The 115,343-nt window shown below is 54.7% G+C and carries 107 protein-coding genes and 3 rRNA genes (2 of these 110 running past the window's edge); 38 read left to right on the forward strand and 72 right to left on the reverse strand.

The genetic code is table 11. The annotated features are described in order from the left end of the window. Nucleotides 1–227: the 3' end of a collagenase gene (locus K0I31_RS19490; RefSeq protein ID WP_220079448.1), read on the forward strand. It extends 1,576 nt beyond the left edge of the window; 227 of the gene's 1,803 nt are visible here — the last part of the coding sequence; its start codon lies off the left edge, out of view; it ends in the stop codon at nucleotides 225–227. 57 nt (nucleotides 228–284) lie between these two features. On the opposite strand, the gene K0I31_RS19495 is transcribed toward K0I31_RS19490, so the two are convergent. The 3 genes from K0I31_RS19495 to K0I31_RS19505 form a co-directional block, all read right to left on the reverse strand. After that, on the reverse strand, nucleotides 285–758 hold the full coding sequence (locus K0I31_RS19495) for a DUF494 family protein (protein WP_011867527.1): 474 nt from the start codon (nucleotides 756–758) through the stop codon (nucleotides 285–287). Nucleotides 759–760: 2 nt separating this feature from the next. Then, a complete protein-coding gene (gene dprA, locus K0I31_RS19500) occupies nucleotides 761–1,780 on the reverse strand; it encodes a DNA-processing protein DprA (RefSeq protein WP_220079449.1) in 1,020 nt (339 codons plus the stop codon). Between the two features lie 88 nt (nucleotides 1,781–1,868). After that, nucleotides 1,869–2,966 (reverse strand): LysM peptidoglycan-binding domain-containing protein, encoded by a 1,098-nt coding sequence (locus tag K0I31_RS19505; RefSeq protein ID WP_220079450.1) that lies wholly within the window; start codon nucleotides 2,964–2,966, stop codon nucleotides 1,869–1,871. Nucleotides 2,967–3,091: 125 nt separating this feature from the next. Between K0I31_RS19505 and def the strand changes: the two genes are divergently transcribed. From def to K0I31_RS19530, 5 genes are read left to right on the forward strand one after another with little or no spacing between them, the layout of a single operon-like run. Then, nucleotides 3,092–3,604 (forward strand): peptide deformylase, encoded by a 513-nt coding sequence (gene def / locus K0I31_RS19510; protein ID WP_011867530.1) that lies wholly within the window; start codon nucleotides 3,092–3,094, stop codon nucleotides 3,602–3,604. Between the two features lie 7 nt (nucleotides 3,605–3,611). Next, on the forward strand, nucleotides 3,612–4,586 hold the full coding sequence (gene fmt / locus K0I31_RS19515) for a methionyl-tRNA formyltransferase (RefSeq protein WP_220079451.1): 975 nt from the start codon (nucleotides 3,612–3,614) through the stop codon (nucleotides 4,584–4,586). Then, nucleotides 4,583–5,866 carry a 16S rRNA (cytosine(967)-C(5))-methyltransferase RsmB gene (gene rsmB, locus K0I31_RS19520; RefSeq protein WP_220079452.1) on the forward strand — a complete coding sequence of 428 codons (1,284 nt, stop codon included), beginning with the start codon at nucleotides 4,583–4,585 and terminating at the stop codon, nucleotides 5,864–5,866. The genes fmt and rsmB overlap by 4 nt, the downstream gene beginning before the upstream one ends. A 9-nt stretch (nucleotides 5,867–5,875) precedes the next feature. Continuing rightward, complete coding sequence (gene trkA / locus K0I31_RS19525) at nucleotides 5,876–7,285, forward strand: Trk system potassium transporter TrkA (RefSeq protein WP_220079453.1); 1,410 nt, start codon at nucleotides 5,876–5,878, stop codon at nucleotides 7,283–7,285. A gap of 30 nt (nucleotides 7,286–7,315) precedes the next feature. After that, complete coding sequence (locus K0I31_RS19530) at nucleotides 7,316–8,758, forward strand: TrkH family potassium uptake protein (protein WP_011867534.1); 1,443 nt, start codon at nucleotides 7,316–7,318, stop codon at nucleotides 8,756–8,758. A 23-nt stretch (nucleotides 8,759–8,781) separates the two neighbouring features. Here the strand turns inward: K0I31_RS19530 and rlmF are convergent, their stop codons facing one another. Continuing rightward, nucleotides 8,782–9,990: a 23S rRNA (adenine(1618)-N(6))-methyltransferase RlmF gene (gene rlmF / locus K0I31_RS19535; protein WP_220079454.1), complete on the reverse strand. Its 1,209-nt coding sequence runs from the start codon at nucleotides 9,988–9,990 to the stop codon at nucleotides 8,782–8,784. A 43-nt stretch (nucleotides 9,991–10,033) separates the two neighbouring features. Next, a complete protein-coding gene (locus K0I31_RS19540) occupies nucleotides 10,034–10,441 on the reverse strand; it encodes a flagellar basal body-associated protein FliL (protein WP_220079455.1) in 408 nt (135 codons plus the stop codon). Between the two features lie 174 nt (nucleotides 10,442–10,615). Here K0I31_RS19540 and K0I31_RS19545 point away from each other — a divergent pair, with 174 nt between their 5' ends. Then, nucleotides 10,616–11,182, forward strand: coding sequence for a chorismate--pyruvate lyase family protein (locus K0I31_RS19545; protein ID WP_220079456.1), 567 nt, complete (start codon nucleotides 10,616–10,618; stop codon nucleotides 11,180–11,182). 31 nt (nucleotides 11,183–11,213) lie between these two features. Here K0I31_RS19545 and K0I31_RS19550 read toward each other — a convergent pair whose 3' ends face one another. The 3 genes from K0I31_RS19550 to K0I31_RS19560 form a co-directional block, all read right to left on the reverse strand. Next, the gene (locus K0I31_RS19550; protein ID WP_220079457.1) at nucleotides 11,214–14,069 is read right to left on the reverse strand and encodes an immune inhibitor A domain-containing protein; all 2,856 of its coding nucleotides are present in this window, start codon (nucleotides 14,067–14,069) and stop codon (nucleotides 11,214–11,216) included. A 380-nt stretch (nucleotides 14,070–14,449) separates the two neighbouring features. Continuing rightward, complete coding sequence (locus K0I31_RS19555; protein ID WP_220079458.1) at nucleotides 14,450–16,648, reverse strand: MGH1-like glycoside hydrolase domain-containing protein; 2,199 nt, start codon at nucleotides 16,646–16,648, stop codon at nucleotides 14,450–14,452. Nucleotides 16,649–16,825: 177 nt separating this feature from the next. After that, nucleotides 16,826–17,419, reverse strand: a complete 594-nt coding sequence (locus tag K0I31_RS19560) for a YhgN family NAAT transporter (protein ID WP_144204141.1) — start codon at nucleotides 17,417–17,419, stop codon at nucleotides 16,826–16,828. 228 nt (nucleotides 17,420–17,647) lie between these two features. Between K0I31_RS19560 and K0I31_RS19565 the strand changes: the two genes are divergently transcribed. Both K0I31_RS19565 and K0I31_RS19570 read left to right on the forward strand, forming a co-directional pair. Beyond that, a complete protein-coding gene (locus K0I31_RS19565) occupies nucleotides 17,648–19,288 on the forward strand; it encodes a metal transporter (protein WP_220079459.1) in 1,641 nt (546 codons plus the stop codon). A 62-nt stretch (nucleotides 19,289–19,350) separates the two neighbouring features. After that, nucleotides 19,351–20,157: an NRDE family protein gene (locus K0I31_RS19570; RefSeq protein ID WP_220079460.1), complete on the forward strand. Its 807-nt coding sequence runs from the start codon at nucleotides 19,351–19,353 to the stop codon at nucleotides 20,155–20,157. On the opposite strand, the gene K0I31_RS19575 is transcribed toward K0I31_RS19570, so the two are convergent. Further along, nucleotides 20,154–20,576 (reverse strand): YybH family protein, encoded by a 423-nt coding sequence (locus tag K0I31_RS19575; RefSeq protein WP_011867543.1) that lies wholly within the window; start codon nucleotides 20,574–20,576, stop codon nucleotides 20,154–20,156. The two genes, K0I31_RS19570 and K0I31_RS19575, sit on opposite strands and share 4 nt — an antisense overlap. Before the next feature lie 108 nt (nucleotides 20,577–20,684). On the opposite strand from K0I31_RS19575, the gene K0I31_RS19580 reads away from it, so the two are divergent. Further along, complete coding sequence (locus tag K0I31_RS19580) at nucleotides 20,685–21,236, forward strand: lysophospholipid acyltransferase family protein (protein ID WP_220079461.1); 552 nt, start codon at nucleotides 20,685–20,687, stop codon at nucleotides 21,234–21,236. A gap of 75 nt (nucleotides 21,237–21,311) precedes the next feature. Further along, on the forward strand, nucleotides 21,312–21,935 hold the full coding sequence (locus tag K0I31_RS19585; RefSeq protein ID WP_220079462.1) for a LysE family translocator: 624 nt from the start codon (nucleotides 21,312–21,314) through the stop codon (nucleotides 21,933–21,935). Here K0I31_RS19585 and K0I31_RS19590 read toward each other — a convergent pair. Next, entirely contained in the window at nucleotides 21,932–23,182 is a 1,251-nt protein-coding gene (locus tag K0I31_RS19590) for a mechanosensitive ion channel family protein (RefSeq protein ID WP_220079463.1), read from the reverse strand. The genes K0I31_RS19585 and K0I31_RS19590 overlap by 4 nt on opposite strands. A 183-nt stretch (nucleotides 23,183–23,365) precedes the next feature. Here K0I31_RS19590 and K0I31_RS19595 point away from each other — a divergent pair, with 183 nt between their 5' ends. Beyond that, a complete protein-coding gene (locus tag K0I31_RS19595; RefSeq protein ID WP_220079464.1) occupies nucleotides 23,366–23,890 on the forward strand; it encodes a porin family protein in 525 nt (174 codons plus the stop codon). A gap of 93 nt (nucleotides 23,891–23,983) precedes the next feature. Next, complete coding sequence (locus K0I31_RS19600; protein ID WP_220079465.1) at nucleotides 23,984–24,694, forward strand: DUF3157 family protein; 711 nt, start codon at nucleotides 23,984–23,986, stop codon at nucleotides 24,692–24,694. Between the two features lie 57 nt (nucleotides 24,695–24,751). Here the strand turns inward: K0I31_RS19600 and K0I31_RS19605 are convergent, their stop codons facing one another. The 4 genes from K0I31_RS19605 to hutC all read right to left on the reverse strand — a co-directional run bounded on the left by K0I31_RS19605 (nucleotide 24,752) and on the right by hutC (nucleotide 29,434). Continuing rightward, nucleotides 24,752–25,222 (reverse strand): PaaI family thioesterase, encoded by a 471-nt coding sequence (locus tag K0I31_RS19605; RefSeq protein WP_220079466.1) that lies wholly within the window; start codon nucleotides 25,220–25,222, stop codon nucleotides 24,752–24,754. A 150-nt stretch (nucleotides 25,223–25,372) separates the two neighbouring features. Next, the gene (hutH, locus tag K0I31_RS19610) at nucleotides 25,373–26,905 is read right to left on the reverse strand and encodes a histidine ammonia-lyase (RefSeq protein WP_220079467.1); all 1,533 of its coding nucleotides are present in this window, start codon (nucleotides 26,903–26,905) and stop codon (nucleotides 25,373–25,375) included. A gap of 27 nt (nucleotides 26,906–26,932) precedes the next feature. Beyond that, complete coding sequence (hutU, locus tag K0I31_RS19615) at nucleotides 26,933–28,603, reverse strand: urocanate hydratase (protein ID WP_220043732.1); 1,671 nt, start codon at nucleotides 28,601–28,603, stop codon at nucleotides 26,933–26,935. 123 nt (nucleotides 28,604–28,726) lie between these two features. Beyond that, nucleotides 28,727–29,434 (reverse strand): histidine utilization transcriptional repressor HutC, encoded by a 708-nt coding sequence (gene hutC / locus K0I31_RS19620; RefSeq protein ID WP_220079468.1) that lies wholly within the window; start codon nucleotides 29,432–29,434, stop codon nucleotides 28,727–28,729. A 183-nt stretch (nucleotides 29,435–29,617) separates the two neighbouring features. Between hutC and hutI the strand changes: the two genes are divergently transcribed. Then, entirely contained in the window at nucleotides 29,618–30,844 is a 1,227-nt protein-coding gene (hutI, locus tag K0I31_RS19625; RefSeq protein ID WP_220079469.1) for an imidazolonepropionase, read from the forward strand. Between the two features lie 188 nt (nucleotides 30,845–31,032). On the opposite strand, the gene K0I31_RS19630 is transcribed toward hutI, so the two are convergent. The 3 genes from K0I31_RS19630 to K0I31_RS20160 all read right to left on the reverse strand — a co-directional run bounded on the left by K0I31_RS19630 (nucleotide 31,033) and on the right by K0I31_RS20160 (nucleotide 32,940). Next, nucleotides 31,033–31,269: a hypothetical protein gene (locus K0I31_RS19630; RefSeq protein WP_220079470.1), complete on the reverse strand. Its 237-nt coding sequence runs from the start codon at nucleotides 31,267–31,269 to the stop codon at nucleotides 31,033–31,035. A gap of 70 nt (nucleotides 31,270–31,339) precedes the next feature. Further along, nucleotides 31,340–32,011: a DNA-methyltransferase gene (locus K0I31_RS19635; protein ID WP_220079471.1), complete on the reverse strand. Its 672-nt coding sequence runs from the start codon at nucleotides 32,009–32,011 to the stop codon at nucleotides 31,340–31,342. Between the two features lie 704 nt (nucleotides 32,012–32,715). Further along, nucleotides 32,716–32,940 carry a GDCCVxC domain-containing (seleno)protein gene (locus K0I31_RS20160; protein ID WP_258406541.1) on the reverse strand — a complete coding sequence of 75 codons (225 nt, stop codon included), beginning with the start codon at nucleotides 32,938–32,940 and terminating at the stop codon, nucleotides 32,716–32,718. Nucleotides 32,941–33,253: 313 nt separating this feature from the next. Here K0I31_RS20160 and K0I31_RS19640 point away from each other — a divergent pair, with 313 nt between their 5' ends. Beyond that, complete coding sequence (locus tag K0I31_RS19640; protein ID WP_220079472.1) at nucleotides 33,254–34,324, forward strand: hypothetical protein; 1,071 nt, start codon at nucleotides 33,254–33,256, stop codon at nucleotides 34,322–34,324. Nucleotides 34,325–34,355: 31 nt separating this feature from the next. Here the strand turns inward: K0I31_RS19640 and K0I31_RS19645 are convergent, their stop codons facing one another. Further along, complete coding sequence (locus K0I31_RS19645) at nucleotides 34,356–34,886, reverse strand: helix-turn-helix transcriptional regulator (protein WP_220079473.1); 531 nt, start codon at nucleotides 34,884–34,886, stop codon at nucleotides 34,356–34,358. 236 nt (nucleotides 34,887–35,122) lie between these two features. On the opposite strand from K0I31_RS19645, the gene K0I31_RS19650 reads away from it, so the two are divergent. From K0I31_RS19650 to K0I31_RS19665, 4 genes are read left to right on the forward strand one after another with little or no spacing between them, the layout of a single operon-like run. Next, nucleotides 35,123–36,352, forward strand: coding sequence for a TolC family protein (locus K0I31_RS19650; RefSeq protein ID WP_220079474.1), 1,230 nt, complete (start codon nucleotides 35,123–35,125; stop codon nucleotides 36,350–36,352). After that, complete coding sequence (locus K0I31_RS19655) at nucleotides 36,349–37,389, forward strand: efflux RND transporter periplasmic adaptor subunit (RefSeq protein ID WP_220079475.1); 1,041 nt, start codon at nucleotides 36,349–36,351, stop codon at nucleotides 37,387–37,389. Before K0I31_RS19650 ends, K0I31_RS19655 begins: the two co-directional genes overlap by 4 nt. Nucleotide 37,390: 1 nt before the next feature. Next, a complete protein-coding gene (locus K0I31_RS19660) occupies nucleotides 37,391–40,444 on the forward strand; it encodes an efflux RND transporter permease subunit (RefSeq protein ID WP_220079476.1) in 3,054 nt (1,017 codons plus the stop codon). Next, nucleotides 40,441–40,746: a DUF3240 family protein gene (locus tag K0I31_RS19665; protein WP_144204123.1), complete on the forward strand. Its 306-nt coding sequence runs from the start codon at nucleotides 40,441–40,443 to the stop codon at nucleotides 40,744–40,746. The genes K0I31_RS19660 and K0I31_RS19665 overlap by 4 nt, the downstream gene beginning before the upstream one ends. Nucleotides 40,747–40,802: 56 nt before the next feature. Here the strand turns inward: K0I31_RS19665 and K0I31_RS19670 are convergent, their stop codons facing one another. The 3 genes from K0I31_RS19670 to K0I31_RS19680 all read right to left on the reverse strand — a co-directional run bounded on the left by K0I31_RS19670 (nucleotide 40,803) and on the right by K0I31_RS19680 (nucleotide 44,025). After that, the gene (locus tag K0I31_RS19670; protein WP_011867562.1) at nucleotides 40,803–41,750 is read right to left on the reverse strand and encodes a PDC sensor domain-containing protein; all 948 of its coding nucleotides are present in this window, start codon (nucleotides 41,748–41,750) and stop codon (nucleotides 40,803–40,805) included. A gap of 273 nt (nucleotides 41,751–42,023) precedes the next feature. Further along, nucleotides 42,024–43,175, reverse strand: a complete 1,152-nt coding sequence (locus K0I31_RS19675; protein ID WP_220079477.1) for an alpha/beta hydrolase-fold protein — start codon at nucleotides 43,173–43,175, stop codon at nucleotides 42,024–42,026. A gap of 43 nt (nucleotides 43,176–43,218) precedes the next feature. After that, complete coding sequence (locus K0I31_RS19680) at nucleotides 43,219–44,025, reverse strand: tetratricopeptide repeat protein (protein WP_220079478.1); 807 nt, start codon at nucleotides 44,023–44,025, stop codon at nucleotides 43,219–43,221. A 240-nt stretch (nucleotides 44,026–44,265) separates the two neighbouring features. Here K0I31_RS19680 and mtnC point away from each other — a divergent pair, with 240 nt between their 5' ends. Together mtnC and K0I31_RS19690 are read left to right on the forward strand one after the other, a co-directional pair. Continuing rightward, the gene (mtnC, locus tag K0I31_RS19685) at nucleotides 44,266–44,943 is read left to right on the forward strand and encodes an acireductone synthase (RefSeq protein WP_220079479.1); all 678 of its coding nucleotides are present in this window, start codon (nucleotides 44,266–44,268) and stop codon (nucleotides 44,941–44,943) included. 193 nt (nucleotides 44,944–45,136) lie between these two features. Then, nucleotides 45,137–45,565 (forward strand): acyl-CoA thioesterase, encoded by a 429-nt coding sequence (locus tag K0I31_RS19690; RefSeq protein WP_011867566.1) that lies wholly within the window; start codon nucleotides 45,137–45,139, stop codon nucleotides 45,563–45,565. A gap of 17 nt (nucleotides 45,566–45,582) precedes the next feature. On the opposite strand, the gene K0I31_RS19695 is transcribed toward K0I31_RS19690, so the two are convergent. Next, the gene (locus K0I31_RS19695) at nucleotides 45,583–46,566 is read right to left on the reverse strand and encodes a Solitary outer membrane autotransporter beta-barrel domain (protein WP_258406543.1); all 984 of its coding nucleotides are present in this window, start codon (nucleotides 46,564–46,566) and stop codon (nucleotides 45,583–45,585) included. A gap of 157 nt (nucleotides 46,567–46,723) precedes the next feature. Between K0I31_RS19695 and K0I31_RS19700 the strand changes: the two genes are divergently transcribed. Next, nucleotides 46,724–46,969 carry a GNAT family N-acetyltransferase gene (locus K0I31_RS19700; RefSeq protein ID WP_186300669.1) on the forward strand — a complete coding sequence of 82 codons (246 nt, stop codon included), beginning with the start codon at nucleotides 46,724–46,726 and terminating at the stop codon, nucleotides 46,967–46,969. 5 nt (nucleotides 46,970–46,974) lie between these two features. Here the strand turns inward: K0I31_RS19700 and K0I31_RS19705 are convergent, their stop codons facing one another. From K0I31_RS19705 to K0I31_RS19725, 5 genes are all read right to left on the reverse strand, one after another. Beyond that, nucleotides 46,975–47,379, reverse strand: coding sequence for an acyl-CoA thioesterase (locus tag K0I31_RS19705; RefSeq protein ID WP_011867569.1), 405 nt, complete (start codon nucleotides 47,377–47,379; stop codon nucleotides 46,975–46,977). Between the two features lie 160 nt (nucleotides 47,380–47,539). Then, nucleotides 47,540–49,336 (reverse strand): AMP-dependent synthetase/ligase, encoded by a 1,797-nt coding sequence (locus K0I31_RS19710; RefSeq protein ID WP_220079481.1) that lies wholly within the window; start codon nucleotides 49,334–49,336, stop codon nucleotides 47,540–47,542. 127 nt (nucleotides 49,337–49,463) lie between these two features. Then, a complete protein-coding gene (locus K0I31_RS19715; RefSeq protein ID WP_220072664.1) occupies nucleotides 49,464–50,726 on the reverse strand; it encodes a hypothetical protein in 1,263 nt (420 codons plus the stop codon). Then, the gene (locus K0I31_RS19720) at nucleotides 50,723–51,568 is read right to left on the reverse strand and encodes an ABC transporter ATP-binding protein (protein WP_258406544.1); all 846 of its coding nucleotides are present in this window, start codon (nucleotides 51,566–51,568) and stop codon (nucleotides 50,723–50,725) included. Before K0I31_RS19720 ends, K0I31_RS19715 begins: the two co-directional genes overlap by 4 nt. Before the next feature lie 14 nt (nucleotides 51,569–51,582). Beyond that, complete coding sequence (locus tag K0I31_RS19725) at nucleotides 51,583–51,963, reverse strand: GntR family transcriptional regulator (protein ID WP_011867573.1); 381 nt, start codon at nucleotides 51,961–51,963, stop codon at nucleotides 51,583–51,585. Nucleotides 51,964–52,078: 115 nt separating this feature from the next. Here K0I31_RS19725 and K0I31_RS19730 point away from each other — a divergent pair, with 115 nt between their 5' ends. The 5 genes from K0I31_RS19730 (at nucleotide 52,079) to K0I31_RS19750 (ending at nucleotide 56,250) form a co-directional block, all read left to right on the forward strand. Next, complete coding sequence (locus tag K0I31_RS19730; protein ID WP_220079483.1) at nucleotides 52,079–53,632, forward strand: alpha/beta hydrolase; 1,554 nt, start codon at nucleotides 52,079–52,081, stop codon at nucleotides 53,630–53,632. Then, nucleotides 53,625–54,359 carry an ABC transporter ATP-binding protein gene (locus K0I31_RS19735; RefSeq protein ID WP_220079484.1) on the forward strand — a complete coding sequence of 245 codons (735 nt, stop codon included), beginning with the start codon at nucleotides 53,625–53,627 and terminating at the stop codon, nucleotides 54,357–54,359. Before K0I31_RS19730 ends, K0I31_RS19735 begins: the two co-directional genes overlap by 8 nt. Further along, nucleotides 54,359–55,492, forward strand: a complete 1,134-nt coding sequence (locus K0I31_RS19740) for an ABC transporter permease (RefSeq protein WP_220080912.1) — start codon at nucleotides 54,359–54,361, stop codon at nucleotides 55,490–55,492. The genes K0I31_RS19735 and K0I31_RS19740 overlap by 1 nt, the downstream gene beginning before the upstream one ends. Before the next feature lie 56 nt (nucleotides 55,493–55,548). Next, complete coding sequence (locus K0I31_RS19745; protein ID WP_220079485.1) at nucleotides 55,549–55,797, forward strand: hypothetical protein; 249 nt, start codon at nucleotides 55,549–55,551, stop codon at nucleotides 55,795–55,797. 201 nt (nucleotides 55,798–55,998) lie between these two features. Then, nucleotides 55,999–56,250, forward strand: coding sequence for a hypothetical protein (locus tag K0I31_RS19750; protein ID WP_220079486.1), 252 nt, complete (start codon nucleotides 55,999–56,001; stop codon nucleotides 56,248–56,250). A gap of 104 nt (nucleotides 56,251–56,354) precedes the next feature. Here K0I31_RS19750 and K0I31_RS19755 read toward each other — a convergent pair whose 3' ends face one another. Further along, nucleotides 56,355–57,362: a GlxA family transcriptional regulator gene (locus K0I31_RS19755; protein WP_220079487.1), complete on the reverse strand. Its 1,008-nt coding sequence runs from the start codon at nucleotides 57,360–57,362 to the stop codon at nucleotides 56,355–56,357. 126 nt (nucleotides 57,363–57,488) lie between these two features. Between K0I31_RS19755 and K0I31_RS19760 the strand changes: the two genes are divergently transcribed. Continuing rightward, nucleotides 57,489–57,668: a hypothetical protein gene (locus K0I31_RS19760; protein WP_011867580.1), complete on the forward strand. Its 180-nt coding sequence runs from the start codon at nucleotides 57,489–57,491 to the stop codon at nucleotides 57,666–57,668. Nucleotides 57,669–57,739: 71 nt separating this feature from the next. Here the strand turns inward: K0I31_RS19760 and mog are convergent, their stop codons facing one another. The 11 genes from mog to K0I31_RS19815 all read right to left on the reverse strand — a co-directional run bounded on the left by mog (nucleotide 57,740) and on the right by K0I31_RS19815 (nucleotide 72,016). Next, on the reverse strand, nucleotides 57,740–58,273 hold the full coding sequence (mog, locus tag K0I31_RS19765; RefSeq protein ID WP_011867581.1) for a molybdopterin adenylyltransferase: 534 nt from the start codon (nucleotides 58,271–58,273) through the stop codon (nucleotides 57,740–57,742). 174 nt (nucleotides 58,274–58,447) lie between these two features. Continuing rightward, nucleotides 58,448–61,576 (reverse strand): hybrid sensor histidine kinase/response regulator, encoded by a 3,129-nt coding sequence (locus K0I31_RS19770; protein ID WP_220079488.1) that lies wholly within the window; start codon nucleotides 61,574–61,576, stop codon nucleotides 58,448–58,450. A gap of 3 nt (nucleotides 61,577–61,579) precedes the next feature. Then, nucleotides 61,580–62,542, reverse strand: a complete 963-nt coding sequence (locus tag K0I31_RS19775; RefSeq protein WP_220079489.1) for an ABC transporter substrate-binding protein — start codon at nucleotides 62,540–62,542, stop codon at nucleotides 61,580–61,582. A 13-nt stretch (nucleotides 62,543–62,555) separates the two neighbouring features. Further along, nucleotides 62,556–63,458: a diguanylate cyclase gene (locus tag K0I31_RS19780; protein ID WP_011867584.1), complete on the reverse strand. Its 903-nt coding sequence runs from the start codon at nucleotides 63,456–63,458 to the stop codon at nucleotides 62,556–62,558. Between the two features lie 229 nt (nucleotides 63,459–63,687). Next, on the reverse strand, nucleotides 63,688–64,344 hold the full coding sequence (locus tag K0I31_RS19785) for a porin family protein (RefSeq protein ID WP_220079490.1): 657 nt from the start codon (nucleotides 64,342–64,344) through the stop codon (nucleotides 63,688–63,690). 795 nt (nucleotides 64,345–65,139) lie between these two features. Beyond that, nucleotides 65,140–65,511, reverse strand: coding sequence for a hypothetical protein (locus tag K0I31_RS19790; RefSeq protein WP_220079491.1), 372 nt, complete (start codon nucleotides 65,509–65,511; stop codon nucleotides 65,140–65,142). 32 nt (nucleotides 65,512–65,543) lie between these two features. Then, complete coding sequence (locus tag K0I31_RS19795) at nucleotides 65,544–66,683, reverse strand: BamA/TamA family outer membrane protein (RefSeq protein ID WP_220079492.1); 1,140 nt, start codon at nucleotides 66,681–66,683, stop codon at nucleotides 65,544–65,546. Between the two features lie 79 nt (nucleotides 66,684–66,762). Beyond that, the gene (locus K0I31_RS19800; RefSeq protein WP_144204099.1) at nucleotides 66,763–67,110 is read right to left on the reverse strand and encodes a hypothetical protein; all 348 of its coding nucleotides are present in this window, start codon (nucleotides 67,108–67,110) and stop codon (nucleotides 66,763–66,765) included. 120 nt (nucleotides 67,111–67,230) lie between these two features. Next, nucleotides 67,231–67,653, reverse strand: coding sequence for a PACE efflux transporter (locus tag K0I31_RS19805; RefSeq protein ID WP_011867589.1), 423 nt, complete (start codon nucleotides 67,651–67,653; stop codon nucleotides 67,231–67,233). Nucleotides 67,654–67,750: 97 nt separating this feature from the next. Beyond that, nucleotides 67,751–70,879 (reverse strand): efflux RND transporter permease subunit, encoded by a 3,129-nt coding sequence (locus K0I31_RS19810; RefSeq protein WP_220079493.1) that lies wholly within the window; start codon nucleotides 70,877–70,879, stop codon nucleotides 67,751–67,753. A gap of 6 nt (nucleotides 70,880–70,885) precedes the next feature. Then, on the reverse strand, nucleotides 70,886–72,016 hold the full coding sequence (locus K0I31_RS19815; RefSeq protein ID WP_011867591.1) for an efflux RND transporter periplasmic adaptor subunit: 1,131 nt from the start codon (nucleotides 72,014–72,016) through the stop codon (nucleotides 70,886–70,888). A gap of 243 nt (nucleotides 72,017–72,259) precedes the next feature. On the opposite strand from K0I31_RS19815, the gene K0I31_RS19820 reads away from it, so the two are divergent. After that, a complete protein-coding gene (locus tag K0I31_RS19820; RefSeq protein WP_190272401.1) occupies nucleotides 72,260–72,412 on the forward strand; it encodes a hypothetical protein in 153 nt (50 codons plus the stop codon). 42 nt (nucleotides 72,413–72,454) lie between these two features. Here the strand turns inward: K0I31_RS19820 and K0I31_RS19825 are convergent, their stop codons facing one another. Further along, nucleotides 72,455–73,327 (reverse strand): LysR family transcriptional regulator, encoded by an 873-nt coding sequence (locus K0I31_RS19825; RefSeq protein ID WP_011867592.1) that lies wholly within the window; start codon nucleotides 73,325–73,327, stop codon nucleotides 72,455–72,457. 104 nt (nucleotides 73,328–73,431) lie between these two features. Between K0I31_RS19825 and K0I31_RS19830 the strand changes: the two genes are divergently transcribed. Then, nucleotides 73,432–74,127 carry a hypothetical protein gene (locus K0I31_RS19830; RefSeq protein ID WP_011867593.1) on the forward strand — a complete coding sequence of 232 codons (696 nt, stop codon included), beginning with the start codon at nucleotides 73,432–73,434 and terminating at the stop codon, nucleotides 74,125–74,127. A 62-nt stretch (nucleotides 74,128–74,189) separates the two neighbouring features. On the opposite strand, the gene K0I31_RS19835 is transcribed toward K0I31_RS19830, so the two are convergent. The 5 genes from K0I31_RS19835 to K0I31_RS19855 all read right to left on the reverse strand — a co-directional run bounded on the left by K0I31_RS19835 (nucleotide 74,190) and on the right by K0I31_RS19855 (nucleotide 78,989). Next, entirely contained in the window at nucleotides 74,190–75,290 is a 1,101-nt protein-coding gene (locus tag K0I31_RS19835; RefSeq protein ID WP_011867594.1) for an MFS transporter, read from the reverse strand. A 155-nt stretch (nucleotides 75,291–75,445) separates the two neighbouring features. Next, the gene (locus K0I31_RS19840; RefSeq protein WP_220079494.1) at nucleotides 75,446–76,630 is read right to left on the reverse strand and encodes a BaiN/RdsA family NAD(P)/FAD-dependent oxidoreductase; all 1,185 of its coding nucleotides are present in this window, start codon (nucleotides 76,628–76,630) and stop codon (nucleotides 75,446–75,448) included. 202 nt (nucleotides 76,631–76,832) lie between these two features. Beyond that, nucleotides 76,833–77,852 carry an NAD(P)H-dependent glycerol-3-phosphate dehydrogenase gene (gene gpsA, locus K0I31_RS19845; RefSeq protein WP_144204091.1) on the reverse strand — a complete coding sequence of 340 codons (1,020 nt, stop codon included), beginning with the start codon at nucleotides 77,850–77,852 and terminating at the stop codon, nucleotides 76,833–76,835. A gap of 6 nt (nucleotides 77,853–77,858) precedes the next feature. Continuing rightward, a complete protein-coding gene (secB, locus tag K0I31_RS19850) occupies nucleotides 77,859–78,347 on the reverse strand; it encodes a protein-export chaperone SecB (RefSeq protein ID WP_011867598.1) in 489 nt (162 codons plus the stop codon). Nucleotides 78,348–78,554: 207 nt separating this feature from the next. After that, complete coding sequence (locus tag K0I31_RS19855; protein WP_041406823.1) at nucleotides 78,555–78,989, reverse strand: rhodanese-like domain-containing protein; 435 nt, start codon at nucleotides 78,987–78,989, stop codon at nucleotides 78,555–78,557. Between the two features lie 241 nt (nucleotides 78,990–79,230). Between K0I31_RS19855 and gpmM the strand changes: the two genes are divergently transcribed. The 4 genes from gpmM to K0I31_RS19875 are packed head-to-tail and all read left to right on the forward strand — an operon-like array spanning nucleotide 79,231 to nucleotide 83,931. After that, a complete protein-coding gene (gene gpmM / locus K0I31_RS19860; protein ID WP_220079495.1) occupies nucleotides 79,231–80,775 on the forward strand; it encodes a 2,3-bisphosphoglycerate-independent phosphoglycerate mutase in 1,545 nt (514 codons plus the stop codon). 58 nt (nucleotides 80,776–80,833) lie between these two features. Continuing rightward, nucleotides 80,834–81,919 (forward strand): murein hydrolase activator EnvC family protein, encoded by a 1,086-nt coding sequence (locus K0I31_RS19865; protein ID WP_011867601.1) that lies wholly within the window; start codon nucleotides 80,834–80,836, stop codon nucleotides 81,917–81,919. Between the two features lie 35 nt (nucleotides 81,920–81,954). Further along, nucleotides 81,955–83,160 (forward strand): S41 family peptidase, encoded by a 1,206-nt coding sequence (locus K0I31_RS19870; RefSeq protein ID WP_220072679.1) that lies wholly within the window; start codon nucleotides 81,955–81,957, stop codon nucleotides 83,158–83,160. A 15-nt stretch (nucleotides 83,161–83,175) separates the two neighbouring features. Next, nucleotides 83,176–83,931: a divergent polysaccharide deacetylase family protein gene (locus K0I31_RS19875; RefSeq protein WP_011867603.1), complete on the forward strand. Its 756-nt coding sequence runs from the start codon at nucleotides 83,176–83,178 to the stop codon at nucleotides 83,929–83,931. Nucleotides 83,932–83,952: 21 nt separating this feature from the next. Here K0I31_RS19875 and K0I31_RS19880 read toward each other — a convergent pair whose 3' ends face one another. The 6 genes from K0I31_RS19880 to ccoG form a co-directional block, all read right to left on the reverse strand. Further along, nucleotides 83,953–84,405 (reverse strand): Rrf2 family transcriptional regulator, encoded by a 453-nt coding sequence (locus K0I31_RS19880; protein WP_011867604.1) that lies wholly within the window; start codon nucleotides 84,403–84,405, stop codon nucleotides 83,953–83,955. 10 nt (nucleotides 84,406–84,415) lie between these two features. Continuing rightward, nucleotides 84,416–84,670 (reverse strand): YkgJ family cysteine cluster protein, encoded by a 255-nt coding sequence (locus K0I31_RS19885; protein WP_220079496.1) that lies wholly within the window; start codon nucleotides 84,668–84,670, stop codon nucleotides 84,416–84,418. Nucleotides 84,671–85,482: 812 nt separating this feature from the next. Continuing rightward, nucleotides 85,483–85,598: ribosomal RNA gene (gene rrf, locus K0I31_RS19890) — 5S ribosomal RNA — on the reverse strand. Between the two features lie 123 nt (nucleotides 85,599–85,721). After that, nucleotides 85,722–88,614 (reverse strand): 23S ribosomal RNA (locus tag K0I31_RS19895). Nucleotides 88,615–88,865: 251 nt separating this feature from the next. Then, nucleotides 88,866–90,408, reverse strand: a 16S ribosomal RNA gene (locus tag K0I31_RS19900). The 16S, 23S and 5S rRNA genes sit together here, the layout of an rRNA operon. A 643-nt stretch (nucleotides 90,409–91,051) precedes the next feature. Then, nucleotides 91,052–92,479: a cytochrome c oxidase accessory protein CcoG gene (gene ccoG / locus K0I31_RS19905; protein WP_220079497.1), complete on the reverse strand. Its 1,428-nt coding sequence runs from the start codon at nucleotides 92,477–92,479 to the stop codon at nucleotides 91,052–91,054. A gap of 88 nt (nucleotides 92,480–92,567) precedes the next feature. On the opposite strand from ccoG, the gene K0I31_RS19910 reads away from it, so the two are divergent. The 4 genes from K0I31_RS19910 (at nucleotide 92,568) to K0I31_RS19925 (ending at nucleotide 95,104) form a co-directional block, all read left to right on the forward strand. Beyond that, nucleotides 92,568–92,921 carry a hypothetical protein gene (locus K0I31_RS19910; protein WP_011867607.1) on the forward strand — a complete coding sequence of 118 codons (354 nt, stop codon included), beginning with the start codon at nucleotides 92,568–92,570 and terminating at the stop codon, nucleotides 92,919–92,921. Between the two features lie 121 nt (nucleotides 92,922–93,042). Continuing rightward, nucleotides 93,043–93,945, forward strand: a complete 903-nt coding sequence (locus K0I31_RS19915) for a 1,4-dihydroxy-2-naphthoyl-CoA synthase (protein ID WP_220079498.1) — start codon at nucleotides 93,043–93,045, stop codon at nucleotides 93,943–93,945. A 232-nt stretch (nucleotides 93,946–94,177) separates the two neighbouring features. Further along, a complete protein-coding gene (locus K0I31_RS19920) occupies nucleotides 94,178–94,369 on the forward strand; it encodes a DUF2061 domain-containing protein (RefSeq protein ID WP_144202201.1) in 192 nt (63 codons plus the stop codon). A gap of 192 nt (nucleotides 94,370–94,561) precedes the next feature. After that, nucleotides 94,562–95,104, forward strand: coding sequence for a porin family protein (locus tag K0I31_RS19925; RefSeq protein ID WP_220079499.1), 543 nt, complete (start codon nucleotides 94,562–94,564; stop codon nucleotides 95,102–95,104). Between the two features lie 112 nt (nucleotides 95,105–95,216). Here the strand turns inward: K0I31_RS19925 and K0I31_RS19930 are convergent, their stop codons facing one another. The 21 genes from K0I31_RS19930 to mnmG form a co-directional block, all read right to left on the reverse strand. Further along, nucleotides 95,217–95,567, reverse strand: coding sequence for a cupredoxin domain-containing protein (locus tag K0I31_RS19930; RefSeq protein WP_220079500.1), 351 nt, complete (start codon nucleotides 95,565–95,567; stop codon nucleotides 95,217–95,219). A 9-nt stretch (nucleotides 95,568–95,576) separates the two neighbouring features. Beyond that, nucleotides 95,577–97,820 (reverse strand): heavy metal translocating P-type ATPase, encoded by a 2,244-nt coding sequence (locus tag K0I31_RS19935; protein WP_220079501.1) that lies wholly within the window; start codon nucleotides 97,818–97,820, stop codon nucleotides 95,577–95,579. A gap of 2 nt (nucleotides 97,821–97,822) precedes the next feature. Then, entirely contained in the window at nucleotides 97,823–98,284 is a 462-nt protein-coding gene (locus K0I31_RS19940; RefSeq protein WP_220079502.1) for a MerR family transcriptional regulator, read from the reverse strand. A 180-nt stretch (nucleotides 98,285–98,464) separates the two neighbouring features. Then, on the reverse strand, nucleotides 98,465–100,294 hold the full coding sequence (gene glmS / locus K0I31_RS19945; RefSeq protein ID WP_144202228.1) for a glutamine--fructose-6-phosphate transaminase (isomerizing): 1,830 nt from the start codon (nucleotides 100,292–100,294) through the stop codon (nucleotides 98,465–98,467). A 35-nt stretch (nucleotides 100,295–100,329) separates the two neighbouring features. Then, nucleotides 100,330–101,100, reverse strand: coding sequence for a DeoR/GlpR family DNA-binding transcription regulator (locus K0I31_RS19950; protein WP_011867631.1), 771 nt, complete (start codon nucleotides 101,098–101,100; stop codon nucleotides 100,330–100,332). A 145-nt stretch (nucleotides 101,101–101,245) separates the two neighbouring features. Beyond that, nucleotides 101,246–103,384 carry a TonB-dependent receptor gene (locus K0I31_RS19955; RefSeq protein ID WP_220079503.1) on the reverse strand — a complete coding sequence of 713 codons (2,139 nt, stop codon included), beginning with the start codon at nucleotides 103,382–103,384 and terminating at the stop codon, nucleotides 101,246–101,248. Between the two features lie 210 nt (nucleotides 103,385–103,594). Next, a complete protein-coding gene (gene glmU, locus K0I31_RS19960) occupies nucleotides 103,595–104,959 on the reverse strand; it encodes a bifunctional UDP-N-acetylglucosamine diphosphorylase/glucosamine-1-phosphate N-acetyltransferase GlmU (RefSeq protein WP_220079504.1) in 1,365 nt (454 codons plus the stop codon). A 110-nt stretch (nucleotides 104,960–105,069) separates the two neighbouring features. Then, nucleotides 105,070–105,423, reverse strand: coding sequence for a DsrE/DsrF/TusD sulfur relay family protein (locus K0I31_RS19965; RefSeq protein WP_220079505.1), 354 nt, complete (start codon nucleotides 105,421–105,423; stop codon nucleotides 105,070–105,072). Between the two features lie 164 nt (nucleotides 105,424–105,587). After that, on the reverse strand, nucleotides 105,588–106,016 hold the full coding sequence (locus K0I31_RS19970) for a F0F1 ATP synthase subunit epsilon (protein WP_011867635.1): 429 nt from the start codon (nucleotides 106,014–106,016) through the stop codon (nucleotides 105,588–105,590). Nucleotides 106,017–106,049: 33 nt separating this feature from the next. Next, nucleotides 106,050–107,426, reverse strand: coding sequence for a F0F1 ATP synthase subunit beta (gene atpD / locus K0I31_RS19975; RefSeq protein ID WP_011867636.1), 1,377 nt, complete (start codon nucleotides 107,424–107,426; stop codon nucleotides 106,050–106,052). Nucleotides 107,427–107,461: 35 nt separating this feature from the next. Then, nucleotides 107,462–108,322: a F0F1 ATP synthase subunit gamma gene (atpG, locus tag K0I31_RS19980; protein ID WP_011867637.1), complete on the reverse strand. Its 861-nt coding sequence runs from the start codon at nucleotides 108,320–108,322 to the stop codon at nucleotides 107,462–107,464. A 49-nt stretch (nucleotides 108,323–108,371) separates the two neighbouring features. Further along, nucleotides 108,372–109,913: a F0F1 ATP synthase subunit alpha gene (gene atpA, locus K0I31_RS19985; protein ID WP_011867638.1), complete on the reverse strand. Its 1,542-nt coding sequence runs from the start codon at nucleotides 109,911–109,913 to the stop codon at nucleotides 108,372–108,374. A 14-nt stretch (nucleotides 109,914–109,927) separates the two neighbouring features. After that, nucleotides 109,928–110,461 (reverse strand): F0F1 ATP synthase subunit delta, encoded by a 534-nt coding sequence (atpH, locus tag K0I31_RS19990; RefSeq protein WP_011867639.1) that lies wholly within the window; start codon nucleotides 110,459–110,461, stop codon nucleotides 109,928–109,930. A gap of 14 nt (nucleotides 110,462–110,475) precedes the next feature. Further along, entirely contained in the window at nucleotides 110,476–110,946 is a 471-nt protein-coding gene (gene atpF / locus K0I31_RS19995; RefSeq protein ID WP_041509599.1) for a F0F1 ATP synthase subunit B, read from the reverse strand. 37 nt (nucleotides 110,947–110,983) lie between these two features. Further along, nucleotides 110,984–111,235, reverse strand: coding sequence for a F0F1 ATP synthase subunit C (gene atpE / locus K0I31_RS20000; protein ID WP_011639455.1), 252 nt, complete (start codon nucleotides 111,233–111,235; stop codon nucleotides 110,984–110,986). Between the two features lie 70 nt (nucleotides 111,236–111,305). Continuing rightward, entirely contained in the window at nucleotides 111,306–112,100 is a 795-nt protein-coding gene (gene atpB, locus K0I31_RS20005) for a F0F1 ATP synthase subunit A (RefSeq protein ID WP_144202236.1), read from the reverse strand. Between the two features lie 12 nt (nucleotides 112,101–112,112). Next, complete coding sequence (locus K0I31_RS20010) at nucleotides 112,113–112,496, reverse strand: ATP synthase subunit I (protein ID WP_011867642.1); 384 nt, start codon at nucleotides 112,494–112,496, stop codon at nucleotides 112,113–112,115. A 225-nt stretch (nucleotides 112,497–112,721) separates the two neighbouring features. Beyond that, nucleotides 112,722–113,600: a ParB/RepB/Spo0J family partition protein gene (locus K0I31_RS20015; RefSeq protein ID WP_220043782.1), complete on the reverse strand. Its 879-nt coding sequence runs from the start codon at nucleotides 113,598–113,600 to the stop codon at nucleotides 112,722–112,724. Nucleotides 113,601–113,610: 10 nt separating this feature from the next. Further along, complete coding sequence (locus K0I31_RS20020) at nucleotides 113,611–114,399, reverse strand: ParA family protein (RefSeq protein WP_011867644.1); 789 nt, start codon at nucleotides 114,397–114,399, stop codon at nucleotides 113,611–113,613. Between the two features lie 96 nt (nucleotides 114,400–114,495). Further along, nucleotides 114,496–115,119, reverse strand: a complete 624-nt coding sequence (rsmG, locus tag K0I31_RS20025) for a 16S rRNA (guanine(527)-N(7))-methyltransferase RsmG (protein WP_220079506.1) — start codon at nucleotides 115,117–115,119, stop codon at nucleotides 114,496–114,498. A 102-nt stretch (nucleotides 115,120–115,221) separates the two neighbouring features. After that, nucleotides 115,222–115,343 carry the end of a tRNA uridine-5-carboxymethylaminomethyl(34) synthesis enzyme MnmG gene (gene mnmG, locus K0I31_RS20030; RefSeq protein WP_220079507.1) on the reverse strand. The gene runs 1,768 nt beyond the window's last position, so the window shows 122 of its 1,890 coding nt (coding positions 1,769–1,890); its start codon lies beyond the right edge, outside the window — the gene reads right to left on this strand; it ends in the stop codon at nucleotides 115,222–115,224.

A 115,343-nucleotide genomic window follows, 5' to 3' on the forward strand; every position in this document is an offset into this window, starting at 1 on the left:
TCAGCCATTACCTGAAGACAGATTATTTCGAGGGATATGAGAAGCTGCTCAATGAACTCTCAGCGCAACAAGAAGCATTCTCGGCATGGCTAACCGAACAGGTTGCCCAATTTGAGGAGCATGACACGGATAAGGCGCCCAAAATAAACAAGCTTAATCGTTACGCCTATCGCGACTACCTGATGCCAACCCATCTTAAATTAAATGAGGCGCATCAACACTTTTAACTTGCCATTAAAAAAGGAGGCTCAGGCCTCCTTTCTTTTAAATCCGAATCGAGTCAATTAGGAATGTAGCCGACCATCGGGTTGCTCGAAGATCAGATCCTCCATCTGCTCATAGGCGGACTCGTTGCCCGGCACATTAAACAACACCATGAGGATCACCCACTTAAGATCTTCCAGAATCAACGCAGGCTCATCCAGCTCCATCACGCGATCGATTACCATCTCGCGCAGCTCGACATTGAGTACCTTGATCTGTTCTAAGAAGAGCAGGAAACCGCGACACTCGACATCTAACTTCTCCATCTCGGCCTGAGTATAGATACGGAAGGAGTGTTGATCATGATTACATAGGTAGGGTTGATCACTTTCTTGTAGCGATGCCAGGTGTTCTAACCAGGACAAGGCCTTGATAATCGCCGATTGATGAAAACCAGCGCGTGTCAGTTCTTGGGTCAACTCGTCTTCATCGACCAGTAACTCGACCTCACTGTGCACATAGTTTTCAAATAGATACATGAGGATATCGAACATGGCTAGCTCCTCTTAAGTCTTATATAACCACCGGGTACAGCTGAAACCCAACCTTGTAGTTCAAGTTCAAGCAACTGCTCTAATACTAGCTCTATCGTTTTTCCACTATGCTCGACCACCACATCTAATGGTGTGGCCTCATAGCCTACACTAGCTAACAGTGAGGCAAATGGCAAATCAGAAGCTAACTCCTCCCCTATATGGTGACGACGATGCAACTCTTCAAGGTGAAATTTTGATAAAGCTGCAACCTCTTCGATAATATCGGCGGCGCACTCCACCAATTTAGCACCGTCTCGTAACAAATCATGACAGCCCTGATGATCCCCAGCCAGGATATTGCCCGGCACGGCAAACACCTCGCGGCCCTGCTCCAGCGCCAATCTCGTGGTGATCAGCGAGCCACTCTTTCGCGCGGCCTCCACCACGAGCACGCCCAGCGACAGCCCGCTAATGATGCGATTTCGCTTAGGAAAGTTGCCGGCGTAGGGTTTTATCTGGGGCCAGAACTCGCTGAGCACACAGCCCCTCTGCTGGATTTTCTCGTAGATGGGTTTGTGACGTTTGGGATAGACCACCTCTATGCCTGTGCCCAACACGGCCAGGGTCACGCCATCGGCATCTAATACCCCCTGGTGGGCCGCGCCGTCGATGCCGGCCGCCATGCCGCTGGTCACCGCAACCTTGGCTGCGGCAAGTTCCTGGGCCAGTTGATAGCTTGCGGCTAATCCCGACTGAGACGCGGCGCGGCTACCCACCATGGCGATACAGGGATGCACCAAGGCGTTGGGATCGCCTTTGGCAAAGAGAATCGGCGGCGGATCGTTGATCTGCAATAGCAGGCTTGGATAGAGAATATCTTGGGGACAGAGAATATGATGATGAGGCGCGGCGTCTTGCCAAGCTAGCGCCTGTTCGACCAAAGAAAAATCGGGGGACAGCTTAGCCGTCAATAGGCGCTCAGGCAGGGGTAAGGCATCGGGTTCATGCTCCAGCCTTTGCCTGAGCTCTGCTACATCCATGTAGTTTAATAATTGTTTTACCCGGGCCGGTCCTAACCCGGGTACTGCAGAAACAACTAGCCAGTCGACCAGCTTGTCGTCGATGGCACTATTCGCTCGCTAACAGGGTATCCGGTTGCAGCAACTTATCATGGACGCGCACGGGCTTCTCGTTGATCAGAATAAGCCCCATGCTGACGCGGTCGAACACCTTAAAAACCATCAACTTACCGCGATAGATATCCGGCATCTTGGTGGCATTATCAGACGAAATACTGGCCAGCAGTTCCTCATAGGTGCTGCGATCCTTAGGTTGTACCGGCTTGCCGTCACCATCGATCACCACCTCGGCACCATCACGGAAGATGGAGAACACATGGCCAGTCTCGACGCCGTCTTGGCTACCACGGTCGATATAGACCACATCCAGCTTACCCATTTCGCGCACATCTTTCTCTGAGGCGAGCACCTTGCCAGGCGTCGTCGCCGCCTTAGGCATGAAGTACGCTGACATTAGCGAATCATCTTCGATAGGCAGCACACGATAACCCGCCTTGGTCTCGCGCATATTGCTCAGCAAACGTACCTTAGACACTGGGCCCGACTCTATGACACGGCCGCTGGCGGTCAGAATCACCTCCAGCCCCAGATCATCGCCAGATTCGGCATCTTCAAACTGACGTCCCTTGGCATAGACACCAAACTTGTCACCCAGAGTCAGCTCCCCTTGAACATAGATAACATCGTCGGTCACATGGTGCTTGGACTCGCTCTCGCCCCCCATGACCATAGGCTGCTCATCGAACCACTCGCCATCGACGACTCGGTTTTGCACCAGATAAGGCTGGATCAGGCTGAGATCCACGGCGGGAATCGCGCCGCCTTTAGGCAGGACACGTCCTTCGGGACTCTTACGAATATGAGGCTTGACCACCAATCTGGGTTCACCGTCGATAAAGACCAGGGTCAGTCTGTCTCCGGGATAGATAAGGTGAGGGTTGGCGATCTGTGGATTAGCGCCCCAGAGCTTAGGCCAGCGCCAAGGATCCTTGAGAAATTGGGCTGAGATGTCCCAAAGGGTATCCCCTTTCTTCACCACATACGAATCGGGATGGCCAGACTTCAATGTCAAGGTATCCGCGACAACAAACGAACTACTAAAAATCATTAAACCGAGTAAAATTAGTCGTTTCATGGGGGTATCCATGCTGTTTGCCCTTTATATAGAGCTTTTACTGTTATTGAATGCCACTAAGGATTAAAATTAACCCATTAGCCTAAGTCAGTATAACCAACTGTCTCGAATTTGACAGACTTGTTAAGAGTTTATGTATGAGTTTACTAAAAGTTTTACGCTTTCCCGATGAGCGCTTACGCACGATTGCGAAGCCCATTACAGAATTTAACGCTGAGCTTCAGACACAAATCGATAATATGTTCGAAACCATGTATGAAGAGAAGGGAATTGGTCTGGCAGCAACCCAGGTAGATTATCATCATCAGTTGATCGTTATGGACCTGCAAGATGACGTAGAACGCCCTAAGGTTTTCATTAATTTAGAGATAATCGAAAAAAGTGGCGATTTTTGCAACGAAGAGGGCTGCCTCTCAGTGCCCGGCATCTACGCCAAGGTCGATCGCGCCGAGTTTGTCACCATCAAGGCGCTGGACAGAGATGGCAACGAGTTCACTTTAGAGGCTGATGGCCTGTTCGCCATCTGTCTGCAACATGAGCTTGATCACCTCAATGGCAAACTGTTTGTCGATTACCTCTCGCCCCTCAAGCGTCAGCGTATCAAACAGAAACTCGAAAAAGCCGCGCGCCTCGAAGCCAAACAAGGATAAGCCCCATTTGAAACCACTCAAGATACTCTTTGCGGGTACGCCAGACTTTGCCGCCCGCCATCTACAAGCCTTAATCGATTCAGAGCACCAAGTTATCGGGGTCTACTCCCAACCAGACAGACCCGCGGGCCGTGGTAAGAAACTACAGGCCAGCCCGGTCAAGGCCTTGGCACTGGAACATGATATCCCCGTCTACCAACCCGTGAGCCTGAGAAACGAAGACGCCCAGGCAGAGCTCGCCGCTCTCGGCGCCGACATCATGGTGGTGGTCGCCTACGGCCTCATCTTGCCTCAGGTAGTACTGGACACCCCAAGACTGGGTTGCATCAATGTGCATGGTTCCATCCTGCCTCGCTGGCGTGGCGCAGCACCGATTCAGCGCGCCCTGTGGGCCGGCGATGCAGCAACCGGCGTCACCATAATGCAGATGGATATAGGTCTGGATACCGGCGACATGCTGCTCAAGACCCATCTGCCAATCGAAGACAGCGACACCTCCGCCAGCCTGTATGAGAAGCTGGCCGAGCAGGGACCGACCGCCCTGATCCAGGCGCTAAAAGGCCTCGCCGAAGGCAGCCTAACGCCTGAGCCACAGGATGAAGCCCTGGCCAACTACGCCGAGAAGCTCAGCAAAGAGGAGGCGCAGCTCGACTGGCGCAAACCGGCCGAGCAGCTTTGGCGTGAAGTTCGCGCCTTCAACCCTTGGCCCGCGAGCCACTTCCCCCATCAGGATGCGGCGATCAAGGTATGGCAGGCCAGCGTGTCAATTGAGGCGGCAAAACAGGTCCCAGGCACCATCATCCGCGCCGACAAGCAGGGCATAGCGGTCGCCACCGGCGAAGGCGCTCTGGTGCTCGAAACCATTCAGCTGCCGGGCAAGAAGGCCATGGCGGTGGCCGACGTGCTGAACGCCCGCGGCGATTGGTTTACCCCGGGCACCCAATTACAAGGCATCACCCCAGCAGATGAGGCGCAGGCATGAAGAACCTGCGAGCCCTCGCGGCCAGAGTCGTCTTCCAGGTATTAGAGAAAGGGGTCTCACTGTCCGTGGCCCTGCCCGAACAGCAGCAAAAACTCACCAGTGGGAAAGACAAGGCCCTGATGGCCGAACTCTGCTATGGCGTGATGCGTCATCTGCCCCAGCTCGATAAGCTAGTGAGCGACTGCATGAGCAAGCCACTCAAGGGCAAACAGCGCATCGTACATCAGCTGCTACTCGTGGGATGTTATCAGCTCTATTTCACCCGTATCCCTGGCCATGCGGCAATCTCGGAAACCGCCGAGGCCTGTCGCCAGCTCAAGTTTGAGGGACTGGTCAAGGTGGTCAACGGCGTGCTGCGCAACTTGCAGCGCAACCAGAAGCCGCTGCCCGAAGACAACGAGACCCTGGCCTTCAACACCCCAGCCTGGTTGATCAAGCGCCTCAAGGCCGCCTATCCAGACAGCTGGCAAGAGGTGATCGCCCAGAGCCATCAACGTCCGCCCATGTGGCTGCGCAACAATCAGTTATCCCAGACCCGAGAGCAATATTTGGCGCTACTCGACGAACAGGAGATAGCGGCGACACCGGGTACGAGCGACGACGCCATACTACTGGAGAGCCCGAAAGATGTCGGCCTGCTCCCAGGTTTTGCCGATGGCGCCGCCTCGGTACAAGATGGCGCGGCGCAATGGGCCGCCAGCCTGTTGGCGCCCGAAGCAAATGAACTGATCCTCGATGCCTGCGCCGCCCCCGGCGGTAAGAGCTGTCATCTGCTGGAGAGTCAGCCCAGCATAGATCTGGTAGCGGTAGACTTCGACGCCAAGCGTCTGGAGCGAGTGCAGCAGAACCTCGACAGATTAAACCTCAAGGCCAAGCTGGTACATGGTGACGCCGCCAAGATAGACACCTGGTGGCAGGGCGATAAGTTCGATCGCATCCTGCTGGACGCACCTTGTTCGGCCACCGGCGTGATCCGCCGTCACCCAGATATCAAATGGCTACGAAAGCAGGCCGATATCGAAGAGCTAGCCACATTGCAGTCACAAATTTTGGATCATTGCTGGCAGTGGCTTAAACCCGGTGGCACACTCCTGTATGCTACATGCTCAATTTTACCGCAAGAGAACGCCGAGCAGATCGCGGCTTTCTTAGCGAGAACCCAAGACGCAACCCTGGTTCCTATCGCACAACAACAAAACAGCGATGACATTGGCTGGCAAATCACGCCGGGCCAAGACAATATGGACGGGTTTTACTACGCTCGCTTGGTTAAGGGATAACGTTAGGCTATGAAAATTATCATATTAGGTGCGGGTCAGGTCGGCGGCACATTAGCGGAAAACCTGGTTGGTGAAAACAACGACATCACCATAGTCGACAATGACCGCGACCGGCTGCGCTCGCTGCAAGACAAGTATGACTTGCGGGTAGTGCTGGGCCATGGTGCCCACCCTGGTGTCCTCAAGGACGCGGGGGCCGAAGACGCCGATATGTTAATTGCCGTAACCAATAGCGACGAATGCAACATGGCGGCCTGCCAAATTGCCTTCTCCCTCTATGGCACCCCCACCAAGATCGCCCGTATCCGTTCGGAGCAGTATCTGGCGCTGCGGGACAAGCTGTTTATCGACAGCGAGACCAAGCAGAGCGAGAACCGTCCTCGCGGCGGCTTCATCATAGACGAGTTGATCGCCCCCGAGCAGCTGGTTACTGCCTATATACGTCGCTTGGTGGAATACCCAGGCGCCCTGCAGGTGTTAGAGTTTGCCGAGGGACGCCTTAGCCTAGTGGCGGTGCGCGCCTATTATGGCGGCCCGCTAGTGGGTAACGCCCTGGCGGCCTTGCGCGAGCACATGCCTAACATCGACACCCGTGTGGCGGCCATCTTCAGACAGGGCCGTCCCATCATGCCACGGGGCACCACCATCATTGAGGCGGACGACGAGGTATTCTTCGTCGCCGACAGTCGCCATGTGCGCGCCGTGATGAGTGAGATGCAGAAGCTGGACAACTCCTACCGCAATATCATGATCGCCGGCGGCGGTAACATAGGCCTAGGGCTGGCCAAGCAGCTACAACGTAATCATGCGGTCAAGCTGATCGAACACAGACCGGATCGCGCCGAGGCGCTGTCTGAGAAGCTGGAAAATACCACGGTATTCTGCGGCGATGCCTCAGATCAGGAGCTGCTGCTCGAGGAGCATATCGACCAGACCGACGTATTCATCGCGGTCACCAACGACGACGAGGCCAACATCATGGCCGCCCTGCTGGCCAAACGCATGGGCGCCAAGAAGGTGATGGTGCTAATCCAGCGTGAAGCCTATGTGGATATCGTCCAGGAGGCCAATATCGATATCGCCATCTCGCCGCAACAGGCGACCATCTCGGCGCTGCTAACCCATATTCGCCAGGGGGATATCTGTAACGTCTACTCGCTGAGACGCGGCGCCGCCGAGGCGATCGAAGCCATCGCCCACGGCGATCCCAGCACCTCCAAGGTGGTGGGCAAGCAGATTAGCGAGATCAAGCTGCCACCCGGTACCACCATAGGCGCCATCGTCCGTGACGACGAGGTGCTGATGGCCCACGATAAGACGGTCATCGAGCAGGGCGACCACGTGATCTTGTTCCTGGTGAACAAGAAATTTATCGGTGAAGTTGAAAAGCTGTTCCAGCCTAGTGCATTCTTCTTCTAAGCTACTCAAGAAGCCAAGACTTAAATCGCGATGCTAAATTTTCGGCCGCTACTCTTTATCTTAGGCGTGTTCCTGTCGACCCTGACCGCCTTTATGTTTTTTCCGCTGCTCTTCGCCCTACTCTATGGTGAAGAGACGGTGGGCGCCTTCATGATCGCCTCGCTGATCACAGGCACCTGCGCCAGCGCCTGCATGCATCAGGGGCAGAGCGAAAACATCCGCCTCAATATCCGCGATATGTTTCTGCTCACCAGCCTAACCTGGTTTATCGTCAGCCTGTTTGCGGCCATGCCCTTCACCCTCTATCACGGCATCAACTACACAGACGCCTTCTTCGAGACCATGTCGGGGATCACTACCACTGGCTCTACCGTGCTGTCCGGCCTGGATACCATGGATCACAGTATTCTGATCTGGCGCTCGCTGCTGCAATGGCTGGGGGGAATAGGCTTTATCGTGATGGCGGTGGCCATTCTGCCGTTTCTCAACGTGGGCGGTATGCGGCTGTTTCGCACCGAATCTTCGGACTGGAGCGACAAGGCGGTGCCTCGCACCCAAGATATGGCCAAGCACCTCTTCTATGTCTACATCATACTGACGGTCTGCTGCGGTGTGGCCTACCACCTGGCGGGGATGACCTGGTTTCAGGCGATCAACCATGCCATGACCACACTCTCCACCGGCGGCTACTCCACCTCAGACAGCTCCATGGCGGCCTTCTCTAAGCCAGCCCACTGGGTCGGCACCATCTTCATGGCAGCCGGCGGCTTACCCCTGCTGATGTTTGTTCATAGCCTGTCCCAACGTTCGCTGCGGATCTGGAACGACGCCCAGGTGAAGGGCTACCTCATCTTCCTGGCATTCGTCTCCTGCAGCCTGGCCTTCTGGCTCTGGCACGGACACGAGATGACGGCGGCCGACGCCCTGCGCCTGGCCAGCTTTAACGTGGTCTCGGTGGTGACAACCACAGGCTACGGTCTCACCGACTACACCTCATGGGGCGCGGTGGCCAACGTAGCCTTCCTCTTCCTGATGTTTGCCGGCAGCTGTTCGGGTTCTACCTCTGGGGGAATTAAGATCTTCCGTTTCCAGATCGCCATTGCCATCATGCGCGAGCAGCTGAAACAACAGTTCCACCCTAACGGTATCTTCAAGGAGCGCTACAACGGACGCCCCATCACAGAAGATATCGTGCGCTCCCTGGTCACCTTCATCCTACTATTTATGCTGGTGATAGTGCTCTTGTCGGTGATCTTGGTGTCTACCGGACTCGACCCGACCACCAGCTTTACCGGCGCGGTGACGGCGGTGACCAATGTGGGCCCAGGGCTTGGGCCAGTGATCGGCCCGGCGGGGAACTTCTCCAGCCTGCCGGACATCGCCAAGTGGTCACTGGCCATCGGCATGCTGCTGGGGCGTCTGGAGATCCTGACGGTGGCGGTGCTCTTCCACCCTAACTTCTGGAAGTACTAAGCGAACTAGCGCCTAGGGCCTGACTAAACGCGATACAGGCCCCAGAGGCGGTGTTGCTCAGGCGTTAGGAAGGTCCAGGCCAACACACGGGTCAACTTATTACCTTGTGCCATCTCCAGTGTCTCTACCCGCTTTGCCCCCACCTGCTCAAGCAGACGATAGCAGGGCTTAAGGTTCTCCTTCTTCGATACCAGAGAAGTAAACCAGAGACACTGTGAGCCGAAATCCCGGCTCTCACGGATCATCTGGCCGAGAAAGGCCTGCTCTCCCCCTTCGCACCAGAGCTCCGCCTTCTGGCCGCCGAAGTTGAGCTTCTCCTGCCCCTTCGCGACTTCATGTCCCTTGGCTCGCTTGTTAGCCGCCAGATTCTTCAGCTTACGCTCGCTGCCTCTACTCGCCTCCGCCAGCGAGGCATGAAATGGCGGATTGCACAGAGTCAGATCGAACCTGTCCTCGGCCCTGATAATACCGGTAAAGATCTGTTTCGAATCTGACTGCAGGCGTAGGCTCAGCTTGCCCGCCAGCTGTGGATTGTTTGCTATGATCCGCTCGACATTGGCCAGCGAGACAGAGTCGATATCACTTGCCACAAAGCGCCAACCGTAGACCTGATGGCCCAGCAGTGGATAGATGCCATTAGCGCCTGTGCCGATATCCAGGGCGACCACTCGCTCCCCCCTAGGCACCTTAGCCACATTAGCCGTATTAGGCTTAACCCCCTTGCTCCCGGGAGCCGATTCGGCCAACAGATCCGCTAGATAGTGCAGGTAGTCCACACGACCCGGGATAGGCGGGCAGAGAAAACCCTCGGGAATATCCCAATAGCTCAATCCATAATGCAGCCTGAGCAGCGCCAGATTCAGCAGCTTCACCGCCCTGGGATCGGCAAAGTCGATAGACAAGTTGCCATAGGGATTGGGACGCACGAAGGGCTTAAGCTCCGGTGTGGTATCCATCAGCGCCTCGAAGTCATAGCCCTGCCCATGGAGATTACGAGGGTGCAGCCCCTTGCTTGCCCCCTGAGTCTTGCCCTCAGCTGGCTTAGACTTGGCTTTTAGTTTTGCTTGTGATTTTGCTTGTGGTTTCGATTCTGGCTTAGCTTTTGGCTTAGAATTTGGCTTAGCTTTTGGTTGAGTTTGAGACGAAGGCTTTGGCCTTGAGGCCTTAGCAGACGGTTTTTGAGAAACAACTTTCTTGGCGCCGGGGCGCGCGGGCTTTCGAGACGGGGTCATCAGGGGATCCTGGCTGCACGCACGGCATGCAGCCCATAACACATTAATCGTACAGGTATTTAGTAAACAGCAGGTTGACGATAAGCGGCTTGCCTATCTCCTGCTCCAGCAGACGATTCAGGGTATCGTAGCACTCGCGGCGGATCTCCTCCTTGCCAGTCAGTGATTTCACCTTGTCTTCTGTCTGCGCCCCTAAGATCTCTATGATGGCGGCGCGCAGCAGCGGGTCGTGATGTTCAAGCACGATCAGATCTTCCGGCACCTTCACCATAAGCTCGACACTGATCTTCACAAAGCCCAGCTTCTTACGGTTGGAGATATAGTTGGTCACAATATCGGGCTCAAAACCGTAATAGGCGTAGGTATCGACCACCTCTTCCTCTTCGGCATACGCCCCCAGGCTCAGTACACTGATCACTAGCATGAGGCACAGCAGCGCAAACTTTTTCATATTAGACGAATACTCCGTTCATGATTTGATGGTCAACACTCGTTTTTCAGCCAGGCGATACCTTATTAACGGCACCGATACTTAGATGCTTTAGTACTCAAGGCTTTAATTACCGACATCAAAGCCTCGTCGTGATAAACTGCTGACGTTTTTGAGTATTGTACCGAGAATTTAATGAGTGTGACCAGGTTAAGCTTCCCCTATGGTGAATCCATTCAATGGCATTCACCGGATCAAATTCCCCAGCTGCCACCGAGCCCCTTCAGGGAGTGGCTATTAGCTTCCGGTAGTTTAACCCAAAAACTCAGGTCTCACTGCAATCAATTTGAGGTCAAGGTGTTAGGCGAGGCCATGTTGCCTCCCTTCCCGGGCGAATTGCCCCACCAAGGGCAAGCCTGGATTAGAGAAGTGCTGCTCTGTCTCGATGGCATCCCCTGGGTATTTGCCCGCACGCTCGTTCCCGGCGCCATGATGGACAGCGCCCAGGATAACTTCCTCTCGCTGGGCACCCGCCCCTTGGGCGAGCTGCTGTTCACCAGTGGCGATTTCACCCCGGGCAAGATAGAGGTCGGCGAGTTTACCGCCTGCGACTCCCTCGCCAAACTGATCGATTCGCTGGAACAGGAGAGTCACCATCCCCTATGGGGCCGCAGACGCTACTTCAGTCATGGGGATCAGCAGCTGATCGTCAGCGAAATCTTCCTGCCCAAGGCCCGCCAGCTCATCGACCGGCTGGCATAAAAAAACGCCTCTTAATGAGGCGTTTTTTTGTTTAGCTTCTGCGGCGCAGTCCCAGGAGCATCAACAATGACAGGCTGATCCACCCCAGACTACCACCACCCGAATCCTGCTTGGTCTCGACCACAGGCGGCTGCACCACGGGAGCGGTCACCGTCAGCGTCAGGCTCTTGCTCGCCTGATTATTGGCCTCATCGGTCACAGTCAAAGTCACTGTATAGCTACCCGTCGCACCATAGGTGTGTGTCGGCGAGGCGGCCGTGCTCGTCTGCCCATCGCCGAAGTTCCAGGCATAACTCAGCGAGCCAACGCCTTGATTGGACTGGTTGCTAAAGGTCACCGTCAGATCGCTGGCCTTATAACTGAAATCCGCCACAGGCTGGATGACGACCGTCACCTGAGTGTTAGCTGTGACCGACTCACCGGCGCCATCTGTCACCGTCAGGGTGACTTGATAGCTTCCCGAGGTCTGATACACATAGGTTGGCGCCGCGAGGGTGCTAGCAGCGCCGCTGACACCAAAGTTCCAGGCATACTGATAGCTGCCGTCACCACCTGTCACGTTGGCGCTGAAGCTGACGCTCGCACCCTCTTGTGTCTTAGCGATAGAGGCGCTCAATGCCCCAGGCGCTGGCGGAGGCGTCACAGTACCCGAATATTCGAAGCGTACCTTGGCGCTGCTGGAATCCGTGCTCTGGGTAACCACCTCCATAGTCAGGCCCAGCTCTGGCAGTATGATGCCCGCCTGCGGCTTGAGTGGCGCACTATAGTCCTGGCTGTCATCAAACAGGCTGTTGCCCGCCAGATGGTCATCACCAAAATAGGTGGACTGGTTATACAGGCTAAAAGTGGCATCGCGGATCTGAGTCGCCGTGCCATTGGTGCCGATAAGCACCTGATCGGCATCGACTACGCCGATCAGACCACTGCCTGGATGCTTGCTGGAGTTGTTGTCGGACTCGTTGAAGTTCTCAAGCCAGAGCAAGACACCCGGCTCGTAGGCATGACTCTTCAATCCGGCATCGACGCCGTTGTAGCTGCGCAGCTGTACCAGGTAGCGGCGCGGCTTGCCCGGACGGGTGTTATCGATTCTGGCAAAGCCACCGTTGAGCGCCATGGTATTTGGCTCCTCGGCGCCGTCGCTGTAGATAACCGACTCACCGTCGAGCACCTTAAGCTCATCGAACACGAAACCATAGTCGCCCACCGCCTCATCGGTAAAGTAGACGATGCTGATCTGACGATCGCTGCTACCTGCATAGGCACTGAGGTCGAAGCTTAGCTCCACCCAAGAATCTGCGCCTTCGGCACCCGCCACATCAGAAGACTTACCTGTGATGATGTTCTTGGCGTTATTGATGATGTTGCTGGCCTTGGTGTGATTACCGGCTAAGGCCACATCGCCCACCTTCACCTGCACATAATCATAATCTGTCTCTATGCTCCAGTGCGCCTTCATCTTCAGGGTTAGACTGCTGCTCGCCGGAAAATCCAGGCTAAAGGAGGCCGCCGTGCTCAGCAGATTACCCTGACCCGAATAGTACTGATAGCTGCCGGCATAGGGCTGCTTGAAGGGAATATTATCCGAAGGCAGAGGAATAGAGATCTGGTTCACCTGATTGGCATTGACGGCCTCGGCCAGCAGTACCTCCTGACCACCCGTCGGGATAGAGGCCAGATCCACCTGAGTCTCGTTGATCCACTTGCCCTTATACTTGTTTTGCAGGTAAGAGCGGGCATAGGGGCTAAAGCCTGTCGGCTGACTGCCAGGGATATCCCCGGTCCAGCTACCGCCAGACATGATAGACCAGGAGCCCACGGGCGAACCGTCGCCGCTGTTGCTGGTGTCGTACTCGTCAGGCAGGCCGAGATCGTGGCCAAATTCATGGGCGACCACACCGGCGGCCGCATCTATGGGCTGAACCGTGTAACCAAAAACCTTCTTGCCCGTACCAGGGATCTCATAGCCAGGCGAATTGCCCTCGTAGACAAAGTAACGGTGCGACCAGATGGCATCGTCACCCAAGACACCGCCACCGGCCTCTTCGCCTATGCTGGAGTGAAACAGCATCACATGGTCTATATCGCCGTCGGCCTCATTGAGGTTGCCGTCGCCGTCGAGATCATAAGGGTCTTCCACGTCGAACGAAGCGATTTCGCTGGGCGTCATGCTGGCCAGCGCCTGAGTCACCGCCTCTTTCACCAGCTCGGGCACCGCCTTGTCGTCATCGTCGTTGTTGGGGTCATTCTGCCCGTAATAGGCCGCGTTTTGGTTGGCGGTATACCAGCCATAGACCTTACCGGTGAAATAGAAGCTTCCGCCAGATTCCGCCTGATAATATTGATACCCGGTCAACAGGTTCTGCCCCTGAGGGCCGGCAAATCCGGTCGTCGAGAACATGAGATCCTGATAGTGGGCGACAGGGTAGCTCGAGTAATACATGGGCGTATCGGCGGCTGTCAGGCGGTTGTTGTCGTGGGGCAGATCGGGAAAGTCGATCAGCACACCCAATACCTTCACCGTCTTAGTCACATCTGCGTCGGCCTGGGGCGTCACGAAGGACATCACCCGCGCCTTCTGCTGGGCCTTCTGACGCATACTCTGCTGAGATTCCAGCTTGGCCTGAACCTGACCGCCTTTTTCCTGATAGCCCTTGGCTCTCTGGGTGTAAGCCTTAATCGCGGCGCGCTTCTCCGCCTCGCTGGCATCACTGGCCAACTCACCACGCTTCACCAGCCAATAGAGGATCTGCTGCTCGTTAATCACCCCGGCGTCGGCCACGCCAGTCACTTCCTTCATGGTGATCGGGGCGGCATTTGCCGACGCGCCAATCAGCAGGAGGGAGAGGCTCAATGCGGACAACGCACCGGCATAATACTGTCTCTTCATGCTAAAAATTCCTTGTGCCTGTATTTATCCCCAAACGGAACGCCTTCCCCGCTGGGTGACCCTAAGGCTGCCTAACTTAGATAATTTTAGTGGGGACTTGGGAAGGGGGCTAACTCATCGCTATAGGCATTTAGATTGCCAATAAAAATCGACACAAAAACGCGTGAGTTAAGCGGCCGGTGACTCGGCCAGACGGGTGTTAACGCCCACTTAGCGGCAAACGTAACAACAACACCCAAGGTCCACTACAAGACATTAACAGTATTTTTCCCTGTAGAGTAGAGTAAAAGTGCTATTTTTCACTAAAGAGGTATAGGTCAGCGGCTAAATAGCGAGAAGCGCGGCCAATCGCCATGCCACGCTTTCCTCTTATCTCTGCCTCAATCAGTGCTGAGCCAGCTGCGATAGATGAGCAGCAGCACAGAGGCGGACCAGCTAAAGTTGGTGCAGTGCAGCCCGTCCCCGGTCAGGGGATCATAGTTTTCCCGAATGGGGCTATCACCCAGTACACCTTCGGCTTCATTCACCAGCCGAGTGGCGAGGCGCCGCGCCAGCTCGTCGTGACCATAGCGGGAGACTCCCAGCAGGCCAAACAGCGCCTGATCCAGCCAGACGGGACCGCGCCAGTAACGCCGCGGGGCAAAGGCCGAATTGTCGGCGCTCACCGTGGGAAAGGGCAGCTTAGTCCCGAAGTTCGAAGCGTTGAGCTGAGTGGCGATCATCCGCTCCGCCTGAGCCTGACTGGCGGCGCCGGACCACAGCGGCAGCCAGCCCTCAACCCCCTTACCCTGGGCGATCATCAGATGTGAGCGCTCACCCGCTAAGCGTCTGTCGTAGAAGAAGCCACTCTGCTCATCGAAAAACTCGCTGCGGATCAGCTGTCCAAGGCGAGCCGCCTGCGCACGCCAAACCGCCGCCTCGCTATCTAAGCCCAGTAACTCGGCCATCTGCGCCAGATAGCCCTTCTCTGCATACAGATAACTGTTGAGATCCACAGACTCTTGGGAGATGGAGTAACCCAGCAGTCGCCCCTTAGCATCATAATTTTCTAGCACCTGGAGCCCATCGCCCATGTCGAAGCGCGGCGCATTGTCCATGCCAGACTCCCAGGCCGCCGCCTCGATCACCGCCTCACTGTCCGGCTTACCCGGCTCGCCATGGCGGGGATGACGATTGGCTCCATATTCCGCAAGGCCGTTGTGGTTATGGTCTCGATTGCGATACCACCATTCATGGTAGGCAACCAGCTTAGGGTAGAGTCTGGTAATCAACGCCTTATCCTGGCTCTGCTGGTAGATCTGCCATACGGCCCAGGCCGCCAATGGTGGCTTGCCGTTACGCTCATTCCAGTTGCCCCCCTTGCCGCCGCGGCTGGCATCTGGGTTATAGAAGATGGCGTCTGGCAGGTTGCCCGCATCCTCGGGGCGCAGCGGGTCCTTGGCATCAAACTGATAGTCAAACATCGCCAGCACGTTCGACTCGGCCAGCGCCACATCGAACTGCGCCAGCGCCACCGCCTGTTTCCAGCTGTCCCAGGCCCAGACCCCGTTGAACCACTTATAGGTCACAGACGGGGTGACGGCGTCATGCAGCAGGGCGCCCGCTGGGCTACGCCAGTTGTGCAGCAGGGTCACCATGGCCTTGGCGGCCAGACGTCTAGCCGGTAGCTCGCCACCGCGTACTAGCTTATCCAGCCGCTGTTGCCAACGGGACCGATTGGCCGCAAGCTTCGCTGTCACAGTAGGCCAATCAAGCTTAGCTGCGCGCCTGGCCTCGACTTGAGTATGAAAATACTGGTGAGCGGCGCGTAGCACCACCGCCTCTCCCGGTGCCAAGGTCAACAGCCCACTGTCGGCGCGATAGCCCTGGGGCCCCTCGGTCGATAGGGTTACCGTCTGCTCAAATGCCAGCCGATAACTGGCATCATCGAGCTGCATCTGCCAGGTCTGATCTATGGAAGTAAACTGCCAGGTCACGGCGCCATCGCTCAGCAGCCGTTTATCGACCAAGCGATACTGCTTCAGTTTGGGATGAGTGGCAAAGGGGCTGCCCGACCAGCTCAGACGCCAGGAACCTGGCTTGTCAGTCAGGTTAAGTAACTTGGTCGAGACGATGGCGGTGCGATTATCGCTATATTCCAGGGTGGTGGAGAGCTCAAGATCCTTGAAGCGAAAGCGCTGCACCAGTCCCCAGGGCTCGCTGTAGATCTCAACCTGCTCCGCCTTGGCCAGATCCACACCCTGACCCGTCTCCCCCGAGATCAGCTGCAGCCGCTGCAGGCTATCGCTCAGGTGCAGGCTGTACTCCTGGGCGATAAACAACGGGCCTGTAAAACTGCCATAGTGAGTCGGCGTATCGGGCAGATGAAAGCCATGCCAGGCCCCCAGATCCATGTAGACGGCGGGAATCGTCAGGTTACCCTGCTGGTCACGCTGCTCCATGGTGCTGGGCGTACCCCGATAATTGAGCAGATCCCGATACTCGCTGGCCTGCGCCACAGAAACAGAGGGCAGAGAGCAGAGAAGAGACAGAGAAAGCAGCAGGAGGCGGCGAACAGATAGCGCAGGCAGACGCGTCATGGGATCACTCAAGGGTCAATTGAATACAATATTCAAATCATTCCAGAGTCTCTTCCGAGATGCAAGGAGATCTCTTACCCTCAAACAGCTGTTACGGCCTTAAGACAAAGGATAAATCGCGATTGTTCGGGTCAGAAAAGTGAAGGCGCCGACCATTACGGCAAGCGCCCATGTTCCTTATGCGGCATGAGCGATATATTTAGCCACACCGTCGAGGAACATCTGTACAGAGATCATCACCAACACCATACCCATCAGGCGCTCCACCGCCGTCAGACCCTTCTCACCCAGAAGTTTGGTAAACAGCTTATAGAAGAGCAGAATCACGGCGCTGGCCACCCAGGCGGCAAACAGGGCTATGGTCCAGTCCATCATGCGCGAGCTGTCGGTATGGGCCAGCAGGATAAGCGCCGCCAACACAGATGGGCCGGCCATCAGGGGGATCGCCATAGGCACGATAAAGGGCTCTTCACCGGCCGCCAGCCCCACCACACCACCTGGCTGGGGGAAGATCATCCTGATAGCAATAAGGAAGAGTATGATGCCGCCAGCGATACTGACCGACTCAGATCTCAGGTTTAAGAAGCTGAGAATCGCCTCGCCGGCAAACAGGAAGAGCAGCATGATGATCAGCGCGAAGATCAGCTCCCGCACCAACACCTTGCGCCGCTTCTTAGGTTCGATATGACGAAGAATCGAGGCGAAAATGGGTAAATTCCCCAGGGGGTCCATGATCAAAAACAACATTACCGCAGCAGAAAAGATGTCCATAGCTCAATATTCGTCAAAAGTTGAACCTATATTGTATAACTTAATGACAATATTAATCAGTAGCTAAGATAACAAAATCGACACTCTTCCAAGGTTTTTCCGCCGTCCTCGGGGGCGCCATCGGGTGCGCGTCATGTAAATTCTTTTGCCCCTCGGGTTAATTGTTCGATTGGCAGACATAAGACTGATATACTAGCTGGCTTTCTAGGCTCCCTTGTTAACACTTATATGTACTATCTCGTCGCCAGTTGTATTGCACTCCTGCTAGGCCCTCTCTTCTATCGTTTCTTTACGACGGGGACAGGTCTGCAAAAAGGCTTGGATGGTTTCATCTTCGTGTCCCTTGGCGGCCTGGTGCTGATCCATATTCTGCCCGAGCTCCTGGAGCACGGCGGTTTCCTCTCCCTGCTGTTTGTTGTCGTCGGCCTCTGGGGCCCGACCCTGAGCGAGCGCCTGTTTCACCGCTACTCAGAGGTCACCCATAACCTGACCCTGACACTAGGCATAGGCGGACTCCTGCTACATACCCTCACCGACGGCGGCGCTATGGTGCTGGCCCAGCAGGACGGTAACTCCAGCCTGTTGGCTCTTGGGGTGATTCTGCATCGTCTGCCTGTGGGGCTGGCAATCTGGTGGCTGCTTAAGCCTCAGGTCGGTAGTCGCTGGGCATCCATAGTCTTGGGCGGCATGATGCTGCTGACAGGCGTGGGCTATTTCGCCGGCGAGCAGTTACTGGCGCAGCTAAGCCTGGACAATACCGTCTATCTGCAGGCCTTCGTCACCGGCTCGATTCTGCACGTGGTGCTGCATCAGCCCCATGGCCACACCATAGACGACAAACAGGGCAAGTATGAATATCAGGCCGGCATAGGCAGCCTGTTGGGTATCACCCTGCTGTTTGTGCTGCTGGCGTTCGACTCCGGCGGCCACGACCATCACGAACACAGCCACAGCAGCGATCAACTGCTGGACTGGCTGCTGACCCTGGCGCCTGTGCTCCTGCTGAGCTATAGCCTGGCGGCGATGCGCTACCTGTTTGGCCTGTCGCCTCACCATGAGCGCCTGAGCCAGCGCTGGCTGCAACGCCTGGCGGGGCCAGAGGCTCTGGTGATCACCCTGCTGTTGCTTGGGCCTAGCCTGGCATTTATCCAGCTGATCGGCCTGACATTGGTGGGGATCTTACTCACCATGACCCGAGTCGAACCCACGGATCCCCATCATGGACTACCGGGGTCGGCCTGGCGCTTCGGCTTCGCCCACTTGGTGGATCGCAGCGCCCCCTGGATCATCCTCAGCCTGGTGCTGGCCAACCTTATCGGCCACCCGTCTGTGCCCCTCACCTCACCTCTGGTGCAGGTTGGCGTATTGCTCCTGCTGCTTCTGCCGATGCGTTTCTGTAATCTCGGCGGCGCGGTATTGGCGCTGGCGCTGGCCTACAGCGGCTGGACCATGGAAGCCGTGATGCTGGTGTTGCTGGCGGCGCCCGTCTTTAACCTGGCGCAGCTGAAATTGATGGACTGGACCCAACGTCTGGCGCTCACAGGGGTGATCGGCCTCTGTCTGCTGGGCACCCACTGGTTGATCCCTGAGTGGAGCCGGCTGCTCAGCCTGCCCGAGACGGTCAACCAGCTGAGTCTGGCACTGGTCGCCATGCTGTTTGCCGCCAGCCTGCTACGACTTGGGCCGCGAAAGTTTATGGCCCGCATCATGTTGTGGAAGCCTAAGGCTCATGATCACAGCCATGCGCATACGAATAGTCATGACCACAGCCATGAACCTGCTAACGGTCATGAACACAAGCACAGCCATGAGCACAAGGACAGCCATGAGCACAAGCACACACATCATCATGAGCATGGCCAGCACTAGGGGATAGCTTTTCTCGCCGCAGGGGGCTAAGTTAGAGACAAACGCCCCCTCTGGAGCCATCCATGTGCATTCTCTTCGTCGCCCTCGAGGTACATCCCCAGTATCCACTGATCCTCTGTGCCAATCGGGACGAGTTTCACCATAGACCCACAGAGCCGGCCCACTTCTGGCCCCCTGACAATCGGCTGCTGGCAGGCAAAGATCTCGAGGCCGGAGGCAGCTGGCTCGGGGTGAATCGCCAGGGCGAAATTGCCGCGCTCACCAACATTCGTGCCCCCGAGCTGCACGAGGCCAATCGACACAGCCGGGGCGATCTGGTGATCAAGGCGCTGACCCAGTCCCAGACCATGACTACGGGCTGGCTCAGGGAACACAGCCAACACTACAACCCCTTTAACCTGCTGTTCGGGAAAGACTTGGAACTCTACTGCTATCACAGCGTCAGCAAGACGGTGAAGCCACTGTCACCTGGCTTTCATGCCATCAGCAACGGCGCCCTCGACGATATCTGGCCCAAGATGGCCAAGGGAACCCAGGCCCTGGAGCGGGAGATCACCCAAAGTGACGAGATAGATATTCAGGCCCTGCTGACCATAATGACAGATGAGCGTCAGGCGCCCGATGCGGATCTGCCGCAAACCGGCGTCGCCCTGGAGTGGGAGCGGCTACTCTCCTCCATCTATATCAAGCATCCGGAATATGGCACCCGCTCGACCTCCATCCTGCTGCGAGACAGACAGGGCAGATGTGAGTTTGTCGAGGTCAGGTACGATGGTAAGGGGAGAAACCTGGGCAGGCAGGTGTTTAAGTTTGAGACCGGCCCCGAACAAGGGGCCGAAATGGATGGCGAGTCGCCTAAAACAGCCTAATCCGACGAGTGATCGTGCGTGATCACCCACTTGTCGTCTATCTTCTCCACCAAGAGGGTAAATACGCCGTTAGGCTTGTCTTTGACCCGAGTCAGCTGCCAGCGGCCCACGACGATGGCGGCATAATTGCTCAGCATCTTGGTCTCTTCTATGGTGAACTTGAGCTGCCCCAGCGTCGCCTTATCGGGATAGTTCTTCTTGTAGGCCGCCAGCGTCTCGGCCCAGCCATAGCGGAATTTGTTGCCCGAGACGAAACGCATCTTGTCACTCTGCCAGTAGCCTTGCATATAGGCATCCAGATCGCCGCGATTCCAGGCCGCCTCCTGATCCCGCAGGATATTGGCGATATCATCCGTCGGTACCGCCTGCACCGGGAGTCCCAGCAGCAGGAGCAGTAAAATCCATCCTTTTTTATGCATCATCCTCTCCAGAGGGAAATATTAGTTGTATTATATAATAAATGTTCACTAAGGCATTATCTTCTCTATAAAAATGCCTCGTTAGACCGATTCAGTAGAGCCTAATTTATGTTTCAATCTTTGTGTAAAGCTATCCTCAAACTCAGCGGCTGGACTATAGACGGTCGACTCCCCGAGGCGCCTCAATATATCGCCATCGTCGGCCCCCACACCAGCAACTGGGACTTCATCGTCGGCGTATTGGCCAGGGGCGCCCTGGGGCAGAAGATCCATTTCCTCGGCAAGCATCAGCTGTTTATTCCCCCCTGGGGCTGGCTGTTCCGCGCCATCGGCGGTACCCCGGTGGATCGCCGCAAGAACAACAACCTGGTGGACGCCGCGGCGCAACTGTTTCAGCAAGACCCTAATTTCAAGCTGGCCCTGGCACCGGAAGGTACCCGTAGCCCGGTGAAACGCTGGAAGACAGGCTTCTACCATATTGCCACCAAAGCACAGGTGCCCATAGTCACGGTAGCGCTAGATTTTGCCGGTAAGCGAGTGGTGATCCCCGAGGCGATAAGCGTCACCGGCGATATCGACAAGGAGATGGCGCAGATCCTCGACTTCTACCGCACCATCAAGGGCCGCCACGCCAAGGCCATCCCCGATTACCACGCCTAAGACAGCCTAACAGATTGCCAAATCGGGTCGCACTGGTTATAGTGCGGCCACCGGCATTTTGTATACAATTCTCAGATGAACTTAGATACCTGGCTACTTTACCTGGCGGCGATCCTGCTTATCGCCATCTCTCCCGGCACCATGGCGGTGCTGTCCATGAGTCATGGGATCCATTTCGGCAAGGTGCGCAGCCTGGCCACTGCCCTGGGTAGCGTCAGCTCGGCCCTATTGTTGATGTTTGCCTCAGCCGCCGGCCTGGGCGCACTGCTGAGCGCCACAGAGTATGGCTTTACCCTGCTTAAGTATTGCGGCGCGGCCTACCTTATCTATCTGGGAATCAAGCTGATACTGACCAAGGCCAGCGCACAGGGGCTGGACCTGCAACACATCAAGGGTAAGGGCTCGCCTAAGCAGATGTTTAAAGAGGCCTTTCTGGTGGGGATAAGCAATCCAAAGGATCTGCTCTTCTTCGGCGCCCTGTTTCCGCAGTTTATCGATATCACGGCGCCCCAGGGGCCACAGCTCGCCATACTGGCGCTCACCTGGGCCCTGGTGGATTTCAGCTTCGTGATGATCTACGCCAGCATGGCAAACGTGCTGGCCCCAAAACTCAGGGCCAGCAACCGTCTGCATTGGTTCGACCGCACCAGCGGCGGCGTATTTCTCACCCTGGCCGCCATACTCGTCACCCGAGACTAACCCTTAAGACTACGCACATCGGCGCCGGTCGGTGCTTGGAAGGCCCTAAGGTTAAACTGAGGCAGAATCGCATAGATATGATCGAAGATATCCGCCTGAATATCCTCATAAAATGCCCAGCGGGTATCGTTGGTGAAGATATAGATCTCTATGGGTAACCCCTCAGTGGTCGGCGCCAGCTGACGCACCAGTAGTGTCATCTCCTGATGCACCTTAGGGTGCTTACGCATATATTCCAGCAGATAGGCCCTGAAGGTGCCGACATTGGTGAGGTTGCGGCTATTCACCGGCATATCGCCATCCTGAATCTTGGCGTTGAACTCGGCGATCTCCGCCTCTTTGCGGGCCAGGTAATCCTTGAGCAGATTGATCTTACCCAGGCGTTTAAGCTGTTCGTCACTGAGAAAGGCGATGGAGTCGATATCGATATTGACCGCCCGCTTGATACGCCTGCCGCCCGACTCAGACATGCCGCGCCAGTTCTTGAAGGCGTCGGACACCAGGGCGTAGGCGGGGATCATAGTGATTGTCTTGTCCCAGTTCTGCACCTTGACCGTGGTCAGAGAGACCTCCTCCACCGCACCGTCGGCGCCGTACTTATCCATCTGGATCCAGTCACCCGGGCTGACCATACGGTTGGCCGCCAGCTGAATTCCGGCCACGAACCCCAAGATAGTGTCTTTAAACACCAACATCACCAGACCCGTGGCGACACCCAGGCCGCTGAGGAAGTAGACCGGCGACTGCTCCGCCAGTACGGAGATCGAGATGATGATGGCGACGAAGAACATAAACAGCTTGAGCAGCTGCACGAAACTCTTGATCGGCAGGCGACGGCTGATCATGTTGACGTCGGCGATCTCGTTACCCGCGTCCAGCACGCTGTAGACGGCACGCACGAAGAGGATCACTATCGCCACATCCAGCAGTCTGTCCGCCAGGCTGCTGAGCAGCGGATGCTCCACCAAGGCCAGCGGCAACAAGATGTTGAGGATCAAGGCGGGCACCAGCTTGGCCAGCTTCTCCAGCACCCTGTGCTGCATGAAGATGTCGTCCCAACGCACCTTAGAGCGCTGGATCACTATGTTCATTGTGCTCACCACGCCGCGTTTCACCACCACATAGCCGATGAAGGCGATCAACAGACAGGCAAAGACCATGACGCCGGTAGATACCCCGTCCGAGGGGCTATCTATGCCGAAGTGGGTCAACCAGAGCGACACCTGTGCGCGTAATTCTTGATCCAAAATTCTCTCTCCTTGCAAATTCACCTGTTGTGGCAAATCCGATAATGAGCCTGCAACAAGGCCATTTCAGCACACCAACAAAAGCGATACAACTACCTATTTTAAAAGCTATTTTAGCCTATCTGATTGACTGTAATACAGAGATTCTCAACAATCCATTGTCCCGTGATGATGGAGAAAATTATGCTAAAGCCTCTACTCGGCGCCGTCTTGCTCGTCGGTGCCAGCCCCCTTTTAGCGGCAGACCAAACCCAGGGGCCAAGCCCCAAGACGGCCATCACCCTGGATTATATTCCGGCCGAGTCGGCGCTCTATGGTATCACCCTGGCACCCAGCCATTATGACAGGAATTATGCCAACTGGGGCTACTATCTCGGCTATGCCCAGAGCCAGAAACGGGACATTGAAGTCGAGGCCCCCAGCGAGGCCTATTCCCAGGATAAGCTGTGGCGATTCGGCCTCAGCTACGGACTCACAGACAGCCTCAGCCTCTACGGCGGCGCCAGCGCCTACACCCAGGAATACTCCTACACCAACAATATCTCGCCGCGCATCGTCGACGGTAAGCCGACTTGGGAGACGGAGCGGGAGACCCGCTGGGGCGGCGAGCTCGGCGTCCGCTATCGGCTAGGCCGTCATCTGGTGCTCGGCCTGGGTTATGACTCGGCCAGCCAATCGGCGCTCTTCAGTCTGGGCTACAGCAACTAAAATCCGCTAATCGCGATCCAGGCATATAGGAATTTAGCGCGAGTTTGACTATGCTAGTGGCCACAGACAAACCGCTAAAACTGGTTAAATTCAATGTATAAAGCACTACAAAGCTGCGCCATCATGGCCCTCTTCCTCCTGATGGCTCCCGCCTTTGCAGCCGATAAGGCTGACGATGCCGTCGCGCTGATCACCCTGGAAAATGGCGCCACCGTCAGACTCAACGCCGACTTCACCTGGGAATATGTGTTCCTGACGCCTCAGACCTCTGCCACAACAGAAGGCCTGGCGATAGAAAGCCAAGAGACAGAGATAGTCCAGACACAGGCTAATACACAATCTAATACACAAGCCCTGACACAAGCCGAGCAGATCAGCCAGCCCGTCGCCAAGGTGCAGCCTGTGGTGATCGCCAGCGGCCCTGTCGTGGGCGGCGCCATGACGGCATCGGCCATGGATCACGCCAACCTGCTGCGTTCCACCGCCAAGGGTGGCGCCAAGGTGAGCTACCTCAAGAGCCAGTGGGACAGCAAGGGTCGCCTGGGACTCAACTTCGAGCTCAGCAGCAACAGCGAAGAGAACTATGTGATCATCGAGATGGAGATCGGCCTGTATGCCGACTCGGGCGAGCTGATCAAGACAGAGACGGTCAACGTTTGGCAGGCAATCTTCCGCGTGCCCGAGACCTATCTGCGTAAGGGACAGACCCGCGACAGCGAGACCTTCTGGATCGAAGGCGTCGACAAGGCCAGGTGGAGCAAGGAGCTGATGACACTGAAAATTATCGACATGAGCTCGCGCTAACTCAGCGCCATTCAAACATAAAAAAACAGGCCTTAGTGGCCTGTTTTTTTATCCTATCTATACGGCCATGGTCTCTGGCATCTTGACCGCCACCATATGGCCGCGGGCACACAGCTTACCGTCTGCCGACAGGGCAATCTCCACCACCACCTTGCGGGGCTTCACCTCTTTGATCTCACCGACAAGCTCCAGCTCCACGCCCATGGGGGTCGGCGCCAGGTAGTCTATGTTGAGGGCGGCGGTGACAAATCTTGGCGGCTCATCCAGCTGCTCCCCTGCCTGTTCGAGTGCGCGCTGGGCGGCGGCGCTGGCACTGCCCGTGCCGTGACAATCGATAAGCGAAGCGATAAGGCCGCCATAGACGAAGCCGGGGATCGCCGTATGAAAGGGCTTGGGCATGAAGTGGGCTATGGTCTGCTCGCCGCGCCAATAACTCTTGAGTTGATGCCCCTGCTCGTTGTTGCGTCCACAGCCATAGCAGTGGCTCAGGTCATCCGGGTAGGCATCCTGAAAGGCGATTCCCTGCATAGTAAACTCCTCGACAAATTGGCCTTCTACGCTAACGGGATAGCGTCCTCATGGCAACACAGACTTATGGACTAATACCGATCCTAGTTGGCCCTATACGCCATCCAATAAAAAAGGGCCCTAAGGCCCTTTTCGCTCACAGCATTTCCACTAGAGGCTAGGTAGCACGCCAGCCGGTAGATACTGGTTGTAGCTGGCGCTCAATAGCAGGTCGGTAGCCGCCTCGATATCCGGACCGAAGAATCTGTCCTTATCATAGTAAGCCACCACCTCACGCAGCTCGGCCTTAGCCTTAGCCACGGCCGTAGCTGGCTGCAGCGGTGCGCGGAAATCCAGGCCCTGAGCCGCCGCCAGCAGTTCAACTGCCAGCACGCCACGGGTGTTTTCCGACATATCGCGCAGACGGCGCGCTGCGAAGGTCGCCATAGAGACGTGATCTTCCTGGTTGGCCGAGGTTGGCAGGCTGTCGACCGAGGCTGGATGGGCGAAAGTCTTGTTCTCAGAGGCCAGGGCCGCCGCAGTCACCTGAGCAATCATGAAACCTGAGTTCACCCCGCCGTTTTCCACCAAGAATGGTGGCAGCTTAGAGAGGTTAGAATCGATCAGCAGGGCGATACGACGCTCGGCGATGGAGCCCAACTCGGCCAAAGCAATCGCCAGATTGTCCGCCGCCATGGCCACAGGCTCGGCGTGGAAGTTACCGCCGGAGATGATGTCGCCGGTATCCTGGAACACCAGTGGGTTATCGGTTACGCCGTTGGCTTCGGTGGCCAGCACCTCGGCGGCGTGACGGATCTGAGTCAGACAGGCACCCAGCACCTGTGGCTGACAACGTAGTGAGTAGGGATCCTGCACCTTCTCACAGTTGATGTGATCTAGGCTGATCTCAGACTCATCACCCAGCAGGTGACGGAACACGGCGGCCGAGTCGATCTGACCCTTCTGACCACGGGCCGCATGGATGCGTGAGTCGAATGGGCTACGGCTGCCCATGGCGGCCTCGACGCTCATGGCGCCGATCACCGAACTGGCCGCAAACAGATCTTCGGCGTTAAACAGACCTTCCAGCGCCAGCGCAGTAGAAGCCTGAGTGCCGTTAAGCAGCGCCAGACCTTCCTTTGCCGCCAGTTCGATTGGCTTAAGGCCGGCGATCTCCAGGCCCTCGGCGGCCGAGATGATCTGCCCCTTGTAGCTCATCTCGCCTTCGCCCAGCAGCGGCAGGCACATATGTGACAGCGGCGCCAGGTCGCCCGAGGCACCTACAGAGCCCTTCTCGGGCACACATGGGTAGACTTCGGCGTTCACCAAGGCGATCAGGAAGTTGATCACCTCGAGACGAATACCTGAGAAACCACGGCTCAGGGAGTTGATCTTCAGCACCATCATCAGGCGCACGGTCGCGTCTTGCATATACTGGCCGGTACCGGCGGCGTGTGAAAGCACGATAGAGCGCTGCAGCAGCTGCAGATCCTGCTCACCAATCTTAGTGTTGGCCAGCAGACCGAAGCCTGTGTTGATGCCGTAGACGGTGCGACCTTCGTCAAGCACCTTCTGTACCAGACCGGCACTGGTGTTGATGTCGGCAACCGCGCTGTCACACAGCTCCAGGCTCACCTTGCCACGGCTGATGGCTCTTAGCTGTTCCAGGCTCAGGGTGCCTGGCTTTAATACTAGATGACTCATTATTACAACCTCTTGTTCTTATTGTTTTTATAGGTCGAGCATGGGCAGATCCAGGCCCTGCTCCTTGGCGCACTGCTTGGCGATCTCATAGCCGGCATCCGCATGACGCATCACGCCGGTGGCCGGGTCGTTCCACAGCACACGGCCCAGACGCGCCTCGGCCTCATCGGTACCATCGGCAACGATCACCACACCCGAGTGTTGGCTGAAGCCCATGCCGACGCCGCCGCCATGGTGCAGAGACACCCAGGTTGCGCCGCTTGCTGTGTTGAGCAGGGCATTCATCAGCGGCCAATCCGATACCGCATCGCTGCCGTCCAGCATAGATTCGGTCTCACGATTAGGGCTGGCCACAGAGCCTGAATCCAGGTGGTCACGACCGATCACGATTGGCGCCGACAGCTCTCCGTTTTTCACCATCTCGTTGAAGGCCTTAGCCAGACGCGCCCTGTCTTTCAGGCCGACCCAGCAGATACGTGCCGGCAGGCCCTGGAAGGCGATGCGCTCACGCGCCATGTCCAGCCAGTTGTGCAGGTGTGGGTTGTCTGGGATCAGCTCCTTCACCTTGGCATCTGTCTTGTAGATATCTTCCGGATCGCCAGAGAGCGCCGCCCAGCGGAAGGGACCTATGCCTTCGCAGAAGAGTGGACGCACATAGGCAGGTACGAAGCCTGGGAAGTCGAAGGCATTTTCTACGCCCTCTTCGAACGCCATCTGGCGAATGTTGTTACCATAGTCTGTGGTGGCCGCGCCTGCCGCCTGCAGGGCCAACATGGCTTTCACCTGTACCGCCATCGACTGCTTGGCTGCCTTGACCACGGCCGCCTCATCTTTTTTGCGCATCTCGGCGGCGTGTTCCAGGGTCCAACCCTGTGGCAGGTAGCCGTTTAGTGGGTCGTGGGCCGAGGTCTGGTCGGTCACTACATCCGGGGTGATGCCACGCTCTACCAGCTCGGCGAAGATGTCTGCGGCGTTGGCGAGCAGGCCGACAGACACTGGCTTGCCGCTCTTGTTGGCTTCGTCGATCATCGCCAGCGCTTCATCCAGGCTAGTGGCCTTCTTGTCCACATAACGGGTACGCAGACGGAAGTCGATGCGAGTCTCGTCCACCTCACAGGCCAGTACAGAGTAGCCCGCCATGGTGCCGGCCAGTGGCTGTGCGCCACCCATGCCACCCAGACCGCCTGTGAGGATCCACTTGCCGCTGGCGTCGCCGCCAAAGTGTTGCTTGGCCATGGCCACGAAGGTCTCGTAGGTGCCCTGAACGATGCCCTGAGAGCCGATGTAGATCCAAGAACCTGCAGTCATCTGGCCATACATGGCCAGGCCCTTCTTATCCAGCTCGTTGAAGTGTTCCCAGTTGGCCCAGTGTGGCACCAGGTTAGAGTTGGCGATGATGACGCGCGGCGCGTTGCTGTGGGTCTTGAACACGCCCACAGGCTTGCCCGACTGTACCAGCAGGGTCTCATCTTCTTCCAAGCGCTGCAGCACCTCTACTATCTTGTCATAGCATTGCCAGTCACGGGCCGCACGGCCGATACCGCCGTAGACCACCAGGTCTTCTGGACGCTCGGCGACATCTGGGTGCAGGTTGTTCATCAGCATGCGCATCGGCGCCTCGGTGAGCCAGCTCTTACAGCTCAGCGTAGTGCCATGTGGCGCTATGATGCGACGGCTAGGGTCGTGTCTCTTATCCATTCTTGCTTACCTCAATTGTGCTGTCTTGATGACATTATTTTTATCTTTATTCAGTAACTCATTACCTGTTGCAGCCTAGATGCTGCTAAGGGAAACAGGCCGTTCCCAAATGGGTTTATCGCCTCAACGATTAAAGGTCAGGTGTCCGCCGAGGCGGAAACGGCTGCCCGGATGCAGCAGGCGAGCGAAACTCACCACGCCCTGACGGGACCAGGTGCGACGCAGGATCTGCAAGCAAGGCTCGCTTTGGGTTATCTGCAATCGCTCGCGCTGAACATCGTCGGCCACGACGGCCTCTATGGTGTGGCGGGCCTCGGTGAGCGGCGCCACGAAGGAGAGATATTCGTGGGGCGTCTGCAGGCTAAAATCCTGGGCCAGATAGTCGGGCACCAGCTGGGGGTTAACGAAACGCTCCTCCAACTGCAACGGTGTCCCCTGCTCGCAGTGCACCAATACCGAATAGAACACCTCGCTGCCCTCCTCGAGTCCCAAAGCGATGGCGATCTGCGCCGTGGCCTGGGTCTGGGTCAGTGCCAGCTGCTTCACGCTGTAGCCATGGCCCCTGTCCTTGATCTCGTCGGCGATGTTGCGGATCGCCATCATGGAAGATTGCGACTTGAGCCCGGCGACGAAGGTGCCCAGCCCCTGGGAGCGCTCGAGCACGCCGGACTCGGTCAGCTCGGTCAGGGCGCGCCGCGCCGTCATGCGGCTACAGGTAAACAGCTCGGCCAGCTGGTTCTCCGACGGCACGCGGCTATGCTGCTGCCACTCGCCAGACTCCACCTTGGTCAAGATAAACTGTTTGATCTCTGCAAACTTGGGCGTCGCCATCTCTGCTCCTTGTGGGCGCCCCGGGTGATGATTACTTCCCAGGCATCGCCGCAAACTCGATTACACTTTTCAAATGCTGAAAATTACCGCTATAATCCTAGCTTGTATATACAAGTAAATACAAGCTAGCTCACACAAATTTATTGCCGCCACCGTTAAGGCGCGCCAGTCGAGGGAAACATCATGTCTTGGGATCAGGTTTGGATTGACGTCAATATCGCCACTATGGACCCTGAAATTTCAGCGCCTTACGGTGCGATCACCGATGCTGCCATCGCCGTCAAGGAGGGCAAGATCGCCTGGATGGGTCCCCGAAGCGAGCTACCCGAGTTCGATGTCTTGTCAACGCCGGTTTACAGAGGCAAGGGCGGCTGGCTCACCCCAGGCCTTATCGACGCCCACACCCACCTGGTATTCGCCGGTAATCGTGCCAACGAGTTTGAGCTGCGCCTGCAAGGTGCCAGCTATGAAGAGATCGCCCGCGCCGGCGGCGGCATCATCAGCACGGTCAAGGCCTGTCGCGAGGCCAGCGAGGCCGAGCTGTTCGAACTGGGACGCCAACGCCTCAACGCCCTCGCCAAAGAAGGGCTGACCACGGTCGAGATAAAATCCGGCTACGGCCTGGACACAGAGACAGAACTCAAGCTCCTCAGGGTCGCCCGCGAGCTGGGCAAGCATCATCATGTGGACGTGAAGACCACCTTCCTCGGCGCCCACGCCATTCCGCCCGAGTACAAGGACAAGAGCGACGCCTATGTGGACCTGGTGATCGATGAGATGCTGCCTGCTGTGATTAACGAAAACCTGGCCGATGCCGTGGATGTCTTCTGTGAAAATATCGCCTTCAGCCTGGAGCAGACAGAGCGGGTACTGAGCGCCGCCAAAGCGGCCGGTCTGGATATCAAGCTGCACGCCGAGCAACTGTCAAACCTGGGCGGGTCGGCCATGGCGGCCAAATTGGGCGCCAAGTCGGTGGATCATATCGAATACCTGGACGAGGTAGGCGTGAAGGCCCTGAGCGAGAGCGGCACCTGTGCCACCCTGCTCCCCGGCGCCTTCTACTTTCTGCGGGAAACCCAGATGCCGCCTATCGACCTGCTGCGCCAATATGAGGTACCTATGGTGCTGGCCAGCGACTATAACCCAGGCTCATCGCCGCTATGCTCCAGCCTGCTGATGCTCAACATGGGCTGCACCCTGTTCCGCCTCACCCCAGAGGAAGCCCTGGCGGGCATGACACGCAACGCGGCCAAGGCGCTGGGAGTCGAGGACTCAGTTGGCGTACTCAAACCAGGCATGCAGGCCGACTTCTGCCTGTGGGATATCACCACCCCAGCGGCACTGGCCTACAGCTATGGAGTGGATGTGTGTAAGGAAGTGGTGAAAAACGGAAAGTTGGTTCATCAATAAAGATGATGAGGTAATTTTCTTGTTTTGTGCCCCTAAGGGTTTTGGTATCTGGCAAGTGAATGAGATAACCTTGGCGTAATAGGTTATCTATCACCTGCGGTGGGCTCATGTGCAAGCACTCTTTTGGCACGGTGAGTGAAGCGCAGCTTCTAGCTCACGAACGAGAGGCATGGATGCCGAACTGGCTTTTAAACAGGGACGTTGTTCAAGCCCATCCCTCCATGAACCGTAATGGCATAAATACCGAAAATGACTTTCTTCTCAGCAAACCTAGAATCGGAAATTCTTCGCTGCAGGTATCGATATTTAATAAGTAATTGAAAGCCATGACGCCATGGCAACCTATCACCTGCGGTGGGCTCATGTGCAAGCACTCTTTTGGCACGCAGCACGCCCATCCCTGGGTGCTCTGCGGTGGCATCCATGCCACCGAAGGCCAAAAGCGTGCTTACACCCGGTCATCTGTCTCTTCGATTTGAACTACTATTGTCCGACTTAAGAAACGACTGCATCTAAGCATTGCCTCTTACCCAAATAGTCATGTGCTGAATCGGAGATATCACAACCTATCGCTTTCCGTTCCAAATTATTAGCCGCGATTAGCGTTGAACCTGAGCCAAAAAAGGGATCAACAACTAACTGACCTTCGCTAGAGCTTTGTTTTATAAGTGTTTCAATTAGTTCTACGGGCTTTTCGGTTGGATAACCACGATGTATCCGTTTACATTCTAATACATCAGGAATGCCTAGATCATTTAGCTTACGCTTTCCCTTTTCAAAGAAGAGAATAAATTCGTATTTCGCTCTATAGTGGTACCCCATGCCAATTGCAAGCTTATTCCAAACGATTGGTTTCCAAAACTTAAATCCCACTTTCTCAGCAATTGGTTTAACGTAGAACATCGTTTCTTGATCGCAAAATAAATAGAAATGAGAATTTTTCTTAAGAACTCTATATATTTCTATAAATAGCTGTTCAAATCGTTCATTCGGGAAAATATCAAACCATTGGTTATTAGAACCACTGCTAATTTTTAACCGTGTTGTAGTTCCAATCTTTCGGTGTTTTTCAAGAGATTCATATGGAGGATCGGTAATAATTAAATCGACGCTCGCATCTGCGAGCGTCGATAACCAATGAACAGCATCATTCTGGAATAACTGCATTTAAGCCTACTAAAAAGTACTACAAAGACGACCATTGGAGTGTACTGTTGACTCTTTGCCTTTGTCTAATCCTCGACAATCAATGCAGTAGCTTTGATGCCCATCAGGATTCCTGGCTGTAACACGGGCTGGAGTCTTACCAAATTGTCCAGGATAAGGATGAAATATGTGCTCAGAACCATTAGCTGCTGAACAATGCGGGCAGGATTTAAATTTCTGACCAGAATTTGAATCAGTTTTTGTTAACATTCCGCTATTCAATTTAGAACCACAACATGTACATCCCATATAAAATTCCTTTTTAACTTTCAACAATTGAAATTAATCAAGGTTGATGTGAATAACAGAATTAATGCACTCATCCTTGAATACAAACACCACAAGCCTGTTCGATATTTGATCAATTGTAAAGAGCTTAATCTAATCTTTTTATATTCAGATTACGTAACTTCGAAGAGGCGTTGAATAAAGTGTGTAGGTATGTCTAAGGGTATCGAAAACAGGGATGTTTTCGTTAAGCGGCCAGGGATGGCTTTACAGCGTCCCGAAGACGTACCTGCACATAAGCCCGCGGCAGGCGATTGGTAACGGTAGCCGCTCGGCTAACAAATTCATTAGTTAACTCGATGGAACTAAGAATACTACAGATCATCGGTAGCTATTGCCTATTGCTTTAAGTGATAAAAATGCAGCTAGAAATAGCTTCAAGAAGACCGACCCCGACAACACCCGCCAAGTTGTATTGGCGGACACTTCACCGTGCCGTAGGAGCAGAAGACGCAGCAGTCGCCGGGGAGGGGTTTAAGAATCTCGTGGCAGCCCTGGCATTCGTAGAAGAATTGACAGGCGTCCTGAGGCATGGTCTCCACACGCTTGTGAGCGCAGTGGGGACAGGTGATCTCGGATTCGAGTTGGATTGGGTTCGCCATAAAAACCTCACACAAGGTTCATCACCTCAAGTTACGCCCATCGGGCGCAAATAAACAGCGCCGGGCTCACATTGCAGTAAGCAAGAATCTCGACTATTACCTAGCCAAAAACCGCGCGAAACACCAATGGTAGAACAAGATAGTTTCTCAAGCCGTGTAAAGCATTGTGACTCCGCACTGAACCAAGTGTAACCCCCGATGTACTTGGCTTTACACATATTTCGCAAGCGGCACAGCCTCTGGTCATAGTGAAAGCCACTATACCTAAAAGATCTCCCCTCGCTTGATCAAGCCAGATCGATTAGGAGTCGCTATGAACAGCCACACATTCTCCCGCGCCTATCCCCTGTTAATTGCCAGCCTGCTCGCCACCGGACTCACCGTCAGCCCAAGCAGTCAGGCCGACTTGCTAGCCGACATCTGGGATAAGCTCAAGACCACGGCAACGGACGCCGCCGACGCCGCAGAGGATGCAGGCAAGACAGTTACCAACACGGTAGATATTCAGGGTAAGGTGCTGATCCTGCAGCAGGCACAGCAGAGCTTTAACGGCTACACCCAGCAGATGTTCGACATGATCGAAAATGCCGGCAGTGAAGGCCGCATGGTGATCCAGCAAGAATTTGAGGGACTGGCCGCCTTTGGTGGCGCCAGCTGCGCCGGGGGTAGCGAGTGCTACCGCTTTAAAAACGATCTTATCGCCTTCGTGAGCAATCTGGAATCCACGGGTAACCTTTTGTTTAACATGCAAGACAGCAGCCTGCTCGGCAACATCTACCACTTCGACCCCATGATCAGCCTGATCGATGCCATGCCGGGCTACTCCCTCTATCCCCTGTATCGCGCCTTCACGGTCGATGGCGGCGCCTTTCAATCGGGATTCTTCGATGTGTTCCACGAGATGACGACTCATCTGGAAACCCTGAGGCGGGGACTCAGCCCCAACAGCAACGCCAGCTTCGGCATCAACAACCTGGTGGGTGACAGCTGTCAGTTTATCAACAGCAACCCTGCCGAGTTTGAACAGGCCGCCTTCTTCGTCACTGCCGGGGCGGGCTCCATCAAGCTGTTTGGTCAGCTGCTCAAGGCGCTGGGCACCACCAAGATAGAGCCTGTCGCTCAGGTGCACGGCTATGTGGGCGGCACCATAAAGAATAACCCTTTGAAGAAGTTCGGTGAGCTACTCAACGGTATCTCTTCGGCGGCGCTGACGGCCGCCAATTATGGCCATAACAAGCTGAGATACTGCCAAACCCAGGCGATTCAGCAGGCGATCATCGCCAACCAGCAGGAGGTGCTCAGCAATCAGGTACGGCTGCTCGAACGTCTGGAGCGCATGGAAAACAGCCTACCGGCGGGTTGGGCCAGGAAGGGCGGCGAATAACGCTCGGCCTGAGGGCACAGACAAACAGAGACTAGGCCGCCTCGTTGCTGGCCAGTTCCTGGTTGTGATCTTGAATGAAGTCTTCCATAAACCAGGCGCAGAAGGTGTGGCGGCCATCGACCCCGGCCTTACCATAGATGGTGGAGGCCTGCTGGCGCACCGTCTTCTCCTTGGTCTGGCGCACCTCGGCGATCTCCTTGAAGCTGAGCCCCTTGAGGATCAAAAACGCCACCTGCTGCTCGCTCTTGGTGAAGCCCCAGGTATCGAACTGGCTAGCCACCGCCTGACTATACTCCTGGCGAGCGGCGCGCATCTGAGTCGATAGGTTATCTATCTGCTTGTCGGCCTGGGCGAGCCTGTGGGCCAGAGCCTTGACCTGCCGGGAGCGGCGCATTAGGTCGCGGCTCAGGTAGAGGGTGGCGATCACGGTCAGCAGCACCAAGACACTCTCCTGGGCGATATGCCAGGCGGGGATCTCCAGTTGCACGTCGGCGACAATATCCACCAGCTTAAACAACATGATAAGCACCAAGAGGGCGATGATAACCAGATCCTTTTTCATGGATATTCCTACTCCTATCACGGCCTGCCCACACTCAATTACGCGCCAGACAGCCAAAATCCACAGGCAAATCTACAGCCAAATTCCGATAATACAAAAAAGCGAAGCAACACAAAATCAATAAGTTAGCTTATGGTACATATGTACCATAGGCCGCTTTATGATACATCTCCCTCAAGACAGGGGCGACACAATCACTAGACTGACGGCACACTTTAATACCACAGAAATCGCTTATGTCCGTCGTTAAGTCTTGTATCAAGATATGTCTGTTGACCGCATTAAGTAGCAGTAGTTTCTTTGGCTATGCGGCCTCAACACATCAACTCCACCACCTGCTGAAGATCAGTAAGTCCAGGCTTCCCAATGCCAGCGCCGAGGCGCCCGTCGTCGCGGATGAACGCGCCCAGCAACTGAGCAGCTCAAGCTGGTTGATGGGGCTCCCCAGCATCAGCCTGAGCCATCTGGGTAGCCTGGACAATGGTAACAGCTACGAGCAGGAGGTGTCGCTCAATTTGCCATTAAAGTCCCCCGGCGCCTACGACAGCGACAGCCAGATCAAGCAGTTGTCCCAGGCCATAGGCAATCAGCAGCAGGCGCTGCAGAATCTCTACCTCTCCGGCCTTATCCGTCAGAGCATCTGGGACTATCGCCTCGCCAGCGTCAAGCTGGCCCAGCTGGAGCGCAAACGTACGCTGCTGGATAAGCTGCATCAACAGCAGAAGCGCCTCACCGACGTGGGCGAGCTGCCAGTGGCTAATCTGTTGCTGCTCGAGCGCGAGCAGGTGGATATCGACCTGCAGCAGATCCAGCTCAAACAGCAACAGGCCGAGGCGGTCTCGCTGTTTTACCGCCTCACGGGCCAGCAACTGCCACCTGAATCCATAGATGATGAGCCAAGCGCCGAGCAGCGGCAGGTGTCCGAGTTCGACAACCAACTGGCCCAACATCCCCTGTGGCAGCTGCAGCGACTACAGCAGCAACAGGCGCGTCTGCTGATCGAACGTCAGCAGGCGGGCACACAAGCTCCCTGGACCCTCTCACTCACCGCCAAGCGCACCGCCGACCAGCTCGACGACAATCAGCTGGGGTTGGGGATCACTGTCCCTCTAGGGGTGAGCTCCGCCCTGTCCCAGAGCGAGCTCGCCAGCTGGCAACAGACTAATCAGGAACAACTACTGCAAAGCGATCGCACCTATCTACAACTCAAGACCCAGGCGGAGAAGCTGGCCAAGCAGCAAGAGACGCTCGGCCAGCAGCAGCGACTGCTCAAGCAGGGGCTCTCCCTGAGCCGCACCATCACCGAAGAGCTGGCCAAGGTGAAAGACCAGAACCAGGTGAGCTATGAGATCTGGCTGCGCCGCTACATGGATGCACTGGACACCGAATCGCGTCTGGCGCTGAACCGGGTCAGCCAACAACAACTCCATTCTCAGCAACTACAAGCCTTAGGAATCTCATTATGACGGCCAAGTATGGCGCCAGCCTCATCAGTTTATCCGCATTTCTCTCCGCCAGCCTTATGCATCCCGCTCAGGCCGAGCCATTAAGCTTAGAGACCCTAGGCAAGCTTGCCTTAAGCTATGTGCAGCCGCAGAAGGTGGCCAGCTATGAGGGCAGTGCCCTGCCCGCCCAGGTCGCCCGCCTGCCCGGCAACGATTACTGGGTCAGCACGCCGGAAAATATCCAGCAGGTCACCTTCCTGGTGGGCCAAGGCCAGCCCGTCACCCAGGGACAGGCCATCGCCAGGCTGACCGGCCCAGAGGTCTTCCACTTCCTGGCCCAAGTCGAGGCGGCCAACAGCCTGTATCAACTGGCCAAGCAGCGCTACGATCGTAACCGCCCGCTGCTGAAGAACGGCAGCATAAGCGCCGATAAGTGGCGCGAGATCAGCCAGGACTATTTTGCCAGCCACCTCGAATATGAGCATATGCAGCATTTCATGGCCATGGTGCTCGCCAAGGATGAGGCCAGTGAGTCACTGACCATAGGCGCGCCCGTGGCCGGTATCGTCAAACTCAATCAGCTGGACACCCCCTACCACGCCGGCACACAGCTCTTCTCTCTGGTGCCCAGCGATGCCATTCGCGTCCGGGTCAATGTGCCCATGAGCCAGTCAGCCTCGCTGTCGGCAATCAACATCAATGCCTGTCACCTCACCATCGATGCCCAGTCGGCCATCGCCGACGGCGCCTTTATCAACGCCTGGTCGGAGCCGGTTCCTCAAGGCTGTAACTTGTTGCTGGGACAGCAGATAACTGTGATACCCGAGTATCAAAAGGCCGTCTACCTGCTGCCCAAGCACAGCGTCTTCAGCTGGGAGCAGGAGAGTCAGGTATTTACCCAACAGGCGAGCCAGCTCGAGGCGGTCACCATAGAGATTTTGGGGTCGACGCCGGAGCAGTACATAGTCGCCAGCGACCAGGATCTGAGCCAGATGCAGGTGTTGTCGCAGTCGGTGGCGGCGGTGAAAGGGATCATGCTCGGCCTAGGGGGCGAATAAGATGCTGACCTCGGTAATACGCTTCTCCCTCACCCAGCGCCTGTTTGTGCTGATCGTCGCCGCCATCTTGATGGCCGCCGGCGGCAAGGCCTGGCTGGCGATCCCCTTAGATGCCTTTCCCGATATCTCGCCCACCCAGGTGAAGATCATCCTCAAGGCGCCGGGCATGACACCCGAAGAGATAGAGGCGCAGATCACTGTGCCCATAGAGACAGAGCTGCTGGGGATCCCCAATCAGGCGATTCTGCGCTCGACCACCAAGTACGCCATCAGCGACATCACCCTGGATTTCGCCGAAGGCACAGACATCTACTGGGCGAGACAGCAGGTAAGCGAACGCCTGGCCGCCGTGTGGGACAGCTTCCCCGAAGGGGTCTCCGGCGGTGTCGCCCCCATGAGCACTCCCTTGAGCGAGATCTTCATGTTCTCCCTGGAAAACCCCAACCTGTCGCTGATGGAGCGCAGGCAGCTACTGGAGTGGGAGGTGCGTCCCTTGCTGCGCACAGTGCCCGGGGTGGCCGACGTTAACATTCTTGGTGGCTATGCCAAGAGCTTCAGCATCAACCCCAACCCGGCAGCCATGGCGGCGGCCGGCATAGGCTTTGCGGATCTGCAGCAAGCGATCAAGGACAACAACCACAACGAGGGCGCAGGTAAGCTCACGATAGGCACAGACACCATTATCGTGCGCGCCGAGGGCCGCATCGACGACATCGATGAGCTGGGACAACTCGTGGTGAAGGCCGACGATGCCAAGGTCTATCGCCTTAAGGATCTGGCCGAGATCCAGATAGGCCACCTGGCGCGCTACGGCGCCGTCACCAAGGATGGTGATGAGACCGCCGAGGCGTTGATCATCGCCCTGAAAGACACTAACACGGCGCAAGTTGTCGACGGCATTAAGCAGAAGCTAGTGCAGATCCAGACCAGCCTGCCGGAGGGCAGCGTGATCAACACCTTCTACGATCGCGCCAACCTGATCAACACCGCCATAGACACCATCTCCAGCGCCCTGTTCGAGGCGGTGCTCTTAGTGATCGTGCTGCTGGCACTGTTTCTGGGCAATGTGCGCGCCGCCTTGGTGGTGTCCCTGTCGCTGCCGCTGGCGGCCCTGATGACCTTCCTGCTGATGGATCTGTTCGACCTGTCGGCCAACCTGATGAGCCTGGGCGGCCTGGTGATCGCCATAGGCATGTTGGTGGACTCCTCTGTGGTGGTGGTCGAAAACATGGTGAATCAGATCGCCTCCAAGCAGCGACTGCCGCGCCTGCACCTTATCTTCCGCGCCACCAAGGATGTGGCCATCCCTGTGGTCTCGGGCACCATCATCGTCATCATAGTCTTCTCGCCCCTGCTGAGCCTCACCGGCCTGGAGGGCAAGCTGTTTACCCCGGTAGCGGTCACCATAGTGTTTGCCATGCTCTCCTCCCTGGTGCTGGCGCTCACCGTCATCCCTGTGATCGCCTCCTATCTGGTGAACGAGAAGGCGGCCCAGGAGCCCAGGGCGATAGAGAAGCTCAAGGCCGCCTACCTTGGCAGCCTGAAGCGCACCTTCGAGGCGAAGAAAGGCTTTATGCTGACCGCCTTCAGCCTGCTGATCGTCAGCCTGGGGCTGTTTAGCCTGGTGGGCAAGACCTTCATGCCCACCCTGGATGAGGGCGATATCATTCTGCAGCTGGAGAAGTCGCCCTCTATCTCGCTGGAGGCCTCCATCGCCATCGACAAACAGATACAGCAGACCCTGCTGAGCAAGGTGCCGGAGATCAAACAGATGGTCGCCCGCACCGGCGCCGACGAGATAGGCCTGGATCCCATGGGGCTGAACGAGACGGACGTGTTTCTCGAGCTGGCCCCGCGCAGCGAGTGGCGCTTCGATACCAAGGCCGAACTGATCGAGGCGATTCGCGGCGAGCTGCTGCAATACGCCGGGGTTAACTTTAACTTCACCCAGCCGATCCAGATGCGGGTCTCCGAGATGCTGACCGGCAGCATAGGCGATGTGGCCATCAAGGTGTTCGGCACAGATATCGTCACCCTGGGTACACTAACCGGCGAGATCCAGCAACTGGTGAGCGCCACAACTGGCAGCGTAGATGTGAAGATGTCGCTTATCGAGGGCAGCCCCTTCATCAACCTAACCCTGGATAACGAGCTGGCGAGAGGCTTCGGCATGAGCACCATGGAGTTTGCCCGCTACCTTAAGAGCCAACTCGAAGGGGTGGCGGTTACCGAGGTGCTGCAGGGCAAGAAGCGCACCCCAGTGCTGATCGCCAGCGGCGAGGGTAAGCTTGGTAGCATCAATGAGCTTAAGCAACAGCTGCTGGTAATGCCGGATCACTCCCTCAGGCGCCTGACCGATGTGGCCAAGCTCAGCTATAAGGAGGGCCCGATACTGATCGAGCGGGAACAGGGCGATCGCTTCTCTGTGATCACCACCAACGTCGAGGGACGGGATATCGTTGGCTTCGTCGAGGAGCTTAACGCCAAGATAGGCGAGCAGATCAAGCTGCCGGCGGGCTACAGCGTCAGCTTCGGCGGCGAGTTTGAGAATCAGCAGCGCGCCACCAACAACCTGCTGCTGGTGATCCCCATCGCCATGGCGCTGATCACCCTGATCCTCTTCACCACCTTCGGCTCCCTCTCCAAGGCGGGGCTGATCCTGGCCAACGTGCCCTTCGCCATGATGGGCGGCATCGTCAGCCTCTACCTGTCGGGGGAATACCTGTCGGTCCCCGCGTCGGTGGGCTTCATCGCCCTCCTGGGGGTGGCCGTGCTCAACGGTGTGGTGATGGTCAGCTATTATGAGCAGACTCGCCACCTGTTTAGCGACCTGCTAACCCGGGTGGAACAGGGCGCCATGCGCCGCCTGCGCCCTATCCTGATGACGGCCACCACCGCCATGTTCGGCCTTATGCCCCTGGTGTTCGCCACCGGCCCTGGTGCCGAGATCCAGAAACCCCTGGCCATAGTGGTGATAGGCGGCCTGCTGACCTCCACCATCACCACCCTCTACCTGTTGCCTATCCTCTATTACTGGCTGGAGAAACGCCGATGAGCAGTGAACAACTACTGGTGCTGATCGCCCAGAACGATATTAAAGACGACATAGTCGATACCCTGATCGAGCTGGATTTTCTCTCCGGCTTCAGCCTGGGCAATATCTGTGGCTTCAGCCGCGAGCACAGCCACTTCAACATCAAGGAGCAGGTGGAGGGCTATCGGGAGTTCTGTAAGTTCGAGATCATGCACCCCAGCAGCCAGCAGCAGGCCCTGCTCGCCGAACTCGCTCGGGTGTGCCAACACAACCCCTGTCGCTACTGGATCATGCCGATCCAGCAGACAGGTACCCTCTGTTAGCTTTGGATAACGCCTTCGGCCTGTACTCTTTCGCCTATGACTTAAGAGCCAAGGGCCTAAGGCTTGCCATTGCCCTGTTTGAGCAGCAGCTCGGCCTTGGCACCGAGAAACACATAGATCCCCAGTCCCACCAGCAGGCCGACTACGGCGAACATCATGCCGATGGCGGGCTGCACATACTTCATCTCTCCCAGAGAGGCCTTAAACATGGTCAGCAGGGCCTCGATGGAGATGGCGATCAAGATAGTGGAGATAAATCGGGTGATGGTGCGCCGGGTTGAGCTGTGACGAAAGATATCCTTGTGCATCAACACCTCCTCTTCGAGGATCGTCTTACCCAGATCGAACACCGCCAGGGCCAGGGTGATGAAGATGATGATGCTAAAGGGCTTGATGGAGCCGCTAGGTACAACTCCCTCGGCGAGCAAGGCGGCGATGTCCACGGTCGCCATGCTGATCAGCACCAGCACCATGATAAACAGCCCGACCACCAGCGCGGTATAGACCCCCTTGAACAGGGGCGTCGCCCGCCGTCTGGCCCGATCGCCCATCATAAACTCGATCAATTGAGTGAGATTGATATCCACCACGATAAAGCCCCGCCCCGAGTCGTCTTCGATACGATAGGAGGCCGACAGGCAGAGCTGGCCACTGGCGTTAGAGAGATAGGGAGTGGTGATCTTGAGCAACTGCGTCTCCTGCGCCTTGGAGAAGTAAGGCCTGTGGCTTCTACTCAGGTTGCGCCCCACGGGGATCGCCTGCACCACACGATTGACTATGGCCACGTTGTCGCTGATCTGCACCCCATCGCCGTCGAGCACATAGAGCAGCTCGATAAAGGGATAGCTGTTGGCGATCTCGGCCATGGCCCGCACCCGAAAACCTGGATCGGACAACATCAGGGGATCGCTTATCCCCACCAGAATCGACTCCAGCAGCTCCTTCACCAGCTGCTCATGCTCATGGTACCGCTCGATCACGCTCAAGTAACTCATTGCCGCCATAGACTGCTCCCCTTAGATAACGACTCTAAGCTTTGCAACTATGGCGCCAATCCCTCTCGCGGGCACAGAAACCAGGCTAAGACTGAAAAAAACGCCGCGCCACGGGGCGAAAACCCAGGTGGGAGGAGGCTGATAAGGAGATGAATCGCCGGAGCCTGGGCGTGCAATTCGCTATGACTGCGCCGAAACGCATAGGCATCTGCACCAAAAGAGGGCAGATGCCAGCCTATTTCAACACAGGTAAACGGCGGAGATAACCCTATGTAGAATCAATTAGTGCCGCTGCGCCTCTAGCGCCGCCAGGCTCTCGCTGTACTTGCGAGTCCAGAAGGGATGGTCTGTCTTGGCTAGCGCTTGCTTCTGCTGGGCTATGGCTAAGTCGAACATCTTCAGCTCGCCATAGGCCCTTGCCAGGGCATCATGGGCGGTGTGGGAGTCAGGATTGGCCTCCACAGCCGCCTGATAAACAGCCAGCCCCTTGTCTTTATCCTTGGCAAACTCGGCGTCCGCCAGGGCGATCAGCGAATCGGTGGAGGGCACGGGGAAGCCATACTTCTGCTGCGACAGGTAACTATAGTGGTCGAGAATCGCCTTGACGCCGCCCTTGGCGATCTCAGAGTCTGGCGAGAGCACCCTGTGGTAGTCGTCGAACAGCCACTCTATGCCGTAGGCGGTCGCCAGGATCGGCTGGGTCATATAGTAGGTGCCGTCGAAACGCTTCACCTTATAGTGCAGCGCCGGATGATTGGTCGTCTCGAGCAGCTCCTCCAAAGCGGCGAAATCCGCCAGCTGACGCTGCTCGAAATCGCTGTCGCTGGTGGTCAACATCAGGTAGCGCGGCTTGCCCTTGAAGCGCTCCAGTTTGTCTGCGGCCGACTTGATCACATAGGCAAAGTCGTCACTTAATACCGGGCTCGCCGCCAGGTAGGCGTTGAACAACTCGGGGCGATTGAGCAAGGTGTAGAGCACCAGGCCGGCGTTGCCGGTAAAGCCGTTCATGATGCGAAAGCCATTGGTGCGATACTTAGCATCGATGGCGGGCAGCAGCGACTGCTCCATGAAGTCCAACAGGGCGACGCTGCCTTCCTGCTCTATCGCCTGACTCTTCAACTTGCCCAGCGCCTGGTCACCGTCGGGTGCTGTGACGATTATGGTCTCCAGCCAGGGCCAGTCGCCGTTGTGGCTCATCCAGTCATGCATCCCCTCGAGATAACCGCGGCTGCGGGGATGAAAGTCGAACAACAGCACATAGCGCTTATCTAGGTTCTCGCCATAACTGGCGGGCAGAGTGACCTTGAAGGCCATGGGCTTGTCGACACCCGGCGCCTTAACCATCAGCGTTTCAAGGTTGGTCGGCGCCGCCTGAACCAGGTTCAAGCCACTGCCGAGCAGTAAGATAACACCAGCAATCCATTTATTTATCACGTGTATTCCTTGTTATTGTTAAGTGTTAGGGCGACCTGAGCCGTTACCAAGTGGACATGAGAAAATCGCGAATACGCTCTCTGTCTTCCTGAGTATTACAGGAGATCATCTCGCCACAGGTACGACCCCGCAGCGAGGTGCCCGTACTGCTGATGCCATCGGGCACACGAGCACGCAAAGTGGCGATGTGGTAGGAAAAGACCTCTTCCAGACTAGGGGCACGTACCTCGATCACCTCCATCTCATCTGTCGGAGCGGCCTGACTCTTGGGCGTCACCGGCGCCACCTTAGCCTGGCGCTTGACCTCGAGGGCCACCTCACTAACTTCGGCCAGCAGATTAAGTGTCGGCTCATGACCCGCCTCATAGGCCTTGGTCAGGTAGTCCTTGGCTTTCACCTTGTCCTTCTCCACCAGCTCGCCTTCTACGTAGAGCATTCCCAAGAGGTGAGCCGCCTCGTTAAGATCGGCGCGGTTGGCGTCTCGCAGGTAGCGCATCGCCTTGTCGATATCCTGATTCTCACCATCCTGTAGATAGAGGATGGCCGCCTTGTACTGAGCAAAAGGGTTGCCTAACTTGGCGGCGCGGCGATACCACTTAGTGGATAAGCGCATATCGCTCTCTGTGCCATAGCCCAGACGGTACATCTCGGCCAGGGTGTACATAGCATCGGAATGGCCATAACGAGCCAGCGTCTTGTATTCCTTGAAATGATCGACGCATTCGCCACGCTCACAGCTCTCCAGCTGAATCGGCAGCGGCTTTACTTTGATCTTGGCCGCAAGTGGCAGGCAGTAGCTACCAGCAATCAAGACTAAGCAGCTAATAAATTTGAGGTATTTAACAGTCATTCGCCCTTCCTTGTTTCCCTTTCCATGTTTTACGACCCAAGCGAATGAGTATGATATTTAAGCAAAAGCAAGTCAAACCTCCACCCGAAAACGCCAGACCTGTTTCCCCTTGTGATCCGCTGCGCCTTCGCTCGTCTTTGGGCGATAATTCACTAGCCAAAGGGGCGTTTTCAGCTTAGGATCTGGCCTGTCATTTAAGCGAATCATTTCTATTAATGCATAGTGGAGTAAGCCAACGTTATGGGTATTCGAGCCATAGTTGTAGATACAGCAGGTACAACAACCGATCTGAACTTTATTCAGGACACCCTTTTTCCCTATTCGTCTAAGGCACTCGCTGATTTTTTAGAAGATAATCAAACTAATGTATTGGTCGACAACTGCATCAGCGACGTGAAAGATATCGCGCTGGAACCGGACGCCTCACTGGAGCGCGTAGTAGAGATACTGCAACAGTGGATTGCCGAAGATCGCAAGGCCACTCCGCTTAAGACGCTGCAAGGCCTGATCTGGAAACAGGGCTACGCCAAGGGCGAGTTTAAGGGTCACATCTACCCTGACTTCATCGACAGCGTGAAAGAGATTAAGGCGCAGAACGTGCGTCTCTATAGCTTCTCTTCTGGCTCTGTGGATGCCCAGAAGCTGCTGTTCAGCCACAGCGACGGCGGCGACCTGACCGAATACTTCGATGGCCATTTCGACACCCGCACCGGCAACAAGCTGTTTAAACAGGCCTACCTTAACATCATCAACACCATCAGCCTGGCGCCTAAGCAGGTGCTGTTTGTCTCGGATGTGCTCGAGGAGCTCAAAGCTGCCGAGCAGGCGGGCATGCGTGTGGTGCAGATGGTGCGCGAGACTACCCAGCGTACTGGCGACTACCCACAGATCACCAACTTTAAAGAGTTGAGCTTCTAATCTGTCGATTTGAAAAATAAAGGCACCCCGGGGTGCCTTTTTTGTTACTCGCTCGCCAAACAAATCGAAGAACGAGAGAAAGCCTCATCCTGACTCATTAGCCACTCGAACGCCCTCAGGGATTGGTATTGTGGCGAGATACTGATATCTTAACCCAAAACTAAACGCTTGTTTGAAAATTGAAGGTTAAGATATGGAGCAGTTCGCTAGCCAGTTTCCCTTTCACACCCGCATCCCAGTCGCCTGGGGCGAGATGGATGCCCTGAAGCACGTCAACAATGCGGTCTATTTCCGTTACTTCGAGACGGCGCGGATAGACTTCTTTAACCAGCTGTTTCCGCTGGATAAGCTCTACCAATACGGCATGGGCCCAGTGATCAGCGACAACCATGCACGCTACAAGCGCCCGGTCACCTTCCCCGACACCCTATTGATCGGCGTCAGCATCAGCGACATCCACAAGGACCGCTTCACCATGCATTATCAGGTGTTCAGCGAGCAGCAACAGGCGATCACCACTAAGGGCTCCTCGGTCGCCGTCATGTTCGACTTCAACAAGCAAGCCAAGGCAAATCTGCCCGAGGAGTTACTGGCCGTGCTCAAGGATCACTGCATCGACTAACCTCGATTGTGCTTGGCTCACATCTCCTCGTTAAACAGCAACACTATGCCGCCGCCACTCAGGCCGCTGTTGATGTTGAGTGTGATGCCTATCCCTATGTTGCGCAGCCAGGCTGACAGCGAGGGGGTCTGCACCACCCAGCCGGCACCGAACTCGTAGTAGTGACGCGTGCCCATGGGGTCTATCACATCGCCGCTGAGATCGATCCGCTTGGCCAGCAGGCGCATCTCGTTCTGACGGTCGAAGAAGTCGGGCAGCCCGTAATGAAACACCAGGGCGTTGCTCAGACGCCCGACCTGAGGCGTCACCGCCTGCATGCCATCGTCGGTCAGCAAGCTGCGTCCTATGCCGTATCTGAGGGTGCTGATAAATTCCCACTTGTTCCCCATGAGGTCACAGGTATAGGTCAGCTCGGCATTGGGGTCGAACATGATGGCGCCATAGCTGGTGTTCACCAGCTTGTCGTCGAGAATGCCACTGACGCTGCGCAGCACGGGGTCGTTATAGATTAGGCGGTTTTCCAGCCAGATAAACTGCGCCCCCAGGCCAAAGACCGCCCGCCACTGTTCATTGATCTGATACTTCCAGCGATACTCGCCCGCCAGCAGATAGCTGGTATCCTTGATCGGACTGCTGATGGTCTCATCCTCCAGCCCCTGTATGCTGTCGCTGGCATGCACGTAGGAGAGGCGCACCTGGATGCTTTGGGACCACTCGGGCGAGAGCGGCACTGTGTCGCTCTCCCAAGGCAAGGTGTAGGAGGTCAGCTGACTGCGCCGCTTGAGCGACTCTTCGTCACCGGCGTTGATGTCGCCTATCTCACTCAAGTCCACTATGGTGTTGGGATTGAAATCGACTATACCTAAGGTGATCAGGTTGGCGTCGGTCAGCACCATGGCGCTGGTGATATCCCCCTTCACCTTGGCCTCGACCGCCCCACGAATGTCGATCTCCTGGGCCAAGACAGTGGTGCCGCTCCCTAACAGGAGCGTGAGTCCCAATGCCGCAAGTCCCAGGGCAGTAATGTGCTTTAAACGACTGAAAGATATGCCTATCAAGCCGCAATCCCTAAGCTAAATGTTGACCGAATCATCTTGTGACTTATCTCCTCATCCTGTGCTAACGTTAAGAGTCATCCAACCAAACGAGAAGCAGACTATGACCCAGGAGACGATATTACACCAGGCCGACCAGCAGCGATTTGTGTTGTCGATTGAAGGCCATGATGCGGTATTAGAATATCAGCGGCAAGGTGATAAGGTGGATTTTGTACGAACCTTCGTGCCGGATCCCCTCAGGGGTCAGGGCGTGGCCGGACGCCTGGTGCGCCATGGATTGGAGTGGGCTAAGTCCCAGCAACTCGCCATCAGCGCCAGTTGCTGGTACGTGCAGAAGTTTTTGTAACCCGTTTATTCGCCGGTCAGGGTTAGCAGGGCCTGCTTCACCTCTTCCCCTATGGGTCGGCTCTTGTCGATACTGTAATCGTAATGCACTAAGGTGGTCTTGGCCTCGGCGGTCATCTTGCCGCCCTGCCAGCTCTGCTGCGCCACCTCGAAACTGGCGTTGCCCACGCGGCTGATCCAGGTCTTGATCTCCACCGGCTGACCATACTGGGTCGGCGAGGTATAGGCGATGGTGAAGCCCGCCACAATCAGGTTCCACTCGGCCAGATTGAGTGAAGGATTGAAGATGGCGAAGATAGGCTCGCGCGCCGCCTCGAACCAGACAGGCATGACGGTGTTATTGATATGGCCCAGGCCATCGGTTTCGTTGAATCTGGGTTGAATGGTTAAACTGAAAGAGCGTAACGGCACAGGGAGCTCCTAAGACTAAGTCGTTATTTTTGTGCCAAAGACGTTAACCGAGATACCAGGGGGATGCAAGATGGACTTTTGGACTACCGACCTCATAGATACTGGCCCCATAGAATAAGGGCGCCTCTAATGAGGCGCCCTTAACATTTAAGCTATTTCGCTATTTCACATACATAGCATTAATTTCTGTGGCGTACTTATGGTAGATCATCTTACGCCTTAGCTTCATAGTCGGCGTCAGTAAGCCAGCCTCCATGGAAAATGCCTCAGGCAGCAGGGTAAACTTCTTGATCTTCTCGAAGCCTGCCAGCTCCTGCTGCAGATGCTTGAGGCGCTGCTCGAAGTGCTCGATCACATGGCTGTGGCGCAGTAGCTCCATGGGCGACTCGTAATGCAGCCCCTTCTCCTGGGCCCAGGCTTCTAGCGACTCGAACGCCGGCACGATCAGCGCGGTCACATAGTTTTTCGCATCGGCAATCACCGCCACCTGCTCGATGAAAGGGCAACAACCCACCTTACCCTCGACCCGCTGCGGCGCTATGTATTTGCCGTTGGAGGTCTTCATCAACTCTTTAATTCTGTCTGTGATAAACAGGTTGCCCTGCTCGTCTATCTGACCTGCGTCGCCCGTCTTCAACCAGCCATCTTCGAAGCTGTCGGCGGTCTCTTGAGGGCGGTTGTAGTAGCCGCGCATCACGGTATCGCCGCGCACCAGGATCTCGTTGTCTTTACCCAGCTTGATCTCGACTTCAGGCAGCGTCTTACCGTTAGAGCCGGCGACGCGGTTGTCCAAGGTGTTACAGGTCACGGTCGCCGTGGTCTCCGTCATGCCATAGCCGCAAAGCACGGGAATATCTATGCCATGGAAGAAGCTGGCCACGTTCTGATCCAGCGCCGCGCCGCCGCAAGGCATAAACTTAAGCCTGCCACCCAGCACCTGCTGCAGCTTGCTGTACACCAGCTTATGGGCCAGTTTCCACTGGGTCTTGAGCCACCAGGAAGCCTTAGCGCGCCCCTGGCTGACCTCGAACTGACGCTCACCCACCGACATGGCCCAGGCGAACAGCTTCTTGCGGGTGTCGGGCGCCTTATTCACCTTGTCCTGCACCGCGCTGTAAACCTTCTCCAGGAAGCGCGGCACCACGCATAGGGTATGGGGACGAATATCGACGATCGCCTCTTTCACCGTCATGGGATCTTTGAGGTAGACGTTATGGCCGCCGCGGCACAACACGTAAAAGCTCCAGCCCCGCTCGAACACATGGCTCAGCGGCAAGAAGGCCAGCGACACATCGCCAGGCGTGAAGGGTAATATGGTATCGTGCTGACGGATCACAGAGGCGATATTGCGGTAATCCAGCATCACCCCTTTAGGGTCACCCGTGGTGCCCGAGGTGTAGATCAGGGTCAGCAGATCGTCCAGGGCCAAGTTAGCCAGACGGTGAGCCAGTTCGGCGTCAACCTCGGGCGAATGGGTTTGCGTCAGCAGGCTATCGAAATGAACAGCCGTTTCCTCTTGCGCCAGCGCCACCTCGGCATCGAAGACCACTATCTGGGTCAGGCTGGGGCAGATTGCAAGCAGTTCACGGGCCATGCGGTACTGCTCGGCGTCACCGACAAAGATCAGCTTGGCCTGGGCGTCGTCTATGATGTAGCGCGCCTGCTCCAGGGTACTTGTGGGATAGATGGGTACCACCACAGCCTTGGCCTTGAGGGCACCGACGTCGGCACAGGTCCACTGGGGGCAGTTTTGCGACAGGATCGCCACCTTGTCTTGAGCCGCAAAACCAGAAGCGATCAGCGCCTTAGCGATCTGGTCACCAATCTCGTCGAATCGTCGCCAACTGATCTGTTGCCAAGGCGCCGATAAGCCATAGCCTTCCAATGCGATGGCATCGCCACGTTGCTGGCTCTGGGCCTGCATCAGGCTGATGGGATGATACTGTTGGAGCGACATAATTTTCTGACCCTTTTAGCGTACACTTGTACCTGTTTTGGCGCATTTTACTGCAATGGCGGCCAAAAAATAAGAGTTTTTGCTCCAATAATGTTAATTGGAGCACAAAAGCCAGGCGCTAGCAGGATCAGGCCAGGGCGTCACGCCACAACTTTCGCTTGCCCCACCAAAGCGTTAGCAGAGAAAAGGCCACCAGGCCGATATCCAGGGTCACATAGGTGGTGAGATCTCTGCCCTCGCGCAGTGCCACCAGCGCGGTGGACAACCAGATGGCATGGCAGATCACCACTAACATACTCAGTGAGATATGCATGGCGCTGCGGGCGGCGCAGCCCAAGCCCAGCAAGAAGGCACAGACACAGAAGGTGCTGAGTACCAGATGGCTCCAGATGAGCAGGGTAAAGTCGGGCTTGAGTATCAGGGTGCAGGTCGCCAGCAGCGCCATGGTGCCGGTGAAATACCCCAGCAGACGATACTGGGCGCTGGCGAAGGCCTCTATCAGTCCCTGTTTACCGTCGAAGCCCGGCAAGATATAGAGGGTCTCAGTCGCCCGCCATCTCTGCACACGGCTCCAGTGTACTAAGGTACAGGCGACGGCACTGAACTGACCCATGATGAAGAGCACGGGCAGCTCGATGCCGACAAAATAATTCACCAGCCCCAGCAGCAGCGCCAGCGCAGGCAGTAACACCAGCATCATGGAGAGCATGGGGCCGACGAAGAAGTTTACCGGATGCAGCCACCTGTCCAGACGGTTCATCAGGCTGTTTGAACCCAGATTAGGCAACCAGAACCAGCCCATCTCCAGGCCATTGAGGTAGACAGATCTGGCCTCCAGATGCCAAACCTCGGCCTTGAGGTCAGTGCGGATGAGATAGATGAGCCCCACGATGGCCAGCGGCACAAGGTAGAAGCTGAGGCTAGGCAGAAATGCCGTCATCTCAGGTGTAAAGGGTAGCAGCAGAAACAGGGCGAAAGAAAAGTAGAACCCCTTGATGTGTCGGCGACAGAAATAGATGAAGGCGACCCCAGCCAGGCTCGCCAGCAGCACCTGCTGGACCGCCGCCTCGAGGGGCAATAGTATCGCCGCACTCAGCGAGATCAGGGTAGCGATAATGCCCACGATGAGCGCCTGCCATTGAATGCTCTCGGCGTAGCCGGGCACCAGGCTGGCCCACTCGGTGGCCGACAGGCGGTTGAGTTGCCAGGCGATCGCCGCACAGGTAGAAACCTGCATCATCCCCAGCATGATAGGCATGGCGTCGTATTTGCCCGAGAACGCCAACACCAGCATCATCACCAGCGCCAGCAGTCCGGTGCCGAGAAAACTGGCACTGCCCACATCGAACAGCCAGAAGCGCAGCATGCCGCGCAGCGCTTTAGGCATCATCTGTGCAGCTCCATGAAGAGTTGTTCCAGGTTCATTGGCGTCACCGAGGTGAAGCTTGGTGCCATGGCGGCCTCATAGTGATCCACCAGCAGCTTATCCTGCTGACGGTTGAGCACAACAAGCCCCTCGGGCAGAGACTCGCCCGGCTTGAGACTCACCAGCTGCACGCTCTCCCTGAGGGCATCAATCTCCTTGAAGAGCACCAGCTTGCCCTTGCGCATCAAGGCCACATGGCTGGCGACCCGCTCGAGATCTGAGGTGATGTGTGAAGAGAAGAGCACCGCCGAGCCGGCATCCAGTGCCAGGTCGAACAGATCTGACATAAACTCGCGCCGGGCGATAGGATCCAGGCTGGCAACCGGCTCATCGAGGATCAACAGCTTAGGGCGATAGGCCATGGCCATGATCAGCGCCAACGACTGGCGCTGCCCCACAGACAAGCGCTGTACCTGCTGCGCCCCATCGAGCTGGAAGCGGCTCAACCACTCCTGCTCAAGCGACCCGTCCCAGTTAGGATAGAAGCTGCGATGCAGGGCCAGGGCGCGCTCGACGGTGAAGCCCTCATAGCCGAAGGGTTGCTGAGGCACATAGCCGATCAGCTCCTTCTGCGCCGAGCTGATGTTGTCGCTGGTGCCGCCCAGTATCTCTATCTGCCCCTCGGTGACATCGAGGATCCCCAGGGCGCAGCGCATCAGGGTCGACTTGCCCGCGCCATTTTGCCCCAGCAGGCCCACCACCATGCCGGGATAGAGGGTCATCGACAGCTCGTCTATGGCTAACTGGCCGTCAAAGGCCTTAGTGATCCCATGAAAGGCCAATATGGCTTGATTGCTCTCTTGCATCTGCATCTGTTCCTTTATTGCGCCTGTTGCCATGCCTTGGCGATGATGGCATTGAGTTCCTCCAGGCTTACCCCTAACTGCTTAGCCTGGTTGATGAGTGAATTGACTTGTGGCGCCATCAGGTCGGCACTCGAGGTGCCCTGGCTGTCGCCACGCTGTGCCACTCGGGTGGGTTGACCGCGGCGACGCTCGAGCCAGCCCTGTTCCACCAACTGCTGAATGGCGCGGGAGACCGTCATGGGGTTGACCGCCAGGTGCTCGGCGATCTGCCGCACCGACGGTAGCACCTCCTGTGGTTGCAGCTGACCGCCGACGATCAGACGCACTATCTGATCGCTAAGCTGGCGGTAGATGGGGTCGCCATTACTGGGGTTGACATTGAGTAAATCTAGCATTAGCCTTTATTCACTGTATTAATACATTGATACACTGATACAGTACTAAATTAACATAGATACGGTAAATTTCAACTAAGGAATCGGTATCATGCTTCAAGGAAAGGTTAAATTGATGGCCAATAGATTCACCCGGCAGCAGCGGCTGGCCGCGCTACTCCTGCCCGCCTGCTTGGCGCTACTGCTGTTATCTCAGCCCACCTGGGCAGACACTCAACCAGCAGATCAGCAAGACAGCAAATCTGAGTCTTGCTATGTAGACGACCTGTCTGATCGTCTGCGCTGCGGCGCCATCACGGTACCGGAAAACTACGCTAAGCCCCAGGGCAAACAGATACAGATCCACTATCTGGTTCTGCCCGCCATCAAGCCCAGTTTCGAGAAAGAAGCGCTATTAGCCATCGCCGGCGGCCCAGGCCAATCGGCCATAGATAACGCCGCCAGCTTCGACAAGATCTTTACCAAGGTACGCCAACAGCGGGACATACTGCTGATCGACCAGCGCGGCACAGGCCTCTCTAACCAACTCGTCTGTGAAGGCGCCGGCTTCGAAGGCGGCCTGGCCTTCAACGACGATGAGCTGGATATCGCCGCCGAGACCAAGGCCTGCCTCGCCAAGATAGATGCCGACGTCAGCCAGTATGGCAGCGAAACCGCCCTCAAAGATTTTGAGGCGGTCAGGCAAGCCCTGGGGTACCAGAAGCTGCACCTGTATGGCATCTCCTACGGTACCCGCATGGCCCAGCTCTATATGCGTCACTACCCGGAGGCCCTGGCTACCGTGACCCTGGACGGCGTGGTGCCCATGCAGCAGAGTGTGCTCAATATCGGCGATGCCATCACCCGCGCCATCGACCTGCTGCTTAAAGAATGCCAGGGCAACGCCCTATGTCATCAAGAGTTCCCTAATCTCAAAGCTGAACTCGAACAGGTCGAGGCGCAGCTCAGCCAAGGGCCGCAGATCAGTCAGACCCGCGATCCCCTCACCAATGCGCCGACCCAGCTCACCATGACCCGCGCCAAGTTTATGGGTGCCATCCGTATGGCGCTGTATATGCCCAATGTCAGGGCGCTGCTGCCCCACGCCATCCATCAGGCGGCTGAGGGGAATTTTCAGTCCATCATGGGGCTGTACGCCCTCACGATGAACAGCACTGGTATAGCCGCCGGCATGCACTCTGCCGTGGTCTGCGGCGAAGACTGGCACCGCTTCAGCGAGGCCGAGCGTCAGCAGATAGGTCAGAATTACTTCGGCCGTGAGATGCTTGAGGCCTTCGATCTGAGCTGCCCTATCTGGCATATTCCGGCGGTAGATGAAGATTTCTCCGCCCCCATAGCCAGCGCCCTGCCGACACTCGTGCTATCGGGACAGATAGACCCGGCCACGCCACCTAGCTGGGGCGAGCTGGCCATGGCCAAGCTGACCAATGCCAAGCATTTCGTCGCCCCCTATGCGACCCATGGGGTGGCCTATCAGTCTTGCGCCAACACACTGATCGCGGAGCTTATCAGCAGCGGCAGCGTCGACGGCCTGTCTCAGGAGTGCCTGAGCAAAGATATCAGTCGTAACTTCTACCTCAACGCCAACACGGTTGAGGCCATCCCACAGGACACACTCAGCCATTCCACTCTCGGTGGCGACCAGCAGCAAGGAGCACGCCATGATTAAGGTATCGAATTTATCTAAACGGATCGGCGAGGTGCAGGCGCTGAACGACCTCAGTTTCGAGGCGCTGGACGGCCAGATCACCGGCCTGCTGGGCCCTAACGGCGCAGGCAAGACCACCTGTCTGCGCACCGTCTTCGGCCTGCTCAAGCCAGACCAGGGCATCGCAGAGATCGACGGCATAGATGTCACCAAACAGCCGGTGGCCGCCAAGCAGCAGCTGGGCCTGTTCCCAGACCCTTTCGGCCTGTATGAGCGCCTGACGCCGAGAGAATATATACGCTACTTCGCCGAGCTTAACGGTCTCTCCCGCGAGCAGGCCAAGGTCGCCTCGGCCAAGGTGCTGAGCAAGCTGCACATGGACGATATTGCCGATCGCCGCTGCAAGGGATTCTCCCAAGGGCAGAGAATGAAGACGGCGCTGGCCCAGGCGATAGTGCATGAGCCCACCAATATCATACTCGACGAGCCCACCCGCGGCCTGGACGTGATGAGCACCCGGGTGCTGCGCGACCTGCTCAGGGATCTCAAACAGGCGGGACACTGCGTACTCTTCTCCAGCCATGTGATGCAGGAGGTCGCCGCCCTGTGCGATCGCGTCATCGTCATGGCCGAGGGACGCGTGGTCGCCGTCGGTAGCCCACAGGAACTCTGCCAACAGACAGGCCAGGCCTCACTGGAAGACGCCTTCATTCAGCTAATCGGTACCGACGAGGGAATCGCAGCATGATCAGTTCAATCATTACCATGGTCAGAAAAGAGCTGACCGATGCCGCCAGAGACAAGCGCTCCGTGATGGCAGGCCTCTACTACGCCATCGGCGCGCCGCTGATGATGTGCGGCATGTTTATGATCCTCATCGGCCAGATCACCAGCCCAGAGGCGCTTAACATCACCATCACCCACGGCGAGCGCGCGCCGGATCTGGTGAAATACCTCGCCAGCAACGAGATAAGCCAGGGTGATGAAGCCGATCGCAAGGAGATAGAGCTTGTCATCAGCCCAGACTACGCCGCCAACATGGCCAAGAGTCAGGCCGCCGAGATAGTGCTGATCGCCGACAACTCCAACGAGAAGCTACAGTCTTCTATCCGTCGCTTGGAGAAGGCATTGCAGCAATACAGCGCCGAGATGGGCAGCCTGCGACTGATCGCCCGCGGCATCGACCCTAAGGTGATGCAGCCGATAAAGGTCAAGGTGGAAGATCAGGCCACCTCAGACTCCAAGGGCGGCATGATCTTAGGCGTCGCCATCTTCATGATGGTCTATGCGGTGTTTATCTCCGGCATGAACCTGGCCATAGACACCAGCGCCGGCGAGCGCGAACGCAACTCGCTGGCCCTGCTGCTCAGCCATCCGGTGTCGACCCGGGATATCGTACTGGCCAAGGTGGCGGCGGTGACCATCTTCGCCATGCTGGGGCTGATCCTCACCCTGGTGATCTCTAAGGTCGCCTATGGCTTCGTGCCTTGGCAGGAGCTGGGCTTCTCGGTCAACATCAATGTCGACTTCATTCTCTTGATGCTGGCGATCGGCCTGCCCATCGCCCTGATGGCGGCGGCGCTGCAGCTGTTCGTCTCCTTCATGGCCAAGTCGTTCAAGGAGGCGCAGTCCTACCTCACCATAGTGCTGATCGTGCCCATGATGCTGTCGATGGCGGCGAGCTACAACATAGCGCCAGATACCCTGCAGTGGCTGCCTATCTCGGGACAGATGCAGGCGCTGATCGCCTTCATCAAGGGCAAGGAGATCCCCATGATGCAGCTGGCGCTCTCCAGTGCCATCACCTTCGTCATCGCCCTGGCACTGGCCCTGGGCATGGAGCGCTCACTCAGGAGCGAGAAAATCGTCTTCGGACTCTAACCCCGACTTTGTCATCGACAAGGGCCGCCATCGGGTGGCCCTACAAGGAGCATGCTATGGATAAGCAACAAGTGGTTATGATCGTCATGTTGGTCTTGGTGGTCGCCACCAGCCTCAGCGAACTCTATAAATACCGCTTCAGGCAAGAGAGACGCCGCCCTACAAGGGGCCACACGGATGAGATGAGCCGCCTGAGACAGGAAAACCAGCGACTGGCCGAGCGCGTCAGCGTGCTGGAGCGTATCGTCACCGATAGCGACTATCAGCTGAAACAGGAGTTTGCCGAGCTCAATCGCGGTGCTTAGGTTAGGGTCTTGGCTTAGCTGAAAGGGGCGTTGGGCTTTGCTTAGTCCCAAGATTAGGCCCTGATTTAGACCCAGGACTAGGTAAGGCGCCCAGCAATACCACAAGTTCTTTAGGGTTTTTCACTTGTGCCGCAGGCGGCAAATGGTTTTATAATGGCGGACTAAGACAAATCGCTGTAAAAATCTTATATTCGAGACGATATGACCATTATATCCGCCATCAAACACACTTTCGTTGGCCTGTTTGCCCTGGCTAGCCTTTCGGGTTGTGCCAGCGCACTGTGCGACGCCCAGACCGACCACGCCACCAATCCGCTGCAGCGGGAGAATAACCGCCTGGAATGCCAGCGTCAGGTGATGAACGCCATGGACGAGCATGAACGCAAGAAGAGAAAAGAGAGTGACGCCCAGTTAAAGGCCTACTTGGACAAACACCTCAGAGACACCCACTAACTTAAGACGGGCGCCCTAAGCGCCCGCCTCCTGCTTCCTGCTTCCTGCTTCCTGCTAACAGCCTTAATAAACAGCCATATACAAACGCCTGAAAGCGACTAACCTCAACAGCAGCTATGGGTATTAAATTTTTGCCGGTAGGCTCTTGGCGACAGGCTGGTCAACTGAATGAACAGCTTGCGAAAGGAGCTGACATCTTCATAGCCGACCCGCTCGACAATCTGCTCCAGCGCCAACTCAGTGGTCTCCAGCAGCCGCTTGGCCTCGTCGACCCGCAGACGCTGCATGTAGCTGGCGGGCGTCTCGTTGAGGGCCTTCTTAAAGCGGCGGATCAGGGTGCGCTTACCCAGGGCAAACTTCTGCGCTATCTCATCGAGCAACCAGTTTTGATCTAGATTGGACTGCATCCACTGCTGAATCTTGCTCACCACCTCATCTTGATGCAGCTCAGGGGTGATCGCCATGGTCATGAAGGGCTGCTGGGAGATGCGGTTAGGATCTATGAGCAGAATCTTGGCCATCTGCTGCGCCAGCGCCTCACCCGCCAGCAAGCCCACCAGATGCAGGGCCAGACTCAGGTTAGAGGTGGTCGCCCCGGCGGTGTGAAACTGACCATCAGACACCACCAAAGAGTCCATACAGAGATTGACCCGGGCGAAGTTACGCTCAAACATCTGCGACAGCCACCAGACAGTGGTGGCCCGCCTGTTGTCCAGCAGCCCAGAGGCGGCCAGCATTAAGGTACCCGAGCAGTAGGCGGCGATGGGCTTGCCCGTCTCGGCATAAGCTTTTAAAGGCCCAAGCAGGGGCGCAAAGTCCTGTGAATATGCCTTAAACTCCGCCTTGTTAGTCACGAAGGCGGAGGCCAGCACCACGGCATCGGCCGCCTCTAGCTGCGCCGCATCGCTTAGCCCCATGGCCGCGAGTTGAAAGCCCTGATTGGTGGTGATCGCCTTGCCGTCGCCTGAGACGATATGGCAGTGAAACAGATCTTGGGTCGCCTCAGGATGCAGCCTGCGATAGAGGGCATTGGTAAAGCTGAACACATCGATCAGCCCTACTATGCCACCGGCCACCACATTGCCCGCCGCCAGTATCATGATTGTCTTCATCTCTGCCCCCTTACCAACATGTCACTTGTCACCCTTATTTTGTCAATAATGACACTTTTTAGCCGTTTGTCGAGTTTTTATACTGACCCCATTGCAGAATTAACGAGAAAGTGAAGGAGTAAGCAGATGAACACACGGACACTACACCTGATGTTGAGCCTGAGTTATTTGGGCGTGAGCTGGACCTTGCTGCTGTGGCTGCACTTTACCACCCAGCCCAATCTCTTCGCCCATTTCATCGCCATCCCTAGCCTGCTGCTGTTCAGCGCCTACAGCGCCCACCAGATCATCCGCAAGGGCGTCTGATATTAAGGCCATGGGCATAAAAAAGCCCGGCATAAGCCGGGCCTTTCCTTGAGTCGACTGGGCGAAACAGCTTATTTCGCCTTAGGTCTGAAGGGCTTGATCACCGCCTCGTCGCACTCCAGATAGGGCCCTTCCATCAGATCGATGCAGTAAGGGATCGCCGGGAACACGGCATCCAGACACTCGCGGATCGACTTAGGCTTGCCGGGCAGGTTGACGATCAGGCTGTCGCCACGCAGGCCGGCGGTTTGACGGGACAGAATGGCGGTAGGCACAAACTTGAGCGACTCGGCGCGCATCAACTCACCGAAGCCCGGCATCATGCGATCGCACACCGCCTCGGTCGCCTCTGGGGTCACGTCACGCTTGGCCGGCCCTGTGCCACCCGTGGTGACGATGAGGCAACAATCTTGCTGATCGGCCATCTTAATCAGGGTCTGCTCGATAATGGGCTGCTCATCGGGAATGACTTCGTAGACAGGTTCCCACTCTGAGGTGAGGTATTCGCCCAAGACCTCGATGATCGCCTTACCGGAAATATCTTCATACACGCCGGCGCTGGCGCGATCACTGACTGTGACTATGCCTATCTTTGCTTTTGCCATTCCACTTTATCCTTTAGATGTTTGGGTCGTGCGCGGCGCCAAGCGCCCCGCCAGGTTGCGCCCTAAAATAACATATTTTGCCGATCGCTAAAGTGGCCCAAAAGAGATAAAAGTGGGATGCAGGTCGAATATTAGCGACCTAAGGTGAGCCAAACCGGAAAACCGCGACGCGGATCAGTGACAGCAGGCCAGGGTATCCTCGAGCAGATCGAGAAAGACCTCGCGACCGGCGAGCACCGCCTGCAGATCGCCGCGGCGGGCATCTGCTTCCAGCTGGCGAGCAAGCTCCACCAGCGCCGTCATGCTGAGATTACTGGCGGCGCCCTTGATGGCGTGGACGCTGGAGCGAATAGCAGTGCAATCGGCGGCCGCTATCCCCTCGATAAAGGCCTGTCTGTGATCCTGCATCTCCTCGACAAACACCTGCAACACCTCATCCAGTAGCGCCTCATCTCCAGACATAAGCGCCAGGGCGCTGTCGCGATCGAACAGCTGACTCTCGGCTTCGACCGGCGTGGGCAATGCTTCAACATCCGGGTCATGGCCCAAGGCCGCCTCATAATTTTGCTGACTCAGGGAGAACCAGCGATAGAGACACTCCTTCAGGACGCTAAGCACCAGCGGCTTGGTCAGGTAGTCGTCCATCCCCGCGCGCATGCAGTGATCCCTGTCGCCCTTCATGGCATTGGCCGTCAGGGCGATGATGGGCAGGGCGCAGAACTGGCTGCCCCCCTGCCCCTCGCGAATCGCCGCCGTCGCCTGAAATCCATCCATCTCGGGCATCAGGCAATCCATCAGGATCAGCTGATAGGGGTTCCCCTGCAACGCCGACAGTAGCGCCAGCGCCTCGCGGCCATTGCTGGCCACATCGGCCTGCACTCCCAGCTGGTGAAGCATGCCGAGGGCCACCATCTGGTTGACCTTGTTATCTTCCACTAGCAACACCTTGGGCTTGTCCGGCATGCTGGGTTCCACTATCGGCTCTATGATAGGCTCGATCATCTCCTCATCGGCCCGATCAGACAGGGCGCGGATCAGCTGGCGGATATTCAGGGGTCTGCCCAGGTGCGGCACCCTGGCATCCTGTTTCTCGAACTCTGTCTGCTGCCAATAGGAGAGCAGCGGCAGGACTCTGGTATTTGGGCGATCTGCCTGCTGCTCCACCAGTTCACGCCAGGCATTTAACTCCTCGACAAAGGCCTCCCGCCGAGGGGCGAAGCTGTAGATGATCACATCCGCCTCGGGGATAACTTCCTCCTCTTCCAGGTAGCTCACCCTGGCGCCCCAGCTCGTAAGCAGCTCGCCCAGCATGCGCTCAAACGCGCCCAGCTGCCCCATGAGGGTCACCCGCTCGGGCGATAGACCAGCGCGCCAATCTATCATCTTGTCGCTCTCGGCCAGCTGCTGAGTCAGAGTAAAGCTGAAGATGCTGCCCACCTCCTGCTGGCTCCTGACCTTGATCTCCCCCTGCATCAGCTCGCACAGGCGTTTGGCGATGGAGAGCCCCAGCCCGGTGCCGCCGAACATGCGGGTGGTGGAGCTATCGACCTGAATGAAGGGGTTAAACAACATGGCCAGCTTCTCTTTGGCTATGCCTATGCCGGTATCTTCCACCTCGCAGGAGAGCAGCACCTCGCCCGACTCGCTCAGGCGGTTCGAGAGCCGCAGGGCGATCCAGCCCTCCTCGGTGAACTTGATGGCATTGCCCACCAGATTCACCAGGATCTGACGCAAACGACTGGGGTCGCCGACCACGTAGCGATACTGCAACTGGGTGATATCCACAAACAGCGGCAGGTGGCGCTCCTCCAGCTTGAGGGACACGGACTGGACGAAGAGATCCAACAGCTCCACCAGGTCAAACTCGATCGCCTCTATCTCGAACTTGCCCGACTCTATCTTGGAGAAATCCAGAATATCGTTGAGCAGCGACAGCAGAGAATCGGCGCTGGCCGAGGCCACGTCCACATAGCGCTTCTGCATCGGCGACAGCTGGGTCTCCCCCAGCAGCCCCAGAATGCCTATGACACCGTTCATCGGGGTGCGGATCTCATGGCTCATACAGGCGAGAAAATCCTCCTTGGTCTTGGCGGCGACCTCGGCCTTCTCCCGCGCCTCCGACAGCGCCCAGTTACTAAACTCCATCTCCTGGGCGTAGGTTTCTATCTTGCGCTCGTTGAGTTTCATCCGGGTCAGGTCTTCGACACAGATGAAGTAGCCCTCCACCTGACCATCGTCACCCACGTCAGGCACATAGGTGATATGGAAGAATCTGGGGGCCTGATCCACATCTATGGTCTCCACCTCAAACACCTGCTTGTTGCCCGCCAGCACACCTTGCTGATAGGGCTTTATCAGCTGGTAGACATCCGCGGGCTGGACCGCCTCTACCGTCTGTTCCAGCACCTCCTCTTCGGTCTTGCCGAGCCACTGCAGATAGTGTTGGTTGATGAAACGATAGCGGCTCTGGGCGTCCACATAGGCCAGCTGAATCGGGATCACATTGGTGATGTTGTCGATATAGCGCCGCGATTTTTGCAGCTCGAGCTGCTTCTGATTACGGGCGCTGACCGCCTCGTTGTAGCTGTTAACCAACACGCCGAACTCATCGTCGCTGTCCAGGCGTATGGTCTTCTGACCGCCGAAGGCCTCTATCTGACGCCGGATACGGCGAATGGGATCCAGCAGCACCCTGTGCTGCACATAGAGATTGACCGTAAGCAGTATGGCAAAGCCCAGCAGCAGGAAGCTCACATAGTGGATCAGCTCCTCGAGACTATAGGCCTCGATCTCCTTGGCATCGTACCTGACATAGAGCACATAGGCCCGAAGGCGCTGCAACTCGGGGGAGATCAGATACACCTGCTGCACCTGATGCACTATGCTGCCCTGGCGCCAGACCTCCTTGGAACTCTGTTTATCGCTGACCAGCCTGACCATCTCCGCCAGTTCGGGGGCCAGGCTGGCCGACAGCGGACTGCCGAGATACTGCCCTAGGTTATCGGCCACTATCTGTTGCTCGCGGGGATCGAACAGCACCAGACGCTTGATGCTCCCCTGAGCCGCCAGGCCGTTGACCACCCTGCGCATGTTGCTGAAGTCTGTGCTGGCCTCTAGGGCGAGTCGCAGCGACACAGACACTTGGGCTATCTCATAATCGACCTGATACTGAGTGCGCTCGGTCATCTCTTCATAGTAATAGAGGGCGATAAAGCCAGAGATGATCAGGGCGCACACTAAGGTGGCCAGATTCAGCTTATAGACTATGCCCTGGGCAATCTTGTCCCGATAGTGACGCCACATAGGCTAAGGCGCCCGATAGAAGAGGTTGTCGACATGACGGCAATCGGACTCGATCGCCTCTATCTTGACCAGGGTCTCACAGACGCTATAGCCCAGCTGAATCAGCTTGTCGTTCTGGGCAAACAGCTTGCGTTGATCCTCGCCACTCAGCAGCTTGAGATCCGCCAGCGCGCCCTTGAAGTCGGCAACCTGTAGCCCCTCACGCTTGGCCATGATGGCCATCGCCTCCTCGGGATCCTGCTGCATATAGTCCATCGCCAGCTGCCAGGCCTGGCGGATCTGCTCCACCAGTTGTGGATGCTCGGCCAGGACGCTGGAGGAGATAGACAGGGTATCTAACACCTCCTCGGGGATCTCCTTGGTGGAGAACAGCTGACGATAAGCGCCGCTGGACTGAATCTCCACCGAATAGGGCGGATAGGTCACCATGGCGGCAATCTTACCTATGGCCAGGGCGCTCGCCGCCGCCCCCTGCTCCACATTGATCACCTTCACATCGTCTATGTTCATCTTGTGCTGCCTGAGGGCCCGCTCCAGCACGAAGATCCCCAGAGAGCTGACCTCGCAGCCTATGGTCTCGCCCCTGAGCGCCTGCATATTCTCGAACGCGTCGGGCGCGATAATCACGTCGCCACCGTCTGAGTAGTCCGCCAACAAGACGATCTTAATCGGCTTGCCCCCCAGAGGCGCCACCTGAATCGCCTCTATCATGGTACTGGCAAAGCCATCCACATAGCCGGTTAAGTAGGCTCGCTGGGCATCGGAGAGGGTTGACACCTGCACCAGCTCGATATTGGCGCCCACCTGCTGAAAGAACCCCTTCTGCTTGGCCAGATAGAGGAGTTCGTAGCCGGGCCAGGGGTTCATGGCGATGGTAATAGGTTCTTCGACCTTCTTCGGCCCGCAGCCGAGCAGAAATAGGGCGAGTAGTGACAGCATTAGCCCAGAAATGATTCCCTTAATCATTTGTTATTCTTCCTTAATCATGTTCTACCGTCAGATAGGCGCCATCCTGATAACAGACCACACAGTTGCGCCCATCGGCCTTAGCCTTGTACACGGCCTCGTCGGCCAACACCAAGAGGTGAGAGAGCTCGGCGTTCTGGGGATTGGCAGTCACCACGCCGAAGCTGCCGGTCACCTCCAGGCCCATGGGGTTGAGGCGTGCCAGTTGCTGACGCACATCCTCTGTCTTCTCTCTGGCGATATCCAGGCCGCACTCCATCAGGATGACAAACTCCTCGCCTCCCATTCGCGCCACCACATCTTCCTTGCGAAAGCAGTCCTGCAACAGCTTGGCCACCGCCTGCAGCACGAGATCGCCGATATGGTGGCCATTGAAGTCGTTGATCTTCTTGAAGTGATCCAAATCCAGCATCACGATGGAGAGCTCCTGCTGGTGCCGCACCATGGCGGAGAGACTCTGGGCTGCGCGCTCGGCGAGGAAGTGACGGTTGTAGAGGCCGGTGAGCTGGTCGTGCAGCGCCATGAATTTAAGCTTGTCGCTATGCTGCTTGAGTTGGATATGGGTACTGACCCGGGCGCGCACAATCGCCGGGCGGATCGGCTTGGTGATATAGTCCACCGCGCCTATCTCCAGCCCCTTCTGCTCGTCATCGTCCGAGTCTTTGGCGGTCACGAAGATGATGGGGATCTCGGCGGTCTCGGGATCGGCCTTCAGCTGACGACACACCTGATAGCCATCCATGCCGGGCATCAGCACATCCAGCAAGATGATGTCGGGTTTCTGCTTGGCGACCCTGAGGCACTCCTCGCCGCTATCGGCGGTCCAAACCTGAAACATCTCCTTCAGACACTGCCTCATGATCAGCACATTGGTCTTCACATCATCAACCACCAGCACTACAGATTGTTCTTCCATGCAATCCCCTAATCAGCCATGAGCAATTAGCCGCAATGTTTCAAATGGATAGAGATATTTTTAAGTGTAGCAGAAAGGATTTTTTCATCCGTAAATCCCATCATTAACATCACAGATGTCAGAGCAGATGGCAAGCGGGTTTGCTCCAAGGCGATAGAGGCCAAGATGGTAAGAGCAAAGGCGTAAAATGAAAAAGGGCCAAGAGGCCCTTTTTTTAAATCATGAATGCTTAGAAACGGTAGGTTAAGCCGATAACCGACTTGGTTTCCCACTTAGTCGCGTCATTGGCATAAGGCACGGCCAGCTCGCCTGAATCTTCACGGCCCACCTTGACATAGGCAGCCAGGTTGTCGATGAACTCATAGCCGGCAACGGCGAATACGTTGCGGGTATTTGAGTTAACACCTTCGAAACGATCACGTGTGTATGACGCCTCGACACCGGCGAATAAGCCGCTATCGAACTGGTAACCAGTACCCACCTCGGCGCGGTACTCTTTAACGGTTGAATCTACAATCACCTCGGCACCATTGCCTGTGATATCCATAGGCGTTGCACCATAGACCTTGATGCGGTCTTTGCGCATCGCACGGCCTTCGGCATAGGCATAGAAGTTATCGAAATTAGTCTGTACACGCAGACCACCGCCGAATGAACCGTCGTTGAAACGCTTGTCTTCATATTGGGTCTCAACTGACGCAAACGGGATCACAGACACGGCGCCGAAGTTGAAATCATAGCCAATTCTGGCTTCCAGGTTAGTCGACTTGTCTTGAGTGGTGTGCTCAGCCTCTACCTTACCGGTAAAGCCATTTAGCACGTCGGCGTTAGCCGCACCGGCAGATAACGCAAGTAATGTAGCAACAACAATAGCTGACTTTTTCATGTATATTCCCCATATCTATATTTTGATGAATGTCTCTCACGAGCATCAAACCTTGGCTCGTCAGATGGGGGCCATTTTCCTTGCGACTTTTGCAAATATTGAATTAGAAACTATTCGATATTCAAATACATGAAAGACAGTCTTACATGACGCCACACAAGCGCCAACGGAAACTAACCAAATAATTTCAAGGTGTTATGCCAAACTGAAAATCTACGATGCAATTTTAAGCAGAGTTCAAAAACGGACGAACAACACTTTCTTAAGGAGGGATCTGTCAGCTTAGGTTCAGGAAACTCACGCCATTTCAGCTAAAACTTATCCTTCTGCGCCTCAAAAATCCCCGCCATCTCCCCCCATATTTCTATTAAACAGCGACTTAATGGCAGGCCAACTGCTCGTCATCTGACGCTCGGCCGAACTTTTATGGCAGAAAATGAAGCGCTTGGGGCGTTAAATTAATCAGCTTAATGAGAGAAATGAGCAAAGCCCTAACGACAGGCAACCCATACTCCTAAAAAAACTTTCGGCAGATATAAACCAAGGCAGATATAAACCGAGGCAAAACGGCTAAGGGGAGTGATTAGCAAAGATGGTCGGCAAAGAAGGTTAATCTGAGCCTAAGTTGATCTGAGACTAAATTAATCTGAGGCTTAGTTAGTCTGAGAGCAAGTAAGAAACCTGAAGAATGGAGATAGCGGCGCGACGAGTACGCAGAAACACAGGGAGGCTGAGGAAATAGATGCAGCGGGTTAAGCACCTCAAAATGCGAGACGCTCACCCTGCCGCCAGGGGTTATCTTTCACACTCGTCGACGCGAGAATGGTAAGGATCATCATCGGCAAGACAGAGTCTGTCGGCCTGAAGTTGACGCTGCTTCTGCTCCGTCTGCTCGGCCTTCTTCTGCGCCTCGAACTTAGCCAGGCGCTCGTCCAGCGCACGCTCGATAACATCGTGATTGAGCTCGATGCAGTCATAGTCGCCGGCGGCACATTCCCACTCGGCGCGCACGGGTTGGCTGGCAATAATCGACAGCATAAGCGCGACCATCAGGCTGCCCAGCACGCCCACCAGCTTAGAGCGACGCTGCTTGAGTAGCGGCAACTCGGGCAATAGGAATTGCTCTACGCCGCCGACGGGTTCACACACTTTATTTAAATTGGCCATAGGAATTACCTCTTGTGCTAATCAAAAATGACTTACCAGGCCCCACCGACCTGTAAATACAGGGTCCACTCCTCTGGTCCCTTGGCGATATCCATCCCGGTGCGCAGCCCAAGCTGGCGCGCCATCAGGTAACGAAAGCCCACCCCCTGGGTCTTGAGCCAGGGGCTATCGGCAAAACGCTCGTCTGCCATCACCGCCTTACCGGCGCCGGCAAAGCCCAGCAGGGTCCAGCGATCGTCGAGGTCATAACTCACCTCGACCTCTCCCAGGGCGGTATCCCCCCCCTGATAACGCATCGCCGGCATGCCGCGCATGTCCAGGTAAGGCAAGGCGTAGAAGGGGGCATCGCCCGAGAGCGATTTGGCATCCAGACGCATGTTGACGCCCCACTTGGCATTCAGCCTGTGATAGGCATGCAGGAAGGCGCTGTCGGTGCGATAGTCGAAGTCGCCGCCGAGTCGTTTGTCGTGCTGGGTACTCTTCAGCCGCGCCTTGATACCGCTGCGGGGCGAGAAATGGTTGTCTGTGCTGTCGTAGGTGAGCTTAAGGCCCAGGGCGCCATCGCTATCGACCATGGCACTCTCCTGGTTAAGCGGATGCTCGCCGCCCAGGTCGAACTCGGCCTCGGAGCGGGTATAGCTATATTCGCCGCCGAGGAAGAAGTTGCTCTCTCCCAGGCGTACATCGATATCCTGAAACAGGTGCCAGCCTTGCAGCGAGAAACCCATGGCCGGGGCGTCGATACCCGTGTAGGCCTTGAGCCTGAGATCGGCGGCGAAGATGCCGCCCAGATAACGCACCCTGTCTTCCAGCCAGTTACCCGAATGAAACAGGCCACCCAGCTTGGTACCGTTATTGGTGCCGGCGGCCACCACACCTGTGACGCTCGGCGGGATCTCGGCCACGGCCAAGGGGTCTTCGAGCCGCTTCTGCCGTTGCGACTCAGACTCATGGAAGAACAGCAGGGCGGCGCCGCCGCCCACCCCTACCGCAGGCTCGGTGATCAGGATCGGCACAGGCATGAAGCCGTGGGCGTTGTTGAGGATCCACTGACTGGCATCGACACGGCCATCGGTGGGATCCTTAAACTGATCGGTGAAGCCTGCCTGACTGGCACCGGCTAGTAGGCTCAGGCTGAGTGCTAAAAAGCGGGGGTAGCAGGGGGTTGCCATAATCTTCTGCCTCGGGAGTTGGGATGACCTTAGCGAGAAACCCTTTCGTCGCTAAGGTCTATGCGGGAAGCGCATTCTGTTAATAACCGTTGATGATGGCGTCATCTATGATCGCATCTTCGATGTAAGCGTCTTCGATCTCTTGCTCTATGATGGCGTCTTCAATGTCTTCGAGGTCACGCTTGCAGCGCTCGCGTTTCACCTCGCCTTCCACCAGGCCGTCGATCGCACCAATGGCACCACCGATGGCCGCACCACGCTTGGCGCCTTCACCACCGTCGGCGATGGCACCCGCGGCGGTGCCTATGAGGCCACCTTCGATGGCACCAGCCACCACATCGCCTAGGGTGTCGTCACAGTAATCGGCCATGGCGAAACCAGAAGCCGCACTCAGGGATAAAGCGAGTAACAAGGGTTTGATTTTCATCTTATGCTCCGAATCATGCTGTTAATGTCCAGGTCATGATAAGAGCAAAAAGCGAATAGCTTTAGTTAGCTATCATTCGATTTTGTAATAGGTTGGTAGGAATGCGCCAAGCGCGAGGCCTTAGCCCCGCGACGCGTAGAAAAATTTCTCGTAGAGGTAGGTGTAGCAGTAGTTGAAGACCAGATAGAAGACCACGAAGCCGATATCCAGCCAGAAGGCCTGCCATAGTGAGATGGACAGATAGGCCGCCATGATAGGCACAGAGATAAACAGCAACCCCAGCTCAAACAACAGGCTGTGCCAGACTCTGTCTGCCATGGATTTCACCATGGTCGACTTGAAGTAGAGCATGGCTCTGTCGAACAGCAGGTTATAGCCATAGTTCCAGGCCGCGGCAATCAGCGACATGCCTATGGCCAGGGCCAACAAGGCACGAGAATCGACCGAGGTCAGCCAGGCACCCAGAGGCACGGCTAACACCATGGCCCCCAGCTCGAACCCTACTAGATACCTGATGCGATCGAATCTCGTCTTATGTTGCATGATAACCCCCTGCGCCAACTTGGCAGCAGAATAAAGTGTTCTCCAACCGGCAACGCCGTCAGCCAAAACATTGATACGCCGGCGGAGAACATAAACCTTAAGCCGTCACTTCAGTCGCCTCGGGTGAGCGTCTTAGCTCACGCAGGCGTTGCAGTGCGATGAAACAGATTGGCACCAGCAGACAGCCGATCACTGTGGCAATCAACATGCCGCCGAAGCTGGCAATACCTAGGGCGTTACGGCTGGCTGAGCCCGCCCCCGAGGCTATAACCAGAGGCACTACCCCCAGGATGAAGGAGAAGGCCGTCATCAATACCGCTCGCAGGCGCAGGGCAATCGCCTGCTTTGCCGCCTCCATGATGGAGAGCCCCTTCTCTTCACGCAGCACCTTGGCAAACTCGACAATCAGAATCGCGTTGCGACTCGCCATACCGATAAGCAGTACCAGGCCCACCTGGGTGTAGAGGTTGATACTGCCACCTGCCAGGGCGGTGAAGCCCAGGGCACCAAACAGCGCCGTCGGTACACAGAGGATAATCGCCAGTGGGATCATCCAGCTCTCGTACTGCGCCACCAGGAAGAGGTAGGTGAACAGCAGCGCCAGGGCGAACAGGATAGGCGCCGAATCGCCCGCCTGTAGCTCCTGATAGGTCATGCCGGTCCACTCGTAGGCGTAGCCCTGTGGCAGGCTGGTGTCGGCAATCTGCTCCATGGCGGCGATGGCCTCACCCGAGCTGTAACCGTCGGCCGGAATGGCAATCACCTGCGCCGTGTTGTACAGGTTGTAGCGGGCGGTGTTGTCCGAGCCCACCAGCGGCTTGTAGGACGCAAAGCTCGACAGCTTGACCATCTCGCCAGACAGGGCGCGTACATAGATCTGCTCCAGGTCTTTCTCTTGTGAGCGGTAAGATTGCTCCGCCTGCAGGTTCACCTGATAGTTCTTACCAAACTTAGTGAAATCATTGACATACATATTGCCCATCATGGCAGACAGCGTGCTGTTGACCTCGTTAAGATCGACCCCCAGCGCCATCGCCTTGGCTCTGTCCACATCCAGATAGAGCTGTGGCACATTGGCACTATAGGTGGTGAAGGCCATGGCGATCTCGTCGGCATCGTTGAGCGCCGCCAGATAACCATCCAGCGCGGGCGCCATCTGTTCGACGCTGCGACCACTGAGATCTTCAACCTGCAGGGTCAGACCGCCGGCATTACCCAGGCCGGGAATGGCTGGCATAGAAAACGCCATGCCGGTGACATCTTTGTTCTGATCGATAATCGCCTGTACCTGGGCCACCAGCGCAAACTCTGAGGTTTCTGCCGTCTGGCGCTCGCTCCAGTCGTCCAGCACCACGATCATCATGCCAGAGTTGGACGATGAGGCGCCCTTGAGCAGGCTATAACCCTTGGCGGCCACCACATGTTTGACCCCTTCGAGGGCACTGACCTCGCTGATCATCTCATCGACCATCTTGTCGGTTCTGTCCAGCGCCGAGGCTTCCGGTAGGTTCATGTCCACCATGAATGAGCCCTGATCTTCCGCTGGGATAAAGCCCTTAGGCATGTTGTCGCCCAGCAGCACTATGGCGCCCATCAGCAGGGCCAGCAGCGCACCCGATAGCATAAGACGCTTACCGAAGAAGCCTACCGACGAGACATAACCATTGGTCAGCCTGTTGATGAATTGGTTGAACCAGGCCAGCGGGCCACGTGTCTTAGGCGCCTCGTGGCGCATCAGCGCGGCGCACAGGGCTGGTGTCAGGGTGAGGGCGACCACGGTCGAGATCACTGTCGATACCGAGATGGTCACACCAAACTGTTGATACATCTGGCCCACCAGGCCTGGGGCGAAGGAGACTGGACCGAATACCGCCAGCAGCACCAATGCCGAGGCGATAAGGGGGGCAGTCACCTCTTTCATCGCCTTGGAGGTCGCCGCCTTGCTGTCGAGATGCTCCTCGCTCATCAGGCGTTCGACGTTCTCTATCACCACGATGGCCGCATCAACCACCACACCGATAGCCAAGATCAGGCCGAACATGGAGATGGTGTTGATATCTATCCCCATGGCCGCCATCACCACGAAGGTGCCGATGAGCGAGACGGGAATGGCGATCGAAGGGATCAGGGTCGCGCGCCAGCTCTGCAGGAAGAGGAAGGTCACGACAACTACCAGGCCGATGGCGATATAGAGGGTCTCGAACACCTCATCCATAGACACCTCGATAAAGGTGGTGGAGTCGTAGCTGATCACATGCTCCATATCGGCAGGGAAACGCTGACTGAGACGCTCCATCTCGGCACGCACCCCTTCGGCAACCTCGAGGGCGTTGGCACCCGGCGCCTGGTAGATGGCCAGGATAGGGCTCTCATTCTTGCCGTAGGTAGCCATGGCAGAGTATTGCTCCGCCGCCAGCTCGACACGGGCCACGTCTTTCAGTGTGATGAAACCGGCCTGGTTGTCGGCACGCAGTATGATGTTTTCAAACTCCTCGACATCCACCAGGCGGCCCTTGGTCTGAATCGTGTATTGGAATACCTGATTACCGGATGAAGGACGCTCGCCCAGCTTACCGGCGGCAACCGTGGTGTTTTGTGCGCTGATGGCTGCGGCCACATCGTTGGCGGTGATCGCCTTGGCGGCCATCTTCTCTGGGTTGAGCCAGACGCGCATCGAGTAGTTCTGCTCACCGATCACCTGCACCTTGCCCACACCTTTCACCCTCAGCAGGGCGTCTTTGATGTTGAGCGAGGCATAGTTAGACAGGTAGAGGTTGTCATGGCTGCCGTTGGGCGAATAGGTGTTGACCGTCATCAAGATGGAGTTTGCCACCTTCTCGACCGTCACCCCCTGACGCTTAACCTCTTCGGGTAACTTGGCCATCGCCTTGTTGACCCGGTTCTGCACCAGCACCTGGGCCTTGTCGGGATCTGTGCCAATGGCAAAGGTCACATAGGCCAGGTAGGTGTTATCGTTGTTCGACTTGGACTCGATATAGATCATGTCCTCGACGCCGTTGATCTCCTGCTCGATCACCGAGGCGACCGTGTTGCGTATGGTGTTATGGTCGGCACCAGGGAACACGGCAAACACCTCGATAGAGGGCGGCACTATGCTGGGAAATTGCGATACTGGCATTCTTGCCAGACTGAGTAAGCCGGCCAAGGTCAGCACAATCGAGAGTACGATGGCGAACTTGGGGCGATTAATGAAGAAATCGGCCATGAGTTGTTACCCCTTCTTAGCTAGGGCGACAGGCTGCTGCACGTCGACTTCGACGCCGGCACGCACCGACTGTAGACCGCTGAGAATCACACGCTCACCGGCTTGCAGGCCATCCTGCACTATCCAGGTATTGGCCTGACGCAGACCCAGTTTGACGTAACGGGCCTCGACCACATTGTCCTGATTGACGGTCAACACGTAGCGACCACCCTGATCTTCCTGCACCACGGCCTGAGGCACCACCAGCTGTTGCTGGGCCACCTGCTCGCGCGAGGACACGGAAACGAATTGACCCGGCACCAGCAGGCCTTCTGGGTTAGGGAAGGTCACGCGAAAACGGATAGAACCGCTGCGGCTGTCCACATGGTTGTCGATGAAGTCGACCTCGCCCTTGTGGTTATACAGGGTGCCATTGGCCAGGGTCAGCGCCATCTCGGGAGACGCTATCTCCTCGCCCGCCTGCACGCGCTTCTGCAGATCGTTGAGATACTGCTTCTCGTCCAGCTTGATGTCTACATGCATGGCATCGCTGCTCACCAGAGTGGTGAGCGGCTCGGCATCTGGGCCAACCAAGGCGCCGACACTCACGCGGCTGTCGCTCATGATGCCGTTAAAAGGCGCGTAAATATGGGTGTTTTCCAGATCCAGCTGAGCATAGTTGAGCTCAGCCTTGGCGCTCTGCACCTCGGCCTTCATGCCGAGTAGCTCGGCCTCAATCTGCTCGACCTCCAGGCTGCTCAGGGCATCTTGCGTCAGCAGGGCCTGGGCCTTCTCATGTTTCTTCGCCTGTAGCATCATCTGCGCCGTCTTCTGCGCCAGGTTAGCCTCCAGGCGGGCGACCTCGGCCTGAAACGGCTTAGGGTCGATCTCGAACAGCAGATCCCCCTTCTTAACGTGGGCGCCATCGGTATAGACCTGACTGATCAGGTAACCGGAGATCTTTGGCAAGATCTCCACCTGATCGACCGCCTGGGTCTTACCCATGAACTGTTCGGTGAGTTGGATCAGCTGAGGTTGCATAACCTGAACTGTGACCTTAGGTTGTTCGGTGAACTCCCCGTCGACTTCGGCTTGCTGCGAACAGGCAGCGAGTAGAATTGGAAGGGAAATCGCGATAATTTTGGCTGACGTACCCATAATGACCTCTTCTCAAGCATCGACACTCATGTGCCACAAACGATTAAATTGCGACCACTATACAGAGGAGTTTTTAATACTTTTAACTAGGTATTATTAGGTTATCGAATGGATGTCAGACGGGTGTTTGGCGGGAATGAAAGCGCCAATCTATTCGAAATACAGATGGTTATTAATTAACCGCGGCAACATTGTTAATAGATAATGGCCTCACCAACAGCAACACGTTATATCGAGGTTATCATGTTTAGCAAAAATACCAGCCTGGGCAAGATGGATCAGTTCATGACAGTGATCACCGCCGGTGCCATCATCAGCTTATTTGTGGTTTATGAATCGTTATTCGGCCAGGACCTGGCCATTCAGCAGGTGGTGATCGAGCTGCTGAGACACTAATAGCCTGTCTCAGCTGCCATGACTCACCGCTCGCGTGGATGATTAGCGCTTGAGCAGATCGATGAAGAAGCTCTTCGCCGGGCCCAGCTGCGCGGTCGACTTCCACAGCAGATCCACTGTGATCAAGCCGGTCTCCTTCTCGATGACAGGCTTAAAGGTTGAGAGCGTGCCTATGGCCGCCTTCTCTTCATACATGCTCAAGGGGATGATCCCCCAGCCGATGCCCTGTTCCACCAGGCGTATCATGTCATCCAGATCTGACGCCTCCCAGGTTTCCTGAGACACGCGCCCAAGCTTGGCCAGATACTCGTTTTGCAACATGCTGGAGCAGACGATCTGCCGCTCGTTGATCAACATCTCGCTGTCTACCGCCTCCAGATCCGCAAACTTATAGTCTGGGCTACAGATACACACCCACTCGATACGTGCAATTCCGATGAAATCCAGATTCTCAGGTACCGCCTCGGACATGATGTTAAAGCCGACATCAACCTCATCGGCTTCGATCGCCCTATTAAGGTGGTTGCCTGTGAGCTTCACCAGTTTGACCCGGGTAAAGGGAAACTTCTCCGCCATCTTCTCCAGCGCCGAGTCGAACACTGACATGGGCACCAGGGGATCGGCGCCGATAACCAGCTGATCTTCGACCGCCTCGATCACCCCCTTGGCATAACTTTCCATACGAGTCGCCTGGCGCATAAGCGCCTTGGCCTGATGATAGAGTCGTTCGCCCTGCTCGGTGAGCTGAGGATACTTGGTGCTGCGGTCAAACAGCTCGACCCCAAGATCCAGCTCGAGGTTATTCACCCCTATGCTGACCGAGCTCTGGCTCTTGCCTATGTGTCGGGCGGCGGCCGAAAAGGATCCTTTCTCTACGGCGGCAATAAATGCGTTGAGTTGTTCTAGATTTAACATTTGCGACCTATTCGATTACAAGATACTTACTAACTCTAGTGATTAAAGCTCATCGGAGATACTAACGCCAGTACATTTTACAACCAAGACTAGAGATCAAGACTATGAGCAAATTAATCGCAAAAACCTCAATCATAGCAGTCGCCACCTGTGCCCTGCTGTCACTAAACGCTATGGCCGCCGAGGCGCCTGCCGAAGAGAAGGTCAACTATGGTGACCCAACCGCCAGCTTCACCACTGTGGGCGTGTCCACCAGCAAAGATGTTGACCAGATCTCCGGCATGATGGGCGTTGGCAGCAACATCTATCAGTTGGATCTTAACCGCGACAAGAATACCGGCGACTTCAGCGGCCGTGGCCGTTACTTCCACGTCACCGACGGCCTGGGTTACTCTGTGGATGTGATTGGCGACGCCAACACCCAGACCATCTTGGGCGGCATGATCTACAAGTTCCAGCTTAACGACAACGTCTCTATCTTCCCAATGCTGAGCGTGGGTGGCACCCAGACCAAGCGTCCGCTGGAAAATGACAAGTATGACCGTAGCAGCCTGGTACAGGCGGGCGTCTACGCCATGTATGGTTTCGATGCGGGTCACTGGGTCTACGCCAACCCTAAGAGCACCTACCATGTGAAGAACGAATCCTTCATCAATCAGGTCGAAGTAGGTGGCGGCTTGATGGTAACCGACAACATCTCCATCGGCGCCAAGGTAGAGTACACGGCTCCCTTCGACACCCCACAGGGCCGCATGAAGGAAGACACAGTCACCTGGTTACAGGCCAACTACTACTTCTAAGTCGAAATGAAACAGCCACCTAATGAGGTGGCTGTTTCTTTAAGCGTTGGAAATCTTGCCAACTATTGCTGCTTGAGCCGACTGTTGTTGTAGATGGCGGGCATGATCAGCAGCAGGGTGATCAGCAGGAAGATCACCAGCTCGAACAACACCCACTCCTTGAGCAGCACAGCCGGAGCCAGCGCAGCGCCGATAGACTGAGCCGCCACCGCCAGACGAATGGCATGCCCCTCAGGATCCGCCTCGGAGATCACCCCCATGAAGAAGGGCAGCAGGAAGTTCCACATAAACATGAAACAGCTCACCGCCACGAAATAGACCAGGGGATCCCGGGTCGAGAACAAGAGCACGATGGCGATGCTTTGCCCCAGCACCCCGAAGGTGATCACCCGCTGACGATTGCCATATTTGGCCAACAGCGAGGCGCTCACGGCGCCGAGCAGGCTAAACAGAGTTCCGGTCGCCAGTATCACCCCCTGATCGATCTCGCTGATACCGATACGGGTCGCCACCACGCTCAGCATGGACCATGCCCCCACGTTGGCCAACATGATCATCAGGATGGCAAACAGCGCGGTATAGAGAAACACCTTACCCGTCTTCACTCCTTTGATCTTCGGCATCTGCTGCGCCCGGGTATCCACCGGCAACAGCACCATCAGCAGACAGAAGCCCGCCACCAGCACCAGCAGGCCGTCGAATCCCCCCTGTAGCCTCAGCTGAGGGTAGAGGAGAAACAGCAGACCACTGTAGAGCATCTGCATGGCGATCGCCCGGCCGAAGGCGGCATCGGGCAGCTTGTCGTGGGACAGGGTATCGAAGCAGCGCACGATCAAGATGCCGGCAAAGAAACCGGCGGCGAAACGTAAGACTACAAACCACTCCACCGCGCTGCAGAGCGCACTACCAAGGTGTGCGAGTGCCAGGGCCAGGAAGACACCACGCTCCGAAATGAAGTTCATTCGCTGCCAGAAGAAGCAACAGATAGAGGCCAGCGAGAAGCCAACCAGTTCTATGGTCACCACATAGGTGAGCGCCAGCACTGGCTCGGCGAACTGGCGGGAGATCACATCGAAATAGATGGGCAATAACAGGAAGACGCTTGACGCCACCGACATCTTAACGCCGGCATACAGACTAAAGCCCCCTCTGGATGTAGACAATACCCACTCTCCTCACTCAAAACGACCATGACGCCTAGTTAAGTTTATTCATGATCTCGCGAAAAAACCTGTTAAACAGGTAAGTTACCGCCAGCGAGCCAAAAAGCCCAGCCATTATTCGCGTCAGAGGAGGAGAATGTGAGGGCGCGCGCCGACTACACAGCCTGACCGACGGCGACGCCCGATGCCCAGGCCCACTGGAAGTTGAAGCCGCCTAGCCAGCCGCTGACATCCATCACCTCACCGGCAAAATAGAGTCCGGGTACCTTCTTACTCTGCATATCCTTGGAAGAAAGTTCGTTGGTGTCCACACCACCTAAGGTCACCTCGGCGGTGCGATAGCCTTCGGTGCCATTCATCAGCAGCTGCCAGTTGTGGAGATTGTCCACTATCTGATCGCGCTGAGCATGCACCAGCTGATTGAGCGACATGTTGAGCAACGCCTCGTCGAATAACACCTCGACCAGACGTTTCGGCAGCCACTGCGACAGGGTATTGCGCAGGCTCTGCTTGGGATGCTGCTCCTGGGCCTCACTCAATGCCTGGGCGGCGTCGAGCTGGGGCAACAAGTTGATCGAAATACTCTCACCCGGCTGCCAGTAGTTGGAGATCTGCAGAATGGCTGGGCCAGACAGGCCTCTGTGGGTAAACAGCAGCGCCTCGCTAAACTGGGTGCCATCTTTCGCGGTAATGGTACTTGGCACAGCGATACCCGAAAGGGGCTCAAACTTCTGCTTCTGCTCACTGTGCCAGGTAAAAGGTACTAGGCCCGCGTGAGTCGGCAACACCTTGAGACCAAACTGCTCGGCGATCTGATAGCCGAAAGGCGAGGCACCGAGCTTGGGCATAGAGAGCCCGCCGGTTGCCACCACCAGCGACGCACAGCTGTATTCGCCCTTGCTGGTCTCCAGCCTGAAAAGACCGTCATCCTGCTTGCTGATAGCGAGAATATCGGTTCTGAGCTGCACCTCGGCGCCCGCCCATTCGCATTCGGTCAGCAGCATGCTGACTATCTCTTTGGCCGAGTCGTTACAGAACAGCTGGCCATGATCTCGCTGGTGATACTCGATGCCATGGCGCTCCACCAGTTCGATAAAATCCTGAGACGAGTAGCGCGCCAGGGCCGACTTGACGAAGTGGGGATTGGCACAGATAAAGTTAGCCGGCTCCACTTTTTGATTGGTGAAGTTGCAGCGGCCACCGCCACTGATTAAGATCTTGCGCCCCGCCTGTTTGCCGTTATCTAACACCAGGACATCTCGGCCGCGATAGCCCGCCGTCGCCGCGCACATGAGGCCCGCCGCGCCCGCACCGATAATGATCACGTCATGATGTTTCACTTAAATACCGCCTCAAACAAATTAATAACAACCAAACGCAGCCCCACAAAAAGGGGAAAAGCCAAAATGTCTGGAACATTTTTGGCCGTGTTAAATCCCCTCTTTCACCATCCCTGGTGAGCGGGGATAAGTATGTCCATATACAAAAAAGGGCGCTATTTTAGCACCCTTTGTTATTTTTCGCATGAGTCGCCGATGGCCACTATTCGCTGTCAGTCGTCTCCGACTTTTTCTCTCTCGCCAACAATGCCTTAGCCGCCTCATGTGGCGTACCGCCCTGGTAGAGCACCTTATACACCTGCTCGGTGATCGGCATCTCGACACCCAGACGCTTAGCCAAGGTATAGACCTCTTTGGTGTTACGGTAACCTTCAACCACCTGGCCAATCTCGGCCTGAGCGGTATCGACATCCTTACCCTGGCCCAGGGCCAAACCGAAACGACGGTTGCGGGACTGGTTATCGGTACAGGTCAACACCAGGTCGCCAAGACCCGCCATGCCCATAAAGGTAGAAGGTTGAGCGCCGATGGCCTCACCAAGGCGAGACAGCTCCACCAAGCCACGGGTGATCAGTGCGGTGCGGGCGTTGGCACCAAAACCGATGCCATCTGACATGCCCGCGCTGATGGCAATAACGTTCTTCACCGCGCCGCCAAGTTGCAGACCGATAAAGTCGTCGTTGGCGTAGACACGCAGGCGTTTCGGGCTATGCAGCAACTCCACCAAATCATTGGTGAAGGTCTCGTCGGTACCGGCGACCGAGATGGCAGTGGGCAGGCCTGCCGCCAGCTCTTTGGCGAAGGTCGGACCCGACAATACCGCCAGCGGATACTCGTCACCTAAAATCTCGCGCGCCACTTCCTGTAACAGACGACCGGTTTCCGGCTCCAGCCCTTTGGTCGCCCAGACGATGCGGGCATCTTTGCGCAGCAGCGGTTTCGCCTGCTTGAGCACAAGACCAAATACATGGCTAGGCACCACGACCAACACATTGTTGGAGGCGGCTAATGCAGTTGCAAGGTCGGCTTCGGGGATTAAGAGATCCGGCAGCGGGATACCGGGCAGAAACGCCTCATTGGATCGATCCCTTTTCAGGTTCTCGATATGATCAGGCTCGTGGCCCCAAATCAGGGTTTTGTGTCCGTTACTGGCTAAAGAAATAGCAAGGGCGGTGCCATAAGAGCCCGCCCCCAGTACCGTTATATCGGCAGTGTTGTTCATGCGTAATTAAGCGTTCGCTTCTGCTGCTTCACCGGCAGCTTCTGCCTGCGCCTGACGCTGTTGCACGTATTGAGCGAACAGGGCGTCGAAGTTAACTGGCGCTAGGTTCAGTTGTGGGAAAGTACCACGGGCAACCAGGCTACCAACCGCTTCACGAGCGTATGGGAAAAGTACGTTCGGGCAGTATGCACCCAGTGAGTGAGCCAGCTGCTGATCAGTCAGACCAGAGATAGCGAAGATACCCGCTTGTTGAACTTCACATAGGAAAGCGGTTTCTTCACCGTTTTTAGCCGTAACAGTCAGTGACAGAACAACTTCATATACGTCGTCGGCCAGCTTAGCGCTGCGAGTGTCAAGGTCTAGCTTAACTTCTGGATTCCACTCTTTCTGGAAAACAGCTGGGCTGTTTGGCGTTTCGAAAGAGATATCTTTAGTGTAAACACGTTGAATGTTGAACTGTGGACCCTGTTGTTCGTTATTTACTGCTTCAGCCATAATTTCCTACCTAATCAATTTTGTTCGATTCGTTCCGTATGGAGAATCATCTTCAGGGCCTTTGTTACTCGAGTCCTAATCTAGACCTCAGCCACCATCCCGATTTTAGTATTTCCTTAAATCCCACCAGATGGGCGATTTAAGCCATTTTTTATAAGAGATGACACTCTAATCAAAGATGCTTAATAAAAGCAAACTTTGTGTGGGTTATCTTTTGGTTTTGGCAACGGGTAAGTTATTTTGTTGCCATTCGCTCATCCCACCCTTGAGGTTATAGACAGTTTCAAAACCTGCTTTAACCATCAACTGAGCCGCTTGCGACGAGGTCATCCCTGCATTGCATACCATTATAATGGGACTGGCTTTAAACTTTTCAAGGGCAGATGTCTTATTATTTTTAATTTCTGCTAAAGGCATGTTAATCGCGTCGACGATATGGCCTTTCTTAAACTCTTCCTTAGAGCGCACATCGACCACCTTGGCGTCTTGCTTGTTAATTAACAAGGTCGCCTGCTGATGATCTACAGTTTTCACTTTCGAGATACTAGACTTAAAAACGCTCACAATAAGCGCAGCAAACAAGCCCACCCAGGCGAGACTCAACATAGGGTTGGCTTTAAAAAATTCGATATATTCTTGCATAGTTTTCGGCCTACTTCTGTGGCTTGAGAGACTGTTCGGGCTGAGAGTATAACCGATTGTCCCGGCAGATTGCAGCATGTAGTTCACCTCTGGCAGAGCGCCGAGATTGAGAGATCCCTAAAATTGTGACGGGCTCGATGAGGGCTATCGGTGTAAATCACTTTTTGATCGCCCCTGTACGTAGTAATATTTATCCAATTTCAGAATTCTAGTTTTCTTTTTAACGTTAATAGGTACCACCATGACGACACGCAAACGCCCATTGGCACTGCTGATCCTCGATGGCTGGGGTTACCGTGAAAATACCCACATGAACGCGGTATATCACGCCAACACACCAGTACTCGATCGCCTCAACAAAGAATACCCCAACAGCCTGATCTCAGGCTCTGGCCTAGATGTCGGCCTGCCCGACGGTCAGATGGGTAACTCAGAAGTTGGCCACATCAACATAGGCTCTGGCCGCGTGGTCTATCAGGAGCTGACCCGCATCGGTAAGTCGATTGAAGATGGCGAGTTTGACTCTAACCCAGCCTTTGTCGACGCCGTCGACAAGGCGATCGCCGCAGACGGCGCCGTACATATCATGGGGCTATTGTCACCCGGTGGCGTACACAGCCATGAAAGCCACATCCAGGCCATGTGTAAGATGGCGGTAGCGCGCGGCGCCAAGCAGGTCTATCTGCACGCCTTCCTTGACGGTCGTGACACGCCGCCGAGAAGCGCCAAGGGCAGCCTGCAGGCCTTCAACGAGCTGTTTGCCGAGCTAGGCACTGGACGCATCGCCTCCCTCATTGGTCGCTACTACGCCATGGACAGAGACAACCGTTGGGATCGCGTCTCACAAGCCTATGAGCTGATCACCCAGGGCAAGGCGCTGCACCAGTATCAAGATGCCGTGGAGGCGCTCGACGCCGCCTATGGCCGTGATGAAAACGACGAGTTCGTTGCCAGCTCGGCCATCACAGACGCCGACGGCCAGGTTGCGACCCTCAATGACGACGACGCGCTGATTTTCATGAACTTCCGCGCCGACCGTGCCCGTCAGATAACCCGCAGCTTCGTCGACCCAGCGTTCGATGGCTTCGAGCGTGCGGTGACCCCTAAGATCAACTTCGTCATGCTGACCGAATACGCCGCCGACATTAAGGCGCCTGTCGCCTACCCATCGGTGGATCTGGTCAACACCCTGGGCGAAGTGCTGCAAAACAGCGGCAAGACGCAGCTGCGTATCTCGGAAACCGAGAAATACGCTCACGTCACCTTCTTCTTCAACGGCGGTAAAGAAGAGCCGTTCGAGGGCGAAGACAGGATCCTTATCCAGTCGCCTAAGGTCGCCACCTACGACCTACAGCCAGAGATGAGCTCGACCGAGCTGACCGACAAACTGGTAGAGGCGATCGAGTCGACCCAATATGACGTGATAATCTGTAACTACCCTAACGGTGACATGGTGGGTCATACCGGCAACTTCGATGCCGCCGTCAAGGCCTGTGAGGCGGTCGATGCCTGTATCGGTCGAGTGGTTGAGGCGCTGGCCAAGGTAGATGGTGAGTGTTTGATCACCGCCGATCATGGTAACGCCGAGCAGATGACCGACGAGCAAACTGGCCAGGCGCATACCGCCCACACCAGCGAACTCGTGCCCCTCATCTATGTGGGACGCAAGGGTGAGATCGCACCGAACGGAAGATTAAGTGATTTAGCGCCAACCATGTTAACCTTGATGGGACAAAGCGTGCCATCAGAGATGACAGGGCACTCAATCATTACCCTAAGCGAGTAACGACTCTTTGCTTAAACGTTCCGGTTTCTATAAAGCCAGCATACTTGCTGGCTTTATCATGCTCTCTTGTACTGCGCAGGCATCCGACCTGAAGCAGCGTCAATCCGAGCTTGAAGCTATTCAGAAACAGATAAGCAACCAGCAGTCGGCCCTCAAGGACACCAGTCGCCAACATGAGAAGCTGATATCCCTGCTGAAAAAAGATGAGCAGGCGATCGCTGCGGCGGCAAAGAAGGTGACCAATACCAGGGCGTCACTGGCACAAACCGACAAGAAACTGGCCGAGCTAGACGGCCGCAAAGCAGAGCTTGATACCCTCAAGCAGACGCAACAGAAGACATTGTCCAACCAGCTAGCCAGCGCCTATCTGGCGGGCAACCACGATTACACCAAGATGCTGCTCAATCAGCAGAGTCCGGCCACCATAGAGAGACTGCTCGCCTACTATCAGTTTCTCAACAAGGCGAGAATGGACGCCATCAAGCAGCTGCAACAGACCATGACCGAACTGACGGCCGTCGAGTCTGAGCAGAAGGCCCAGCAAACCAAGCTCAACGAGCTGATCCTCAACCAGGAGCAGCAGGCCAAGGCGCTCACCCAAGAACAACATCAACGTCAACAGACCCTGAAACAGATAGAGCGCACCCTCAATTCACACGGAGCCAAGCTGGAACAACTGCAGATAGAGGAAGCCAGCTTGAAGCGGGTGGTCGAACAGGCGCTAAGGGCCATGAAAGACAACCCCAGCATGGAAGGCCTCTCCAGCCGCCAGAAGCTTAGCTGGCCGACCAAGGGCCGTATCCGCGCCGGGTTCGGCAGCCTACGTTCGGGCGAAGTGAAGTGGAAGGGCGTGATGATGGCCGCCCCAGAGGGGCAATCGATCAACGCCATCGCCTCGGGCAAGGTGATCTATGCCGACTGGCTCAGAGGGTTCGGTATGGTGATGGTCGTCGACCACGGCAAGGGCTACATGAGCCTCTATGGCCACGCCCAGACCCTGCTCAAGGATGCCGGCGACAGCGTTAAGAAGGGTGAGACCATCGCCCTGGTCGGACGCTCGGGTGGACAGACAGAACCTGGCCTATACTTTGAAGTAAGGCATAAGGGGCAAGCGGTCGATCCTGCGAGATACTGTAGACGATAACGCGACAACGACCCCGAGTAATGGGGAGGTCGTCCATGTCTCAAATGATCCGCTATTTCACCTGTGTCGCCCTAGGGCTGACCCTAGGTCTCTCTATCACCTTGTTTGGCCACGAGAATGCCAAAGAGTATCAGCCCAAGGTCAACTACCCACTCCTCATCGACATCATCAGCACGGTAGAGACCTACTACGTAGACAAGATCTCTCAGGAAGATCTGATCCAGGCCGCCATTGAGGGGGTATTCAGCAAGCTAGACCCCTATTCAAACTTCCTCGACAGCCAAGCCTTCTCCGACATCAAGGATGCCAACAAGGGCGAATACTTCGGTTTCGGCATAGAGATAGCCACAGAACAGAACCAGGTCACCATCATCAGCCCCTTTCCCCATTCACCAGCCGCCAACGCAGGCATTCAGCCCGGAGACCGCATCGTCAAAGTCAACAATGAAGCGGTAACCGCCAAGCAGCTCGAGAATGTGCTGGAGGAGATCAAGTTCCACAGTCAGCATAATCTGGCCATCAACCTGTCGTTAAGCCGCGCCAACTCGGAGGCCCTGTTCGACGTGACACTCACCCCTAGCCTTATCGACGTCAACTCGGTAGAGGGCGAGTTGCTCGACAACGGCATAGGGTACATCAAGCTCTCCAGCTTTCAGGACGACTCTACAGAAGATCTCATTAAGCTGCTTACCCAATGGCAAAATGAGCCCATGACAGGCCTGATCCTGGATCTGCGTAACAACCCTGGCGGCCTGCTGGATCAGGCGATCAAGATTGCCGACATCTTCCTCGCCAAGGGACGCATCGTCTCAACCCGGGGTCGCTTCTTCGACGCGAACTCCGACTACTTCGCCTCACCACAGACCATGTTCTCCAAGCTGCCGCTTACCGTGCTAATCAACAAGGGGTCGGCCTCGGCCTCTGAGGTGCTGGCGGCAGCGCTGCAGGAAAACAAGCGCGCCACACTGATCGGCGAAAAGAGCTTCGGTAAAGGTACGGTGCAGAGCCTGATCCCCACTCTTATTGAGGGCAATGCCATCAAGCTGACCATAGCCCACTACACCACACCGAAAGGCAGAGACATACACGCCATCGGCATAGAGCCGGATATAAATATCCCGGGCGAGACTATGACTGCCGGACAAAGTATGCCTATAATCGATGAGCAAACACCCCATGAGGAGAGCGCCCACGATAGGGTTATCGAATCGGCGATCTCATGGATAAAAACAAATAGTTAGTGAATAACCAAAACAGTGCGCTTATTACTCTTATTAGCTGTCTTATTTACCACACCACACTGCTTCGCCGCCCAGGTCTCCATCATCATTGACGACATAGGTTATCGTCAGACTGACGAGGCGGTATTAGCATTGCCAAGCGACATCACCCTCTCAGTATTGCCCCATACCCCACTGGGCGAAAGGCTTGCCGCCATCGCTCACGACAAGGGCCACGAGATCATGTTGCACCTGCCCATGCAGGCATTAAATGGCAAGGAGATGGGCCCAGGCGGACTGACCAATCAGATGAGCGAACAGGCTCTCAAGCGGGCGGTCGATGACGCCTTTAAGAGTGTTCCCTACGCCAAAGGTGTCAACAACCATATGGGTAGCCTGCTCACACAACTCGATGCCCCCATGACCTGGCTAATGGAGAGCCTGAAGCAGCAAGACAACTATTTTGTCGACAGCATGACCACCAGGTACAGCAAAGCCAGCGACGCAGCCAACAGGCTGGGGATTCCGCTATTGAGAAGACAACTCTTTCTGGATAACGATGTATCGCCACAGGGGCTTGAGAGACAATTTAACCAGCTGATCCAGCTGGCAAACAAGGAGGGGCAACTCATAGTGATCGCCCACCCCTATCCCGAAACCATCAGCTTCTTAAAGGCGAATCTGTCCAGACTCTCGGATGAAGGAATCGCCTTGGTAAATACATCCAGGCTCTTGCCCTATCGCCTCGCACAGAAGGAACCCGCGGCCAGCGACAAGGCGCATTTAAGATAGGCAAACTTAAGAAAGGCTAAGTTAAAGCTCTAAGACTGGGATGGTAAGATCCGGTAGCAAGGCTCTAAGCTCGTCACGATTACTGACGACATCGGCCAATGAGTATTTATCTAGCACGGCCAGATAAGCGTCGACCGCCTCGGCGAGCACGCCCTTGAGCTGACAGGCTGGCGAGAAACGGCAATAGGGTTTGCTGCAATCGATAGGCGACAGCGAGTTTTCCAGCGTGCGCACCAGGACACCGATATTGATCTGATCCGCCGGCTTACCGAGCTTAAAACCACCTGCCTTACCGCGTACCGTCTGCAGATAACCTTCTTTACCAAGATGGTGCACTATCTTAGACACATGATTAGCCGACAGATCGAACACCTCGGTGATCTCGGCGATTCTAAACAGGGTTTCTCTCTCTGGCGATAAGGCCAGGTACATTAACGTACGAATACCAAAATCTGTATAACGAGTTAACTGCATAACCTACCTTCTAGGACTGGGTCGCCGCTTCTAAAGATGTAATCAACCAAAGTGCCTCTTCTGCCGTCGAACCACAGACTTCAGGTTCAGCGATGAAACGATCACACAGCGCCGGGCGCTCAGGGTGACCGAATATCTTGCAAAGATTCCGCTCATCTAACTGGGTGCAACGCACCCCGGCAGGCTTGCCATTGGGCATGCCAGGGATAGGGCTGGTGATAGACGGCGCTATACAACAAGCACCACATCCTAGACGACAATTCATACGGCATTATACCTATATTTGCGTAGCTTGTTAGTCATTAAGATCACAGCATTATTCTGAGATTTCATAAAGCTTAGCCCCACCTAATAGTAAAAGAGATAAAAACACTAAGGTTCTATAGAGAACGCCATACAGATAATGACGTTATCGCTAGAAGAAAAACAACAACTCAGTTGCGCCTATCTAGCGAACTTATGTTTATTAACTCATTCATCTTATGCCATCGCCTTGCTTTAAGGATTAGCTAAACGCTGCAGTTTATCTGCCCTCTAGTGGGTACTTCGTAGCACCAAGCAGCTAAGCTACGAGCCGGGGCAAGGCACATGAATGTGTCGAATGCCGTAAACGCAGGATACAGTTTATGGCCAAGCTCAGCGCTAATATTAGGCACCTGTCATGGCCAGCTTTGAGCCAGACATCAACACTAACTCCCTTCTCTCTCACATGGGGGCGTAAGGTATCCGATTAGAACTTAACAGAGGGAATAAACATTCCTGTTACTTTGTCAAAGCAAAAAAACTGTAGCAGCTGGAAATGACCTACTCGGTTCGCGCCGCGAACACATGGGGGTGAGAGTAAGGCGCTTTAAATACGCAGTATTTAGCCTCACTTGAACGCGGAGAAGCTATGCTTCGTAGCCGGAGACCCCGCTTAGCGGTGGGACGACGTCGGGAGTAGGCATTCATGCCTACATAAGTGAATAAGCCACCTGACTTTACTTAAGGTGGTTTCGAGAGGGTATGCCGATAATTTCATAAACCCCAAACGCAAAAAAGCCACCTTATTCAGGTGGCTTCTTCACTTAATTAGGCGCCTGGAAATGACCTACTCTCACATGGGGAGACCCCACACTACCATCGGCGCGATTGCGTTTCACTTCTGAGTTCGGGATGGGATCAGGTGGGACCACAATGCTATGGTTTCCAGACAAATTTGGAAATTCGGAAAGCTGTACTCTTATCTAAGAGTCAATCTGAGTTCGCACTTCAATCAAGTACTTTTGTATTCTTTTGATTACGTAAAACCATTATACGAAACCCTTTTGGGTTGTATGGTTAAGCCTCACGAGTCATTAGTACAGGTTAGCTCAACGCCTCACAACGCTTACACACCCTGCCTATCAACGTCCTAGTCTCGGACGGCTCTTTAGAGACCTTAAAGGTCTAGGGATGACTCATCTTAGGGCTCGCTTCCCGCTTAGATGCTTTCAGCGGTTATCGATTCCGAACGTAGCTACCGGGCAATGCCATTGGCATGACAACCCGAACACCAGCGGTTCGTCCACTCCGGTCCTCTCGTACTAGGAGCAGCTCCCTTCAATCATCCAACGCCCACGGCAGATAGGGACCGAACTGTCTCACGACGTTCTGAACCCAGCTCGCGTACCACTTTAAATGGCGAACAGCCATACCCTTGGGACCGACTTCAGCCCCAGGATGTGATGAGCCGACATCGAGGTGCCAAACACCGCCGTCGATATGAACTCTTGGGCGGTATCAGCCTGTTATCCCCGGAGTACCTTTTATCCGTTGAGCGATGGCCCTTCCATTCAGAACCACCGGATCACTATGACCTGCTTTCGCACCTGCTCGACGTGTATGTCTCGCAGTTAAGCTGGCTTATGCCATTGCACTAACCGTACGATGTCCGACCGTACTTAGCCAACCTTCGTGCTCCTCCGTTACTCTTTGGGAGGAGACCGCCCCAGTCAAACTACCCACCAGGCACTGTCCTCAACCCCGATTCAGGGGCCAGAGTTAGAACATCAACACTACAAGGGTGGTATTTCAAGGATGACTCCACGAGAACTGGCGTTCCCGCTTCAAAGTCTCCCACCTATCCTACACATGTAGGGTCAATGTTCAGTGCCAAGCTATAGTAAAGGTTCACGGGGTCTTTCCGTCTAGCCGCGGGTATACGGCATCTTCACCGCAATTTCAACTTCACTGAGTCTCGGCTGGAGACAGCGTGGCCATCATTACGCCATTCGTGCAGGTCGGAACTTACCCGACAAGGAATTTCGCTACCTTAGGACCGTTATAGTTACGGCCGCCGTTTACCGGGGCTTCGATCATGAGCTTCTCCGAAGATAACCCAATCAATTAACCTTCCGGCACCGGGCAGGCGTCACACCGTATACGTCATCTTGCGATTTTGCACAGTGCTGTGTTTTTGATAAACAGTTGCAGCCACCTGGTATCTGCGACTCCCGTCAGCTTAGAGAGCAAGTCTCATCACCAACAGGAGCGTACCTTCTCCCGAAGTTACGGTACCATTTTGCCTAGTTCCTTCAGCCGAGTTCTCTCAAGCGCCTTGGTATTCTCTACCCGACCACCTGTGTCGGTTTGGGGTACGATTCCTGCTAACCTGAAGCTTAGAAGATTTTCCTGGAAGCATGGCATCAACTACTTCATCACCGTAGTGACTCGTCATCAACTCTCAGTATTAGGTACCCGGATTTGCCTAAGTACCCTACCTACAGCCTTAAACGCGGACAACCAACGCCGCGCTAGCCTAGCCTTCTCCGTCTCTCCATCGCAGTTAGCAGAAGTACGGGAATATTAACCCGTTTCCCATCGACTACGCCTTTCGGCCTCGCCTTAGGGGTCGACTCACCCTGCCCCGATTAACGTTGGACAGGAACCCTTGGTCTTTCGGCGAGGAGGTTTTTCACCCCCTTTATCGTTACTCATGTCAGCATTCGCACTTCTGATACCTCCAGCGTGGGTTACCCCTTCACCTTCAACGGCTTACAGAACGCTCCTCTACCGCACTAGCGCAAGCGCTAGTACCCATAGCTTCGGTGTATTGCTTAGCCCCGTTATATCTTCCGCGCAGGCCGACTCGACTAGTGAGCTATTACGCTTTCTTTAAATGATGGCTGCTTCTAAGCCAACATCCTAGCTGTCTAAGCCTTCCCACATCGTTTCCCACTTAGCAATAACTTTGGGACCTTAGCTGATGGTCTGGGTTGTTTCCCTTTTCACGACGGACGTTAGCACCCGCCGTGTGTCTCCCGAGTAGTACTCATTGGTATTCGGAGTTTGCAAAGGGTTGGTAAGTCGGGATGACCCCCTAGCCTTAACAGTGCTCTACCCCCAATGGTATTCGCTCGAGGCGCTACCTAAATAGCTTTCGAGGAGAACCAGATATCTCCCGGTTTGATTGGCCTTTCACCCCCAGCCACAAGTCATCACCGCATTTTTCAACATACGTGTGTTCGGTCCTCCAGTTGATGTTACTCAACCTTCAACCTGCCCATGGCTAGATCACCGGGTTTCGGGTCTACACCTTGCAACTAAACGCGCAGTTAACACTCGGTTTCCCTACGGCTCCGCTATTCGCTTAACCTCGCTACAAAATGTAAGTCGCTGACCCATTATACAAAAGGTACGCAGTCACGGTCTCAAGAACCGCTCCCACTGCTTGTACGTATACGGTTTCAGGTTCTATTTCACTCCCCTCACAGGGGTTCTTTTCGCCTTTCCCTCACGGTACTGGTTCACTATCGGTCAGTCAGGAGTATTTAGCCTTGGAGGATGGTCCCCCCATATTCGAACAAGATATCACGTGTCCCGTCCTACTCGTTTTCACCTAAAGTTAGTTTTCATGTACGGGGCTATCACCCTGTATCGCTGTGCTTTCCAACACATTCCACTAACACCCTCTAGGCTTAAGGGCTAATCCCCGTTCGCTCGCCGCTACTAGGGGAATCTCGGTTGATTTCTTTTCCTAAGGGTACTTAGATGTTTCAGTTCCCCTCGTTCGCCTCACTAAGCTATGTATTCACTTAGTGATGACACCTTATGGTGCCGGGTTTCCCCATTCGGACATCGTTAGCTCAAATGCTTGTTACTAGCTCGCCAACGCTTTTCGCAAGTTACTACGTCCTTCATCGCCTCTGACTGCCAAGGCATCCACCGTATACGCTTAGTCACTTAACCATACAACCCAAATGAGTTTCATCTGAGTCGCATCGCAACTAACGGTTTCTACTTTCGCCAAAAGAATACTCAAGTCACTTGATTAAAGTGTGTTTTGAGAACTCAATTATTTTTCGCAATAACCTTTCGGTTATTACTATCAGCTTTCCAAATTTTTAAAGAACAAGCATCGTCGCTCGGACGTGCCACTCGCTCTAACAAGAACAAGTTATCTGTGTGAACACTCAACAAATATCAGTCAATCGTATAGGTAAGGAGGTGATCCAGCCCCAGGTTCCCCTAGGGCTACCTTGTTACGACTTCACCCCAGTCATGAACCACACCGTGGTAAACGCCCTCCCGAAGGTTAAGCTATCTACTTCTGGTGCAGCCCACTCCCATGGTGTGACGGGCGGTGTGTACAAGGCCCGGGAACGTATTCACCGTGGCATTCTGATCCACGATTACTAGCGATTCCGACTTCATGGAGTCGAGTTGCAGACTCCAATCCGGACTACGACCGGCTTTGTGAGATTAGCTCCACCTCGCGGCTTCGCAACCCTCTGTACCGACCATTGTAGCACGTGTGTAGCCCTACTCGTAAGGGCCATGATGACTTGACGTCGTCCCCACCTTCCTCCGGTTTATCACCGGCAGTCTCCCTAAAGTTCCCGGCATTACCCGCTGGCAAGTAAGGATAAGGGTTGCGCTCGTTGCGGGACTTAACCCAACATTTCACAACACGAGCTGACGACAGCCATGCAGCACCTGTCTCAGAGTTCCCGAAGGCACCAATCCATCTCTGGAAAGTTCTCTGGATGTCAAGAGTAGGTAAGGTTCTTCGCGTTGCATCGAATTAAACCACATGCTCCACCGCTTGTGCGGGCCCCCGTCAATTCATTTGAGTTTTAACCTTGCGGCCGTACTCCCCAGGCGGTCTACTTAATGCGTTAGCTTGAGAACCCAGTGTTCAAGACACCAAATTCCGAGTAGACATCGTTTACGGCGTGGACTACCAGGGTATCTAATCCTGTTTGCTCCCCACGCTTTCGTACCTGAGCGTCAGTCTTTGTCCAGGGGGCCGCCTTCGCCACCGGTATTCCTTCAGATCTCTACGCATTTCACCGCTACACCTGAAATTCTACCCCCCTCTACAAGACTCTAGTTGACCAGTTCGAAATGCAGTTCCCAGGTTAAGCCCGGGGCTTTCACATCTCGCTTAATCAACCGCCTGCGTACGCTTTACGCCCAGTAATTCCGATTAACGCTTGCACCCCTCGTATTACCGCGGCTGCTGGCACGAAGTTAGCCGGTGCTTCTTCTGCGAGTAACGTCACAGCTAACGGGTATTAACCGTTAACCTTTCCTCCTCGCTGAAAGTGCTTTACAACCCGAAGGCCTTCTTCACACACGCGGCATGGCTGCATCAGGCTTGCGCCCATTGTGCAATATTCCCCACTGCTGCCTCCCGTAGGAGTCTGGGCCGTGTCTCAGTCCCAGTGTGGCTGATCATCCTCTCAGAACAGCTAGGGATCGTCGCCTAGGTGAGCCATTACCTCACCTACTAGCTAATCCCACCTAGGTACATCCAATCGCAGAAGGTCCGAAGATCCCCTCTTTTCCCCCGTAGGGCGTATGCGGTATTAGCAGTCGTTTCCAACTGTTATCCCCCTCGACTGGGCAGTTCCCTAGGCATTACTCACCCGTCCGCCGCTCGTCAGCAAAGTAGCAAGCTACTTTCTGTTACCGCTCGACTTGCATGTGTTAGGCCTGCCGCCAGCGTTCAATCTGAGCCATGATCAAACTCTTCAATTAAAAGTTTTTGTGTTTGGCTTGCGCCAAACGACTCAATGAATTCTGATTCACATAAATGACTCGGAAGAATCATCTACATGTTTGTACATATTGCTATGAACACTCATCATTGCATTGAGATTTAAATCGTTTTCGATTAACTCAATACCTGTGAGTGCCCACACAGATTTCTTGTTTTATCTTGTTAAAGAGCATTGCATCATTATTTTCGATGCCGCCGCTGGCGCCGGGCCGTTGGCTTAGGGATGCGTATTCTACACTTCCCGAGGTTGGCGTCAAGGGTTAATTTTAAGAAGTTTTTCAAGCGTCGATTCTTTAACCAGAAGGCGACATTTGAAAGCCTTAAACCACTTTCTGCCCGACTCAACTCATTGCGTTTAACCGCTACTAAAATCGAGCCCCTGACCAGGCTGACCCCCTTTGTTTACCTGGCTTTCACCAGTTGAAGAAGTTGCTGCGCCGTGTCAGTGGATGCGCATTATAGGGGGGCGATTCTTTTACGCAAGGGCTTTTTGAAAGAAAATGACACTTTGATGACTAAGCGGGTAATAATCAGGCATTACGTACAAAAAAGGGGCTAAAAAGCCCCTTTTTCCTATCTTTCGCTATCTTTTACTACTAGTGAGTAATAGTCGCAGCCAGGTTATTGACTAAAGAAGCGTGACTCTTGGGTCGCCTCGACTGTCTCACCGTCTAATACCGTGGTGACCTTGAAGTCGACTCTGGTCATGGCCCGTGACAGTCCAACAGGATCCACGGCGACACTCACCGGCAGGGTCAGCACCTCGCCACCTTCGATGGTCACAGATTGCGGACCATACCACTGATAGTCAGGCAGACCTTCGACACTGAGTTGATACTCATGCTTGGCTTCCGTCTTATTCAAGATCTTCAGGGTAAAGGTGTTCTCGATTAGACCTTGATCATTTTCCCTAAAGAGCTGGTTACGGTCGCGAATGATATCGATACGCACAGGCGCTATGGTCACCGTCGCATAGATAAAGACTAAGATCATGAATGCCAACACGGCACCATAACCCAGGAGCTTAGGTCGTAGTACCTTCTCTTTCACGCCTTCGAGTTTGTTTTCCGTGGTGTAGGCGATCAAGCCTTTGTCGTAACCCATGCGCTCCATAGTGGTATCACAGGCATCGATACAAGAGCCACAGTTGATGCACTCATATTGCAGACCGTTACGAATATCGATACCGGTAGGACACACCTGCACGCAGAGATCGCAGTCGATACAATCGCCCAGGCCAAGGGCCTTAGGATCGGCCTTACGCGAACGGGGACCACGATCTTCACCGCGCTTGGTGTCATAACCCACGATAAAGGTGTTCTTGTCAAACATGGCCGATTGGAAGCGGGCATATGGGCACATGTGGATACACATGATCTCGCGCATCCAGCCGGCATTACCATAGGTGGCCACGGTAAACAGGGTTACCCAGAAATAGATGGCGCCCGAGGCGCTGCCGCTAAAGACGTCGGCATAGACTTCGGTGGTCGGTACGAAATAGGAGACGAAGGTCATGGCGGTGAGTAGCGACACCAATAACCAGGAGAGATGCTTGGCCGTCTTGCGCCAGACCTTATTAAAACTCCACGGCATCTGATCTAACTTCATCCGCTTATTACGGGCACCTTCAAATTTCTCTTCGAACCAGATGAAAATAAAGGTCCACACCGTCTGCGGGCAGGTATAACCACACCAGACACGGCCAAGATAAGTTGTCACAAAAAAGAGACCAAACGCGGCTATCATTAATAATGCAGCGAGTAAGGTAAGGTCTTGGGGCCAAATGGTTAGGCCGAAGATATGAAACTTCTGCTCACCCAGGTTAAACCAGACGGCTTGTCTGTCTCCCCAGGGGATCCAGGGCAAGATAAGGAAAAAGAGCATAGCAACCCAGCCCAAGCGGCGACGTAGCTGAGTCCAAAATCCTTCTATTGCTCTAACATAAATACGATTGCGGGGATTAAAACGATCGGATTTATTCTCGTCCGGCTGATGAATTTTGATCCGCTCAGCCTTGGAATAATCCTTTTTATTTGATTCTGCGTTCATATTTAACAGCCTTACAGCTTTAATATTCCATGAAAACTGGCTTATTATACATTTCTAATACTGATTGTTCACCATGGTTGGATAAATAATGAGAGGCTGGATTATTTTAGGTGCAGGGATAGGATTACTCTATTATCTAGCGACCGAGACAGACAAACTCGATGAGCCCATCGCGCAAACGGATGCCCTGATGAAGCGTATCGAACGTAAACTCGACTCGATGACGGGAACCAAGATCATCCGTGTCGACAAGAACATCGCGATGTTCAAGACGCAGATTGCCGAGCGACTGACTCGAAAAGAGTTAGCGGCACTGGACAATATTCTCGAATCGAAAGAATCGGTGCTCGAGTTTACCGAGAAATATTGCGGCAACAGCAGCAATCGCTTTGACGAGCTGAGCAAAGATAACCAGCAATTTATCTGCGACAAGCTCAGATAATCCCTCATAGGCTACAGAAAGCTTTGCCCAGCGCACGGTTTTCTGCAGCCTAATTGATCTCTATTCATAATGAGCCTAGCCTTGGCTCATCTCTCGATGCGACACACATAGGGTTACGAACATGACAGACAAGGTTTCCGATATCTTTGATCCCTCCTTATGGGATCGAGTACCTAGATTTGATTTCGAAGATATTACCTACCATAGGGCGAAGGATCAGGGCACGGTGCGTATCGCCATCAACCGTCCAGATTGCCTCAACTCATTTCGCCCTAAGACGGTCGATGAACTCTATATCGCCCTGGATCATGCCCGCCAATGGTCTGATGTAGGTTGTGTGCTGCTGACCGGCAACGGCCCGTCGGCCAAGGGACAGTGGTCCTTCAGTGCTGGCGGCGATCAACGTATCCGCGGCAAAGATGGCTACAAGTATGAAGGCGAAGAGACAGATAAACCCGACTTGGCGCGCATGGGCCGCCTGCATATCTTAGAGGTGCAACGCCTGATCCGTTTCATGCCTAAGGTGGTAATAGCCGTCGTGCCGGGCTGGGCAGTCGGCGGTGGTCATAGCCTGCATGTGGTCTGCGATCTTACCTTGGCCTCTAAAGAGCATGCGGTATTTAAACAAACCGACCCGGATGTCGGCAGCTTCGACTCGGGCTATGGCAGCGCCTACCTCGCCAAGATGATTGGCCAGAAACGCGCCCGGGAAATTTTCTTCCTCGGCTTTAATTACAGTGCGGAGGAGGCGTTCGACATGGGCATGGTCAACCGCGCCATCCCCCATGCAGAATTGGAAACCGAGGCACTGAGATGGGCCAAAGAGATCAACTCTAAGTCACCTACGGCTATGCGTATGCTGAAGTATGGTTTCAACCTGCCAGACGATGGCTTAGTGGGTCAGCAGCTGTTTGCCGGCGAGGCCACCCGCCTGGCCTATGGTACCGACGAGGCGGTAGAAGGCCGTGATGCCTTCCTGGAAAAACGGGATCAGGATTTCTCTAAGTTCCCTTGGCATTACTAGTCTCTACGTACGACTCAATCTAAGCGCATTGCTAATCGGTGCACATTAAGAATCAATAGCCAAATCATACCTATTGTCCCAGAGTGCCAGTTAAGGCATCTGTCACTCTGGGCGTTTTGCAACTTACTCACCTTTATTAATCGTCTTACTGCATTAAGCCAATCGCACTCTCCGACTTTACAACCCAAATGATAATAATTATCATTTAATTAAATCTAAGAGGAGACGCATCATGGCTAAGACATTCACCTTTGCAGTACTACACTTCGGTGTCGCATTCGGAATCACCTACCTGTTAACCGGTAGCATAGTGATAGGCGGCGCCGTGGCACTCATTGAACCGGCGATCAATACTGTCGTGTTCTACTTCCACGATAAGGTGTGGCAACGCATAGAGAAGCGCTCCCAGCCGCTGTTAGCCTAATTCGCAACTAATTACCGCCAACAGTAGCTTTTAACGCTTAAAAGCGGACCCTGTTTAGATTAATAATTGAAAAATAACTAATTTAATAGACGATAATTTTAAACAAAATCAAATTATCTGTACCCTTTGTAGGCGACATCTGCTATAAGTCGGATTCGATATTTTGCCGTTATCAACTGACAAAGGATTGTTATGAAAGCTCTTCTTGCCGCAGCTTGCCTGTTCGTTACACCTCTCTCTTTCGCGTCGGATTACCATCACGCCCTGTCACTAGGGGCTGGCATGGGTGAAACAAGAGTCTCATCGGGCAAAGCCATCGATGGTGATGACTTTCAGTCCCATTATGATCTCGCCTACCGTTACCAATTCAGTCCAGAATGGGGGGTAGAAGTGGGTTACATGCGACAGGATGTATTTATCACCAACCTCTTTAGCTTTTATGGCAATCAACTCGATGATGTCGGCAGCTTCCGAGCGGCAGCCCTGTATACACTCCCCCTGTCTCAGAGAAACCGATTGGTATTTAAACTCGGCGCGAACCAATATCGACTGGAGTTTACCGATACCGATGACAACGACCGTAAGTACACAGATGATGGTACCGGCCTACTGGCAGGACTAGGCTGGCGGATGGAGTTTGCGTCGGGCATGGATCTCGGTCTCACCTATCACTATCAGGCGATGGATTTACTCGATACCCATACCTTTACTTTCGCCCTTGGATATCGCTTCTGATACTGACATAAATGTAGGGCAAACCTGAAGACAGCGTTTGCCCTACTATTTGTACTAAGTCCCGCTGCAGACCCTTAGTCGACGCTTTCATTCACCCTTTCAGCCGTCCCATTTATTCGACGACTAGCACACCTTTGTACATCTGCATCTGGCAGTGAAATGCATATTCTCCAGGTGTCATGGCCGGAATCTTGATTACCGTAGGCTTATCCAATGCCAGCTCCTCACTGATCTCCAGCGCCGGCAGCTGTAGGGTCGCCGAACAGGCTGACTTATCCTGCCTTAGAAAGGTGAGTGATGTCGCCTGACCCGAGGGAATCTTGATACGCGACGGCGTATATACCCCATCCTTGACCACTATCTCTATGCCCTCCTGACTCACGGGCGCCTCGGGCGAGTAGAGCCAGAACCACCAGACAATAAAACCTATCAGGGCGAGACAGAACAGATTGATAAATAACATACCAGCCTCCTAATGCGCTTTGGCTTTAAACAGACGCAGACGATTGGCGTTGCTCACCACGGTTAGCGATGAGAAGGCCATGGCCGCACCGGCAATCACAGGATTGAGCAGTAAGCCGAACATGGGGTAGAGGATGCCGGCGGCAATGGGTATACCGGCGGCGTTATAGACAAAGGCACCAAACAGATTCTGTTTGATGTTTCTCAGCGTTGCCTTGCTGACCGCAATCGCATCGGCCAAACCGTGCAAAGAGCCACGCATCAGGGTGATGTCGGCACTTTCAATAGCCACATCCGTACCCGTACCTATGGCAAAGCCCACATTAGCCAGTGCCAGTGCCGGGGCGTCGTTGATACCATCACCCGTCATGCCCACTACCTCACCATCTTGCTGCAGCTCGGCGACCTTACTGGCCTTATCTTGGGGCATCACCTCGGCAAAAAACGTCTCTATGCCAACCTTAGCCGCCACCGCCGCGGCCGTGGCCTGATTGTCTCCGGTTAACATCACCACCTTGATGCCATTTTGCTTGAGCCGGGCGATCGCCTCGGCCGAGTCAGGCTTGATAGGGTCTGCCACCGCTATGATGGCAATAAGCTCTTTGTCCTGCGCCAGATACATGGGCGTCTTGGCCTCCGCCGCCAACTGCTGCGCCTTGGCCTGGTAGGCCTGAGTATCCACACCGAAGTCCTGCATCAATGCCTGATTACCAAACAGCAGCGTCTGCCCATTCAATTTGGCCTCGACCCCGCGCCCGGAGATAGCATTAAAGTCCTCGACGGCCTCCATCTGTATACCGCGGCTGTTAGCCGTCTCGACAATCGCCTCGGCCAGGGGATGCTCTGAGTGACGCTCGATACCGGCCGCCAGGGCCAATACCTCGTCTTCGCCAATGGAAGACACCTGAGTGACCACCACATCTGTGACCTGAGGTGAGCCCTGAGTAATAGTGCCCGTCTTATCCAGTACCATGACACTGATCTTAGAGGCGGTTTGTAGCGCCTCGCCGTTACGAATCAGCACTCCAGATTCGGCGGCCTTGCCCACACCCACCATGACAGACATTGGCGTGGCCAGCCCCAAGGCACAGGGACAGGCGATAATCAACACGGTTGTGGCCGAGACGATGGCAAACACCATGGAAGGCTCGGGGCCGAAGTTAAACCACACCATGGCGCTAACGATGGCGATGATCATGATGGCAGGAACGAAATAGCTGGCGATCACATCGGCGAGCCTGCCGATAGGCGGCTTAGAGTTCTGCGCCCGCTTCACCATGGCGATGATTCTGGCCAGCGCGGTATCTTTACCTACTCGGGTCGCGCTAAAAACGATGGAGCCGGACTTATTCAGGGTCCCCGTGACAACTTCGCTGTCTATAGCCTTCTCAACCGGCATAGGTTCGCCGGTCAGCATAGACTCATCCACCATGGTGGTGCCCTCGATGACCAAGCCATCGACGGGGATCTTCTCGCCGGGGCGCACCCGTACCTTGTCGCCTTGCAGCACCTGAGCGATGTCGATATCCAGTTCCTTACCGTCGCGTATCACCCGCGCCGTCTTGGCCTGTAAGCCGATCAGGCGCTTAATCGCCTCCGAGGTCTTGCCCCTTGCCTTGACCTCCAGCGCCAATCCCAGGTTGATCAAACCTATGATCATCGCCGTGGCCTCAAAATAGACGTGGCGCGCCATCTCGGGCAGCAGGGTTGGAAAGGCGACCACCAGCATGGAATAGAGCCAGGCTGTGCCGGTGCCTAAGGCGATAAGCGTGTCCATGTTGGCGTTGTGGTGTACAAAGGATTTCCACGCCCCAACATAGAAGTGTTTACCAGACAGAAGCATGATGCTCAGGGTCACCAAGCCCACCAGCCCCCAGGCTAGCTGTTCGGTCGTGGTCGTTACCGTCATCTCGCCGATAAACAGGCCATAGATCATCAAGGGAATACCCACAGACAAGGCGATAAAGGTATGGCGCAGCAGGCTGCGGTAATAGTCGAGATCCGCCTGCTCCTTCTCATCCATGGCATCATCGCTCGCCTCGGCCTGCAGCTGGGTCGCGTTATAACCCGCCGCCTCGACGGCCGCAATCAGCTGCTGCGGCGTTGCCGTTCCAGATACGTCGACGATGCGCTCGGCAAAGTTCATCTCGGCCGAATCGACCCCGGGGACAGAATTTAATGCCTTCTCTATCTTACCGACGCAGCTGGCACAGCCGGCGCCTATGATATTGAGTTGTACTCTGTTGGTGTCCATCTTCAATCCTCCAGGCTAGGCATCATGCTTGATTCACGATTGGCTTCTAACTGACTGCTTTCTGTATAAGTGCCTTCGATTAGATGGCAGATCATGTTGCCGGTCGGCGCCTTGTCCGGCTTGTGGGACCAATCTTCCACAGCATTCGACAACTTACGTCTCAGCTTCACCATCTCTTCAAACTGCTTCTCAGTCTCCTCTAGCTTCTGCTGGATCATCTGCCGTACCAGGCCACAGGCGCTCTCGCCCTGATCCGTGCGCGAGAAGATCACCTTGATCTCATCGACGCTAAATCCCAGGTTTCTGGCGCTTAAGATGAACTGCATACGCGACTGTTCCTTGTCACTGTAGTCCTTGTAGCCATTGACCGAAGACTTAGCCGGGCTCAGCAGGCCGATGCGGGTATAGAAGCGCACGGTATCACCCGTGATATTGAGATTCTTTGCTAGTTGATTGACGCGCATATCCACCCCAACAAGACATTTTTTAAGCTCATGCCTTGACTATAAACCTGTGTGTTAGACACAGGTCAAGGAACTAAGGAAGAAAAAATCGAAAGTGTGGTGAAAAAGCGGCAGGCATAAAAAAAGCAGCCGTTAGAAAGGCTGCTTTTTCTGATATGGGCGTTAGTTTAAGAGCGCAAATTACTCTACCGTCACCGACTTAGCCAGGTTACGCGGCTGATCCACATCGGTACCCTTGATCAGGGCGACATGATAAGACAGCAGCTGCAACGGTATGGTGTAGATGAGCGGCGCCATGTAGTCATCACAATGTGGCACTGGGATCACCTTCATGGTGTCATCTGACTCGAACTCGGCGTCCTTGTCGGCAAACACATACATGAGGCCACCACGGGCACGCACCTCTTCGACGTTCGACTTGAGCTTCTCTAGCAGTTCGTTGTTTGGCGCCACGACGATCACCGGCATGTCGGCATCGATCAGCGCCAGCGGACCATGCTTAAGCTCACCAGAGGCATAGGCTTCGGCGTGGATGTAGGAGATCTCCTTAAGCTTGAGCGCACCTTCCATCGCGATAGGATATTGATCGCCGCGGCCCAGGAACAGAGCGTGATGCTTATCGGCAAAGTCTTCAGCCAACTCGGCGATGGCATCATCCAAGCCCAGCGCCTGCTCCACCTTAGCCGGCATAGACTGCAGACTCTGGGTGATCTCGGCGAGCATCTCGGGAGACATGCCGTTGTGACGACCGACAGCGGCGGTCAACATCAAGAGACCTGCCAGCTGAACGGTAAAGGCCTTGGTTGAGGCCACGCCGATCTCGGCGCCCGCCTTCATCATGTACGCCATGTCCGACTCGCGAACCAGAGAAGAACCTGGCGCGTTACAGATAGTCAGGGTTGCCTTGTAGCCCATCTCTTTGGCCAGACGCAGCGCGGCCAGGGTATCGGCGGTTTCGCCCGACTGAGAGATGGTCACCAACAGGCTATTGGGGAACAGGTGCGACTTGCGGTAACGGAACTCAGAGGCGATCTCGACGTTACAGGAAACGCCGGCCCAATCCTCAAGCCAGTAACGTGCCGCCATACCCGCGTGATAGCTGGTACCACAGGCGATGATCTGCACGTGTTTGATATCTTTTAGGAACTCAGCCGCGTTTTCACCGAAGGCAGAATCCAGCACATGGCCACCAGCGATGCGTCCCTCTAGGGTATGAGCGATAGCGCGAGGCTGCTCATAGATCTCCTTGAGCATGTAGTGACGGTACTCGCCCTTGTCGCCCGCATCATGGGTCACTTCAGACTCTTTCACTTCACGCTCAACCGCGTTGCCATCAACGTCGAAGATACTCACGGTGCGGCGAGTCACCTCGGCCACATCACCCTCTTCGAGGAAGGCGAACGAGCGCGTCACGGGTAACAGCGCCAGCTGATCCGAGGCGACGAAGTTTTCGCCCAGGCCGAAACCTATCACCAGTGGGCTGCCTGAGCGGGCGACTATCATGCGCTCGCTGTCACGACGGTCGATCACCACAGTGCCGTAGGCGCCTTCGAGTTGCTTAACCGTGGCCTGTACAGCACCAAGCAGAGTGTCATGAGACTTAAGCTCATGGTGTACCAGGTGGCAGATCACTTCGGTATCTGTGTCTGAGTTAAAGGTGTAACCCAGGCCCTTCAGCATGTCGCGTAGCTTGTTGTGGTTTTCGATGATGCCGTTGTGCACCACGGCAATATCACCGCTAGACTGATGAGGATGAGCATTACGCTCACTCGGCTCGCCATGGGTCGCCCAGCGCGTGTGCGCGATGCCGGTGCCACCGACCAGCGGTGCCTGCTCTAGGGCACTAGACAGCTCTTGCACCTTGCCCACACGGCGTGTGCTTGCCAGTTCATTGTTATGGATAACCGCCACACCGGCAGAGTCATAACCACGATATTCGAGGCGGCGTAGCCCCTCGACTAGAATTTCCGCAACATCCCTTTGCGCCACTGCGCCAACGATTCCGCACATAGTTTTTTCCTACTTACTCTTACTAATTTAAAAATTTACTTTGAATAGGGCGCGAGGATCACCTCTACACCCTGCTCGATAATTTGTTCTACCGTCTGCTCATCGACTCTGTCGTCGGTCACCAGCACGCTTATCTGCTGCCATGGCAGCTCCAAGTTAGGTATGCGCCTACCTATCTTGTCTGAATCCACCATGACGATCACCTCACGGGAGACCTCGGCCATCACCTTGCTCAAGCCGGTCAACTCGTTGAAGGTGGTAGTGCCTCTGGCGAGATCTATCCCATCGGCGCCGATGAACAGCTGATCGAAGTTATAGGAGCGCAGCACCTGTTCGGCCACCTGCCCCTGGAAAGATTCTGAATGGGGATCCCAGGTGCCACCCGTCATCAGTAGCGTTGGCTCATTTTCCAGCTCGTGTATGGCGTTGGCCAGCTGCAACGAGTTGGTCATCACCACCAGGCCGCGCTTGGTATTGAGTTGCTGTACCAGGCCCGAGGTGGTGCTGCCGCTATCTATGATGATGCGGTTATGATCTTTTATCAGCCTGGCGGCGGCCTCGGCGATAGATAGCTTATTGGGGGCTATCTTGGCACTGAACTGCTGAGTCACCTCATCGGGGATCGCCACGGCGCCACCGTAACGACGCAGCAGCAAGCCAGTTTTTTCCAGCACTGCCAAGTCTTTACGTATGGTGACTTCGGAGGTCTCGAAACGATTAGCCAGCTCATCGACGCTCACCTCACCGGTCTCATTCAAGACGGCAATAATGCTGTGGCGGCGCTGTTGAGTGTTTCGTTTATTCACAAAGAGTTTCACTTAAGTTTCGTTTCGAAAGATGAATTATAGTGATTCGAAACTTTTTTACCAGCAATAAAGAGTGAAAACCGAGCTAAAAACGCAAAAAGCCGCTATCACAGATAGCGGCTTAATGAGTGAAATGAAATTGAGTTTAGAACTTGGCTTGCAGCGCTAAGCCGAAGTGACGTCCCTCACCCACTGTAACATCCGTATTGGTACCACCGGCCAGGTAATCGGTATCGAACAGGTTCTTCACATTGAGGCGTACGCTGACATCGCTACCCATCACATCCATGGTATAGGCGGCACCGATATCGAAACGCACATAGGCATCCTTGGTGATGGTGTTATCCGTATTGGCGAAACGCTCTCCCACATAGATGGCACCAAAGTTAAGCGCTAAGGCCTCTGTCATCTCGTAGCGGGTCCAGATGTTGGCCGACCACTCGGGTGCATCCACAGGCGTCTTGCCGTTCAACCTGTCTTCTTGCGGGCGTTGATACTCGGCATCGAGATACATCATAGATCCTGTCATAAACCACTTGTCGCTCAGCTGCCCTTGAGCCCCCATCTCGAAGCCTTTATGACGCTGTTCACCGGATTGAGTGGTGATCGTCTTATCGCCACTGGTCGGGATCACCTCGAGATCTTGGGTCACGGTAACATTTGAAACGGTAATATCGAAAACAGCGCCGGTTAGCAGCAGGCTGCCATCGAACAGCTCCCACTTGGTGCCGACCTCATACTGCTCGCCATACTCAGGATCCAGATTCATCTGATCGTTCACATCATCCGGATCATTCACCATCCCCTGAGGTGTGAAGCTCTTAGAGTAATTGAAGTAGATGCTGCCATTTTCGGCTGGCGAGTAGATCACCCCAAACTTAGGCGATACCGCATAGCTGTTGTTGCCCTTACCATCCTTCTTCTGCTCATCGTAGCGTACGCCAGCCAACAACTGCCATTGCTGGTTGATGGTCATCAGATCCTGAATATAGAAGCCATAATGCTTATAGTCGGATTCAGACTTGGTGGTGTCGCGATGATAATCTAAGTCCGGACGAGGAACAGGCTGCCCCGGCATCACCAGCTGGTTCTTATCTCCCGCCTCTTTGAGCTGGCCATAGTAGTAGTCCAGCATGTTAGCGCCGATCAACAGCTTGTGTTCGAAGTCGCCGGTACTAAAGTCGCCGGTAAAGTCGATAAAGCCCGTCTTGTGTTGCCAGTCGTCATAACGGTCGAACGGGCTAATGGTGTAGCCATCGGTGAAGGGATCTTCTGAGCCCTTTACCAGGCTAGGTGAGGAATCTAAACGCTGACGATTAAACTGCTGATCGTTATAACCCGCCTTCACCTGCCAGTCGTCGCTAAGATGATAGGTTAGCTCGGCGCCCAGGTTTGAGATGGTGTTGTCGGTAAAGGCCCAGGGCTGATCCCAGATGATATCGCGGCCACCGATCAGCTCGCCTTGACTGTTGAGCCAGCCACCACGGTCTATGCCCGTCTTATCCTGAGTATGGTCATACTTGAGCGACAGCATGAGATCGTCTGTGATATCGAACTCAAGGTTCAGATAGCCCAACCAGCGATCCCGCTCCTGATTGCTGCCGTCCTGATATTCACGCCAATATTGAGTGTCTTGCTTAACCAGCACTGTGCGGTAGCGTATGGTCTGGGCCTCATTCAGGCTGCCACCGGCATCCAGCTGAAAACGGGTCGATCCATGCTCGTCGGTATCGAAGCCCAGCTCAAACAGGGTGTCATAGGTAGGCTTCTTGGTGACCATGTTGATCAGGCCGCCTGGGCCAGACTGGCCATAGAGCATGCTAGAGGGTCCTTTTAACACCTCGACCTGTTGAAGGGTCTCAATAGGCTGCACATAGTGAGACCACTGCTGCTGACCATTGATCAGATAACCCGAGCCCGATGACAGCTCGAAACCACGGATGTTAAATACCTGACGATTCCACTTCTCGCTACCGCTGGTGACACTCGAGTCGTTTACCAGAACCTCTGACAGGTTGGTCGCCAACTGCTCGTCGGTCACAAAGTCGGGGATCACCGCCACAGATTGCGGCGTATCCATAAGATCGATATCGCCACGCATAGCGCCGGAGGCAACGCCCACCTTATAGTCATTAAAGGTTCGCCCCGTCACGGTAATACGTTCGATATTAGCCTCAACCAGGCTGCTTTCGGCATCATCAGCCACTGCTGGTGTTGCCGCCAGGGCGGCCAGCACGGCAAAACCTACAGGAGAATAGTTAAACGAACCTAGCTTAAATGACATGCAAACCTCACCACTAAACAACAAGTAAACGAAAGTTGCGACAAATATAAATGAGAATTGTTTTTATTTAAGCTTATTTACATCCCTTTACACTGTAGGCCGATCCAGTTCACTAAATTTGCCCTATCAGCCAGAGAACCGACTGTTCTTCAATGAAAACTGGCATAAAAAAAGCGACCATAGAGGTCGCTTCTTCTTACTTTTGTGAGCTTATTTCTTTTGCTTCACCGGACGGGTCCAGCCAGTCAGATGACGCTGTTTCACTCGGGTGATCACCAGCTCATCGGCCGCCACATCACGGGTAATGGTTGAGCCCGCACCTAAGGTAGCCCCCTTACCTATGGTCACAGGCGCCACCAGCTGAGTATCGCTGCCCACAAACACGTCGTCTTCGATCACCGTCAGGTGCTTGTTGGCACCGTCATAGTTACAGGTAATGGTTCCGGCACCTATATTCACTCCGGCGCCCACCTGAGCATCGCCAATATAGGCCAGGTGACCCGCCTTAGAGCCTTCACCCAGTACCGCCTTCTTCATCTCGACGAAGTTGCCGATATGGGCATCACGCTTGAGCTCGGCGCCTGGGCGCAGACGGGCAAAGGGACCGGCACTGGCGGCTTCACCCACAATCGCATTTTCGATAATAGAATAAGGTTTAATCTCGGCGTTATCGCTAATCTCACAGTCGATGAGGATGGCGCCGGCACCGATAGTCACGTTATTGCCTATGGTCACCTTACCCTGGAATACCACATTGACGTCGATCATCACATCCATACCAACGGTAACATCGCCGCGCACATCGATGCGGGCAGGGTCACGTAGGTTTGCGCCTTCGAGCATGAGCTTCTCGGCGGTGCGTGCCTGATAGGCGCGCTCCAATTGAGCTAGCTGCACACGATTGTTCGCGCCTTCCACCTCAATGGCAGATGCTGGCTGCGCCGTGGTGATGCTCACACCGTCACTATGGGCCATAGCGACGATATCTGTAAGATAATATTCGCCCTGGGCATTGTCCGACGACAGCTGATCCAACCAGGCCTTAAGCTGTTTGCCGGGCGCGGCCATGATGCCTGTGTTGATCTCATTGATCTTAAGCTGTTCCTCATTGGCATCCTTCTGCTCGACGATCCCCACCACCTTACCGGCCTCACGTACGATGCGACCGTAACCGGTTGGATCAGGCAGGTTCACAGTAAGAATGGCCAAACCATTAGCATCGCGCGCCGCCAACAGGGCTTCCAGTGTCGAGGCCTGGATCAGGGGCACGTCACCGTAGAGAATCAGGACAGTATCATCGTCGCCAATATTGTCATTGGCCTGAGCCACTGCATGACCCGTACCCAACTGCTCGGCTTGCAATACCCAATTCAGCGTCTGCTCACCCAGACGGGCCTTAAGCTTATCGGCGCCATATCCGTAGACCAGCTGAATCGCCTCACTCCCCAGTTGATGTGCGGTATCTATCACATGCTGCACCATGCTCTTATGAGCGATGGGATGAAGAACCTTGGGAAGGTCTGAGCGCATGCGGGTCCCTTTACCTGCGGCCAAAATAACAACGTTCAGTGCCATGAAGATATCCTTGGGTGATTACTGCTGATACAGAAGAAAATGCAAATTAAGTGGGCCGATTTTAATAGATTGCGCGGTCAAAAGCGACATGCGGCGCACCTTTAAAGGCGTTAGAAGTTGATCACCTTGTCCGACTGCAGCAGCCAGAGGGCGAGATCGTCCATGGTGGCCTTCACACATCCGTCGATAACAATCAGCTCGTTAAGCCCGCGAGCCTGCACGCAGGAGGTGCAATACTTCACCTCGGCGCCCTGGGCCAGAATAATCTCCAGCATCTGTTGTAGGTTATAGCCCTCACCCGGTGTTTGCCTAGGTAACACGCCCGTCACGGCATCGGACAAGAGAAACAGCTTAACCTTAGGTGTGGGAGTCTGTTCGTTGAGTTGTATCGCCAGGCGTAGGGCGTTAAAGAGTTTCTCAGACCCATAAGGCGCATCGTTGACGACGATTAAGACTTGTTGCATGGAATATCCCTCATTGAAAACAAGGGCATCAGCCTATCACCGCCTTGAGGTCGAAACGTCTGACTCGATCACGTAAAGGGAGTAGAAGATAGTTCCGGGATGGAAAACAGATACAAAAAAGGCGGTCACCCGAGGGCACCGCCTTTTATCATCAAACAATAACCTTATCTGGCAATGTTCTTCTTGATGGTCTCTACAACGCGCAATTGAGCGATAGCCTGAGCTAATTCAATCGCTGCAGCGGCATAGTTAAAGTCTGCGCCAGCGTTAGCCATGTGGGCTTCTGCACGACGCTTGGCTTCTACGGCTGCCTGCTCATCAATCTCTTCGGCACGCAATACTACGTCAGCCAATACTGATACTGAGAAAGGTTGTACTTCCAGGATACCACCCGAAAGATAGAAGACTTCCTCTTTACCATCTTGTTTGACGATGCGCGCCATGCCAGGTTTGATATGCGTAAGCAGAGGGGCGTGACCAGGCATAACGCCTAAATCACCCTCAGCACCTGAGACTTGTAGGTGTGCTACCAGACCCGAAAAGATGCTGCTTTCTGCGCTTACAATATCAAGTTGTACTGTCATGGCTGCCATCCGTTCTCCTTAAAATATCAAGCTAACGCCTGATTATTTTTTGTTAGCTCGCTCGATAACTTCGTCGATTGAACCTGCCATGTAGAACGCTTGCTCTGGAATGTGGTCGAACTCACCTTCCAATAGGCCTTTAAAGCCACGGATAGTGTCTTTAAGGGCAACGTACTTACCTGGAGAACCGGTGAATACTTCTGCTACGAAGAATGGCTGAGACAGATATTTTTCAATCTTACGCGCACGGGCAACGGTAGTCTTATCTTCATCAGATAGTTCGTCCATACCCAGAATCGCGATGATGTCTTTCAGCTCTTTATAGCGCTGTAGTACGTTCTGTACACCACTTGCTACGTCATAGTGCTCTTGGCCAACAACCTGTGGATCTAGCTGACGTGAAGTCGAATCCAGTGGGTCAACCGCTGGGTAGATACCCAGAGAAGCAATGTTACGTGACAATACAACGGTCGCATCCAAGTGAGCGAAGGTTGTTGCTGGTGACGGATCCGTCAAGTCATCCGCAGGTACGTATACCGCTTGAACAGAGGTAATAGACCCTGTCTTAGTCGAGGTAATACGCTCCTGAAGAACACCCATCTCTTCAGCCAGTGTTGGCTGGTAACCTACCGCTGAAGGCATACGGCCTAGCAGTGCAGATACTTCGGTACCCGCTAGGGTGTAACGATAGATGTTATCGACGAACAATAGTACGTCTTTACCTTCGTCACGGAACTTCTCAGCCATAGTCAGACCGGTCAGTGCCACACGTAGACGGTTTCCTGGAGGCTCGTTCATCTGACCATAAACCATGGCCACTTTGTCGAGTACGCCAGATTCTTCCATCTCGTAGTAGAAGTCGTTACCCTCACGAGTACGCTCACCTACACCGGCGAATACTGACAAACCAGAGTGTGCTTTAGCGATGTTGTTGATCAGTTCCATCATGTTAACTGTCTTACCAACACCCGCACCACCAAACAGACCTACTTTACCACCCTTAGCGAACGGACATACAAGGTCGATTACCTTGATACCAGTTTCTAAAAGCTCAGTAGTGTTTGATTGATCTTCATATGAAGGAGCTTCACGGTGAATAACATAACGCTCATCTTCACCGATAGGACCCGCTTCATCAACTGGCTGACCTAGTACGTTCATGATACGGCCAAGAGTTGCACTCCCAACCGGAACAGTAATAGGTGAACCTGTGTTTACTACCTCGATACCACGACGCAGACCATCTGAAGAACCCATAGCGATGGTACGAACTACACCACCACCAAGCTGCTGCTGAACTTCCAGCACCAAGCCTTCACTTTTGATCTCTAGAGCGTCATAGACCTGAGGTACGGCATCATGTGGAAACTCAACGTCCACAACCGCGCCAATTACTTGGACAACAGTACCTGTGCTCATGATTAATCCTCTAAAACTTGTATTCGTTACCCAGCCTAAACCGCAGCGGCACCAGAAACAATTTCCGACAGTTCTTGCGTAATCGCAGCCTGACGGGCCTTGTTGTAGACCAACTGCAAGTCATCGATAAGTTCACCAGCGTTGTCTGTCGCAGCCTTCATAGCAACCATACGGGCTGCCTGCTCTGATGCGATGTTTTCAACAACACCTTGATACACTTGAGACTCCACATAACGAACCAATAAGGTCTCCAAAAGTTCTTTTGGATCTGGCTCGTATAGGTAATCCCAGTGATGAGAAATCTCATCTTCTTCTGACTTAGGCAAAGGTAGCAGCTGTTCGATCACAGGCGTCTGGCTCATGGTATTCACAAACTTGTTGAATACTACGTACAGACGGTCTAGCGTGCCTTCGTTGTATGCTTTTAGCATTACGCGTACTGTTCCGATCAGGTCAGCGAGCTTAGGAGCATCGCCTAATCCTGACGCGTGAGCAGACACTTTTCCGCCAAAGCTGTTGAAGAATTGTACGCTGCGTGCACCGATTGGGCAGAATTCAACTTCCGCTCCGGCTTCACGCTGCTTCTTCACGTCCGCGACAACCTTCTTAAATAGGTTGACGTTAAGACCACCACAAAGACCACGGTCGGTTGACACAACAATGTAACCAACTCGCTTAGCTTCTCTCACTTCCAAATATGGATGCTTATATTCGAGAGAACCCTGCGCCACGTGACCGATCACCTTACGCATATTTTCCGCGTAAGGACGGCTCGCTGCCATGCGATCCTGCGCCTTGCGCATTTTGCTGGCTGCAACCATCTCCATTGCGGATGTGATCTTCTGAGTGTTCTGAACACTCGCGATCTTGGTTTTAATCTCTTTAGCGCCGGCCATCTTTACTCTCCAATCTGGACCTGAGGTGCCTTAAGACACCTCCGTGTCTTTACCAGGTTTGGGTTTCTACGAACTTGTCGAGGCCAGCCTTCAAACCACCTTCGATGTCGGCATTGTAGTCGCCAGTCTCGTTGATAGTCTTCATTAGGTCAGCATGCTCGCTGTTCATGTAAGAGAGCAAAGAAGCTTCGAAATCACCGATCTTGTTCAGCTCAACGCCTTTTAGGTAACCTTTTTCAGCTGCGAAAATAGACACAGACTGGTCGGCTACGCTCATTGGCGCGTATTGCTTCTGCTTCATGAGTTCGGTAACACGCTCACCATGCTCAAGCTGAGCACGAGTTGCATCGTCAAGGTCAGATGCAAACTGAGAGAACGCTGCAAGCTCTCGATACTGTGCAAGTGCAGTACGGATACCGCCAGACAGTTTCTTGATGATCTTAGTCTGAGCCGCACCACCAACACGAGAAACCGAAATACCTGGGTTAACCGCAGGACGTAGGCCTGAGTTGAATAGGTCAGTTTCAAGGAAGATCTGACCATCAGTAATCGAAATTACGTTGGTCGGTACGAATGCAGATACGTCACCCGCTTGAGTTTCAATAATAGGCAGTGCAGTCAAAGAACCAGTCTGGCCCTTAACTTCGCCATTAGTGAACTTCTCAACGTACTCAGCGTTAACGCGTGAAGCACGTTCAAGTAGACGAGAGTGAAGATAGAAAACATCACCTGGGTATGCTTCACGTCCTGGTGGACGCTTCAGTAGCAATGAGATCTGACGGTAAGCAACAGCTTGCTTAGAAAGATCATCATATACAATCAGCGCATCTTCACCACGGTCACGGAAGTATTCACCCATTGAACAACCTGAGTACGGAGCCAGGTATTGCAGCGCTGCAGCTTCAGAAGCTGTTGCCACAACAACCACTGTGTTAGCCAGTGCGCCGTGTTCTTCAAGTTTGCGTACCACGTTAGCAATAGTAGAAGCCTTCTGGCCTACTGCTACGTATACACACTTAATGCCTGAATCTTTTTGGTTGATGATGGCATCGATCGCCAGTGCTGTCTTACCAGTCTGACGGTCACCGATGACCAGCTCACGCTGACCACGACCGATTGGGATCATAGAGTCAACGGCTTTATAACCAGTTTGCACTGGCTGATCAACCGACTTACGTTCAATAACGCCTGGTGCGATCACTTCAACAGGAGAGAAACCATCGTTGTCGATAGGTCCTTTACCGTCGATTGGTTGGCCCAGAGTGTTAACTACGCGGCCAAGTAGACCACGGCCAACAGGCACTTCCAAGATACGACCAGTTGTCTTAACTTTTTGGCCTTCTGCCAGATCGGCATAAGGACCCATAACTACGGCACCGACAGAATCACGTTCTAAGTTCAACGCGATCGCATAACGGTTACCAGGCAGTTCGATCATCTCACCTTGCATTACATCGGCAAGGCCGTGAACGCGAATAATGCCGTCGCTCACTGCAACGATAGTACCTTCGTTGCGAGCTTCACTAACGACTTCGAACTGCTCGATCCGCTGTTTAATCAGATCGCTGATTTCAGTGGAATTCAGTTGCATGCTCAAACTCCCAATTACGACTGCAGCTTTTCAGACAGGCGGTTTAGTTTACCGCTGACCGAGCCATCTATGACCAGGTCACCTGCCGTGATGATTACACCAGCCACCAGGCTGGCATCTACGCTGCAATTCAGCTTAACTTTGCGTGTGAGACGTTTTTCTAGAGAAGCACTAATTTGTTGCTGTTGCTCTGCGCTAAGCTCAGTGGCAGAAACAACAGATGCTTCAACCTCTTTCGCCCACTCGTTGCTGAACTCATGAAAGAGTTCATATACAGCAGGAAGTACTTCCAAACGACCGTTTTCAGCCATTACCTTTATCAGATTTTGACCTTGCTCATTGATCTGCTCACCACACACCTTAATGAAAAGGTCGGCAAGCTGGCTGCTCGAAAGCGCACCAGACAGCAGCGGCTTCATCGTCTCGTTTTCACTGACTTGAGCGGCAAAGCTAAGCATTTCAGCCCAGCTTTCTACTGCATTTTTCTCAATAGCAAAGTCAAATGCTGCCTTTGCGTAAGGACGAGCGATGGTGCTTAATTCAGCCATAACTCACTCCCTAATCAAATTTCAGCAACAAGTTTGTTAACTATGTCACTGTGGGCGGCTTCATCAATCGAACGCTCAAGGATCTTCTCTGCACCGGCGATAGCCAGAGCAGCAACTTGCTTACGCAGGTCTTCTTTCACGCGATTACGTTCAGCTTCAATTTCTGCTTTACCCTGAGCGATGATTTTCGCACGCTCAGCGTCTGCTTCGGCTTTGGCCTCATCGACAATCTGAGCTTTACGCTTGTTAGCTTGCTCAATGATTTCGTTAGCAGTTGCCTTAGCTTCTTTTAGTTGGTCGGTGGCTTTCGCCTGTGCCAACTCTAGGTCTTTTACAGCACGATCAGCATCAGCTAGACCGTCGGCGATCCTTTTTTGGCGCTCTTCGATGGCATTCATCAAAGGGGGCCAAACAAACTTCATGCAGAACCACACGAAGATAATAAAGGCAACCGTCTGACCGATTAGGGTAGCGTTGATATTCACAACAGCCTCCTATTTAGATTAAAGACAGAAGCGTTGATTACAGCATTGCACCCAGTGGGTTAGTAAACAGCATAAATAGTGCAATACCTACACCGATCATGGTTACCGCATCCAATAGACCAGCAACAATGAACATCTTAACTTGTAGCATAGGAGCCATTTCTGGTTGACGCGCAGCGCCTTCCAAGAACTTGCCACCTAGTAGGCCGAAACCGATAGCGGTACCTAGAGCACCCATACCAATCAGTAGAGCAACAGCGATAGCTGTCATGCCTAATACAGTTTCCATCTCTATCTCCAATATTCTAAATCTTTAGTTAGTTTGTGATTTAGCTTAAAAAAAATTTCTTCAGCAACCCTTAATGATCTTCATGTGCCATGCTGAGATACACGATCGTCAGCATCATGAAGATAAACGCCTGCAGAGTGATAACCAAAATATGGAAGATTAACCAACCTAGTTGTAGAGTCACACCTAGGGCAGATAACGCCAAGTTAGCACCATACATCAACGCAATAAGGATGAAGATCAACTCACCTGCGTACAAGTTACCGAACAGACGCAATGCCAATGAAATAGGCTTAGCGATCAGGGTAACCGACTCTAGTAGGAGGTTGACGGGTATCATTGCCTTATGGTTAAAAGGCTGTAATGTCAGTTCTTTAACAAAGCCTGAAACGCCCTTGACCTTGATGCTGTAGTAGATAATCAGCACAAACACACCGATAGCTAAGCTGAAGGTGATGTTTAGGTCGGTCGTTGGTACCACTTTCATGTATGGGATACCGGCAGCAGCTGCCAGCTCAGGAATCCAGTCAACTGGAATCATATCCATGAAGTTCATCATGAATACCCACACAAAAATCGTTAGTGCCAACGGAGCAATAACAGGATTGCGGCCATGGAAGGTTTCCTTCACGCTGCCATCGACGAATTCAACGATCATCTCGATAAAGCATTGAAGCTTACCGGGAACACCTGTCGTTGCCTTCTTGCCAACGCTACGGAATAGCCACAAGAATAGAACACCAAGCCCAACCGAAAAGAACAACGAATCAATGTGCCATGTCCAGAAGCCTTCACCAACGTGTAAGTTGGTAAGGTGGTGCTGGATATAGCCCTGCGGTGTTAACGCTTCACCAGTTGCAGCCATGATTCATCCCACTTAACTTTGCTTGAAGTATAAAGGAGCTGTCCAATGCACTATTAGCGCCGATATATAACAAACAAAAAGCGGCATAAAGACCACTTTAAGATTGATAAATACCAGCGAGAACATTGCTATGGTTAACAGCAACTTTACCGCTTCCCCCCAGTAAAAGGTTTTCATTACCTTTCCTGCTGAACTTGCTCCCGTATGGGAAAAAGCGAGGGTCGCGAATACAAAATTAGGGAGTACAGCAATGGCACCACCTGCTAACGCAGACAGTCCGTACTGAGCTCCCCACACGGCGAAAAAGACAATCGAAACACCCCCAGCCACCGCCGCCTGCATCAACACCAATTTATAGGCAGACCACCGGCCACGACGTGCTAAAACCTTGCTCAATTCATCTTCTCCGCATTCTTACTTTTTGTTTCTATGACCGGACGACAAATTATCAGGCCATCTTAGAGGTACAAAAAGCTTGCGAAAGTATACCTTTTCGCACATTCAAAGCAAGTTTAAGGTAAGTAAAAATGGGGACTTTTAACGTGATCTACGCCAAAAGTCTAAAAGTGAAAGATTAACAGATGTCACAAAGTTACATAATATTACGTTAACTTGGGCTAATTAACGGATTTTCTCAATAATACCATCCAATTCAGCCAAATTTTGATAGTTAATTACCATTTTGCCCTTGCCTTTTTTGTTATGGCTAATGGAAACTTTTGCCCCTAATTTTTCAATTAATTGGCTCTCTAGACGGGCGACATCCTGATCTTTTGCGGGTTTATCGACAATTTCAGGTGGATTTAAGGTTTTATTCACTAATCGTTCAGTTTCACGAACAGTTAGTTCTTTGGCAATCACGGTTCTGGCCAGGTTAGTTTGCTCATCACCAGGCAATGCGAGCAGGGCACGGGCATGCCCCATATCGATATCGCCATATTCCAGCATGCGCTTAACAGGCTCTTCTAAGCCATTCAAACGTAGAAGGTTTGATACAGTCGTGCGCGACTTACCCACGGCATCCGCCGTCTGTTGATGGGTCAGATCGAACTCTTTGATCAGGCGCTCCAGCGCGATAGCCTCTTCCATCGCGTTAAGATCTTCACGCTGAATGTTCTCGATTAGGGCAATAACACCGGCGGCCTCATCTGGTACCTGCTTGACGATACAGGGCACCTTGTCGAGTTTAGCCAGTTGCGATGCGCGCCAGCGACGCTCACCGGCGATGATCTCATAGCCCTTATCCGACACCTTACGCACTACGATAGGCTGAATGATCCCCTGGGTCTTGATCGACTCAGCCAGCTCCTCCAGCGCCTCGGGCGACATATCCTTGCGGGGCTGATACTTGCCTGGCTGCAGCAGATCCAGGGCAATCATCTTGAGCTCTTCGTTGTTATTCGGCTCAGCCTCTTGCATCGGGGCCTGTCTTGCCGCCGCATGGCTAGTGCTTAACAGTGCGTCTAATCCTTTGCCTAGACCACGTTTTTTGGGTGTCATCTGTTTTTCCTTAAGCTTGCTCTAACTGAGAATGCTGCTCAGCTCGTCGAATGATCTCGCCAGCCAACGCCAGGTAAGCCTTGGCACCGGCACTGGACTTATCGTAATACATGGCAGGGGCACCAAAACTTGGCGCCTCGGCGAGTCTCACGTTACGCGGGATCACTGTGCGATAAACCTTATCGCCAAAATGCTGTTTTAATTGATCCGACACATCGTTAGCGAGTCGGTTGCGGGGATCGTACATGGTGCGCAGGATCCCTTCGATGGAAAGCCCAGGATTCACCATGGCCGCCAGTTTACTGATGGTGTCCATCAGGGCGGTCAAACCTTCCAGGGCATAATATTCACACTGCATCGGCACTAAGACAGAATCGGCGGCCGACATGGCGTTAACCGTCAGCATGTTCAGAGAAGGCGGGCAATCGATGAAGATAAAATCATAGTAATCTTTGACTGGAGCCAGGGCGTTACGCAGGCGGATCTCCCGGGCGAAGAACTCCATCAGCTTGATCTCGGCCGCGGTCACGTCACCATTGCCGGCGATCAGATCGTATTTACCGGCGGTGTCGCGATAGACCACCTCTTCGACCGACTTTTCTTCGACCAAGAGTTCATAGGCCGTGTTTTCGACGCTGTACTTGTCGACACCACTCCCCATAGTCGCATTACCTTGAGGATCGAGATCGATAAGCAACACTTTTCGCTTAGTGGCCGCCAGAGAGGCCGCTAAGTTCACACAAGTCGTTGTTTTTCCGACGCCACCTTTCTGGTTAGCCACGGCTATCACTTTACCCACAATATCATCCTGTCTATCACGTTGGTCGATTCGATAGTAAAACGCCCTATCAAATTGCTTGAACTGGTTAAATAATGCAACTCTTAACCCAGGGGACTAAGCCGCTTTGACCACCCGCAGCAGGTGGCGCTGTTCGTCGAGACGAGGCACCTTAAGCTCGAAGACGTCGGTCAGCTCGAATCCTTCGGGTATGTTCGCCATCTCTTCATCGCTTAACTGTCCCTTCAAGGCATAAAAACAGCCAGTGGGCTTTGGCAGATGGTGGCACCATTGCAACATGTCCTGAATCGACGCGAAGGCGCGGCTGAGCACGCCATCAAACTTCTCTTCGGGCTGATAGGCTTCGACCCGGCTCTCGACCGAACTAATATTACCTATCGCCAGCTCAAATTGAACCTGTTTTTGAAAACGAATCCGTTTGCCCAGGCTATCGAGCAGCACAAACTCTTTATCTGGATTCATGATGGCCAGGGGGATCCCCGGAAGACCAGGTCCAGTGCCCACATCGATGAAACGCTCACCTACCAGGTGAGGGCTAGCCGCCAGGCTGTCCATGATATGACGGATCAGCATCTGCTCGGGATCCCGTACGGATGTCAAGTTATAGGCCTTGTTCCATTTGGCAAGCATGGCAACAAAATCAAGCAGTTGCTGTTTCTGCTTCGGAGTAGCCGTCATCTGCATGTCGGCAAGATAGCTGTCTAATTGGGCTGCTAACACAGGAGTATCCTCGATAAACAATGGGATATTATGAAGCCGAGTCGCAGGGATGGGAAGTGCTTGACCTCCCATCCCGGTCATCAAAATAGATTTTTTGCTAGTTTAGGCGCTCTTTCTGAGCAAGCCACGCTTCTTCAGGTGAACGAGTAGAATAGAGATTGCCGCCGGCGTGATCCCCGAGATACGCGAGGCCTGGCCTACGGTATCCGGCTTGTGATCGTTAA

Source organism: Shewanella spartinae, assembly GCF_019457555.1.
Classification (GTDB): Bacteria; Pseudomonadota; Gammaproteobacteria; order Enterobacterales; family Shewanellaceae; genus Shewanella; species Shewanella loihica.

Coding starts and splice junctions, on each gene's coding strand:
- K0I31_RS19670 (WP_011867562.1), bottom strand. CDS start 41,750: ATGGCGGCAATGAGTTACTTGAGCGTGATCGAGCGGTACCATGAGCAT.
- K0I31_RS19600 (WP_220079465.1), top strand. CDS start 23,984: ATGTATAAAGCACTACAAAGCTGCGCCATCATGGCCCTCTTCCTCCTG.
- K0I31_RS19825 (WP_011867592.1), bottom strand. CDS start 73,327: ATGTTAAATCTAGAACAACTCAACGCATTTATTGCCGCCGTAGAGAAA.
- K0I31_RS19870 (WP_220072679.1), top strand. CDS start 81,955: ATGTCTCAAATGATCCGCTATTTCACCTGTGTCGCCCTAGGGCTGACC.
- K0I31_RS19760 (WP_011867580.1), top strand. CDS start 57,489: ATGAACACACGGACACTACACCTGATGTTGAGCCTGAGTTATTTGGGC.
- glmU (WP_220079504.1), bottom strand. CDS start 104,959: ATGGCACTGAACGTTGTTATTTTGGCCGCAGGTAAAGGGACCCGCATG.
- K0I31_RS19790 (WP_220079491.1), bottom strand. CDS start 65,511: ATGGCCAATTTAAATAAAGTGTGTGAACCCGTCGGCGGCGTAGAGCAA.
- K0I31_RS19545 (WP_220079456.1), top strand. CDS start 10,616: ATGAGTGTGACCAGGTTAAGCTTCCCCTATGGTGAATCCATTCAATGG.
- K0I31_RS19715 (WP_220072664.1), bottom strand. CDS start 50,726: ATGATGCCTAAAGCGCTGCGCGGCATGCTGCGCTTCTGGCTGTTCGAT.
- K0I31_RS19580 (WP_220079461.1), top strand. CDS start 20,685: ATGTTTCAATCTTTGTGTAAAGCTATCCTCAAACTCAGCGGCTGGACT.
- K0I31_RS19800 (WP_144204099.1), bottom strand. CDS start 67,110: ATGAAAATCAAACCCTTGTTACTCGCTTTATCCCTGAGTGCGGCTTCT.
- K0I31_RS19665 (WP_144204123.1), top strand. CDS start 40,441: ATGAGCAGTGAACAACTACTGGTGCTGATCGCCCAGAACGATATTAAA.
- K0I31_RS19885 (WP_220079496.1), bottom strand. CDS start 84,670: ATGAATTGTCGTCTAGGATGTGGTGCTTGTTGTATAGCGCCGTCTATC.
- K0I31_RS19775 (WP_220079489.1), bottom strand. CDS start 62,542: ATGATTAAGGGAATCATTTCTGGGCTAATGCTGTCACTACTCGCCCTA.
- K0I31_RS19770 (WP_220079488.1), bottom strand. CDS start 61,576: ATGTGGCGTCACTATCGGGACAAGATTGCCCAGGGCATAGTCTATAAG.
- K0I31_RS19755 (WP_220079487.1), bottom strand. CDS start 57,362: ATGAAGACAATCATGATACTGGCGGCGGGCAATGTGGTGGCCGGTGGC.
- K0I31_RS19820 (WP_190272401.1), top strand. CDS start 72,260: ATGTTTAGCAAAAATACCAGCCTGGGCAAGATGGATCAGTTCATGACA.
- K0I31_RS19725 (WP_011867573.1), bottom strand. CDS start 51,963: ATGCTAGATTTACTCAATGTCAACCCCAGTAATGGCGACCCCATCTAC.
- K0I31_RS19785 (WP_220079490.1), bottom strand. CDS start 64,344: ATGAAAAAGTCAGCTATTGTTGTTGCTACATTACTTGCGTTATCTGCC.
- K0I31_RS19935 (WP_220079501.1), bottom strand. CDS start 97,820: ATGGACACCAACAGAGTACAACTCAATATCATAGGCGCCGGCTGTGCC.
- mtnC (WP_220079479.1), top strand. CDS start 44,266: ATGGGTATTCGAGCCATAGTTGTAGATACAGCAGGTACAACAACCGAT.
- K0I31_RS19970 (WP_011867635.1), bottom strand. CDS start 106,016: ATGGCAGCCATGACAGTACAACTTGATATTGTAAGCGCAGAAAGCAGC.
- K0I31_RS19745 (WP_220079485.1), top strand. CDS start 55,549: ATGGATAAGCAACAAGTGGTTATGATCGTCATGTTGGTCTTGGTGGTC.
- mog (WP_011867581.1), bottom strand. CDS start 58,273: ATGGCAAAAGCAAAGATAGGCATAGTCACAGTCAGTGATCGCGCCAGC.
- K0I31_RS19630 (WP_220079470.1), bottom strand. CDS start 31,269: ATGGATGCCACCGCAGAGCACCCAGGGATGGGCGTGCTGCGTGCCAAA.
- K0I31_RS19560 (WP_144204141.1), bottom strand. CDS start 17,419: ATGGACATCTTTTCTGCTGCGGTAATGTTGTTTTTGATCATGGACCCC.
- K0I31_RS19575 (WP_011867543.1), bottom strand. CDS start 20,576: ATGCATAAAAAAGGATGGATTTTACTGCTCCTGCTGCTGGGACTCCCG.
- glmS (WP_144202228.1), bottom strand. CDS start 100,294: ATGTGCGGAATCGTTGGCGCAGTGGCGCAAAGGGATGTTGCGGAAATT.
- K0I31_RS19680 (WP_220079478.1), bottom strand. CDS start 44,025: ATGACTGTTAAATACCTCAAATTTATTAGCTGCTTAGTCTTGATTGCT.
- K0I31_RS19795 (WP_220079492.1), bottom strand. CDS start 66,683: ATGGCAACCCCCTGCTACCCCCGCTTTTTAGCACTCAGCCTGAGCCTA.
- K0I31_RS19810 (WP_220079493.1), bottom strand. CDS start 70,879: ATGGCCGATTTCTTCATTAATCGCCCCAAGTTCGCCATCGTACTCTCG.
- trkA (WP_220079453.1), top strand. CDS start 5,876: ATGAAAATTATCATATTAGGTGCGGGTCAGGTCGGCGGCACATTAGCG.
- atpB (WP_144202236.1), bottom strand. CDS start 112,100: ATGGCTGCAACTGGTGAAGCGTTAACACCGCAGGGCTATATCCAGCAC.
- K0I31_RS19720 (WP_258406544.1), bottom strand. CDS start 51,568: ATGCAAGAGAGCAATCAAGCCATATTGGCCTTTCATGGGATCACTAAG.
- K0I31_RS19780 (WP_011867584.1), bottom strand. CDS start 63,458: ATGGAAGAACAATCTGTAGTGCTGGTGGTTGATGATGTGAAGACCAAT.
- K0I31_RS19605 (WP_220079466.1), bottom strand. CDS start 25,222: ATGCAGGGAATCGCCTTTCAGGATGCCTACCCGGATGACCTGAGCCAC.
- ccoG (WP_220079497.1), bottom strand. CDS start 92,479: ATGAACGCAGAATCAAATAAAAAGGATTATTCCAAGGCTGAGCGGATC.
- def (WP_011867530.1), top strand. CDS start 3,092: ATGAGTTTACTAAAAGTTTTACGCTTTCCCGATGAGCGCTTACGCACG.
- K0I31_RS19505 (WP_220079450.1), bottom strand. CDS start 2,966: ATGGATACCCCCATGAAACGACTAATTTTACTCGGTTTAATGATTTTT.
- K0I31_RS19530 (WP_011867534.1), top strand. CDS start 7,316: ATGCTAAATTTTCGGCCGCTACTCTTTATCTTAGGCGTGTTCCTGTCG.
- K0I31_RS19650 (WP_220079474.1), top strand. CDS start 35,123: ATGTCCGTCGTTAAGTCTTGTATCAAGATATGTCTGTTGACCGCATTA.
- K0I31_RS19930 (WP_220079500.1), bottom strand. CDS start 95,567: ATGTTATTTATCAATCTGTTCTGTCTCGCCCTGATAGGTTTTATTGTC.
- K0I31_RS19640 (WP_220079472.1), top strand. CDS start 33,254: ATGAACAGCCACACATTCTCCCGCGCCTATCCCCTGTTAATTGCCAGC.
- K0I31_RS19940 (WP_220079502.1), bottom strand. CDS start 98,284: ATGCGCGTCAATCAACTAGCAAAGAATCTCAATATCACGGGTGATACC.
- atpG (WP_011867637.1), bottom strand. CDS start 108,322: ATGGCCGGCGCTAAAGAGATTAAAACCAAGATCGCGAGTGTTCAGAAC.
- K0I31_RS19565 (WP_220079459.1), top strand. CDS start 17,648: ATGTACTATCTCGTCGCCAGTTGTATTGCACTCCTGCTAGGCCCTCTC.
- hutU (WP_220043732.1), bottom strand. CDS start 28,603: ATGGATAAGAGACACGACCCTAGCCGTCGCATCATAGCGCCACATGGC.
- hutH (WP_220079467.1), bottom strand. CDS start 26,905: ATGAGTCATCTAGTATTAAAGCCAGGCACCCTGAGCCTGGAACAGCTA.
- K0I31_RS20015 (WP_220043782.1), bottom strand. CDS start 113,600: ATGACACCCAAAAAACGTGGTCTAGGCAAAGGATTAGACGCACTGTTA.
- K0I31_RS19730 (WP_220079483.1), top strand. CDS start 52,079: ATGGCCAATAGATTCACCCGGCAGCAGCGGCTGGCCGCGCTACTCCTG.
- K0I31_RS19735 (WP_220079484.1), top strand. CDS start 53,625: ATGATTAAGGTATCGAATTTATCTAAACGGATCGGCGAGGTGCAGGCG.
- atpH (WP_011867639.1), bottom strand. CDS start 110,461: ATGGCTGAATTAAGCACCATCGCTCGTCCTTACGCAAAGGCAGCATTT.
- atpE (WP_011639455.1), bottom strand. CDS start 111,235: ATGGAAACTGTATTAGGCATGACAGCTATCGCTGTTGCTCTACTGATT.
- secB (WP_011867598.1), bottom strand. CDS start 78,347: ATGGCTGAAGCAGTAAATAACGAACAACAGGGTCCACAGTTCAACATT.
- gpmM (WP_220079495.1), top strand. CDS start 79,231: ATGACGACACGCAAACGCCCATTGGCACTGCTGATCCTCGATGGCTGG.
- K0I31_RS19750 (WP_220079486.1), top strand. CDS start 55,999: ATGACCATTATATCCGCCATCAAACACACTTTCGTTGGCCTGTTTGCC.
- K0I31_RS19925 (WP_220079499.1), top strand. CDS start 94,562: ATGAAAGCTCTTCTTGCCGCAGCTTGCCTGTTCGTTACACCTCTCTCT.
- hutI (WP_220079469.1), top strand. CDS start 29,618: ATGTCTTGGGATCAGGTTTGGATTGACGTCAATATCGCCACTATGGAC.
- K0I31_RS19540 (WP_220079455.1), bottom strand. CDS start 10,441: ATGAAAAAGTTTGCGCTGCTGTGCCTCATGCTAGTGATCAGTGTACTG.
- K0I31_RS19495 (WP_011867527.1), bottom strand. CDS start 758: ATGTTCGATATCCTCATGTATCTATTTGAAAACTATGTGCACAGTGAG.
- atpD (WP_011867636.1), bottom strand. CDS start 107,426: ATGAGCACAGGTACTGTTGTCCAAGTAATTGGCGCGGTTGTGGACGTT.
- K0I31_RS19700 (WP_186300669.1), top strand. CDS start 46,724: ATGACCCAGGAGACGATATTACACCAGGCCGACCAGCAGCGATTTGTG.
- K0I31_RS19595 (WP_220079464.1), top strand. CDS start 23,366: ATGCTAAAGCCTCTACTCGGCGCCGTCTTGCTCGTCGGTGCCAGCCCC.
- K0I31_RS19805 (WP_011867589.1), bottom strand. CDS start 67,653: ATGCAACATAAGACGAGATTCGATCGCATCAGGTATCTAGTAGGGTTC.
- K0I31_RS19910 (WP_011867607.1), top strand. CDS start 92,568: ATGAGAGGCTGGATTATTTTAGGTGCAGGGATAGGATTACTCTATTAT.
- K0I31_RS19660 (WP_220079476.1), top strand. CDS start 37,391: ATGCTGACCTCGGTAATACGCTTCTCCCTCACCCAGCGCCTGTTTGTG.
- K0I31_RS19555 (WP_220079458.1), bottom strand. CDS start 16,648: ATGACGCGTCTGCCTGCGCTATCTGTTCGCCGCCTCCTGCTGCTTTCT.
- K0I31_RS19690 (WP_011867566.1), top strand. CDS start 45,137: ATGGAGCAGTTCGCTAGCCAGTTTCCCTTTCACACCCGCATCCCAGTC.
- K0I31_RS19830 (WP_011867593.1), top strand. CDS start 73,432: ATGAGCAAATTAATCGCAAAAACCTCAATCATAGCAGTCGCCACCTGT.
- K0I31_RS19570 (WP_220079460.1), top strand. CDS start 19,351: ATGTGCATTCTCTTCGTCGCCCTCGAGGTACATCCCCAGTATCCACTG.
- K0I31_RS19645 (WP_220079473.1), bottom strand. CDS start 34,886: ATGAAAAAGGATCTGGTTATCATCGCCCTCTTGGTGCTTATCATGTTG.
- K0I31_RS19710 (WP_220079481.1), bottom strand. CDS start 49,336: ATGTCGCTCCAACAGTATCATCCCATCAGCCTGATGCAGGCCCAGAGC.
- K0I31_RS19815 (WP_011867591.1), bottom strand. CDS start 72,016: ATGGGTACGTCAGCCAAAATTATCGCGATTTCCCTTCCAATTCTACTC.
- K0I31_RS19965 (WP_220079505.1), bottom strand. CDS start 105,423: ATGCAACAAGTCTTAATCGTCGTCAACGATGCGCCTTATGGGTCTGAG.
- dprA (WP_220079449.1), bottom strand. CDS start 1,780: ATGGATGTAGCAGAGCTCAGGCAAAGGCTGGAGCATGAACCCGATGCC.
- gpsA (WP_144204091.1), bottom strand. CDS start 77,852: ATGAACAACACTGCCGATATAACGGTACTGGGGGCGGGCTCTTATGGC.
- rlmF (WP_220079454.1), bottom strand. CDS start 9,990: ATGACCCCGTCTCGAAAGCCCGCGCGCCCCGGCGCCAAGAAAGTTGTT.
- K0I31_RS19915 (WP_220079498.1), top strand. CDS start 93,043: ATGACAGACAAGGTTTCCGATATCTTTGATCCCTCCTTATGGGATCGA.
- K0I31_RS19920 (WP_144202201.1), top strand. CDS start 94,178: ATGGCTAAGACATTCACCTTTGCAGTACTACACTTCGGTGTCGCATTC.
- K0I31_RS19585 (WP_220079462.1), top strand. CDS start 21,312: ATGAACTTAGATACCTGGCTACTTTACCTGGCGGCGATCCTGCTTATC.
- rsmB (WP_220079452.1), top strand. CDS start 4,583: ATGAAGAACCTGCGAGCCCTCGCGGCCAGAGTCGTCTTCCAGGTATTA.
- K0I31_RS19655 (WP_220079475.1), top strand. CDS start 36,349: ATGACGGCCAAGTATGGCGCCAGCCTCATCAGTTTATCCGCATTTCTC.
- K0I31_RS19855 (WP_041406823.1), bottom strand. CDS start 78,989: ATGCAAGAATATATCGAATTTTTTAAAGCCAACCCTATGTTGAGTCTC.
- hutC (WP_220079468.1), bottom strand. CDS start 29,434: ATGGCGACGCCCAAGTTTGCAGAGATCAAACAGTTTATCTTGACCAAG.
- K0I31_RS19880 (WP_011867604.1), bottom strand. CDS start 84,405: ATGCAGTTAACTCGTTATACAGATTTTGGTATTCGTACGTTAATGTAC.
- K0I31_RS20160 (WP_258406541.1), bottom strand. CDS start 32,940: ATGGCGAACCCAATCCAACTCGAATCCGAGATCACCTGTCCCCACTGC.
- atpA (WP_011867638.1), bottom strand. CDS start 109,913: ATGCAACTGAATTCCACTGAAATCAGCGATCTGATTAAACAGCGGATC.
- K0I31_RS19635 (WP_220079471.1), bottom strand. CDS start 32,011: ATGCAGTTATTCCAGAATGATGCTGTTCATTGGTTATCGACGCTCGCA.
- K0I31_RS19550 (WP_220079457.1), bottom strand. CDS start 14,069: ATGAAGAGACAGTATTATGCCGGTGCGTTGTCCGCATTGAGCCTCTCC.
- K0I31_RS19955 (WP_220079503.1), bottom strand. CDS start 103,384: ATGTCATTTAAGCTAGGTTCGTTTAACTATTCTCCTGTAGGTTTTGCC.
- K0I31_RS19865 (WP_011867601.1), top strand. CDS start 80,834: ATGCTCTCTTGTACTGCGCAGGCATCCGACCTGAAGCAGCGTCAATCC.